The 109,194-nt window shown below is 67.5% G+C and carries 104 protein-coding genes and 4 tRNA genes; 61 read left to right on the top strand and 47 right to left on the bottom strand.

From position 1 onward, the window contains the following. Positions 1-76: 76 nt before the first annotated feature. The gene (locus tag ACFVV5_RS12415; protein ID WP_387244121.1) at positions 77-1,300 is read right to left on the bottom strand and encodes a DNA polymerase domain-containing protein; all 1,224 of its coding nucleotides are present in this window, start codon (positions 1,298-1,300) and stop codon (positions 77-79) included. Between the two features lie 181 nt (positions 1,301-1,481). Between ACFVV5_RS12415 and ACFVV5_RS12410 the strand changes: the two genes are divergently transcribed. After that, positions 1,482-1,874: a hypothetical protein gene (locus ACFVV5_RS12410; protein ID WP_387244118.1), complete on the top strand. Its 393-nt coding sequence runs from the start codon at positions 1,482-1,484 to the stop codon at positions 1,872-1,874. Positions 1,875-2,019: 145 nt separating this feature from the next. Here ACFVV5_RS12410 and ACFVV5_RS12405 read toward each other — a convergent pair whose 3' ends face one another. Beyond that, positions 2,020-2,829 (bottom strand): DUF1206 domain-containing protein, encoded by an 810-nt coding sequence (locus ACFVV5_RS12405; protein WP_387244115.1) that lies wholly within the window; start codon positions 2,827-2,829, stop codon positions 2,020-2,022. A gap of 243 nt (positions 2,830-3,072) precedes the next feature. On the opposite strand from ACFVV5_RS12405, the gene ppk2 reads away from it, so the two are divergent. From ppk2 to ACFVV5_RS12390, 3 genes are all read left to right on the top strand, one after another. Further along, a complete protein-coding gene (gene ppk2 / locus ACFVV5_RS12400) occupies positions 3,073-3,888 on the top strand; it encodes a polyphosphate kinase 2 (protein ID WP_387244112.1) in 816 nt (271 codons plus the stop codon). 207 nt (positions 3,889-4,095) lie between these two features. Next, entirely contained in the window at positions 4,096-4,728 is a 633-nt protein-coding gene (locus ACFVV5_RS12395) for a phosphatase PAP2 family protein (protein ID WP_387244110.1), read from the top strand. 17 nt (positions 4,729-4,745) lie between these two features. Then, positions 4,746-5,498 carry a phosphatase PAP2 family protein gene (locus ACFVV5_RS12390; RefSeq protein ID WP_387244107.1) on the top strand — a complete coding sequence of 251 codons (753 nt, stop codon included), beginning with the start codon at positions 4,746-4,748 and terminating at the stop codon, positions 5,496-5,498. Here the strand turns inward: ACFVV5_RS12390 and ACFVV5_RS12385 are convergent. Genes ACFVV5_RS12385 through ACFVV5_RS12375 form a run of 3 tightly spaced genes read right to left on the bottom strand, consistent with a single transcriptional unit; the run spans position 5,483 to position 7,331 of the window. Next, positions 5,483-6,487 carry a hypothetical protein gene (locus tag ACFVV5_RS12385; RefSeq protein ID WP_387244104.1) on the bottom strand — a complete coding sequence of 335 codons (1,005 nt, stop codon included), beginning with the start codon at positions 6,485-6,487 and terminating at the stop codon, positions 5,483-5,485. The genes ACFVV5_RS12390 and ACFVV5_RS12385 overlap by 16 nt on opposite strands. Further along, positions 6,484-7,182, bottom strand: coding sequence for a cytochrome b N-terminal domain-containing protein (locus ACFVV5_RS12380; protein WP_387244101.1), 699 nt, complete (start codon positions 7,180-7,182; stop codon positions 6,484-6,486). The genes ACFVV5_RS12385 and ACFVV5_RS12380 overlap by 4 nt, the downstream gene beginning before the upstream one ends. Continuing rightward, entirely contained in the window at positions 7,179-7,331 is a 153-nt protein-coding gene (locus tag ACFVV5_RS12375) for a hypothetical protein (RefSeq protein ID WP_387244098.1), read from the bottom strand. The genes ACFVV5_RS12380 and ACFVV5_RS12375 overlap by 4 nt, the downstream gene beginning before the upstream one ends. 304 nt (positions 7,332-7,635) lie before the next feature. Between ACFVV5_RS12375 and ACFVV5_RS12370 the strand changes: the two genes are divergently transcribed. Then, the gene (locus ACFVV5_RS12370; RefSeq protein WP_387244095.1) at positions 7,636-8,775 is read left to right on the top strand and encodes a metallophosphoesterase family protein; all 1,140 of its coding nucleotides are present in this window, start codon (positions 7,636-7,638) and stop codon (positions 8,773-8,775) included. 47 nt (positions 8,776-8,822) lie between these two features. On the opposite strand, the gene ACFVV5_RS12365 is transcribed toward ACFVV5_RS12370, so the two are convergent. The 7 genes from ACFVV5_RS12365 to ACFVV5_RS12335 all read right to left on the bottom strand — a co-directional run bounded on the left by ACFVV5_RS12365 (position 8,823) and on the right by ACFVV5_RS12335 (position 18,692). Beyond that, complete coding sequence (locus tag ACFVV5_RS12365) at positions 8,823-10,619, bottom strand: adenylyl cyclase (protein ID WP_387244092.1); 1,797 nt, start codon at positions 10,617-10,619, stop codon at positions 8,823-8,825. A gap of 240 nt (positions 10,620-10,859) precedes the next feature. Then, positions 10,860-13,127: a glycoside hydrolase family 3 N-terminal domain-containing protein gene (locus ACFVV5_RS12360; protein ID WP_387244089.1), complete on the bottom strand. Its 2,268-nt coding sequence runs from the start codon at positions 13,125-13,127 to the stop codon at positions 10,860-10,862. Next, complete coding sequence (locus ACFVV5_RS12355) at positions 13,124-14,221, bottom strand: ABC transporter permease (RefSeq protein ID WP_387244086.1); 1,098 nt, start codon at positions 14,219-14,221, stop codon at positions 13,124-13,126. Before ACFVV5_RS12355 ends, ACFVV5_RS12360 begins: the two co-directional genes overlap by 4 nt. A 2-nt stretch (positions 14,222-14,223) precedes the next feature. Next, complete coding sequence (locus tag ACFVV5_RS12350) at positions 14,224-15,324, bottom strand: ABC transporter permease (protein WP_387244083.1); 1,101 nt, start codon at positions 15,322-15,324, stop codon at positions 14,224-14,226. Continuing rightward, positions 15,321-16,133 (bottom strand): ABC transporter ATP-binding protein, encoded by an 813-nt coding sequence (locus tag ACFVV5_RS12345; protein WP_387244080.1) that lies wholly within the window; start codon positions 16,131-16,133, stop codon positions 15,321-15,323. Before ACFVV5_RS12345 ends, ACFVV5_RS12350 begins: the two co-directional genes overlap by 4 nt. Beyond that, positions 16,130-16,954 (bottom strand): ABC transporter ATP-binding protein, encoded by an 825-nt coding sequence (locus ACFVV5_RS12340; RefSeq protein ID WP_387244078.1) that lies wholly within the window; start codon positions 16,952-16,954, stop codon positions 16,130-16,132. The genes ACFVV5_RS12345 and ACFVV5_RS12340 overlap by 4 nt, the downstream gene beginning before the upstream one ends. An 85-nt stretch (positions 16,955-17,039) precedes the next feature. After that, on the bottom strand, positions 17,040-18,692 hold the full coding sequence (locus ACFVV5_RS12335; protein WP_387244075.1) for an ABC transporter substrate-binding protein: 1,653 nt from the start codon (positions 18,690-18,692) through the stop codon (positions 17,040-17,042). A 176-nt stretch (positions 18,693-18,868) separates the two neighbouring features. Between ACFVV5_RS12335 and ACFVV5_RS12330 the strand changes: the two genes are divergently transcribed. Next, entirely contained in the window at positions 18,869-19,528 is a 660-nt protein-coding gene (locus ACFVV5_RS12330) for a TetR/AcrR family transcriptional regulator (RefSeq protein ID WP_387244072.1), read from the top strand. Here the strand turns inward: ACFVV5_RS12330 and ACFVV5_RS12325 are convergent. From ACFVV5_RS12325 to ACFVV5_RS12305, 5 genes are all read right to left on the bottom strand, one after another. Continuing rightward, positions 19,515-20,021: a GyrI-like domain-containing protein gene (locus tag ACFVV5_RS12325; RefSeq protein ID WP_387244069.1), complete on the bottom strand. Its 507-nt coding sequence runs from the start codon at positions 20,019-20,021 to the stop codon at positions 19,515-19,517. The genes ACFVV5_RS12330 and ACFVV5_RS12325 overlap by 14 nt on opposite strands. Positions 20,022-20,120: 99 nt before the next feature. Beyond that, positions 20,121-21,464, bottom strand: coding sequence for an NAD(P)/FAD-dependent oxidoreductase (locus ACFVV5_RS12320; protein ID WP_387244066.1), 1,344 nt, complete (start codon positions 21,462-21,464; stop codon positions 20,121-20,123). Between the two features lie 313 nt (positions 21,465-21,777). Beyond that, positions 21,778-21,850: transfer RNA gene (locus ACFVV5_RS12315), tRNA-Phe, on the bottom strand. A 76-nt stretch (positions 21,851-21,926) separates the two neighbouring features. After that, a tRNA-Asp gene (locus ACFVV5_RS12310) sits at positions 21,927-22,003 on the bottom strand. Positions 22,004-22,038: 35 nt separating this feature from the next. After that, a tRNA-Glu gene (locus tag ACFVV5_RS12305) sits at positions 22,039-22,111 on the bottom strand. 349 nt (positions 22,112-22,460) lie between these two features. Between ACFVV5_RS12305 and ACFVV5_RS12300 the strand changes: the two genes are divergently transcribed. Both ACFVV5_RS12300 and ACFVV5_RS12295 read left to right on the top strand, forming a co-directional pair. Continuing rightward, positions 22,461-23,747 (top strand): M23 family metallopeptidase, encoded by a 1,287-nt coding sequence (locus ACFVV5_RS12300; RefSeq protein WP_387244063.1) that lies wholly within the window; start codon positions 22,461-22,463, stop codon positions 23,745-23,747. Beyond that, complete coding sequence (locus tag ACFVV5_RS12295) at positions 23,740-25,107, top strand: NlpC/P60 family protein (protein ID WP_387244060.1); 1,368 nt, start codon at positions 23,740-23,742, stop codon at positions 25,105-25,107. Before ACFVV5_RS12300 ends, ACFVV5_RS12295 begins: the two co-directional genes overlap by 8 nt. A gap of 75 nt (positions 25,108-25,182) precedes the next feature. On the opposite strand, the gene ppa is transcribed toward ACFVV5_RS12295, so the two are convergent. Beyond that, positions 25,183-25,704 carry an inorganic diphosphatase gene (ppa, locus tag ACFVV5_RS12290; protein WP_387244057.1) on the bottom strand — a complete coding sequence of 174 codons (522 nt, stop codon included), beginning with the start codon at positions 25,702-25,704 and terminating at the stop codon, positions 25,183-25,185. Positions 25,705-25,716: 12 nt separating this feature from the next. Between ppa and tilS the strand changes: the two genes are divergently transcribed. The 13 genes from tilS (at position 25,717) to lysS (ending at position 37,677) form a co-directional block, all read left to right on the top strand. Further along, positions 25,717-26,793 (top strand): tRNA lysidine(34) synthetase TilS, encoded by a 1,077-nt coding sequence (gene tilS / locus ACFVV5_RS12285; protein WP_387244054.1) that lies wholly within the window; start codon positions 25,717-25,719, stop codon positions 26,791-26,793. A gap of 35 nt (positions 26,794-26,828) precedes the next feature. Then, a complete protein-coding gene (hpt, locus tag ACFVV5_RS12280) occupies positions 26,829-27,380 on the top strand; it encodes a hypoxanthine phosphoribosyltransferase (RefSeq protein ID WP_387244051.1) in 552 nt (183 codons plus the stop codon). 84 nt (positions 27,381-27,464) lie between these two features. Beyond that, a complete protein-coding gene (gene ftsH, locus ACFVV5_RS12275) occupies positions 27,465-29,471 on the top strand; it encodes an ATP-dependent zinc metalloprotease FtsH (protein ID WP_387244048.1) in 2,007 nt (668 codons plus the stop codon). A gap of 13 nt (positions 29,472-29,484) precedes the next feature. Continuing rightward, on the top strand, positions 29,485-30,060 hold the full coding sequence (gene folE, locus ACFVV5_RS12270) for a GTP cyclohydrolase I FolE (RefSeq protein WP_387244045.1): 576 nt from the start codon (positions 29,485-29,487) through the stop codon (positions 30,058-30,060). After that, positions 30,057-30,860 carry a dihydropteroate synthase gene (folP, locus tag ACFVV5_RS12265; protein WP_387244042.1) on the top strand — a complete coding sequence of 268 codons (804 nt, stop codon included), beginning with the start codon at positions 30,057-30,059 and terminating at the stop codon, positions 30,858-30,860. Before folE ends, folP begins: the two co-directional genes overlap by 4 nt. Next, a complete protein-coding gene (folB, locus tag ACFVV5_RS12260; RefSeq protein ID WP_387244039.1) occupies positions 30,853-31,239 on the top strand; it encodes a dihydroneopterin aldolase in 387 nt (128 codons plus the stop codon). Before folP ends, folB begins: the two co-directional genes overlap by 8 nt. Then, positions 31,236-31,778: a 2-amino-4-hydroxy-6-hydroxymethyldihydropteridine diphosphokinase gene (gene folK, locus ACFVV5_RS12255; protein ID WP_387244036.1), complete on the top strand. Its 543-nt coding sequence runs from the start codon at positions 31,236-31,238 to the stop codon at positions 31,776-31,778. Before folB ends, folK begins: the two co-directional genes overlap by 4 nt. After that, on the top strand, positions 31,775-32,254 hold the full coding sequence (locus ACFVV5_RS12250; protein ID WP_387244033.1) for a DUF3180 domain-containing protein: 480 nt from the start codon (positions 31,775-31,777) through the stop codon (positions 32,252-32,254). Before folK ends, ACFVV5_RS12250 begins: the two co-directional genes overlap by 4 nt. Beyond that, positions 32,238-32,723: a PH domain-containing protein gene (locus ACFVV5_RS12245; RefSeq protein WP_387244031.1), complete on the top strand. Its 486-nt coding sequence runs from the start codon at positions 32,238-32,240 to the stop codon at positions 32,721-32,723. The genes ACFVV5_RS12250 and ACFVV5_RS12245 overlap by 17 nt, the downstream gene beginning before the upstream one ends. Next, positions 32,720-34,366 (top strand): PH domain-containing protein, encoded by a 1,647-nt coding sequence (locus ACFVV5_RS12240; protein WP_387244029.1) that lies wholly within the window; start codon positions 32,720-32,722, stop codon positions 34,364-34,366. The genes ACFVV5_RS12245 and ACFVV5_RS12240 overlap by 4 nt, the downstream gene beginning before the upstream one ends. Further along, positions 34,366-35,184 carry a Rossmann-like and DUF2520 domain-containing protein gene (locus ACFVV5_RS12235; protein ID WP_387244163.1) on the top strand — a complete coding sequence of 273 codons (819 nt, stop codon included), beginning with the start codon at positions 34,366-34,368 and terminating at the stop codon, positions 35,182-35,184. Before ACFVV5_RS12240 ends, ACFVV5_RS12235 begins: the two co-directional genes overlap by 1 nt. Before the next feature lie 87 nt (positions 35,185-35,271). Continuing rightward, complete coding sequence (gene panC / locus ACFVV5_RS12230) at positions 35,272-36,147, top strand: pantoate--beta-alanine ligase (RefSeq protein WP_387244026.1); 876 nt, start codon at positions 35,272-35,274, stop codon at positions 36,145-36,147. A gap of 15 nt (positions 36,148-36,162) precedes the next feature. Beyond that, entirely contained in the window at positions 36,163-37,677 is a 1,515-nt protein-coding gene (gene lysS / locus ACFVV5_RS12225; RefSeq protein ID WP_387244023.1) for a lysine--tRNA ligase, read from the top strand. 44 nt (positions 37,678-37,721) lie between these two features. Here the strand turns inward: lysS and ACFVV5_RS12220 are convergent, their stop codons facing one another. Next, entirely contained in the window at positions 37,722-38,540 is an 819-nt protein-coding gene (locus tag ACFVV5_RS12220) for a cytochrome c oxidase assembly protein (protein WP_387244161.1), read from the bottom strand. Between the two features lie 103 nt (positions 38,541-38,643). Here ACFVV5_RS12220 and ACFVV5_RS12215 point away from each other — a divergent pair, with 103 nt between their 5' ends. Both ACFVV5_RS12215 and cls read left to right on the top strand, forming a co-directional pair. Continuing rightward, the gene (locus ACFVV5_RS12215) at positions 38,644-38,817 is read left to right on the top strand and encodes a hypothetical protein (RefSeq protein ID WP_387244020.1); all 174 of its coding nucleotides are present in this window, start codon (positions 38,644-38,646) and stop codon (positions 38,815-38,817) included. A 90-nt stretch (positions 38,818-38,907) separates the two neighbouring features. Beyond that, a complete protein-coding gene (gene cls, locus ACFVV5_RS12210) occupies positions 38,908-40,371 on the top strand; it encodes a cardiolipin synthase (protein WP_387244017.1) in 1,464 nt (487 codons plus the stop codon). Positions 40,372-40,383: 12 nt separating this feature from the next. On the opposite strand, the gene ACFVV5_RS12205 is transcribed toward cls, so the two are convergent. From ACFVV5_RS12205 to ACFVV5_RS12195, 3 genes are all read right to left on the bottom strand, one after another. Then, positions 40,384-40,827, bottom strand: coding sequence for a type II toxin-antitoxin system VapC family toxin (locus ACFVV5_RS12205; protein ID WP_387244014.1), 444 nt, complete (start codon positions 40,825-40,827; stop codon positions 40,384-40,386). Further along, on the bottom strand, positions 40,824-41,093 hold the full coding sequence (locus ACFVV5_RS12200) for a hypothetical protein (RefSeq protein ID WP_387244011.1): 270 nt from the start codon (positions 41,091-41,093) through the stop codon (positions 40,824-40,826). Before ACFVV5_RS12200 ends, ACFVV5_RS12205 begins: the two co-directional genes overlap by 4 nt. A 158-nt stretch (positions 41,094-41,251) precedes the next feature. Then, positions 41,252-42,232, bottom strand: a complete 981-nt coding sequence (locus tag ACFVV5_RS12195) for a pirin family protein (RefSeq protein WP_387244008.1) — start codon at positions 42,230-42,232, stop codon at positions 41,252-41,254. A gap of 57 nt (positions 42,233-42,289) precedes the next feature. Between ACFVV5_RS12195 and ACFVV5_RS12190 the strand changes: the two genes are divergently transcribed. The 4 genes from ACFVV5_RS12190 to ACFVV5_RS12175 all read left to right on the top strand — a co-directional run bounded on the left by ACFVV5_RS12190 (position 42,290) and on the right by ACFVV5_RS12175 (position 46,668). Continuing rightward, positions 42,290-42,742 carry a hypothetical protein gene (locus ACFVV5_RS12190; protein ID WP_387244005.1) on the top strand — a complete coding sequence of 151 codons (453 nt, stop codon included), beginning with the start codon at positions 42,290-42,292 and terminating at the stop codon, positions 42,740-42,742. 117 nt (positions 42,743-42,859) lie between these two features. Next, on the top strand, positions 42,860-45,385 hold the full coding sequence (locus ACFVV5_RS12185) for an ATP-dependent Clp protease ATP-binding subunit (RefSeq protein ID WP_387244002.1): 2,526 nt from the start codon (positions 42,860-42,862) through the stop codon (positions 45,383-45,385). A 102-nt stretch (positions 45,386-45,487) separates the two neighbouring features. Next, positions 45,488-45,994 (top strand): amino-acid N-acetyltransferase, encoded by a 507-nt coding sequence (locus tag ACFVV5_RS12180; RefSeq protein WP_387243999.1) that lies wholly within the window; start codon positions 45,488-45,490, stop codon positions 45,992-45,994. A gap of 44 nt (positions 45,995-46,038) precedes the next feature. Beyond that, the gene (locus ACFVV5_RS12175) at positions 46,039-46,668 is read left to right on the top strand and encodes a hypothetical protein (protein WP_387243996.1); all 630 of its coding nucleotides are present in this window, start codon (positions 46,039-46,041) and stop codon (positions 46,666-46,668) included. A gap of 44 nt (positions 46,669-46,712) precedes the next feature. Here ACFVV5_RS12175 and radA read toward each other — a convergent pair whose 3' ends face one another. After that, entirely contained in the window at positions 46,713-48,074 is a 1,362-nt protein-coding gene (radA, locus tag ACFVV5_RS12170) for a DNA repair protein RadA (RefSeq protein ID WP_387243993.1), read from the bottom strand. Between the two features lie 114 nt (positions 48,075-48,188). Between radA and ACFVV5_RS12165 the strand changes: the two genes are divergently transcribed. Then, positions 48,189-49,118, top strand: a complete 930-nt coding sequence (locus ACFVV5_RS12165) for an alpha/beta fold hydrolase (protein WP_387243990.1) — start codon at positions 48,189-48,191, stop codon at positions 49,116-49,118. Positions 49,119-49,549: 431 nt separating this feature from the next. On the opposite strand, the gene ACFVV5_RS12160 is transcribed toward ACFVV5_RS12165, so the two are convergent. After that, positions 49,550-50,377, bottom strand: coding sequence for an SGNH/GDSL hydrolase family protein (locus ACFVV5_RS12160; RefSeq protein ID WP_387243987.1), 828 nt, complete (start codon positions 50,375-50,377; stop codon positions 49,550-49,552). Positions 50,378-50,484: 107 nt separating this feature from the next. Here ACFVV5_RS12160 and ACFVV5_RS12155 point away from each other — a divergent pair. Beyond that, positions 50,485-50,574: transfer RNA gene (locus ACFVV5_RS12155), tRNA-Ser, on the top strand. Positions 50,575-50,918: 344 nt separating this feature from the next. Here ACFVV5_RS12155 and ACFVV5_RS12150 read toward each other — a convergent pair. From ACFVV5_RS12150 to ACFVV5_RS12140, 3 genes are read right to left on the bottom strand one after another with little or no spacing between them, the layout of a single operon-like run. Further along, positions 50,919-51,263: a hypothetical protein gene (locus tag ACFVV5_RS12150; protein WP_387243984.1), complete on the bottom strand. Its 345-nt coding sequence runs from the start codon at positions 51,261-51,263 to the stop codon at positions 50,919-50,921. Beyond that, positions 51,260-51,841 (bottom strand): GNAT family N-acetyltransferase, encoded by a 582-nt coding sequence (locus tag ACFVV5_RS12145; RefSeq protein ID WP_387243981.1) that lies wholly within the window; start codon positions 51,839-51,841, stop codon positions 51,260-51,262. Before ACFVV5_RS12145 ends, ACFVV5_RS12150 begins: the two co-directional genes overlap by 4 nt. A gap of 41 nt (positions 51,842-51,882) precedes the next feature. Then, on the bottom strand, positions 51,883-52,785 hold the full coding sequence (locus ACFVV5_RS12140; RefSeq protein ID WP_387243978.1) for an NADP-dependent oxidoreductase: 903 nt from the start codon (positions 52,783-52,785) through the stop codon (positions 51,883-51,885). 371 nt (positions 52,786-53,156) lie between these two features. On the opposite strand from ACFVV5_RS12140, the gene ACFVV5_RS12135 reads away from it, so the two are divergent. Together ACFVV5_RS12135 and ACFVV5_RS12130 are read left to right on the top strand one after the other, a co-directional pair. Then, entirely contained in the window at positions 53,157-53,537 is a 381-nt protein-coding gene (locus ACFVV5_RS12135) for a nuclear transport factor 2 family protein (protein WP_387243975.1), read from the top strand. A 38-nt stretch (positions 53,538-53,575) separates the two neighbouring features. After that, positions 53,576-54,757: an MFS transporter gene (locus ACFVV5_RS12130; protein WP_387243972.1), complete on the top strand. Its 1,182-nt coding sequence runs from the start codon at positions 53,576-53,578 to the stop codon at positions 54,755-54,757. Here ACFVV5_RS12130 and ACFVV5_RS12125 read toward each other — a convergent pair. The 3 genes from ACFVV5_RS12125 to ACFVV5_RS12115 all read right to left on the bottom strand — a co-directional run bounded on the left by ACFVV5_RS12125 (position 54,726) and on the right by ACFVV5_RS12115 (position 57,378). Further along, the gene (locus ACFVV5_RS12125) at positions 54,726-55,352 is read right to left on the bottom strand and encodes a TetR/AcrR family transcriptional regulator (RefSeq protein WP_387243969.1); all 627 of its coding nucleotides are present in this window, start codon (positions 55,350-55,352) and stop codon (positions 54,726-54,728) included. The two genes, ACFVV5_RS12130 and ACFVV5_RS12125, sit on opposite strands and share 32 nt — an antisense overlap. 88 nt (positions 55,353-55,440) lie before the next feature. After that, a complete protein-coding gene (locus tag ACFVV5_RS12120; protein ID WP_387243965.1) occupies positions 55,441-55,821 on the bottom strand; it encodes an ester cyclase in 381 nt (126 codons plus the stop codon). A 75-nt stretch (positions 55,822-55,896) separates the two neighbouring features. Next, complete coding sequence (locus ACFVV5_RS12115; protein WP_387243962.1) at positions 55,897-57,378, bottom strand: MFS transporter; 1,482 nt, start codon at positions 57,376-57,378, stop codon at positions 55,897-55,899. A 153-nt stretch (positions 57,379-57,531) separates the two neighbouring features. Between ACFVV5_RS12115 and ACFVV5_RS12110 the strand changes: the two genes are divergently transcribed. Continuing rightward, positions 57,532-58,182, top strand: coding sequence for a TetR/AcrR family transcriptional regulator (locus ACFVV5_RS12110; protein WP_387243959.1), 651 nt, complete (start codon positions 57,532-57,534; stop codon positions 58,180-58,182). A gap of 48 nt (positions 58,183-58,230) precedes the next feature. Here the strand turns inward: ACFVV5_RS12110 and ACFVV5_RS12105 are convergent, their stop codons facing one another. Together ACFVV5_RS12105 and ACFVV5_RS12100 are read right to left on the bottom strand one after the other, a co-directional pair. Beyond that, on the bottom strand, positions 58,231-58,371 hold the full coding sequence (locus ACFVV5_RS12105; protein ID WP_387243956.1) for a hypothetical protein: 141 nt from the start codon (positions 58,369-58,371) through the stop codon (positions 58,231-58,233). Between the two features lie 40 nt (positions 58,372-58,411). Beyond that, complete coding sequence (locus ACFVV5_RS12100; protein WP_387243953.1) at positions 58,412-58,669, bottom strand: hypothetical protein; 258 nt, start codon at positions 58,667-58,669, stop codon at positions 58,412-58,414. A 165-nt stretch (positions 58,670-58,834) separates the two neighbouring features. Here ACFVV5_RS12100 and ACFVV5_RS12095 point away from each other — a divergent pair, with 165 nt between their 5' ends. After that, positions 58,835-58,966 (top strand): hypothetical protein, encoded by a 132-nt coding sequence (locus ACFVV5_RS12095; RefSeq protein ID WP_387243950.1) that lies wholly within the window; start codon positions 58,835-58,837, stop codon positions 58,964-58,966. Positions 58,967-59,005: 39 nt separating this feature from the next. Beyond that, positions 59,006-59,461: a heme-binding protein gene (locus tag ACFVV5_RS12090; protein WP_387243947.1), complete on the top strand. Its 456-nt coding sequence runs from the start codon at positions 59,006-59,008 to the stop codon at positions 59,459-59,461. A 29-nt stretch (positions 59,462-59,490) separates the two neighbouring features. Here ACFVV5_RS12090 and ACFVV5_RS12085 read toward each other — a convergent pair whose 3' ends face one another. After that, positions 59,491-59,874: a hypothetical protein gene (locus ACFVV5_RS12085; protein ID WP_387243944.1), complete on the bottom strand. Its 384-nt coding sequence runs from the start codon at positions 59,872-59,874 to the stop codon at positions 59,491-59,493. A 95-nt stretch (positions 59,875-59,969) separates the two neighbouring features. On the opposite strand from ACFVV5_RS12085, the gene ACFVV5_RS12080 reads away from it, so the two are divergent. Further along, positions 59,970-61,016, top strand: a complete 1,047-nt coding sequence (locus ACFVV5_RS12080; RefSeq protein ID WP_387243941.1) for a LacI family DNA-binding transcriptional regulator — start codon at positions 59,970-59,972, stop codon at positions 61,014-61,016. Here the strand turns inward: ACFVV5_RS12080 and ACFVV5_RS12075 are convergent. After that, entirely contained in the window at positions 61,006-62,007 is a 1,002-nt protein-coding gene (locus ACFVV5_RS12075) for a LacI family DNA-binding transcriptional regulator (RefSeq protein ID WP_387243938.1), read from the bottom strand. The two genes, ACFVV5_RS12080 and ACFVV5_RS12075, sit on opposite strands and share 11 nt — an antisense overlap. Before the next feature lie 154 nt (positions 62,008-62,161). Between ACFVV5_RS12075 and ACFVV5_RS12070 the strand changes: the two genes are divergently transcribed. From ACFVV5_RS12070 to ACFVV5_RS12055, 4 genes are all read left to right on the top strand, one after another. After that, the gene (locus ACFVV5_RS12070) at positions 62,162-63,079 is read left to right on the top strand and encodes a carbohydrate ABC transporter permease (RefSeq protein ID WP_387243935.1); all 918 of its coding nucleotides are present in this window, start codon (positions 62,162-62,164) and stop codon (positions 63,077-63,079) included. Continuing rightward, positions 63,079-64,008, top strand: coding sequence for a carbohydrate ABC transporter permease (locus ACFVV5_RS12065; RefSeq protein ID WP_387243931.1), 930 nt, complete (start codon positions 63,079-63,081; stop codon positions 64,006-64,008). Before ACFVV5_RS12070 ends, ACFVV5_RS12065 begins: the two co-directional genes overlap by 1 nt. 64 nt (positions 64,009-64,072) lie before the next feature. After that, complete coding sequence (locus ACFVV5_RS12060) at positions 64,073-65,422, top strand: ABC transporter substrate-binding protein (RefSeq protein WP_387243927.1); 1,350 nt, start codon at positions 64,073-64,075, stop codon at positions 65,420-65,422. Between the two features lie 82 nt (positions 65,423-65,504). Beyond that, positions 65,505-67,259, top strand: a complete 1,755-nt coding sequence (locus tag ACFVV5_RS12055) for a glycoside hydrolase family 35 protein (protein WP_387243924.1) — start codon at positions 65,505-65,507, stop codon at positions 67,257-67,259. Between the two features lie 39 nt (positions 67,260-67,298). On the opposite strand, the gene ACFVV5_RS12050 is transcribed toward ACFVV5_RS12055, so the two are convergent. Next, entirely contained in the window at positions 67,299-68,039 is a 741-nt protein-coding gene (locus tag ACFVV5_RS12050; RefSeq protein WP_387243921.1) for an aminotransferase class IV, read from the bottom strand. 174 nt (positions 68,040-68,213) lie between these two features. Here ACFVV5_RS12050 and ACFVV5_RS12045 point away from each other — a divergent pair, with 174 nt between their 5' ends. The 4 genes from ACFVV5_RS12045 (at position 68,214) to ACFVV5_RS12030 (ending at position 73,415) form a co-directional block, all read left to right on the top strand. Continuing rightward, entirely contained in the window at positions 68,214-69,278 is a 1,065-nt protein-coding gene (locus tag ACFVV5_RS12045) for an ABC transporter substrate-binding protein (protein WP_387243918.1), read from the top strand. A 13-nt stretch (positions 69,279-69,291) separates the two neighbouring features. After that, the gene (locus ACFVV5_RS12040; RefSeq protein WP_387243915.1) at positions 69,292-71,085 is read left to right on the top strand and encodes an ABC transporter permease; all 1,794 of its coding nucleotides are present in this window, start codon (positions 69,292-69,294) and stop codon (positions 71,083-71,085) included. Further along, positions 71,082-72,224 (top strand): ABC transporter ATP-binding protein, encoded by a 1,143-nt coding sequence (locus ACFVV5_RS12035; protein WP_387243912.1) that lies wholly within the window; start codon positions 71,082-71,084, stop codon positions 72,222-72,224. The genes ACFVV5_RS12040 and ACFVV5_RS12035 overlap by 4 nt, the downstream gene beginning before the upstream one ends. A gap of 78 nt (positions 72,225-72,302) precedes the next feature. Then, the gene (locus ACFVV5_RS12030) at positions 72,303-73,415 is read left to right on the top strand and encodes a COG4280 domain-containing protein (protein WP_387243909.1); all 1,113 of its coding nucleotides are present in this window, start codon (positions 72,303-72,305) and stop codon (positions 73,413-73,415) included. A 15-nt stretch (positions 73,416-73,430) separates the two neighbouring features. Here ACFVV5_RS12030 and ACFVV5_RS12025 read toward each other — a convergent pair whose 3' ends face one another. Beyond that, on the bottom strand, positions 73,431-74,000 hold the full coding sequence (locus ACFVV5_RS12025; protein WP_387243906.1) for a Chromate resistance protein ChrB: 570 nt from the start codon (positions 73,998-74,000) through the stop codon (positions 73,431-73,433). A gap of 57 nt (positions 74,001-74,057) precedes the next feature. Further along, positions 74,058-75,614: an MFS transporter gene (locus ACFVV5_RS12020; protein ID WP_387243902.1), complete on the bottom strand. Its 1,557-nt coding sequence runs from the start codon at positions 75,612-75,614 to the stop codon at positions 74,058-74,060. Between the two features lie 72 nt (positions 75,615-75,686). Here ACFVV5_RS12020 and ACFVV5_RS12015 point away from each other — a divergent pair, with 72 nt between their 5' ends. The 7 genes from ACFVV5_RS12015 to ACFVV5_RS11985 all read left to right on the top strand — a co-directional run bounded on the left by ACFVV5_RS12015 (position 75,687) and on the right by ACFVV5_RS11985 (position 81,390). After that, positions 75,687-76,352: a TetR/AcrR family transcriptional regulator gene (locus ACFVV5_RS12015; protein ID WP_387243898.1), complete on the top strand. Its 666-nt coding sequence runs from the start codon at positions 75,687-75,689 to the stop codon at positions 76,350-76,352. Between the two features lie 18 nt (positions 76,353-76,370). Beyond that, complete coding sequence (locus ACFVV5_RS12010) at positions 76,371-76,547, top strand: hypothetical protein (protein ID WP_387243896.1); 177 nt, start codon at positions 76,371-76,373, stop codon at positions 76,545-76,547. 125 nt (positions 76,548-76,672) lie between these two features. Further along, positions 76,673-77,554, top strand: coding sequence for an intradiol ring-cleavage dioxygenase (locus tag ACFVV5_RS12005; protein WP_387243893.1), 882 nt, complete (start codon positions 76,673-76,675; stop codon positions 77,552-77,554). A gap of 99 nt (positions 77,555-77,653) precedes the next feature. After that, positions 77,654-77,875 (top strand): hypothetical protein, encoded by a 222-nt coding sequence (locus ACFVV5_RS12000; RefSeq protein ID WP_387243890.1) that lies wholly within the window; start codon positions 77,654-77,656, stop codon positions 77,873-77,875. A 3-nt stretch (positions 77,876-77,878) separates the two neighbouring features. Beyond that, the gene (locus ACFVV5_RS11995; RefSeq protein WP_387243887.1) at positions 77,879-78,373 is read left to right on the top strand and encodes a MarR family winged helix-turn-helix transcriptional regulator; all 495 of its coding nucleotides are present in this window, start codon (positions 77,879-77,881) and stop codon (positions 78,371-78,373) included. 127 nt (positions 78,374-78,500) lie between these two features. Continuing rightward, on the top strand, positions 78,501-80,291 hold the full coding sequence (locus tag ACFVV5_RS11990) for an ABC transporter ATP-binding protein (protein WP_387243884.1): 1,791 nt from the start codon (positions 78,501-78,503) through the stop codon (positions 80,289-80,291). A gap of 10 nt (positions 80,292-80,301) precedes the next feature. Continuing rightward, positions 80,302-81,390 (top strand): glycosyltransferase, encoded by a 1,089-nt coding sequence (locus tag ACFVV5_RS11985; protein ID WP_387243881.1) that lies wholly within the window; start codon positions 80,302-80,304, stop codon positions 81,388-81,390. Between the two features lie 37 nt (positions 81,391-81,427). On the opposite strand, the gene ACFVV5_RS11980 is transcribed toward ACFVV5_RS11985, so the two are convergent. Beyond that, a complete protein-coding gene (locus ACFVV5_RS11980) occupies positions 81,428-82,573 on the bottom strand; it encodes a glycosyltransferase family 1 protein (RefSeq protein WP_387243878.1) in 1,146 nt (381 codons plus the stop codon). A gap of 110 nt (positions 82,574-82,683) precedes the next feature. On the opposite strand from ACFVV5_RS11980, the gene ACFVV5_RS11975 reads away from it, so the two are divergent. Beyond that, entirely contained in the window at positions 82,684-83,289 is a 606-nt protein-coding gene (locus ACFVV5_RS11975) for a glyoxalase (protein WP_387243875.1), read from the top strand. A 60-nt stretch (positions 83,290-83,349) separates the two neighbouring features. On the opposite strand, the gene ACFVV5_RS11970 is transcribed toward ACFVV5_RS11975, so the two are convergent. Both ACFVV5_RS11970 and ACFVV5_RS11965 read right to left on the bottom strand, forming a co-directional pair. Then, on the bottom strand, positions 83,350-84,411 hold the full coding sequence (locus ACFVV5_RS11970) for an ABC transporter ATP-binding protein (RefSeq protein ID WP_387244158.1): 1,062 nt from the start codon (positions 84,409-84,411) through the stop codon (positions 83,350-83,352). A 13-nt stretch (positions 84,412-84,424) separates the two neighbouring features. Next, positions 84,425-85,444, bottom strand: a complete 1,020-nt coding sequence (locus ACFVV5_RS11965) for an ABC transporter ATP-binding protein (RefSeq protein ID WP_387243872.1) — start codon at positions 85,442-85,444, stop codon at positions 84,425-84,427. 166 nt (positions 85,445-85,610) lie between these two features. Here ACFVV5_RS11965 and ACFVV5_RS11960 point away from each other — a divergent pair, with 166 nt between their 5' ends. From ACFVV5_RS11960 to ACFVV5_RS11930, 7 genes are read left to right on the top strand one after another with little or no spacing between them, the layout of a single operon-like run. After that, entirely contained in the window at positions 85,611-86,819 is a 1,209-nt protein-coding gene (locus tag ACFVV5_RS11960; RefSeq protein WP_387243869.1) for a dipeptidase, read from the top strand. Beyond that, positions 86,819-88,444, top strand: a complete 1,626-nt coding sequence (locus ACFVV5_RS11955; protein ID WP_387243866.1) for an ABC transporter substrate-binding protein — start codon at positions 86,819-86,821, stop codon at positions 88,442-88,444. Before ACFVV5_RS11960 ends, ACFVV5_RS11955 begins: the two co-directional genes overlap by 1 nt. A 24-nt stretch (positions 88,445-88,468) precedes the next feature. Further along, positions 88,469-89,431: an ABC transporter permease gene (locus tag ACFVV5_RS11950; protein WP_387243864.1), complete on the top strand. Its 963-nt coding sequence runs from the start codon at positions 88,469-88,471 to the stop codon at positions 89,429-89,431. Further along, on the top strand, positions 89,428-90,324 hold the full coding sequence (locus ACFVV5_RS11945) for an ABC transporter permease (protein ID WP_387243861.1): 897 nt from the start codon (positions 89,428-89,430) through the stop codon (positions 90,322-90,324). The genes ACFVV5_RS11950 and ACFVV5_RS11945 overlap by 4 nt, the downstream gene beginning before the upstream one ends. Before the next feature lie 38 nt (positions 90,325-90,362). Next, positions 90,363-91,535 (top strand): M24 family metallopeptidase, encoded by a 1,173-nt coding sequence (locus ACFVV5_RS11940; RefSeq protein WP_387243858.1) that lies wholly within the window; start codon positions 90,363-90,365, stop codon positions 91,533-91,535. Between the two features lie 56 nt (positions 91,536-91,591). Beyond that, positions 91,592-92,509 (top strand): alpha/beta fold hydrolase, encoded by a 918-nt coding sequence (locus ACFVV5_RS11935; RefSeq protein ID WP_387243855.1) that lies wholly within the window; start codon positions 91,592-91,594, stop codon positions 92,507-92,509. Continuing rightward, entirely contained in the window at positions 92,506-93,519 is a 1,014-nt protein-coding gene (locus ACFVV5_RS11930) for an Lrp/AsnC family transcriptional regulator (RefSeq protein WP_387243852.1), read from the top strand. Before ACFVV5_RS11935 ends, ACFVV5_RS11930 begins: the two co-directional genes overlap by 4 nt. Here ACFVV5_RS11930 and ACFVV5_RS11925 read toward each other — a convergent pair. From ACFVV5_RS11925 to ACFVV5_RS11915, 3 genes are all read right to left on the bottom strand, one after another. Further along, positions 93,516-94,034, bottom strand: coding sequence for a putative immunity protein (locus tag ACFVV5_RS11925; RefSeq protein WP_387243849.1), 519 nt, complete (start codon positions 94,032-94,034; stop codon positions 93,516-93,518). The genes ACFVV5_RS11930 and ACFVV5_RS11925 overlap by 4 nt on opposite strands. Before the next feature lie 68 nt (positions 94,035-94,102). Beyond that, complete coding sequence (locus tag ACFVV5_RS11920; protein ID WP_387243846.1) at positions 94,103-94,708, bottom strand: dihydrofolate reductase family protein; 606 nt, start codon at positions 94,706-94,708, stop codon at positions 94,103-94,105. Beyond that, positions 94,705-95,559, bottom strand: a complete 855-nt coding sequence (locus ACFVV5_RS11915) for a metalloregulator ArsR/SmtB family transcription factor (RefSeq protein ID WP_387243843.1) — start codon at positions 95,557-95,559, stop codon at positions 94,705-94,707. Before ACFVV5_RS11915 ends, ACFVV5_RS11920 begins: the two co-directional genes overlap by 4 nt. 143 nt (positions 95,560-95,702) lie before the next feature. Here ACFVV5_RS11915 and helR point away from each other — a divergent pair, with 143 nt between their 5' ends. From helR to ACFVV5_RS11900, 3 genes are all read left to right on the top strand, one after another. Continuing rightward, the gene (gene helR, locus ACFVV5_RS11910; RefSeq protein ID WP_387244155.1) at positions 95,703-97,868 is read left to right on the top strand and encodes an RNA polymerase recycling motor ATPase HelR; all 2,166 of its coding nucleotides are present in this window, start codon (positions 95,703-95,705) and stop codon (positions 97,866-97,868) included. A 63-nt stretch (positions 97,869-97,931) separates the two neighbouring features. Continuing rightward, on the top strand, positions 97,932-99,221 hold the full coding sequence (locus ACFVV5_RS11905; RefSeq protein WP_387243840.1) for a GNAT family N-acetyltransferase: 1,290 nt from the start codon (positions 97,932-97,934) through the stop codon (positions 99,219-99,221). A 256-nt stretch (positions 99,222-99,477) separates the two neighbouring features. Further along, positions 99,478-102,063 (top strand): hypothetical protein, encoded by a 2,586-nt coding sequence (locus ACFVV5_RS11900; RefSeq protein WP_387243837.1) that lies wholly within the window; start codon positions 99,478-99,480, stop codon positions 102,061-102,063. 19 nt (positions 102,064-102,082) lie between these two features. Here ACFVV5_RS11900 and ACFVV5_RS11895 read toward each other — a convergent pair whose 3' ends face one another. The 4 genes from ACFVV5_RS11895 to ACFVV5_RS11880 all read right to left on the bottom strand — a co-directional run bounded on the left by ACFVV5_RS11895 (position 102,083) and on the right by ACFVV5_RS11880 (position 108,997). Next, positions 102,083-102,451: an META domain-containing protein gene (locus ACFVV5_RS11895; RefSeq protein ID WP_387243834.1), complete on the bottom strand. Its 369-nt coding sequence runs from the start codon at positions 102,449-102,451 to the stop codon at positions 102,083-102,085. Positions 102,452-102,618: 167 nt separating this feature from the next. Then, positions 102,619-104,670 (bottom strand): ABC transporter ATP-binding protein, encoded by a 2,052-nt coding sequence (locus ACFVV5_RS11890; protein ID WP_387243831.1) that lies wholly within the window; start codon positions 104,668-104,670, stop codon positions 102,619-102,621. Between the two features lies 1 nt (position 104,671). Further along, complete coding sequence (locus ACFVV5_RS11885; protein ID WP_387243828.1) at positions 104,672-106,402, bottom strand: ABC transporter ATP-binding protein; 1,731 nt, start codon at positions 106,400-106,402, stop codon at positions 104,672-104,674. Between the two features lie 186 nt (positions 106,403-106,588). Continuing rightward, the gene (locus tag ACFVV5_RS11880; RefSeq protein ID WP_387243825.1) at positions 106,589-108,997 is read right to left on the bottom strand and encodes an ATP-binding cassette domain-containing protein; all 2,409 of its coding nucleotides are present in this window, start codon (positions 108,995-108,997) and stop codon (positions 106,589-106,591) included. Positions 108,998-109,194: the final 197 nt, after the last annotated feature.

The following is a 109,194-nucleotide window of genomic DNA, read 5'->3' as shown; positions in this document are numbered from 1 at the left end:
CATTTCGACCCAACAAGTCCGGACTCGATTGCTGTGCGGCGCGGATCGCGGGTCGGGTCACGGCGCGCGGGGAACGTCATGCGCGCCGTGACCAGGGATCGTAATCGGCCAGCAGTTCGCCCTGCGCGGGCCGGTCGGCCTCGGGCACGTGCTGGAGGTTGATCCGCACGCGATACCACTGCGAGCTCGAGCCGCGCATCCCGTCGACGAGTTCGTCTGCTGGATGCAGCAGCGCGGCGGCTTCCGGATGGGCGGCCTTCCACTGATCCAGAGCATCCTGAGCCTCGGGCTTCGTCTTGGTGCGCGCCACCTCGATGAGCGGCATCCGAGAGACGCGGCGGCCGGCCCCGTCGCCGGCCCGGGGAGGCTTCTCGGCAGGGCCGAGCCGGCCTGCGAGAGCGAGTAGCCCGTCGAGGGAGCCGACCGTGTCGTCGATGCCGTCGTGGGGGTCGCCGCGCTCGGCAAACCGGCGCAGCACGCTCGGCACCGTGAACTCCTCTGGGAGGCGTGAGCGGATCTCCTCCCAGTCGAGCGGCGTGGAGACGCGAGCGTCGGGCAGCGGCCTGACGGAGTAGGCGGACGCCACCGTCCGATCCTTGGCATTCTGGTTGAAGTCGACGAAGACGCTCTCGCCGCGCTCCTCCTTCCACCAGCGCGCGGTGGCGAGACCGGGTGCGCGGTTCTCGACCTCCCGGGCGAGCGTCTCGGCGGCCAGTCGCACATCGGCGAAGTCCCACTTCGGCGCGATGCGGATGAGGATGTGCAGGCCGCGAGAGCCGCTCGTCTTGGGCCAGCCGACCAGGCCGTGGTCCTCGAGCACCTCGCGGGCGATGAAGGCGACGTCCACGATCTGCGACCAGTCGACACCGGGCATGGGGTCGAGGTCGACCCGCAGTTCATCGGGATGGTCGAGGTCTTCGGCGCGCACGGCGTGCGGGTTGAGGTCCAGGCAGCCGAGGTTCGACACCCAGGCGAGTCCGGCGGCATCCCGCACGACCGCCTCCTCCGCCGACGTCCCGCTGGCGTAGTGCAGCGTCGCTGTGTCGATGAACGCGGGATGGCCATCCGGAACGCGTTTCTGGAAGAAGGGTTCCTGCGACAGGCCCTTCACGAAGCGCTTCAGCACCATCGGCCGCCCGCCCGCACCGCGCAGGGCGCCGTCGGCGACGGAGACGTAGTAGCGCGCGAGGTCGAGCTTGGTCAGTCCGGGCTCGGGGAACACCACCTTGTCCGGGCTCGAGATGCGTACCTCGTGCCCCGCGACCTCCAGGAACGTCTCGGACTTCGAGGACGGGTTCATGGCGGTCACGCTACTGGCGACGGGGCCGTCCGTCCAGGCATTTCCCGATTGTCGATCGCACGCCGGTCGACAGGCGGGAGGGCCGAGCGGCGGAATGCCGAGCCGCTTCGAGAGGTTGCTACCTGCAGCGGCGCCGGCCGTTGTCCGGTCGCCTTCAACCCACCCTGGAGGGAATGCTTCGATGACGACGCAAGAGAAGGTCTATCAGCCCGGCGTATGCAACATCGGGCCGGCCGAGATCCGCAGGCGACGCCTGTCCGGCTACATCGGTGCCGCGGTGGGCGTGGTGTTCCTCGTGCTGGCCTTCGCGCTCGCCTGGCCCGCGCCGTGGCGGCTGCTGGTGGCGGTGCCGGCGTTCCTGTCGGCGCAGGGGTTCCTGCAGGCCGCATTCCATTTCTGCGTCGGGTTCGGCACACGCGGACTGTACAACTTCGGCGAACTGGGCACAGAGGAGAGCGTCCTCGAAGCCGACTTCCGGCGGAAGGATCAGCGCAAGGCGCTGCAGATCTCGGGTCTCGCGTTCGCGATCGCCGTCGTGGTGGCGCTGGTCGCGTTCTTCATCCCGGTCGGCTGACCCTCGCCCGCCCGCTCCCGCCGACCGACCTCAGCGCCTATGCGGGACGCACAGCAATCGAGTCCGGACTTGTTTGGTCGAAATCGTCCATTTCGACCCAACAAGTCCGGACTCGATTGCGGCGACTGATTCGAGAGAGGTTGGATCAGAGATGCGCGAATCGGGCACGCACCACGCAGTACGCCCCGTAGGCGATGAGCCCGACGCCGACCGCGATCAGAATCGCGCTGCCGAAGGGCAGGGTTGCGAGGGTTTTCAATCCGGAATCGAGTCCGTCTGCCTTGGCCGGGTTCGCGGTCGCGGCAGCGGTGAGGAAGAGGATGCCCACCACGCCGAGCGCGATGCCCTTGGCGAGGTAGCCGAAGATTCCCAAGGCGACAACGGCCTTGCCTGCCACGCCGCGGGGGACCGTGATGTCCTTCTTGAATTTGCGGCCGATGCCTTTGACCAGGAAGTAGACGCCGACGCCGAAGATCGCCAGGCCGATTGCGCCTATGGCGAAGACACCGCCCGGGGAAGACATGATGCGAGTGCTGAGATCGCTGGTGCTCGACGAACTACTGGTCGTTCCCCCGAGCGCGAAGACCAGCGCTGTCAGGGACAGAACAATATAGACGGCGCCCTTCGCGAAGTCGTTGACGAAGTGCGACACCCGCTTCTTCTTATCGCTTGAGCGTGACAAAAAGGCGCTCACCACCAGCCACAGACCCAAGGCAGCCAATCCGATCACCAGGACCCACAGGACGAACACTCCCCCCGGCGTCTGGGCCACCTGGGCCAGTGCGCCGGACTGATCCGCTTCCGTCCCAGCGGCGCCACGTGCTACCGCAATGGCAAGCAGCCCGATCAATGCGTGCAGAATGCCCGACGCGACATAACCGATCCGGGCCAGCATCCGCAGGCCGGAACTGTTGTAGGTCGCGTGCGCCGCTGCTGATACGGGGTTCGCGCTCATGCACTCAATGCGGCCAACATAAGACACCTCCAGAGGATGAGCGGCTCAAGCTTCTTCGATCGGGTCCCGCGGAGTGCGAGGCGCGGCACCAGCGTAGGCGTTTGCACGGCGACGAAGAGGGGGGTGGCTTCTGGGTCCAAAGGGGTGTAGTAGAGAAGCACCCCAGGAAGGCCTGTGACTCGGCGTTTGTCAACCCCCAGGTGCGAATGCGGTGTGTCCGGCCTTTGCTCCTATGGTGGAAAAATGTCAGCCAAGTCGAAAAAAGATGGCCCGACCCGGGCGGCCTACGAAGCCGAACTCGAACAGCTTCAGATCGAGCTCGTGGCCATGCAGCAGTGGGTGGTCTCGACCGGGGCGCGGGTTCTGGTCATCTTTGAAGGACGGGACGCCGCGGGCAAGGGCGGAGCCATCAAGCGGATCATCCAGTACCTGAATCCGCGGTCTGCTCGCGTGGTCGCATTGGCCGTTCCCACCGAACGCGAGCAGGGGCAGTGGTACTTCCAGCGCTATCTGGAGCGGCTTCCCGCGGCGGGCGAGATCGTGCTGATGGACAGGTCCTGGTACAACCGGGCCGGCGTGGAGCACGTGCTGGGCTACTGCACTCCTGAGCAGTACGACCGATTCCTTGGGCAGGCGCCCGCGCTGGAGCGACTGCTGGTGGAGGACGGCATCATGCTGTTCAAATATTGGTTCTCGGTGTCCGACGACGAGCAGCAGAAACGGTTCAAGTCGCGGCTCAAGGACCCGATGCGCAGGTGGAAGCTCTCGGAGACGGATCTTCATTCGATCACTCGATGGGAGGAATACTCCCGGGCCAAAGACGACATGTTCAAGGCGACGGACATCCCTGAAGCACCGTGGTGGACTGTTGAGAGCGACGTCAAGAAATCGGCCCGCTTGAACATGATCAGCCATCTGCTCAGCCAGATCCCGTACGAGACGGTCGCGCCGAAGAAACTGAAGCTCCCCGACCGGCCGTCGGCTGACGACTATGAGCGCCCCGCCCGCGAGCTGTACAAGTATGTCCCCGACCGCGCGGGCGACCTCGAAGAAGCCTGATGGCTTCGGCCCCAGGTTGCGTGCGCTCTCGATCAGGCCACGCCGGATGCAGCGAAACGGCGCCAGACGGCGCAGAGAGGAAGGTCGACGATGACCGTAGTGCCGCCTGACGAGCGTGGAACGATGCGTCGATTCAACGAGAAGTTCATCGTCGAGGTCCGGCCGGTGCCCGCATCCTCTCGCCGAAACCTCTACATCATCGCCGGTGTGCTCGCCCTGATCGGACTGGCGGCCTTCCTCGTGATCCTGGATTCCGTTCAGGAGGGGGACGGCCTTTCGGTGATCGACAAGCCGGTGCAGGGTTGGCTCGAAGGAATGCGATCGCCGACGTTGACGGTCGTCATGGCGACCGTCGCCACGGTGTTCGGACCGGTCGCCCTGCCGATCATCGTCCTCGTCACCGTCGTGTGGTGGGGCTTCGCGGCAAAACACGCATGGCGACCATTGCTTCTGGCCGGGAGCATGATCGTCGGCGTGGCGACCGTCCAGATCCTTGCCCCGGTCATCGGCCGTGAACGGCCACCCATCAACATGATGCTGATCGGCGCGGATCACACTCCTTCCTTCCCGTCAGGACATGTGATGGGCGCGACCGATTTTCTCCTGATCACGACGTACCTGGTGTTCTCTCGTCGCCGCAATCCCGTGACGACGGTGATCGCGCTCATTGTTGCGGCCGCCCTCGCGATCGCGACGGCAGCCTCGCGGGTCTACCTGGGGTACCACTGGCCCACCGACATATTCGCGTCGATCTCGCTCTCCCTGGTCGTCGTCGGCGGTGTGATCGCCGTCGATACGTGGCGGACCGTGCGGGTCGAACCTGCCGGGCGGTTGCGGTGAACGGGGAACAGGGCCGCGTGAGCCGCGCGCCGAAGGAGGTGATCGAGGACGTCGTCGACAGTGATGCTCCCGCCGAGGTACGGATCGCGCGGTTGTGGTGGGTCGTCTCGGCTGTAGCGGCTCTCCTCCTCGTCGTCCTGCTGGCGGCTGTGATCTTCTACCGGGAGGCCGACAAGCCGTTCGGCTTCGAGGTCGAGTGGATGGGGGAGCTGGTCGAGGCGCGCGCTCCGGTGTGGACGATCCCGGCCCTGGTCTTCGACTGGGTGGGTGGCGGCATCAGCTCGTTCGTGTATGTGCCGCTCACGATCATCGGCGGGCTGCTGATCTGGCGGCGCCCGTGGGCAGCCCTGTACTACGCGATCGCCGCCATCACGAGTGTGACGATCGCGACGATCATCAAGGTTCTCGTCGGACGCCCGCGACCGACGGAGATTCTCGTTCAACCCGACTTCGGCTCCTTCCCCTCCGGCCACAGTGCCAACGCGGCGCTCATCGCGACGACCCTCGGGATCATCTTCTGGCGAACCTGGGTCTGGATAACGGGGGCTGTCTACACCATCCTGATGATGCTCAGCCGAACCTATCTCGGTGCCCATTGGATCTCGGACACCATCGGCGGGATGCTCATCGGAGTGGGTGTCGCGATCATCATCTGGGCACCTTTCGCCCTGCGGCTGTACCGCGAGCGACGGCTCCCGCACCCTCCGATCTGGGTGAAGGTGGATCGGCATCCTGCCGACCCGGATGCGGCGGGTCACGTCGACCCGTGACCCACGGATCGCCCGGCGACTGCGTCTCGCGTTGGATGAGGAGTCCGCGAACGGTAGTAGTCGCGCCAGATCAGACGGTGAAGGGGAATCCATTTGGGGATCGTGCGCAGCCCCGGAATGAACGGGATCAGGGCCAGCAGCAGAGTCAGGACGCCCATGATGAGCACGACCAGGAGGTCGGCGTTGGGTGCCGAGGAGAACGGCTCCACCTGATAGAAGAGGGAGAACAGCCAGAGCCAGGACTGCCCTGGATAGTTGCCCGTCTCGTTCATCATCCCCCACTGGTCGCCGGTGAGATGCTGGGCTGCCGCGAGGTTCTGAAAGTACGTTCCGTCGCCGAGGAAGAGGATCGCCGGCGTGTGGTCGAGGTTGTAGAAGCCGCCCTGGCCGGCCAGCGCGGCGTCGAGACCACCGCTGCGCGCCATCGCAGTGAGCGACGAGATGATCGCGGGGACGGGACCGTATGCGGCGCGCGAAGAAGGAAGCGTATCGCCCTTGTCGCCCGCGAGCGCCTTCTCGTAGGCGTTCGTCCAGCGGGTCTGCTGCGCAGCCGTCGCTGAAGACCAGAGCGCGACGGCAGGGGGCACGGTCGGAAGCGTTTTGAGTGGGGCGATCACGAACGCGTTCGCCGTGTCGATCGGGAGGCGCACACCCGAGAGGCTCTGCAGATCCAGCGGTCCGAGCGTCTGGGTCGCGTCCGGTGTCGCGTTGTAGGGCGGCCCGTAGCCGGCGGTGTCGCTCGCCTTCGCGAGCTCGGCGGTCGCGGTCGTCGCGAAGTCGACGGGTTGGCTCGTCGACCAGTCTGTGAAGGTGACGCTGGGTTCGTCCGGTGAGCCGAGGAGCGCCACGATCCCGAGAGTGAGCAGCGAAACGACGACGAAGCCGACCGTGACCTCCTTGATGAGGTCGTAGTCGCGAACGCGTCCTCGCCACGGGCGGCTCGCTACATCGTCCCGGCTGCGCCACGACATGTTCGGCGACGACGTCATCGCTCTACCTCCGACTCGTTCCCCGCGTGGACGATTTGGTCATCGGTTTCGGCTGCATCGATCGGTGGCACCACGCCGTGCATTCGCACCAGCAGCACGTGCAAGGCGACGATCGCCGCCACGGCCAACGGGAGCAGGGCGATATGCCACGTGAACATCTGCCCCAGGTCGGCGACATTGAACCAGGCGCCGACGCCCACTGCGTTCAACGCGTCTTTGCCTTCGAAGGCGATCCATTGCGAGTCGAAGTTGGTCTGGAGGAGGTAGCCGGTGAATCCGGCGACGATCGAGACGGCGAAGGCGATCACTCCGGTGATCCAGGTGAGGGCGCGCCCTCCTCGCCAGGCGGCCATCCAGTACTTGCCCCAGAGGTGCACGACCATGAACAGGAAGAACAGCTCGACGCTCCACAGGTGCACGCCGTTCGTGAAGTGCCCCAGACTCGATACGTGGTACCAGGCCGGACCGTTCAAGCTGAGGACGAGCCCGGAGATGATGACGACGGCGAGAGCGGCGAGCGCCGCCATGCCGAACACATAGATCCACGAAGCGACGTAGCTGGGCTGGTCTTGCGGTAGCAGCTTGTCCGGCGGAAGACGTTTGAGAAGCCACCGGCGCGCGCGCCCCGTCCAGGTGTAGACCTCGTCCGACGTGTCGTCCTGTCGGGTCGCGGTCGCGGTCTTCTGCGTGCTCATCTGCGGCGCCGTGCTTTCGGGAAAGGCAGCACGAGGGCGAGCACGAACAGGGCGATCATGACCGCGATGACGATCAGGTTGCCGAGTTGGATGACGAAGGCGCCCCAGCCGAGATAGATGCCGGGCGCCGCGCTTTCGATGATCTCCACAACCGCCTCCTCCGCCTTGGGTGAAGACTGCGCTCGGGGAGGCACATCGGGCAGGGCCGAAAGTCCTTCCAGCGTGCCGCCGATGACGGGCGCGGATGACGGGGCACCGATCGCGGATGCCTCGCTTTCAACCCGACCACGTCCTCACGACCCGTTCACCGGAGCGTCGCCGGCGATTCATCGGGGCGTCGTCTCGTGACCCTAGCCTCTGGGCTGGCAGCGGCGTCGCCTGGGCCCGCCCGTCAGGAGGATTGGAATGCGCTCTAGGACTCGTAGGATCTCGTTGATCGCCGCCGGCGTAGTCGTGGCAACGTTTTTCGGCGCGGCGGCCGCAGTCGCGGCGCCCACCATCGACAACGATTGGCCGTACAACACCGCTGTCAAGGCCGACAACGCCAAGACCTATACGCTCGCTGCTGTCGGCGACATCGCCTGTGAGCCGGACGACAGCGCCAACACGGCGAATCCGTCTTCCCTCAAATGCGGCAGCCCGAGCCTCGGCGGCTACGACGCTGAGTTCGCCACGGCGAAGCAGACCGACGCGATGAAGCCGGACGCGGTCGCCCTCCTCGGGGACGAGCAGTATCAGGTCGGCAAGCTGAGCGACTTCGAGGGGTCCTTCGAGCAGGCCTGGGGAGGGCTCAAGTTCCTCGAGCGGCCCGCCCCCGGCAACCACGAGTACTACTCGTACGCGAAGAAGGGTGACAACGAAGCCGGCCAGAACGGCGATGGATACTTCGCGTACTTCAACGGCCACGACCAGAGCGGCGCGCCGAACACCTCCGGCCAGGCCGGTGACGACACCAGCGCCGACCAGGGCTGGTATTCGTACAACCTCGGCAACTGGCACATCATCTCCCTCAACGCGGAGTGCAACTCCGCAGCGTTCGGCAACGACTGCTCGACCACCGACAGCGGGCTGCTCGCGCAGGAGACCCACTGGCTCACCGACGACCTGAAGAACAACCAGCAGCAGTGCACGATCGCCTACTGGCACCAGCCGACCTTCAGCGCGACCACCGCCTCGACGGCGACCGTCGCGGCCTCCGCGCCTGGCGCCGGCGGCCAGGAGGGTCAGGTGACGGATGATTGGTGGAAGCTGCTCTACGCGAACCACGCGACGCTCATCCTCAACGGTCACGAGCACGCCTACGCGCGATTCAAGCCGATGAACCCGGCCGGCCAGTACGACCCCAAGGCCGGCATCCCGGAGTTCATCATCGGCACCGGCGGTGAGGCACTCGACGCGCTCGCGACGAACGCCGACGGGACCTACGCGAACCAGAACGTGGTCACCGCCTACAACCAGGGCTACGGGACGATGAAGCTCACGCTCAAGCAGCACAGATACTCGTTCTCGTACGCCCCCGCGCTGCAGGGCGCAGGGCTCAGCGCGTCGGCCCTCGAATACTCCGACTCGGGTTCAGGCAGCTGCAACAGCTGAGCAGCGACTCCGAAACGGTGGCCCTTCCCCGATCTGGGGAGGGGCCACTATTGGGCCGTGCCGTCGGTGTAGGTGGTCACGGTGTGGGCCACCCCGCTGGTCGCGCCTGTGGCCGCGGGGCCCTGCCCGTTGATGACGTGGTCGATCGTGCCGGCGTTCGTGTTCAGCGCGACTGTGGTCAGGTCGTGCATCACCACGCCGGGCGTGTTCGGAACCTCGAATGATTGGGTCGCGTGGAGCGTCGGGTCGACGTTGGTGTAGATGTAGCTGCCCAGGCCCCACGCCTCGTGGGTTGTGACGGAGTCCGCCACCTTATAGGCCGCATAGCCGTTGACGCCGTCGTGCTGCCACGCCGCTTGGTTCGGGGCGTCGTAGGGCAGCTCGTTCTGGAAGAACACGGTCCGGCCGCGCTCGCCGTTCCAGACGACGTTGTACTTCTGGTAGTGCTCGACGAACAGGCCGGTGGCGGTCACGTCGTCGCCGTTCACGACGACTCCGGTGTCGGCGGTGTTCACCGTCCAGCCGACCGAGCCGGGCACGCCGTGGTCGGCCCGCCACGCCCAGATGTCGTCCAGGAGCGTGTGGTCGCTGTTGACCTCGAGGCTGGTTGTGGCCTTGCCGACGTGCGGTCCGCCGATGCGGAAGAACACGTCCTGCAAGGCGGTCGGGTTGCTGGCAGTGCCCACGTGCTTGCCGCCCTTTTCGTGGCCGCTGCCGACGCGCAGCAGCGTCGTGGAGTTCACCGGTCCGGCGTCGAAGGTCAGACCGGCGATGTCGACGCCTTGGACATCGGCCACCGTCATCGGGATCGCCCCGTCCTGTGCGGTGAGTGTGGCCATACCGAGACCGAGGACGACCGTGTCGGCGCGTTTCACCGCGATGCTGTGCGCGATGTCATAGACGCCCGGGGTGACGAGCAGGTTCTTGCCCTGGGCCAATGCGGAGTTGATCTTCGCGACGGAGTCACCGGGATGGGCGACGAAGAAGCTGCTCAACGGCAACGACCGGCCGGGGGTGTGGCCGTCCGCCCAGGTGGTGCCGGTGGAGTCCGTCTGCGCGCTGGGCGCGAATACGTTGTAGCTGCCGCTCGCATCCACGTAGAGGTACGGCTTCTCGCGTGACACCGGCGTGGCTGTCAGGGTGGTGTATGGCGGGTTCGGGAAGGACTGTGCCGGGGCGTTGATGTCGCCCGAGAACACCTGGTTCCACACGGCGTTGGACCAGCCCGCGCCCAGGTCGCTGTTGCGAACGTAGAACTGCTGTTGAGATCCGTTCAGCGCTCCGCCCTCCAACTTCGAGTCGGCCACGAACCCGCCGCTCGCATAGTTCGGGTTCTCGCAGTACGGCATGAAAGTGGTGTAGTCCTTCACGTCCACCCGGCGCATCGGCGCAGCCTGCGACACCGCCCACATCTCGTTGCCGGTGTGGCACCCGTCGGCGGTCGGGACCACATGGATGGTCAGGTTCGACACAGAACGCCAGAAAGTGTCCAATGCGCCGCTGCCGTTGCGGCCGGTGGCGGTCACGCCACCGTTGATGGTGACGGCCGACGGGTCCTGGCCGAGGCCATCGACCTCGGTGTAATAGCCCACCTTGATGTCCAACGGGCTGGACGGGGAACCGTAGGTGCCGGGTTCGAAAAGGAGCGCGTACCGCTGAGTGCCCATCTCGTTGTCGACCTGCTCCGAATAGACCGAGTCGACTTTGGCCTGGATGTCGGCCTGCGGCATGTCCGGAGTGAAGACGATCACGTTGGGGCCGAGGTCCGGCGTCGTGGGGCTCGGCTCAGCGACGGCACTCTGCGTGGACGCGAGGACGCCGAGGATCGCCGCGCCCACCGCCACCGCCAATCCGATCGCGCGTCGACTGGACCGGACCGTACCGACGGGCGAGGGCGAGAATGGGGGCACCGTGGACCTGCTTCCGTGCGAAGCGGCAGCCGCGCCGTCCTTGCAGGAGGGCGGATGCGCCCTCGGGTGGGCACCATCGGCCGCCTGAGTAGGGAACCCCGAAAGGCTAACCGGTTCGCTATCGGCTCGTCAACACCCCAGTGTTCTACCCCATCCGGAACGGGAAGGCCCGATTCAAGCGACAACCTCGAACCCGGCCGTGAGCAACGCCGCCTCACGGGAGGAGGGGCCGACGAGCAGTTCGAAGGCTCCGGCCTCCACTCGGCGGATTCCCGCGGCGTCCACGATCGAGCAGTCCCGGACGGCGAGCTCGAAGCGCACCCGAGCGGTTTCGCCCGGTTCCAGATCGACCTGACGGTAGGCCTTCAGCTCCTTGTCCGTCCAGCTGACGCTCGTGACCGTGTCTCGCACATACACCTGCACTGTCTCGCGGACCGGACGTCCGCCGGTGTTGCTCACGCTGATCTCGGCCACGATGTCCTCCTGAGCACTGAGCTCGGTTCGCGCGAGAGTCAGGTCGGCGTACTCCACGTTCGTGTACGACAGTCCTTCGCCGAACCCCCACGCAGGCTCCTGGGTGAGGTCGGCGTACCGGTCGCCGTGCTGCCCACGGATCTGGTTGTAGTACGTCGGCTGCTGGCCGACGTGCACGGCGAAGGAGATCGGCAGGCGGCCGGAGGGGTCGATGCGACCGGCGAGGATCTCAGCGATCGCCTGACCACCCAGCATGCCCGGGTTCGCTGCCCAGATCACGGCGGCGGCGTTCGCAACCGACGGCGGCAGGACGAGCGGCTTCGAGGCGAGGAGCACCACGACGACGGGTTTCCCTGTCGCGAGCATCGCGTCGAGCAACGCGTTCTGGCCGCCGATCAGTTCGAGTGTCGCGGTGGAGCGGCCCTCGCCGACGAGCTCGATCCGGTCGCCCACCACGGCGACCACGACGTCGGACGCCTCGGCGGCGGCGATGGCTTCGTCGATCAGGGCGGGATCCGGGGCGCACGGCACGACCACGTCGGGTCGCGGTTGCCCGTCGGGGAACGTCTTGCCGTTCGGGTCGTCCTCAAGCGTCAGGATGTCGGCGCCCCGGGCGTGCAGAACGCTCCAGCCGGGGATCGCGCGCAGACCATCGAGCACGGTGGTGATCATCTCGCGCGGCTGGCCGTCGAGCCATCCGGCCTGGCCGGATCCTCCTGCCCAGTCGCCGAGCTGGCTCTGCGCATCGTCGGCGAGCGGGCCGACGAGCGCGACACGGAGCGGCGCAGACGCGAGCGGCAGCGTCCCGTCGTTCTCCAGCAGCACGATCGAACGCCGCGCGATCTCGAGGTTCAGCTCGGCGTGCGCCGCGTTGCCGACCACGGCGTCGAGGTCGGCCGCGGGAAGGCGGGGATCCTCGAACAGTCCGAGGTCGAATTTCAGCGTCAGAATCCGAGCGACGGCGGCGTCGAAGGCGTCGTCGGCGAGCATCCCCTGCGCGACCGCCTCGAGTGCGCCCTCGTAGAACATCGGCGTCGTCATGACCATGTCGTTGCCGGCCTTCACCGCGGCAGCGGCGGCGTGCGCGTAGTCGGGCTGGACCTTCTGCTCCCAGACCATGCGGCCGATGTTGTCCCAGTCGGTGATGAGCGTTCCGGTGTACCCCCACTCTCCGCGCAGCACCTCGCTGAGCAGCCAGTCGTTCACTGTGATCGGCACACCGTCTGTGCTCTGGTAGCCGAGCATGAAGGTGCGGCATCCTTCGCGCGCCACCCGCTCGAACGGCGGCAGGAACCAGCTTCGGAGCTTGCGCCTGGAGATGTCGGCCTCGCTCGCGTCGCGGCCGCCCTGCGTCTCCGAGTACCCGGCGAAGTGCTTCGCCGTGGCGAGGATCGCCGTCGGATCGTCGAGCCCCTTTCCCTGGTAGCCGCGCACCATGGCGCTCGCAAGCTCGCCGATGAGGAAAGGATCCTCGCCGAACGTCTCGCTGACCCGTCCCCAGCGGAGGTCTCTGGCGATGCACAGCACGGGCGAGAAGGTCCAGTGCACACCCGTGACGGCGACCTCTTCTGCCGTGGCGCGGGCGACGCGCTCGATCAGGTCCGCATCCCACGACGCGGCCATTCCGAGCTGGGTGGGGTAGATCGTGGCGCCCGGCCAGAACGAGTGCCCGTGGATGCAGTCCTCGCCGACGAGGAGCGGGATCCGCAGCCGGGTCTCGGCCGTGAGCCGATTCGCTTCCAGGATCCGCTCCGGGGAGGTGTGCAGGATGGAGCCGACGTGACGTCGCAGAATGTGGTCGCGCAGGTCGTCGCGCGCGTCGAGCTGCAGCATCTGCCCGACCTTCTCCTCCACGCTCATGCGTGCGAGGAGATCAGCGACACGTTCGGCTGTCGTCAGCGATGGGTCCTGGTACGGAGTGGTTCCGGATGCCAGAGCCGCGGATGCTGATGGCAGTGTTGAAGTCATTCGGTCTTGCTCTCCAATGAGTGTCCGGCCGCTGCGGTCGTGAGCGGATCCGTGCGCACCTGAGTGACGGCGGTATTGATGTTGATGCCCTTGCGCTTCATCGCCCGAGCCCGTTCTCCGGCCGAGCGCAGGCGAGGGTTGACGTATTCGTCGATGCCGAAGTTGATCAGCGACAGTGCCACCCCGAGCAATGCGATGCACAGGCCGGCGGGAACGTACCACCACCAGTAATCCGGGAAAGCGTTGTTCTGCTGCGCCCAGAACAGGATGGTTCCCCAGTTCAGATTCGACACCGGGATGACGCCGATGAACGCGAGGGTCGTCAGACCCAGCACCGCCGCCGTCATCGTGCCGACGAAGCTCGACGCGATGATCGCCAGGAGGTTCGGGAGCATCTCCACCAGGATGACGCGGTGCAACGGCTCGCCGTTCGCCCGCGCGGCCTGGATGAAGTCGCGGTTGCGCAGCGACATGGTCTGCGCGCGCAGCACGCGCGCGCCCCAGGCCCAGCCGGTCAGACCGAGCACGGCGGCGATCAGCCAGAGCGGCGGATCCTCGAACTGCGAGGCGACGATGATCATCAGCGGCAGTCCGGGGATGACCAGGAACACGTTCGAGAGGGCCGACAGCGATTCGCTCTTCCAGCCACGCAGGTAGCCGGCGGTCACTCCGACGATGATCGCCACGACCGTTGCCATGATCGTCGCCAGGAACCCGACGACGAGGACGCCGCGCGTTCCGTAGACGAGCTGGCTGAAGACGTCCTGGCCGATGTGGGTGGTGCCCAGGAGGTGCTCCAGCGAGGGCGGCTGAAGGGTCTCGTCCAGATGCTGCGCGTTCGGATCGTAGGGAGCGATCCACGGGGCGAAGATCGCGACGAGCACGAAGACGCCCATGATGATCAGGCCGGCAGCCGACTTGGGGTTGCTGAACATCGCCAGCGAGGATTTCAGCTGCGACCAGAAGGTGACCTTCTGGGGGCGGCGCAGCCGGCCTGCGGCAAGCACGGATGCTGTCTCGGGGCTCCCGACGCCTGTGAATGGGGCGAGCGTCTGCGGCTCGCCTGCGGCCGTCTTGGGGGAAGTGCTGGTCATGGTCAGGCCTCCGTCTGACGAGTGCGGGGGTCGAGGATGGCATAGGCGATGTCCGCCAGGATGTTCGCCACCAGCACGGCCAGAACCAGGACCAGGAAGATCCCCTGCATCAGCGCATAGTCCTTCGCGCTGGTGGCGTTGAGCAGTAGCAAGCCGATGCCGGGATAGGAGAACACCATCTCCATCACGATCGTGCCGCTGACGATGAAGCCGATGGCCAGGGCGAAGCTCTGGATCTGCGGGAGCACCGCGTTGCGGGCCGCGTAGCGCCAGAGCACGCGTCGGTTCGGCATCCCCTTGGCCTGCGCGACGGTGATGTAGTCCTCGTCGAGCACGGTGAGCATCATGTTGCGCATCCCGAGCACCCAGCCGCCGATCGAGACGATCACGATGGTGATCATCGGGAGCGCGCCGTGCGAGATCACCTGGGAGATGAAGTCTGCGTTCCAGCCCGGCTCCACGCCCAGCTCGTAGGCGTGGCCCGCGGGGAACCAGCCGAGCGTGGTCGAGAAGACCGCGATCAGAATCAGCCCCACCCAGAAGTACGGCACGGTGCCCAGGAACGTCGTTATCGGAACGAACACGTCCAGACGTCCGCCGCGCTTCCACCCGATCACCGCACCGAGGCTCGTCCCGATCAGGAACGAGATCACGGTGGCGAAGCCGACCAGCCCGAGCGTCCACGGCAGCGCCGAGGCGATCGCGTCGCCCACCGGCGCCATCCCCGTGGAGATGGAGACGCCCAGGTTGCCGTGCAGCAGCATGTCCCAGTAGTTGACGTACTGCTGCCACAGCGGGACCGACTTGTCGAGGCCGAACAGGAGCCGCAGCGCCTTCTCGGCGTCGGGGGTCAGCTGACCTTGGCTCCGCGCCATGTACGCGTCGACCGCGTCGCCTTTCATCAGGCGGGGCAGGAAGAAGTTGATGGTGATGGCGGCCCAGAGAGTGAACGCGTAGAAGGCTGTGCGGCCGCCGATGAAACGCCAGGGCACGCGGACGCCGCGGCGCTCGGCCCGTGCGGCCGTCGTCCCGATGAGCGTCGGATCGGCGGGCGTCGGGTCGGCGGGAAGCCGGCCGGCGGGCGTTGTCGTTTCGGCGCTCACAGCGCACCTCCTTCAGTCTGTGCGGTCAGTGCCCCGAAGTGGTTCTCGGGGTCGGGGGACGCTGCGCGGAGCTCGCGCGTATAGAGGTCTCGCGGGCGGAGGATCACATCGTCGGCGGGTCCGTGCTCGACGATCCTGCCCTGATTGAGCACGATGATCTCGTCGCTGAAGTGCCGGGCCGTGGCCAAGTCGTGGGTGATGTAGAGCACCCCGAGACCTTCCTCGCGCTGCAGATCGGCGAGGAGGTTCAGCACTCCGAGGCGGATCGACACGTCGAGCATCGACACCGGCTCGTCGGCCACCAGCAGCGCGGGCCGGGACGCCAGCGCGCGTGCGATGGCCACGCGCTGCCGCTGGCCGCCGGAGAGCTCGTGCGGACGGCGGTCGATCACCGCATCCGCATCCAGCTGAACGCGCCGCAGCAGGCGTCGCACTTCGTCGTCGACCTCTTTGCGCGGGACGACATGGTCGAGCCGGAGCGGACGTTCGATGTGGTGCCGGATCGAGTGCGAGGGGTTCAGCGAGGCGAACGGGTCCTGGAAGACCATCCGCAGCTGCTGACGGTACCGCCGCAGCCGCTTGCCCGTCCGGGGGATCGGGGCGCCGTCCAGCAGCACCTCGCCACGCGTGGGGGTCTCCAGCTGTGTGAGGATCTTCGCGATCGTCGACTTGCCGCTGCCCGACTGGCCGACCAGCCCGATGGTCTGGCCGGGACCCAGCGTGAAGCTGACGTCGTCCAGCGCTTTGAGCTGTCCGGATCCGCGGACGTTGTAGATCTTGGTGACGTTCTTGAACTCGAGCGTCGTCATCGGACCACCACTCCTCTCTCGCCGGTGAGCCGTGGGAACGACCGGAGCAGCTTGCGCGTGTACTCGTTCTGGGGGTCGGTCCAGATCTGCTCGGCCGTGGCCAGCTCGACGATCTCGCCTTCGCGCATGATCGCGATCCGGTCGCTGATCTCCAGCAGCAGCGGGAGGTCGTGGGTGATGAAGACGACGGAGAAGCCGAAGTCGTGGCGGAGCTGGGAGATCTGCTTGAGGATCTCGCGCTGCACGAGCACATCGAGGGCCGTCGTCGGCTCGTCCATCACCATCAGCTGGGGGCGGAGCGCGAGGGCCATGGCGATCATGACCCGCTGGCGCATACCGCCCGAGAGTTCGTGGGGGTAGGAGCGCACACGCTGGCCGCCCACCTTCACGATCTCCAGGAGCTCGATCACGGCCGCTCGGCGCTCCGACCGGTTCATGTCGGGACGGTGCACCTGGAACACGTCGTCCAGCTGGGATCCGATGGTCGCCACCGGATTGAGGGCGTTCATGGCCCCCTGGAAGACCATGGAGATCTTGTCCCACCGGAAGCGGCGCATCTGCTCCGCATCGAGGGCGTTGATGTCGATGTCGTCGCCGCCTTCGTCGTGGAAGACGACGCTGCCGCTGGTGATGACCGCCGGGGGCTTGAGCAGGCGCTGCACGCCGTAGGCGAGGGTGGTCTTGCCGCACCCGCTCTCGCCGGCCAGGCCGACGATCTCGCCGCGCTTGATGTCGAGGGTGACGTTCTTGACCGCCGCGACCGGCGGATCCACGTCGTACACGACGGAGAAGTCGCGTACAGAGAGAAGGGAGTCTGTCATGAGGGTGTCGCTTTCATGCTGTCCGCGGATCGTCCGGGGTGGACTCGGGCACGAAGCCCTCGTCCACCCCGGACGCGCTGGGTGACTACTTGCCCGCGGGCTTCAGGTTCATGAGCACCTGAACCGCCGAAGGCTGCGTCGGGTCAGCGGTCGCGTACTGGTCCTTCTCGCTCGGCCAGCCCGTGAACTTCCGGGTGTTGTACTCGGCGAGCTGCGGGTGGGTACCGATCGGAATGGCCGGGACGTCCTCCACGAAGATCTTCTGCAGCTTGTGCAGCGCAGCGGTCCTGGACGCGTTGTCGGAGGCCTGCGCGTACTCCTTGAGCAGAGCGGTCGCCTCCGGGTTCTTGTAGCGTCCGAAGTTGTCCGAGACTTTGCCGTCGGCGGCCTGATCGAGGTAGGTGCTGTTCATGACATCGTCGTAGATGTGCCACGGGTTCGAGCCGGAGCCGGTCCAGTGCAGGACGGCATCGAAGTTGCCGGAGGCGACGTTGGCGAACCAGGTGTCGGCGTCGGGTGTTGCGACCTTCGCGTCGGCGCCGAGCGTGCTCTTGATCTGCGTCGCGACCAGCTGGATGCCGGTGACGTAGTCGTTCCAGCCCTGCGGGTCCTGCAGGGTGAAGGAGACCGGGGAGCCGGACGGATCGATCAGAGCGCTGCCCTTCCAGGTGTATCCCGCGTCGGTCAGCACCTTCTTGGCGCCGTCGACATCGATCGAGAAGGACTGGTCCTTGTACTCGGGGGCGATGTACTGGTCACCGGTCGGCTGGGGGATGCCGGTCACGTTCGTCAGTTCCGGTCCGGCATTGCTGCGCGCCTTCTCGGCGTGCGCCTTCCGGTCGATGACCATGTTGACGGCCTTGCGGAACGCGACGTTGTTGAACGGAGCCTTCGTCGTGTTGACCACGATCATGTCCGGGCTCAGGACGTTGGCGCCCCAGAACACGTTGTGCTTCGGGTCCTTGTCCACGTAGTTCTTCTGATAGTCGGTGATGAAGATCTGCGCCCAGTCGGTCTCACCGCTCTGGAGAGCGCGGAGCAGGCCCGTGTTGTCGTTGTACTCGAGGTACTTCAGTTCGCCCACCGGTGCCTTGCCGCCCCAGTAGTCGGTGCGAGCCTTCAGCACGACGCCCTGCGACGAGAAGGACTTGATCGTGTACGGCCCGGTGCCGATCGCGTTCTTCACCGCGTCCTTCGTCGGGTCTGCGATGCCCTTCCACTGGTGCTCGGGAACGATGGCGACCTGCAGCACGTCACCCTGCTTGACGAACTTCGACTCGCTGAAGCTCAGGACGACGTTGTCGCCGTCCTTCTTGACCTCGGTCAGCTTGAGGCCGCCCAGGTCGAGTGCCGGGGTGCTCTTGATCAGGTTGTACGTGAACACGATGTCGTCTGCGGTGAAGGGCTTGCCGTCGCTCCACTTGACGTTCGCCCGCGGGGTGACCGTCAGCTGCGTGTAGTCGGAGTTCCATTTGACCTTCGAGGCGAGCCACGGCGTCGTCTCGTTCTTGCCGACCGGGTTGACGATCGCGAGGGGCTCGTAGAGCATCCGGTCGTAGCCGAGCGACATACCGGAACCGGTAGTGATGAACGGGTTGTTGATCTGAGTCGCCAGAATGGCGGCGCCGTCCGGCTTCGCGACGGTGAGCGAGCCTCCGCTCGAACCGGTCGTCCCGGACGAACCGTTCGACGAGCAGCCGGTGAGCGCAAGTGCGCTGATGGCTGCGATCGCGGACACCGTGAATAGCGTTTTCCTAAGCCTCATTGCTTCTCCTTCTGGCGGACACATTCGTTGTGCCCTTGGTGCGGGATGTCGGCTGACGATAACTTGCTTACTGGTCAGAAAGCAAGTTGGTGCGAGGTTACTGAGTGGTAAGCTCCAACGCAAGCGGCACGAGACAGAGGACGGCACGCATGGTCACGACGGGCGCCAGCACCACTCCTCGCCCGGAGACCGAGCGCAAGCGCAAAAAGATTCTCCGGGCGGCGATCGAGACATTCGGCACCAAAGGGTCCGCCAACGGCACCCTCACCGACATCGCCGATCAGGTCGGGATGACTCACGCCGGCGTGCTGCACCACTTCGGATCCAAGCAGAATCTGCTCCTCGAAGTGCTCGAGTTCCGTGACCAGGACGACGTCGCGCACCTTGCCGGCCGTCACATCCCCGGCGGTCCCGCTCTGTTCGCACACCTCGTCGACACCGCGTTCCGCAACTCGCTGCGCCCCGGGATCGTGCAGGTCTACACCGTGCTCTCCTCCGAATCGGTGACCGACGACCACCCCGCGAAGGCGTACTTCCACGAGCGGTACCACACCCTGCGCCTCGAGATCGACGAGGCGTTCCGCGAACTGTGCGCGCAAGAGAACGTGAGCGACCCCGACACGATCGACAGGGCCTCAGCATCCATTCTCGCGGTCATGGACGGATTGCAATTGCAGTGGCTGCTCGACCCCGAGGCGATCGATCTCGCGAAGGCGAGCGAGTTCGCCATCGAGGCGATCGTGAACGGTGTCCTGCATCCAGGACCGACGGTGTCTTCGTACGTCCACGCGCAGGCTACGGGCGAGTGAGGAACGCGAGTTCGACGATCCAGCGGGTCTTGCGTCGCTCCGTGCGAGGGTCTGTCAGATAGATCTCGAACCGACCTGCGAAGGCTTCGCCTCCGGGGTGCGGCTGTGTGTCCAGTTCGAGGCCGTGCTCGCGAACCCACTCGTGGATGTAGCGGTTCGCCGCGAGTGACTTCGCTCGGTACGCCAGCACGGCATAGTTGCCGGCGGGCACGATCCCGGCCTCGACGCGATCGTCCGCAGCGTCGGACTCACCCACGACACCGACCTCGATCGCCATCAGATCCGACATGTTCACCACGTGAAGGCGGAGGAAGAAAGGCCCCGTCGGCTCGACACCCTGCTCATCGAGCCAGCCGATCAGTTCCGCGAGCAAGCGGTCTCGATTGGAGAGCATCGTCCTGAAGGGAACGGTCTCACGGATGCCGAGGGTCGCCACAGACGGGCGGAACTCCAACTCGGGACCACTCACGACATCCAACTCGCCTGCACGCACGTCAACATCCTCGCACGCGGGCGGTTACTCGAGCTCTCGTCGCAGGCGGCGCCGACGTCGCGGTCCACGGCCCGCAGGGTAGATCTCTCTTCCCCGACGTCACTTCCTCGTTCTCTCGGTCGTGAACGCGGTCGTGAACGCTCTGCGCGGATGCCTGAGCGCGCTCAGCGAGGTCACCTCCGGGAGCGAGAGAGCGTCGACGATCCATCCGGCTATGACGCGGAACTTCCGATTCACGGTCGGGACGAGGAGGCCGTGATATGCGCGGTGAACCAGCCAGGCGGGCAGCCTCTTCAGCTTCACGCCCATGATCAGTGCGGCTCCGTCCCCGACGCCATAGCTGGCGATGGTGCCGAGGGATGCGTGGCGATACTCCTCGAGATCCTCGCCGCGGATCTCGTTCACGATGTTGCGGGCGGCGACGCCCGCCTGGCGGATGGCGTTCTGCGCGTTCGGCGTGTAATACGCCGGCTGCTTGGCGGCGGTCAGGTCGGGGACCTGCGCATTGTCGCCGAGCGCCCACGCTCCGCCGATCACGCTGCCGTCGTCGCGGGTCACCCGCAGCCGCGTGTCGGCGATGATGTGTCCTTTGGGGCCGAGGGGCGCATCCGTGTTCTCGAGCGTCGGGCTGGGGCGCACTCCTGCGGTCCAGATGAGCGTCGCGGCGTCGAAGGTGTCGCCGCTCGACAGCTCGATGCAGCCGTCGACGCACGACGTGACGGTCGTCTCGAGCCGCACGTCGATGTCGTGCCTGCCGAGTTCGCCGAGCGTCCACTTCGAGAGGTCGGGTCCCACCTCGGGGGCGACCCTGTCGAGCGCCTCGACCAGCATCCAGTGCACGTCGGAGCGGCCCAGGTTGGCGAAGCTGTCGACCGCCTGCATGCTCACGTCACGCAGCTCGCTGATGGCCTCGACACCGGTGTATCCGGCGCCGACGAAGACGAAGGTGAGCAGTTTCCGGCGCTCGGCCGGATCGGTGGTCGCCGCCGCCTTCGCCACGCAGTCGAGAACGTTGTCGCGTGCGGAGACCGCCTCCTCGACGGTCTTGAAGCCCACTCCCATTTCCTTCAGCCCTGGCGTGAGGAAGGTGCGCGTGACAGCTCCGAGGGCGAAGACCACGTGGTCGAAGTCCAGCTTCAGGATGCTGCCGTCGAGCGAGCGCACCGAAGCCGAGTGATCGGCGAGACTCAGGGAGTCCACGGTGCCGCGGACGACGCGCGACGTCTTCAGGGTGCGGTGAAGCGGGACTGTGACATCCCGCGGAGCGACGTGACCACCGGCCACCTCGGGGAGGAGTGGCTGGTAGGTCATGTAGGGGCTCTGATCGACCACGGTGATCTGCATCGGCGTCTTCCCGCGGTGCCGTTGCAAGCCGAGGGCGGTGTAGAGACCGGCGTAGCCACCGCCGAGGATGAGGACACGCTTGGTTTCGTTCGGGGACATCCCGGGCCGCCTTTCCGACCGGCCCGGGCCAGTCGGGGGCCGTCGAACGGGATGGTACGCGCGGCGGAGTGCTCGGGGTACCGCGTAAGGGCTGCGGGATACGGGATCCCCGGGATCGGCTAGTGCCCGAACTCGGTCGCCAGCAATCGAGTCCGGACTTGCTGGGTCGAAATCGTCCATTGCGGCCCACCAAGTCCGGACTCGATTGCTGGCGCCGATGGCGGGCGCCGAGCGCGGGCGCCGAGCGCGGGCGCCGATGGCGGCCCGCAATGCAAGAAACCCCCGCCATGTAGAAGCTAGGCGAGGGTTCCAGTGGCTCCGACCGGCATCGATCCGGTGACCTTTCGATTTTCAGTCGAACGCTCTACCAACTGAGCTACAGAGCCGAAGCCGGGCCAGCTTCCGCGGAAACTGTGTCGGCCTCTAGACGGAAGCCCTTCCTCTCGGAAGGGCTTCTCGCCGTGGCGACCCTGACGGGACTTGAACCCGCGACCTCCGCCGTGACAGGGCGGCACGCTAACCAACTGCGCTACAGGGCCTCGATGTGAAGCTGTTCAATTATAGGTGATGCCAGTGACCCCAACGGGATTCGAACCCGTGCTACCGCCGTGAAAGGGCGGCGTCCTAGGCCACTAAACGATGGGGCCGGACGGCCTCGACTCGCTTCCGCGATCCGCATGACCACCGACGCATAAGCATACGGAATCCCGACGGCAAATGCCAATCGGGCGTGCGACACCCGGGCCGCCGCAACCCACCAGACCACGACCAGCCCGCGAATCGCCACGGTTTCGCCACCAAGTCGCGTTACATTCGCACTCGACGGCCGCCGGGTCGTCCGTGTAGCCGCACGCCATCCCCCGTCTTGTCGACCCCTTCCGAGCCCCCGACACTGGGCTTGTGAGGGGCATGTTGCTAAAGTTGCACACGTTGACAACGGGATCCGTGTGACTCATGTGACTGAAGCCGCACACGAGCAACGGGTTCGAGGACACGATGAATCGCACTGAAACGGACACTCAGCACCTTCAGCGCGCTCGCTTGCGCGGCAGAGCCGGTGCGCGCCGGTGGCGTCTCAAGACCGCGCTCGCCGCCACGATCGTCTCCGTCGTCGCCGTGGTCGGCTCCGTCGCCGCCCCCGCTTACGCCGACTACCCCAGCTGGTCCGACGTGCAGAAGGCCAAGGCGAACCAGTCCGCCGCCGGCGCTCAGGTCCGCAAGATCAACGGGTTCATCTCGCAGCTCAAGGTCCAGGTCGCGACGACCCAGGCGGCAGCGGTCAAGCGCGGCGAGGAGCTGGAGATCGCGCAGGCCAAGTTCGACGATGCGAGCATCAAGGCCGCCGCCATCCAGAAGCAGGCCGACGAGAGCAAGGCCAAAGCGGATGCGGCCAGCGCGCAGGCCGGCAAGCTCGCCTCCCAGCTCTACCGCACGGGCGGCCGCAACCTCACCGCCAACCTGTTCCTGAGCGGCAACGGCGCCTCCACGCAGAGTCCCGACAAACTCCTGTCCGATCTCGGCAGCATGTCGAAACTCGTCGAGCAGTCCAACAAGGTCTATGCCGACGCCAAGACGTCGCAGAACGCGTCCAAGGCTCTCGCCGAGCAGGCCAAGGTGGCCAAGGCCGAGCGCGAGAGACTGCGCATCGCGGCGCAGGCCGCGCTGAAGGCGGCCGCCGAAGCGGCGCTCGCCGCCCAGGCCAAACTGAAAGAGCAGCAGAAGCAGATCATCGTGATGCAGGCCCAGCTGGCCGCGCTCAGGGACAAGACCGCCAAGACGGTCGCCGGCTACCAGAAGGGCGTCGCTGTCGCGGCTGCACGTGCGGCGGCCGCGGGCTCCGGCGGCCTCCCCGGCGGATACGTCGGCCCGCAGGGCTGGGCGGTACCTGCCGCCGGTCCGATCACCGACGGCTTCGGGCCGCGCGTCTCGCCCGGCGGCGGCATCGGGAGCACCTGGCACATGGGCATCGACATCGGCGCGTACTGCAATGCGCCCATCTACGCGGCCGCCGCAGGAACCGTGGAGTACGCCGGGCCGAACGGCAGCTACGGCAACTTCGTCCTGATCACCAACGGCAACGGAGTCGAGACCGGCTACGCGCACATCCGTGACGGCGGCATCATGGTCGGCATCGGCCAGCACGTCGGCGCCGGCCAGCCGATCGCACACGTCGGGACGACCGGAGCATCCACCGGATGCCACCTGCACTTCGAGGTGCGCATCAACGGCGAGAAGATCGACGGGATCCCGTTCATGAGGGAAAGGCAGGCACCACTTGGCTAGCCACAACGAGAAGAATTCGCGTCTCCGGCCGGGCATCGCGATCGGCGCGGGCGTGATGGGGGTCGTCACGGCATCCATCGGCGTGATCACGCCGCCGGCGTTCGCCGCCGACTACCCGTCGTGGAACGACGTTCAGCAGGCGAAGGCCAACGTGGCCAACCAGCAGGCGATGGTCACCAACATCACCAATCTGATCAACGGGCTGCAGTCGAGCGTCGACGCTGCGCGCATCGAGTCGGAGAAGGCCGCCGAGGCGTACTTCCAGGCCAAGAACGCTTTGGACAAGGCGACCGTCAAGGCGGCCGACCTCCAGAAGCAGGCGTCCGACGCCGCTGCGAAAGCCAAGACCTCGAAGATGCGCGCCGGCCTCCTGGCCTCGCACCTGGCGAAGTCGGGCGGCGGCGACATGTCGGTCGACCTCATGCTGAAGGGCGGCGGAACCGGCTCAGACGCCGACAAGCTGCTTTATCAGCTCGGAACGATGAGCAAGCTGACGGCACAGTCCCAAGACGTGTACGCGCGGGCCACGAACGACCAGAACGCTGCCGAGTCGCTGACCGCGCAGGCCGAGGTCGCGAAGCACGCGCGCGAAGACCTCGCGACCAAGGCGACGGCGGCGCTCGCCGCGGCCAAGGATGCGCAGCTCAAGGCCCAGACGGCGCTCGCCACCCAGCAGGCGAAGTCGACCGAGCTGATCGCTCAGCTCGCCACGCTCAAGAACACCTCGGCGCACACCGAAGCCGCCTACCTCCAGGGGGAGCGGATCAAAGCCGCCCAGGCGGCGGCGGCTGCGGCAGCTGCGGCGGCGAAGGCCGCGGCGGACAAGGCGGCAGCGGACAAGGCCGCGGCGGACAAGGCGGCTCAGGAAGCGGCGAACCACGGCGGCGGAAACGGCGGGGGCAACTCCGGCGGAGGCAACTCCGGAGGTGGCGGCGGCGGTTCCCACTCCGGCGGTGGCGGCGGAGTGGTCGCGCCGCCGAACGGCAACGTCGTCGACACCGCGATCGCCTACGCGCGCGCCCAGCTCGGCAAGCCGTACATCTTCGGCGGCGAGGGCCCCGGCGGCTACGACTGCTCCGGGCTCACCATGAAGGCGTACGGGTACGCCGGCGTCTACATCGGCAGCCACTCGGTCAACGACCAGTGGTACACCGCCGCACGCCGGGGCCAGATCGTCTCGGCCGGCCAGCGACAACCCGGCGACCTCATCTTCTGGGGCAGCGGGCCGGGCAGCTTCTACCACGTGGGCATCTACATCGGCGGCGGCATGATGATCGCCGCTCCCACCGAGGGGGATGTCGTCAAGGTCCAGTCGGTCTGGGGTTCGCCCTGGTACCAGGTGGCACGCCCCTCTGCCTGACGGCCGAGCCACGAACAGCGACGACGAAGGCTCCCGACCGCGATGGTCGGGAGCCTTTTGTCAGCCGGCTGAGGGTCAGTGGCCTTCTTCGGCGAGCTTCGTGAAGCCGGCCTCGACGATCGCCTCGGCTTCGGCCGCGTCGCCCCAGGCGTCGACCTTGACCCACTTGCCCGGCTCGAGGTCCTTGTAGCGCTCGAAGAAGTGCTGGATCTCGTTGCGGGTCTGCTCGGGGATGTCCTGCACATCCTGGATGTGCTGCCAGCGCGGGTCCTTGTAGGGCACCGCGATGACCTTGGCGTCGCTGCCGGCCTCGTCGCTCATGTTGAGCACTCCGACCGGTCGGACCTTCACGCCCACTCCCGGGAACACCGGGTACTCGAGCAGCACCAGCACGTCGACGGGGTCGCCGTCGAGGCCGAGGGTGTTCTCGAAGAAGCCGTAGTCGGTGGGGTAGACGAAGCTCGTGAACAGAACGCGGTCCAGGTACACGCGACCGGTCTCGTGGTCGACCTCGTACTTGTTGCGGCTGCCTCGGGGGATTTCGATGATGACGTCGTATTCGGCCATGCTGCTCTCTCCTCGTTTGAAAGTCTGCAATAACGTTACTGGATGCACGTTGACGGTTCATCGGACGCCTCCCGTCGCCCACGGCTCACCCCGGCGATCGCGGATGTGCGCCGTGCCGTGCGCGAGTCCCTCGCGACCGCTGCCGCCCTGGAGGCCGCCGACCCGCACGACGACCACGGGCCCGCCCGACCGCAACCTCTCGCGCCGGATGCTCTGGTGCTGGTCGGCCTGAGCGGGGGAGCCGACTCGCTCGCGCTCGCCGCGGCGGCAGCGTTCGAGGCTCCGCGGGCGGGCTACCGCGCGGGCGCGATGATCGTCGACCACGGCCTGCAGTCCGGTTCGGCTGGAGTCGCCGCCCGGGCCGCCGAGACGGCGCTCGGGCTCGGCCTCGGCCCGGTCCTCGTCGAGACGGTCGAAGTGGATGCGCGATCCGGCGGACCCGAGGCGGCCGCCCGTGCCGCTCGCCACGGCGCGTTCGACCGTGCGCTGGCCTCGACCGGCGCTGCGCGCATCCTTCTCGCACACACCCTGGACGACCAGGCGGAGACCGTGCTGCTCGGCCTCGCCCGTGGCTCGGGGCCCACCAGCCTGCAGGGGATGCTCCCGGACACCGGCCGGCTGCTGAGGCCGCTCCTCGCCGTGCGCCGGGAGACGACCCGGGCGTTATGCGACGAGAGCGGTCTCCCGTTCTGGGACGACCCGCACAACGACGACCCCGCCTACGCGAGGGTGCGCGTGCGGGCATCCGTGCTGCCGCTGCTGGAGCGCGAGCTCGGGCCGGGCGTCGCCGAGGCGCTCGCCCGCACGGCGGAGCAGCTCCGCGAGGACAACGCGGCTCTCGACGGTCTGGCGCTCGACTGGGCGCTCGAACTGGTGAGCCAGACCGACGACGGCGATGTGGCCCTCGACGTGCGCGGACTCGCCGCCGACCCGCCCGCCCTGCGGCAGCGCATCATCCGGCTCGTCGTCTCCGCCGAGTTCGGGATCTCGCTCAGCCGCACCCACACCCTGGCCGTCGCCGAGCTCATCACCGACTGGCACGGCCAGAAAGCGCTCAGCCTGCCAGGCGTTAGAGTTGTCAGGCAGAACGGACTGCTCATCTTCTCTTCTCGAACGTAAGTTCATTCCTCACACCGAAGGACCGCACCGCCCTCATGGAGTTCACGGACGTTAACGACGACCTGACCGAGATCCTGATCACCGAGGAGCAGATCCGCTCCCGACTCGCCGAGCTCTGCCGCGAGATCGAGCGCGACTACGCCGGCAAAGACCTGCTGCTGGTCGGCGTGCTGAAGGGCGCGGTCATGGTGATGGCCGACCTCGCGCGCGAGCTGAAGCTGCCGATCACGATGGACTGGATGGCGGTGAGCTCCTACGGCTCGGGCACCGCGTCGAGCGGCGTGGTCCGCATCCTCAAAGACCTCGACACCGATCTCAGCGGCAAGACCGTGCTGATCGTCGAAGACATCATCGACTCGGGGCTCACCCTCTCGTGGCTGCTCGCCAACCTGCACTCGCGCGGTCCGGAGTCCATCGAGATCTGCACGCTCCTGCGCAAGCCGGAGGCCGCGCGCGTCGAGATCGACGTCAAGTACGTGGGCTTCGAGATCCCCAACCAGTTCGTCGTCGGGTACGGTCTCGACTACGCGGAGAAATACCGCAACCTGCGCGGCGTGGGGATCCTCGCGCCGTCGGTCTACAGCTAGCATCGCGAGCCGCGCAGACGCTCTGCACGCGGTGAGCGAACACGCAGCCGCCACACAGCGCCAGGGCGGTACTCTTGCAAAACCATGAACGTCAAGAAGATCTTCCGCGGGCCGATTCTCTACATCGTGCTGGCCATCATCGCCGTGTGGATCGGCTCGAGCCTGATCACGATGTCGGGATTCAAAGGAGTATCGACCCAGAAGGGTCTCGAGCTCCTCAAAGACGACAAGGTGGCGAGTGCCAAGATCGTCGACGGTGAGAACCGCGTCGACCTCACGCTCACGCAACCCGACAAGACACTCGGCAGCGAGGTCCAGTTCTACTACGTCACGCCCCGCGGCCCCGACGTGGTCAAGGCTGTCGACGACGCCAACCTGAGCAAGGGCTTCGACGACGAGGTGCCCCAGCCCAACTGGCTGCTCTCGGCGCTCGGCTTCCTGATCCCCGTGCTGCTGATCGGCGTGTTCTTCTGGATCATGCTCTCCGGCATGCAGGGCGGCGGCAACAAGGTCATGCAGTTCGGCAAGTCGCGGGCGAAGCTCGTGACGAAGGAGAGCCCGAAGGTCACCTTCGACGATGTCGCGGGCGCCGACGAGGCCATCGAAGAGCTCGAAGAGATCAAAGACTTCCTGAAGGAGCCCGCCAAGTTCCAGGCGGTCGGCGCGCGCATCCCCAAGGGTGTGCTGCTGTACGGCCCTCCCGGAACGGGTAAGACGCTGCTCGCCCGCGCCGTCGCCGGAGAGGCGGGCGTGCCCTTCTACTCCATCTCGGGTTCCGACTTCGTGGAGATGTTCGTGGGCGTCGGCGCCAGCCGTGTGCGCGACCTGTTCCAGCAGGCCAAGGAGAACTCCCCGGCCATCATCTTCGTCGACGAGATCGACGCGGTCGGACGCCACCGCGGCGCCGGCCTCGGCGGCGGCCACGACGAGCGCGAGCAGACCCTGAACCAGCTGCTCGTCGAGATGGACGGCTTCGACCCCAAGACCAACGTCATCCTGATCGCGGCGACCAACCGTCCCGACATCCTCGACCCCGCGCTCCTGCGTCCTGGCCGGTTCGACCGCCAGATCGGCGTGGATGCGCCCGACATGGTCGGCCGCAAGAAGATCCTCGAGGTGCACGGCCGTGGCAAGCCGCTCGCCGCATCCGTCGACCTCGAAGTGCTCGCCCGCAAGACGCCCGGCTTCACCGGCGCCGATCTGGCGAACGTGCTCAACGAGGCCGCGCTGCTCACGGCTCGCTCCAACGCGCAGCTCATCGACAACCGCGCTCTCGACGAGGCCGTCGACCGTGTGATCGCCGGCCCCCAGAAGCGCACCCGCGTGATGAAGGACCAGGAGAAGCTGATCACGGCGTACCACGAGGGTGGGCACGCTCTCGCCGCCGCGGCGATGCGTCACACCGACCCGGTCACCAAGATCACGATCCTCCCGCGTGGCCGCGCACTCGGCTACACGATGGTCATGCCGCTCGAAGACCGCTACTCCGTCACACGCAACGAGCTGCTCGACCAGCTGGCGTACGCGATGGGCGGCCGTGTCGCCGAGGAGATCATCTTCCACGACCCGACCACCGGCGCCTCGAACGACATCGAGAAGGCGACCTCCATCGCCCGCAAGATGGTCACGGAGTACGGCATGAGCGCCGACATCGGCTCGGTCAAGCTCGGCCAGGCCAACGGCGAGATGTTCCTCGGTCGCGACATGGGTCACCAGCGCGACTACTCGGAGCGCATCGCCGAGCGCGTCGACGCCGAAGTGCGTGCCCTCATCGAGAAGGCGCACGACGAGGCCTGGGAGGTCATCAACGAGAACCGCGCGGTGCTCGACCGCCTCGCGGCCGCTCTGCTGGAGCAGGAGACCCTCGACCACAACGAGATCGCCGAGATCTTCGAAGACGTCGTGAAGCTGCCCGAGCGCCCGCAGTGGCTCTCGAGCGACAAGCGTCCACTCTCGGATGTCCCCCCGATCGAGTTCCCGAAGGCCAAGGCGCCCATCGACGCCGGCGCCGTGGACGGTGGAATCGACTCCGAGCCGCCGTCGAAGCCGAAGCGCGCCCCCGTACGCAAGCCGCGTCCGGCCACGGCGTAAAGCCGACGCGCGCATGACCGGTTTCGATCGTTCGCGCATCGAGGCGGCTGTCGCCGAGATCCTCGCCGCCATCGGCGAGGATCCGTCGCGTCCGGGGCTCGCAACAACGCCGTCGCGGGTCGCCGACGCGTACGAGGAGTTCTTCGCGGGCGTGGGCAAAGACCCGTTCGACGAGCTGGGCGAACCCGTGCCGCTCGAAGGCCACGAGGCCGAGACGGTGCTGCTGCGCGACATCCGGTTCCGCTCGGTGTGCGAGCACCACCTGCTGCCGTTCCTGGGCGTCGCCCATGTCGCCTACCTCCCCGGGGAGCGCGTCGTCGGGCTCGGGCGCATCCCGAGGGTGATCGAGACCCTCTCCGCCCGCCCCCAGATGCAGGAGCGTCTGACCGAGGAGATCGCGGACACCCTCGAGAGCGGCCTCGGTGCGCGGGGCGTGCTCGTGGTGCTCGACGCCGCGCACTCCTGCGTCACCACGCGGGGAGCGCGCCAGACCGACAGCACGACGGTCACCATGGCCAGCCGTGGGGCCTTCGCGGATCCCGTCGCCCGTGCCGAGCTCGTCACCCTGATCGGACGTGGCATCGCGTGACGCTCATCATGGGCGTCCTCAACGTGACACCGGACTCGTTCAGCGACGGCGGCCTCTGGTTCGAACCGGACGCGGCCATCGACCACGCGCTCGACCTCGTCGCCCAGGGGGCCGACATCGTCGACGTCGGCGGAGAGTCCACCCGGCCTGGAGCCGTGCGCGTCGACCCGCTCGAGGAGCAGGCACGTGTCGTCCCGGTCATCCGCGAGCTCGCCGGCCGCGGCATCACCGTGAGCGTCGACACCATGAACGCGTCGACCGCGCGCGCCGCCGCCGGCGCGGGTGCGGCGATCATCAACGACGTGTCCGGCGGCCTCGCCGACCCGGACATGCCGCAGGCCGTGCTCGACACGGAGCTGCAGTACGTCGTGATGCACTGGCGCGGCCAGAGCAACTCGATGGACACCCTCGCCACCTACGCCGACACCGTCGCGGAGGTGCGCTCGGAGCTTTCCGCCAGACTCACGGATCTCGTCGAGCGCGGTGTCGACCCCTCGAAGCTCATCGTCGACCCGGGGCTCGGGTTCTCCAAGACCGGCGCCCACAACTGGCAGGTGCTCGGCAACCTCCCCGCCTTCGAGACGCTCGGCTACCCCGTGCTCATCGGCGCCTCGCGCAAACGCTTCCTCGGCGCCCTCCTGCCCGAAGACGCCCCGGCCACCGAGCGGGATGCGCCCACCGCGGTGATCAGCGCCCTCGCAGCGCAGGCCGGAGCCTGGGCGGTGCGCGTCCACGACGTGCCCTCGACGCGTGTCGCGCTGGATGTGGTCCGGGCATGGCAAGCTGGAAGAGATGACTAGGCCAGCTTCGTCCGGGGGATCCGACGCGATCATCCTCACCGGTCTGCGCGTGCGCGCCAACCACGGCGTCTACGACTTCGAGCGCGAGAACGGTCAGGACTTCGTGATCGACGTCACCGCGCGCCTCGACCTGGCTGCGGCGGCGGCGAGCGACGACGTGGCGAACACCGTGCACTACGGCGAGCTCGCCGTCGAGGTGACGGATGCCGTGCGCCGCGACCCGGTCGACCTCATCGAGACCGTGGCGGAGCGCATCGCGTCCGTCGTGCTCGAGCACCGCCCCGTCCAGTCCGTCGAGGTCACCGTGCACAAACCGGATGCCCCCATCGAAGTCCCCTTCGCCGATGTCGCCGTGCGCATCGTGCGGGAGCGATCGTGAGCGGCGGCGTGCGTCCCAAGCCCCAGCGGTTGCGTCCGGCGGTGCCGGGCGTGCTCGCGTTCGGCGCGAACCTGGGGGAGCGCGAGGCGACCCTGCGCGCGGCCCTGGCGGCCCTCGACTCTGTGCCGGGCATCCGGATCGACGCGATCTCGCCGTTCTACGAGACGCCCGCGCTCAAACCGGCCGGCGTGGACCACGAGGCTCCTGCCTACCTGAACGCCGTGGCGCGCATCCACACGACCCTCGACCCGCTCTCCCTGCTCGACGCGGTGAACGCCGTCGAAGACGAGTTCGGGCGCGTCCGCGAGGAGCGCTGGGGCGACCGCACCATCGACATCGACATCGTCGACTACGACGGCCGCACCAGCAGCGACGACCGGCTCACCCTGCCGCACCCGCGCGCGGCCGAGCGCGGCTTCGTGATGGTGCCCTGGCTTGCAGTCGATCCGGATGCTGTGCTCACCGGCCACGGACGGGTCGCCGACCTCGCCGCGCGCGTCACCGACACGGTGACCCTCTACTCCGGAGGCGCCGCATGAGACGCACCAGAGCCACGTCGCTGATCGGTCTCGGCGTCGCCGGGATCGTTGTCGGGTTCCTCGTCGAGCTCGCTGCGGCCGGCACCGGAATCGCCGTCTTCATCCCACCGCTCACCCTTCCGATCACCCTGGTCGTCATCGCGATCATCGTCGTCTCCTTCGCCGTGCCCATCCGCCGGGCCACGCATGGCAAGAGCAACCGGCGCATCGACCCGTTCCAGGCGATGCGCATCGTCGTCCTCGCCAAGGCGTGCAGTCTGAGCGGCGCGCTGCTCACCGGCGCGGGCGCGGGCATCCTGATCTTCCTGCTGAGCCGCGCCGTCATCCCGGCCGGCTCGTCCATCTGGCTGACCGTCGCCGCCACCGTCGGCGCGGCCATCCTGCTGGCGGGCGGCCTGGTGGCCGAGCACATGTGCACCATCCCCCCGGATGACCAAGACGACCAGCCGGAGAACGCCCATGCCAAATCGCCTTGACCTCTCCATCGGCGAGTGGAACCGGGTCTCGCCCAAATACGTCGTGGTCGTGATCGTCGGAACCTTGATCGGCGGGCTCGTCGCCAGTGCGGCAGCCACCTTCCTGTGGCTCGTCGCGGGCTGGACCTGGGGGTGGATCCTGCTCGCGGGCGTGGTCGTTGTCACCCTGGTCAGCCTGATCATCGCGCCCCGGCGCGCCCGCTCCATCGGGTACCGGATGCGCGACGACGATCTGCTGTTCCGTCGCGGCATCATGTTCCAGCGCTTCGTGTCGGTGCCGTACGGCCGCATGCAGCTCATCGACATCAACCGGGGACCGGTCGGCCGGGTGCTCGGGCTCGCCGACCTCAAGTTCGTGACGGCCGCGGCGTCGACCGGGGTCGTCATCCCGGGTCTGCCCGAACCGGATGCGGCCGAACTGCGCGACCGGCTCGTCGAGCTGGCGGAGAGCAGGCGGGCGGGGCTGTGAGCAGCGGTCCTGCCGACCTCACCGCCGCGGAGCGGGCCGCCGAGCGGTTCACCGACGGGGAGTGGCACCGACTGCACCCCGCGACACCGCTGCTGCGCGGCGGTATCGTGTTCATCGCCGTGCTCGGCTTCGTGCTCTCCAACCTGCGCGAGCGCATCGTGAGCTTCTTCGTCGGCGCACCGGATTTCGGCGGGGACCCCCTCGACGAGATCTACAACCGCGGCTGGGAGGGGTGGGCGCTGCTCGCCCTCGCGATCGTGCTCGTCGCCTGCATCGGCGGCTTCTACCTGTCGTGGCGGATGCACACCTTCCGCATCACCGGCGACGCGGTCGAGGTGCGCAGCGGCATCCTGTTCCGCACCCAGCGCAAGGCCCGGCTCGACCGCATCCAGGGCATCAACGTCGTCCGCCCCGTTCTGGCGCGGATCTTCGGCGCTGCCAAGCTCGACATCACCGTCGCGGGACACGATGCGAACGTGCAGCTGGCGTACCTCGGCTCGCTCCTCGCGGACGGTCTCCGAGGCGACGTGCTGCGCCTGGCGTCGGGGGTGAAGGCCGCCGAGCGCGCGAGCGGGAGCGGAGTCGGCGCGCCTGCGGGCAACGGCGCGCCCGCAGGCAACGGCAACGGCGCCGCGGTCAACGGCACCCGCACGGCCGCCGTGTCCGACCTCGTCAACCGGCGGGTCAACGAGTTCCTGGCGCCCGAGCTCGACCCGAACGCCGCTCCGCCCCAGTCGGTGGTGAAGATCCCGCCGGTGCGGCTCTTCGGTTCGCTGCTGCTGAGCGGGTTCACCGTGTTCGTCCTGGTCGTCGTCGTGGTGCTGGTCATCGGCGCGTCGACCGGGCGGGAATGGCTGCTGCTCGTCGTACTGCCGGGCCTGATCGGCTCGGCGAGCTTCTACGTGAACCGCTTCACGAAGTCGCTGCGCTACTCGATCGCGGGGACCCCGGACGGCGTGCGCGTGGGCTTCGGACTCCTCAGCACGAGCAACGAGACGCTGCCGCCCGGTCGCATCCACGCCGTCGAGGTGCTGCAGCCGCTGCTCTGGCGTCCGTTCGGCTGGTGGCAGATCCGCATCGACACCGCGGGCCATTCGCGCGAGAAGGGCGCGGCCGGCCAGGCGAACACGACGATGCTGCCGGTGGGAGACGCACAGGATGTCGCACGCGTGCTCGGTCTCGTCGTGCCCGAGTTCGCCACCGACGAGCATCGGGCGATCATCGCCGCCGGCATGACGTCGCGCGGCCGGGACGCCTTCGTCGGAAGCCCGCGCCGCGCGGCCTGGATCCGTCCGTTCTCGTGGCAGCGCACCGGCTACAGCCTCATCGGCGGGGTGATCCTCCTGCGCCGCGGCGTCGTCTGGCGCAGTCTCTCCATCGTCCCGCTCGCCCGGCTGCAGAGCCTGGAGCTCTACCAGGGGCCCGTCGACCGGATGCTCGGCCTCGCGTCGACCCGGCTGCACACCGTCTCCGGTCCCGTGCGTCCCCGCCTCGCCGCGATCGACCGCGACCAGAGCGTCAGCCTCTTCGAGAAGGTCGCCGCGACGGCGATCGTCTCGGCACGAACCGACACGAGTCACCGCTGGGGAGCGTTCCCGCCGTCGCGTCCGGCGGAGCCGGATGCACGCGAGGCGGGTTCGTGATGCAGCGGTCGGGACGCCTGGGCCTGGGAATCATCGGCGCCGGACGGGTCGGGCCGATCCTCGGCGCCGCCCTCGCCGGTGCGGGTCACGCGGTCGTCGGGATCTCCGCGGTCTCGCGGGCGAGTCGTGAGCGCGCCGAGGCGATGCTCCCGTTCGTGCCGATCCTCGACGTCCCCACCGTGGTGGAGCGCAGCGAATTGGTGATCCTGGCGGTTCCGGATGTCGAGCTTCCCGGCCTCGTCGCCGGTCTCGCCGCGACCGGCACCTGGCAGCCTGGTCAGATCGTGCTCCACACCGCGCCCGGCTACGGCGTCGGCGTGCTGGCTCCCGCGATGGCCGCCGGGGCGATCCCGCTGGCCGTGCATCCGGCCCTCGAGTTCACCGGCACGAGCCTCGACCTCGCACGCCTCGCGGAGAGCTACTTCGCCGTCACCGCGCCCGCTCCCGTCCTGCCGATCGCGCAGGCCCTGGTGGTCGAGATGGGCGGGGAGCCGGTCGTGATCGACGAAGCCGACCGGCCCGCGTACGCCGAGGCGATCGCGACGGCGACCTCGTTCTCACGAGCGATCGTCGAGCAGTCCACCGGGATCCTCCGCGGGATCGGAGTCGACAATGCGGGTGCATACCTCAGCTCGCTGGTGCGCTCGGCCGTCGACAACGCGCTCACCCGCGCATCCCCGCCGTCGGCGCTCGACCTCGGCGCGGTGCTCGACGAGTCGGGAAGCGGCTGGGGCGCCTTCGGCCTTCCTCGCGGCGAGGAGAGCGGCCTCGACGAAGACGGCCTCGGCGACGAGGACGACGGAGCCGCCCCGCGCTGAGCCCTCCGTGGCCTGCGCGCGAGTAGCCTGGATGTCCGGCCGTCTTCATGAGCGCCCCGCTGGGGCGCGGCGGTTCTAGGGGAGCAGATGCCTGAGGTCGTCACCACCATCGCCGAGCTGCGCCGAACCATCGCGTCGGCTCGCGAGATCGCCGGACGCGAGGGGAGCTCGGACGCACCCGCCTCGCGTGTGGTGTTCGTGCCGACGCTGGGTGCTCTGCACGACGGACATCTCCGGCTCGTCCGCCAGGCCCGGGATCTCGGCGGCATCGTCGTGGTGTCGATCTTCGTCAACCCGCTGCAGTTCGGTCCGGGGGAGGACTTCGACCGCTACCCGCGCACCCGCGACGCCGATGTGGCGTCTCTCGACGGCATCGCCGACGTGGTGTTCGCGCCGAGCGTCGAGGAGATGTACCCGACGGGACCGACGGAGACCCGCGTGACCGCCGGCCCCGTCGCCGCGCTCTACGAGGGCGCCGTCCGCCCTGGTCATTTCGACGGTATGCTCACCGTCGTCGCGAAGCTCCTCAACATCGTCGGCCCGGACGTCGCCGTGTTCGGGCAGAAGGATGCGCAGCAGGTGCACCTGGTCGGCCGGATGGTGAGCGACCTGAACCTGCCCGTCACGATCGCAGTGGTCGACACCGTACGCGAGTCCGACGGTCTGGCGCTCTCGAGCCGCAACCGCTACCTCGACGCCGGACAACGCGTGGCCGCCGTCGCCCTGTCGAGTGCGCTGGAGGCCGCCGTGGCGGCCGCCGGGGGTGGTGCGGATGCCGTGCTGGCGGCAGCGCAGGCGCGTATCGACGCCGAGCCAGCGGTTAAGCTGGACTATCTCGTGGTGGTCGATCCGGACACGTTCCTGGCCGTCGACGCCGGGTACCATGGCCCTGCCGTCGTGCTCGTCGCCGCCCGCCTCGGCACCACCAGACTCATCGACAACGAACGCATCAGCATCCCCTGACCCGAAAAGGCACTCATGACCGACGCCCCGACCACCGAGCCGGAACTCACTGACGACGAGATCAGCGAGCAGAAGGCGGTTCGCCTGGCCAAGCGCGAGCGTCTGATCGCCGAGGCGGCCGACGCCGGCGGGGGTGCATACCCGGTCGCGGTTCCGATCACCACCACCATCCCCGCCGTGCGCGAGAAGTGGGGCCACCTCCAGGCGGACGAGACGTCCGGCGAGGTCGTCGGCGTCGCCGGACGTGTCGTGTTCCTCCGCAACACGGGCAAGCTGTGCTTCGCCGTGCTGCAGGCGGGCGACGGGACGCGCATCCAGGTCATGGTGTCGCAGGCCGTGGTGGGCGAGGAGTCCCTCGTGACGTGGAAAGAGCTCGTCGACCTCGGAGACCACCTGTTCGTCTCCGGAGAGGTCGTCTCCAGCCGCCGCGGCGAGCTCTCCGTCATGGTCGCCGTGTGGGAGATCGCCTCGAAGGCGGTTCTTCCGCTTCCGAACCTGCACAACGAGCTCAGCGAAGAGACCCGCGTCCGCAACCGCTACCTCGACCTCATCGCGCGTGAGCAGGCGCGCACGAACGTGATCAATCGCTCCAAGGCCGTGGCGAGCCTCCGCCAGACGTTCACCGAGCGCGACTTCCTCGAAGTCGAGACGCCCATGCTCCAGGTGATGCACGGCGGAGCGTCGGCGCGCCCGTTCGTCACCCACTCCAACGCCTTCGACACTGAGCTGTACCTCCGCATCGCCCCCGAGCTGTACCTCAAGCGCGCGGTGGTCGGCGGCATCGACCGCGTGTTCGAGATCAACCGCAACTTCCGTAACGAGGGCGCGGACTCGACGCATTCGCCCGAGTTCGCGATGCTCGAGGCCTACCAGGCGTACGGCGACTACAACTCGATCGCCGATCTCACTCAGACCCTCATCCAGAACGCCGCGCACGCCATCTCGGGCTCGCACGTGGTGACCTGGGCCGACGGCACCGATTACGACCTGGGTGGCGAGTGGGATCGGATCCGCATGTACGACAGCCTGTCGGATGCGGTGGGCGAACCGATCACTCCGGCCACACCTGTGGAGAGACTGCGCGAGATCGCGGCTGTGGAGGGGATCGAGATCGAGCATCCCCTGCCCGGCAAGTACGTCGAGGAGCTGTGGGAGCACTTCGTGAAGGGCACGCTGGCGCGCCCGACGTTCGTGATGGACTTCCCGGTGGACACCAGCCCCCTGGTCCGCGCCCACCGCTCGCGTGAGGGCGTCGTGGAGAAGTGGGACCTGTACGTGCGCGGCTTCGAGCTGGCGACGGGCTACTCCGAGCTGGTCGACCCGGTGGTGCAGCGTGAGCGCTTCGTCGAGCAGGCGAAGCTCGCCGCGGCGGGCGACGGCGAGGCCATGCGCCTCGACGAGGAGTTCCTGCGCGCGCTCGAGTTCGGCATGCCGCCGTCGGGCGGCATGGGCATGGGCATCGACCGCCTGCTGATGGCGCTGACCGGCCTGGGCATCCGCGAGACGATTCTCTTCCCGCTCGTCAAGTAGGTCGGCGTCGCGGAGGTCGGCGTCGCGCGTTCAGCGTCGCGTCGTCACCCTCGCGCGTTCAGGTGCGCCTGCGTCAGCTCTTCCATCTGCTCGTCGGTGAGCTCGTCCATTCTTCTGCTCTCGCGGCGGTCGCTCCGCGACCATCGCACGAACAGGATGATGAGCACGGGGACGTCGACGATCTCGGCGATGAACCAGAGCAGGTCGCCGGAGAGGTGCTGGTCGTGCAGCGCGTTCGGGAACCAGCCGGGCAGACGGCCGAGGATCGCGGGTGCGTGGTCGACCACTCCGTCGTTGAGGCGCAGCAGCAGTCCGGGAATCGCGTCGAGAACCATCTCCACGAATGCGAGCAGGAACTCGACGGTGATGAAGAAGCCGGTGCGGATGACCGTGTGAGCCGCGATCGGAAGCACCATCAGCAGGCCCGCGAGGGGCGCGAGAACGGTGATCGTCCATTCCGACCAGGGACTGTCGCGCAGGACTGCCGCCGGGGTCAGGAACACGAGGAACACGGCGCAGGCGAAGAGCGGCGCGAAGATGGCGTTCCCGAAGAGCCGGACCAGGCGCGACGCGAGCACGGAGTCGGCCACGCGCCGGGGCAGGCCGGTCAGGACGGTCCGGGCGAGCGCGATGGGTCTGCCGAGACTCATCAGACCGGGAATGGCGAACAGGAGCAGGGCGATGCGGGTGGTGAACGCCCACCGCAGCTCGGAGCTGTACACGCCCAGGAAGCCGAACGAGACCCACGCGTACGAGCCGATTCCGAAGACGAAGTAGAGGATGGTCGGGCGGAGCGGCCAGCGGTGTCCGCGACGACGGAGCGCGAGGACGGCGGTGAGATAGGCGCCCCCGGCGACGAGGATCGCAACGAAGGCGACAGGGTCGAACCGCCAGGTCGTCAGGAAGGTGGTGATGGGTGGCGTGAGGAACTCCGTTCACAGCTGGGGGCGTTACCATTATCGGGTTATGAATGACGTCGTCGCTGGAATCGTGTGGTCACTCGCACCGACCGTTCTCGTCGGGTTGCTGTTCTGGATGATCATGCGCTCGATCGTGCGCGCCGACCGGACCGAGCGTAAGGTCTACGCTCGCATGGAGGCCGAAGAGCGCGCTCGCCGCGGCCTGCCGCACAAGCCCTAGTTGCGCCGTTTCGCAGGCTGACTTCGCTACGGTAGCGATGACGGGTGCGCGTTCGGCGTGCTCCACCGATCGACAGAGGGGACTGCGCCGATGGACGCTGCTCTCCTCTCATCGCTCATCATCGGCCTGCTTCTGCTCGTCGACTTCGTCATCCGTGTGATCGCGGTGATCGTGGTGCCGCGCAACCGCAAGCCGACGTCGGCGACGGCCTGGCTTCTCGCGATCTTCCTGCTCCCGTACATCGGTGTGCTCTTCTTCCTGCTGATCGGAAGCTACAAGCTGCCGAAGCGGCGCCGTGACAAGCAGGAGGAGATCAACCGCTTCATCATCGACAGCACCGAGGGAATGGAGCGCGTCAGCCGCGATCATCCGTGGCCGCCCTGGCTGGAGTCGGTGGTGCAGCTGAATCGCAACCTCGGCGCCATGCCGCTCGTCGGCGGGAACACGGCCACCCTCAACGGCGACTACAACGCGTCGCTCAGTGCGATGACGGCGGAGATCGACAAGGCTCGGCGCTACGTGCACGTCGAGTTCTACATCCTGTCGTGCGACCAGACGACCAAGCCGTTCTTCGACGCGCTCGAGGCGGCCGTTCTGCGAGGCGTGGTGGTACGGGTGCTGCTCGACCACGTCGCGTCGTATCGCACGCGCGACTACAAGCGCACAATCAAGCGACTCACCGCGATGGGCGCGCACTGGCAACTGATGCTCCCGGTGCAGCCGTTCCGGGGCAGGTATCAGCGGCCCGATCTGCGCAATCACCGCAAACTCCTGGTCGTCGACGGTGCTGTCGGGTTCATGGGCTCTCAGAACGTGATCGACCGCAGCTACAACAAGAAGTCGAACATCCGGCGCGGCCTCAAGTGGAAAGAGCTGGTCGTGCGGGTCGAGGGTCCGATCGTCGCCGGTCTGAACGCGATCTTCATCACCGACTGGTACAGCGAGACAGACGAGCTCCTGCGCCGCGAGACCGAGCCGATCAGCACGGAGCTGACCACGGATGCGCTCGACGCGCAGGTGGTGCCGAGCGGCCCGGGGTTCCGGGGTGAGAACAACCTGCGCCTCTTTCTGGCGCTGCTCTATTACGCGCAAGAGCGCATCGTGATCACCTCCCCGTACTTCGTGCCCGACGAGTCGATGCTCATGGCCATCACCACAGCAGTGCAGCGCGGCATCGAGGTCGATCTGTTCGTCTCCGAGATCGGGGACCAGGCAGTCGTCTACCACGCCCAGCGTTCGTACTACGAGGCGCTGCTGCGTGCCGGCGTTCGCATCTGGATGTACAAGAAGCCGTACATCCTTCACGCCAAGCACTTCACCATCGACGACGACGTGGCCGTCATCGGTTCGAGCAACATGGACATGCGCTCGTTCCAGCTCAACATGGAGGTCTCGCTGATGGTGCGCGGTCGCTCCTTCGTCGAGGAGATGCGCAAGGTGGAAGACGGTTACCGCCGGGAGAGCCGCGAGCTCACGCTCGACGAGTGGCTCAAGCAGCCACTGCGATCGACTGTTCTCGACAACCTCGCACGGTTGACTTCGGCGCTTCAGTAATCCGTCGACGCCTCAGTACTCCGTCGGCGCGTAGGAGAAGCGCCGGCCCTGCACGACATCGTCGAGGAGGCGCACCTCGCACCACTTCGCCGCGGCGGCAGCGAGACGCTTGTCGGAGGTGATCAGGGGGATCTCGAACTCTCGCGCCAGTCCGACGTACATGGCGTCGTAGGGGGTGATGTTGTCCCTCACGCGCCAGGCGAACTCCGAGAGGTTCTCGTGGGTGAACTTCGTCAACTGCACCTGGCGGTACTCGTAGAGCAATCGCTCAGCACTCTTCTCGTAGCCGTTGTCGTGCGCGACGAGGCGCCGTGCGGCGTTGATCAGCTCGGGCTCGATGAGCTGAGGCGCGGCGAGCATGCAGTCTTCGAGTGGTCCCTCCCATCCGGTCGCCCGCGCGCCCCCGTTGCTCAGCAGCTCGACGAGCGCGCTGCAGTCGATGACGGCGGCGATCACCGGTCGTCCCGCCCCTCGCGGACCCAGCGGACGATGGTGTCGCTGGCGATGTCCAGAGGTTCGAACGGCTCGCGCTCCTCGGCACGAAGCGCGTCGACCCGGGCTTCGCGTTGCTGCGTCAGTACCGACCACTGCTCTTCGATGCGCAGCCGCTCCGCGATGCGGGTGAGTTCGCGCCTCAGGTACTCCGAGTATGAGAGCCGCTTCGACAGAGCGGCGGCTTTCAGTCTTTCGTTGACGGCGGGGTCGAGATCTCTGACTTGCACTGTTACTCCCATGGATTCAAGCCTAAACGGTGTGCATGCACATTGCCACCTCGTGCATGCAAATTGATGAATCCAGTGTGACGAAGGTAACCCCGTCGCGGGGCGGGTGCTTCGGATCTGGGGAGAGATCGTGCGTGACCGTCGCTGTGGAGGAGGCCTCAGCCGCGCGGCTTCAACCGCACGGTCGGGAGCTCGGGCGCGGGAAGCGGCGAGCCGTCGTAGCCCGCCACCTCGCCGAAGCGGCCGGAAGGGTCCTCGCCGTCGATCACATCCGTCTGCCACTCGGCCCGGAACTGCACGACGTCCTCGTGGCTGCGGCCGATAAAGTTCCACCACATGACGATCTGCTCGCCGAGCGGTTCTCCGCCGAGCAGGATCAGCCGGGCATCCGTGCCGCCCACCGTCAGCTCGGCCGACGTGCGGCCGGGACACAGGTACGCCAGGTGGGAGACGGGAACCGGGGACCCGGCGACGCTGACCTCGCCGGCGTCGACCAGGACGCCGTGCTCGAACGACGGATCGAGCGGGACCGTCACCGTCGTGCCCGCCGGAACGGTCAGCTGCGCCCCGACCAGCGGGCTGAACACGGAGGCGGCCGTGCCGCTGCCGGCGAGAGCGCCGACGAACGTGCGCACTTCGGCGTCGCCGAGCCGCGTGGCCACCGGTACGTGATGCTCGAAGAACGGTGCGACGCCACGGGATGCCGCAGGAAGCGCCACCCACAGCTGCACGCCGTGCAGCCTCGTCGTGTTCGGCGTCGACACCTCCGAGTGACTGATCCCGCGTCCCGCCGTCATGAGGTTGAGCTCGCCCGGGCGAACCAGCTCGTGCGTTCCGACACTGTCGCGGTGCTCGATCTCGCCCTCGAAGAGCCAGCTCACGGTCTGCAGGCCGGTGTGCGGATGCGGTGGGACGCGCATCCCGCCGCTCGCCGACACGTCGTCGGGACCGTAATGGTCGATGAAGCACCAGCCGCCGATGAGCGAGCGCTTGCGCTGCGGGAGCGTGCGTCGCACGTTCATCGCGCGCGGACCGCCGAGGGGCACGTCGCGAGGCTCCAGTATCTCCACGCTCTCGGTCGTCGTCACCGCGCCGCCGTCGGCCACCAGCTCGACAGGATCGCGCTCCAGGTTGCTCACACGAGAATCCTAAGACGCACCCAGCCCGTGCGCGCCGTGCCTTTCTAGAATGGGGTCGTGCACCTGACTCCCGCCGCCGCCGTCCGCCCAGCGGGTCGCTCCCGTCTCCCCTTCGCCGCCGCCGGGCTGGTACTCGTGGCGCTCGCGCTCGCCGGATGCTCGACCTCATCGAGCAAGCCGATCGACGAGTACTCGGGTGAGCCGAAAGGCGTGGAGGCACCGGCCAGCAGTGCCGGAGGCGCGGCATACGCGGTCTGGATGCAGAACGGCAACCAGTTCGCCATCACCCTGTACGGCAGCTCCAGCTGCCCGCCCAGGGTCGCGTCGGTGTCGGTCGTGGCCGGCAACCAGTTGCGCGCCACGCTCGCCCCGGCGCCCGGAGGGGTGTGCACGCGCGATTACGCTCCGCACACCACCGTGTTCGCCACGCCCAGCAGCGTCACGATCACCTCCGACGTCACCGTCGCGCTGCCCGACTCCACGCTCACGCTGCCCGCTCTGCGAGGCTGAACCTCCGCATCCGCTGATCGCGTCACGCCCACGGCGAACAGGGGCAGTATCGGCGGGCAACGATGGTTACTCTCTTTGTATCGATGCCAACCCTGCAACGGCACCGGAGGAGTAGACATGTTCGAGAGATTCACCGACAGAGCCCGCCGCGTCGTCGTCTTGGCCCAAGAAGAAGCCAAGATGCTCAACCACAACTACATCGGCACCGAGCACATCCTGCTCGGGCTGATCCACGAGGGGGAGGGTGTCGCGGCCAAAGCGCTCGAGTCGCTCGGTATCTCGCTGGATGCCGTGCGCGAGCAGGTGCAAGACATCATCGGTCAGGGTCAGCAGCAGCCGACCGGCCACATCCCCTTCACCCCGCGCGCCAAGAAGGTGCTGGAGCTCTCGCTTCGCGAGGCCCTGCAGCTCGGCCACAACTACATCGGCACCGAGCACATCCTGCTCGGCCTGATCCGCGAGGGCGAGGGCGTCGCAGCCCAGGTCCTGGTGAAGCTCGGCGCAGACCTCAACCGCGTTCGCCAGCAGGTCATCCAGCTCCTCAGCGGATACCAGGGCAAGGAGCAGGTGCAGGTCGGCGGCAACGATCAGGCGACCGCGCAGGCAGGCAGCCAGATCCTCGACCAGTTCGGTCGCAACCTCACGCAGGCCGCGCGCGACAACAAGCTCGACCCCGTGATCGGGCGCGAGAAGGAGATCGAGCGGGTCATGCAGATCCTGTCTCGCCGCTCCAAGAACAACCCCGTGCTGATCGGTGAGCCCGGCGTCGGCAAGACCGCTGTCGTCGAGGGCCTCGCCCAGGCGATCGTGCGTGGCGACGTCCCCGAGACGCTGAAGGACAAGCAGCTCTACACGCTCGACCTCGGCTCGCTCATCGCCGGTTCCCGCTACCGCGGCGACTTCGAGGAGCGCCTGAAGAAGGTCACCAAGGAGATCCGCACCCGCGGCGACATCATCACGTTCATCGACGAGATCCACACCCTGGTGGGTGCGGGCGCCGCCGAAGGTGCGATCGACGCTGCGAGCATCCTGAAGCCGCTGCTCGCCCGCGGTGAGCTGCAGACCATCGGCGCCACCACGCTCGACGAGTACCGCAAGCACTTCGAGAAGGATGCCGCGCTCGAGCGCCGCTTCCAGCCCATCCAGGTGAACGAGCCGTCGCTGCCCCACACGATCAACATCCTCAAGGGACTGCGCGACCGCTACGAGGCGCACCACAAGGTGTCGATCACCGACGGGGCGATCGTCTCGGCGGCCAACCTCGCCGACCGCTACATCCAAGACCGCTTCCTGCCCGACAAGGCCATCGACCTGATCGACGAGGCCGGCGCCCGCCTGCGGCTCTCGATCCTGTCGGCCCCGCCGGAGCTGCGCGAGTTCGACGACAAGATCGCCGGCGTGCGTTCGCAGAAGGAAGCCGCGATCGAAGACCAGGACTTCGAGAAGGCCGCGTCGCTGCGCGATGAGGAGAAGAATCTCCTCGGCGAGCGTCTGCGCCTCGAGAAGCAGTGGCGTTCGGGCGACGTGAAGACCACGGCCGAAGTGGATGAGGGGCTCATCGCCGAGGTGCTGGCGCAGGCCACGGGCATCCCGGTCTTCAAGCTCACCGAGGAGGAGTCGGCTCGACTCGTCTTCATGGAGAAGGCTCTGCACCAGCGCGTGATCGGTCAGGAGGAGGCCATCTCGGCCCTGTCCAAGACGATCCGTCGCACGCGTGCCGGTCTGAAGGACCCGAAGCGTCCCTCCGGCTCGTTCATCTTCGCCGGCCCCACCGGTGTCGGCAAGACCGAGCTGGCCAAGGCGCTCGCGGAGTTCCTGTTCGACGACGAGTCGGCCATGATCTCGCTCGACATGAGCGAGTACGGCGAGAAGCACACCGTGTCTCGGCTGTTCGGCGCCCCTCCCGGGTTCGTCGGCTTCGAAGAGGGCGGCCAGCTCACCGAGAAGGTGCGCCGCAAGCCGTTCAGCGTGGTGCTGTTCGACGAGATCGAAAAGGCGCACCCCGACATCTTCAACTCGCTGCTCCAGATTCTGGAGGAGGGACGTCTGACGGATGGCCAGGGCCGCGTGGTCGACTTCAAGAACACCGTGATCATCATGACCACCAACCTCGGAACGAAGGACATCTCCGGCGGTCCCGTCGGGTTCCAGATCGAGGGTGACACGCAGACCGGGTACGACCGGATGCGCGGCAAGGTGTACGAGGAGCTGAAGAAGAACTTCAAGCCCGAGTTCCTGAACCGTGTCGACGAGATCATCGTGTTCCCGCAGCTCGACAAGACCGAGCTGCTGCAGATCGTCGACCTGTTCATCAAGCGACTGTCGGCCCGTCTGCTCGACCGCGACATGACCATCGAGCTGGCCCTGCCGGCCAAGGAGCGCCTCATCGACGTCGGGTTCGACCCGACACTCGGTGCCCGCCCCCTGCGTCGCGCGGTGCAGCACGAGATCGAGGACCGGCTGAGCGAGCGGATCCTGCACGGCGAGCTCAACGCCGGCGACCACGTGCACGTCGACTTCAAGGACGGCGAGTTCGTGTTCACCACCGAGTCGCGCAAGGAGCCGGTCGGCGCGGGGATCAACTCCACCGCCGCCATCGGCACCGGTCCGGTCACGCCCGACCTGGCCGCCTCGGGCGAGTAACGAGTCGTCGCGAGCATACGAGTAGCGGGGTCGCCCTTCGGGGCGGCCCCGCTTTCGTCTGCTTGGAGCCCGCGCGGTCAGTAGGCTGGAGCGGTGAGTCCCGTGAGCACAGCTTTCCGCATCCGCCGCGCCCGCACCAGCGATGTGGCGCGCATCCGGGAGCTGGTGGAGCCGCTCGTGCAGCGACGGATCCTGCTCGGCAAGGATGCGGTGGTCTTCTACGAGTCTCTCCAGGAGTTCCGGGTGGCCGAGACCGACGACGGCGAGCTCATCGGGTGCGGCGCGCTCCACGTCATGTGGAGCGACCTCGCCGAGGTGCGTACCCTGGCCGTCTCCGACGACTGGCTGGGGAAGGGCATCGGGCACGCGCTGCTCGGGCGTCTCGAAGACGACGCGCGGGAGCTCGGACTCAGCCGCCTGTTCTGTCTCACGTTCGAGGTGGGGTTCTTCGAGCGCAACGGTTTCGTGGACATGGGTGACGAGACGGTCGACCCCGCGGTCTATGCCGAACTCGTGCGCTCGCACGATGAGGGTGTCGCCGAGTTCCTCGATCTGGCGCGGGTGAAGCCGAATACGCTCGGAAACACCCGCATGTTGAAACACCTGTAGCGCGTTGCCGCGGTAATGCGCCCGGCCGCGACTATCCTGCAGGCATGTCGACGTTCAAGCATCCGGTCGGCCCACAGCCGAGCAAAGTGTATTGGCGACGCCGGCTGCTCGTCGTTCTCGGCGTGCTGGCCGTGATCGTCGTCATCATCCTCATCGTGGTGCGTCCCGGCTCGTCGAGCGGGGCCCCGGTGAGCGAATCCACGAAGACGCCTTCGACGTCGACGCCGGACAGCACGAGCATCCCGACCTCGGCGACCACCGCGAGCGGTCAGCCCTGCAAAGCCGCGGATGTGACTGTTCAGGCGATCACGGACGCGACGAACTACGCGGCCGGTCAGAAGCCGAAGCTCTCTGTGTCGATCACCAACCACGGCGCGACCGCCTGCAAGATCAATGCGGGAACGTCGCAGCAGGTGTTCACGATCACCAGTGGGTCCGAGGTCTACTGGAAGTCGAGCGACTGTCAGACGGAGAAACTCGACGCCCAGGTGCTCCTCAAGCCGGGCAAGACCATCTCGTCGCAGGTTCCGATCACCTGGGACCGCACGCGCTCCGATCCGGCGACCTGCTCGGCTCAGCGCACTGCCGTCCCGGCGGCGGGCGCGTCGTACCATCTGCAGATCTCGGTCGCGGGGATCGCCTCGGACAAGACCAAGCAGTTCGTGCTGAACTGACTGTTCCGCCGGCCCGCCGGTGCGCCGGCCAGCCGGCCAGCCGGTCAGAACGCGGCGTCGAGCTCCTTCTCGCGAACGGTCGCGCCGACTGTGAACGCCACGCGGAGCGCCTCCCGGATGCTCTGACTGCCGGCGTCGACGCGGGTGGCGAAGCCGAGGCGGGCGGCCTCCGCGACGCGCTGTTTGCCGCTGGTGACGGGGCGGATCTCACCGGCGAGACTGATCTCGCCGAACGCCGCCAGCGTGTGCGGGATCGGCTTCTCGTTGGCCGCGGAGGCGATGGCGAGAGCGATCGCGAGGTCGGCGGCAGGCTCCGTGAGCCGGATTCCGCCGACCGTGGAGACGTACACGTCTTTGTCGCCGAGCCGGATGCCGGCGCGACGTTCCAGCACGGCGAGGAGCATCGCGACGCGCGAGGAGTCGACGCCGTTGGTGACGCGTCTGGGATTGGGCGCAGTGGTGCTGACGACGAGCGCCTGCACCTCGACCGGGAGCGGCCGGCGTCCCTCCATCGCCACCGTGACACAGGTGCCGGACACGGGCGTGGTGTTGCGGCTGAGGAAGAGACCGCTCGGGTCCGCGACCTCGGCGATGCCGTCGCCGGTCATCTCGAAGCAGCCCACCTCATCCGTGGGGCCGAAGCGGTTTTTGAGCGCTCGCACGAAGCGGAGCGCCGTCTGGCGATCGCCTTCGAACTGGCAGACCACGTCGACGAGATGCTCGAGGAGCCGGGGGCCGGCGATCGAGCCGTCTTTGGTCACATGGCCGACGAGGACCACGGGGAGATTGCGGTCTTTGGCCACCCGGATGAGCGTGCTCGCCACTTCGCGCACCTGACTGGGGCCGCCGGCGAGGCCCTCGCCGTTGGAGCTGGAGACGGTCTGCACCGAGTCGACGATCACGAGCTGCGGGTCGACGGCGTCGATCTGGCCGACGATGGTGGCCAGGTCGGTCTCGGAGGCGAGGAAGAGCTGATCGTGCATGGCGCCGGTGCGTTCGGCGCGCATCCGGACCTGGCTCACCGACTCCTCGGCGCTGACGTAGAGCACCCGTGAGTCGCGGCGGGCGGCGCGCGATGCGACCTCCAGCAGCAGGGTCGACTTGCCGACGCCCGGCTCGCCGCTCAGCAGGATGGCGGCGCCGGGGACGATTCCGCCGCCCAGCACCCGGTCGAACTCGGCGATGCCGCTGGGCCAATGACGGACGGAGTCGGTCTGGATGTCGGTGATCGCCCGGGCGGCACGGTCGGCCCCGATGGAGACCGGCTTGAGCGCGCGCAGCACGCCCGTCGGAGCAATGGCCTCAGCGACCGTTCCCCACGCCTGGCACTCCCTGCAGCGTCCCGCCCATTTGGCGGTCGTCCAGCCGCACTCGGTGCAGCGGTAGTTGAGCTGAGCTTTCGCCACGCGACCTCCTCGATCCGGGTCCACTGTATGGCCGACCACCGTCATCCGGTCCGAGGCGGTTCGGCTTGTGGACAACTTCTGTGCGATGTCACCGCACAGGGGCACAATGGCGGCATGGCCAATCTGATGTTCACACTCGCCTCGGGCCGCGCCATCGGCGTGACCGCCACAGGCAACCCTGCGGCGGAACGCATCGTGGTGTTCTGCCATCCGGCTCCCGGGTCGTCGATGTTCGACCCCGATCCGACCGTCTCATCCACCCGCGACGTGCACATCGTCGCGATCGACCGGCCCGGCTACGGCGCGAGCGAGCCTCTTGCGCCCGGCACCTGGCCGAGCATCCCGAGGTATGCCGACGACATCGCCGAATACCTGCGGGCGATCAGCCGCGACGAGACGGAACTCGGCGTCGGCCGGCCACGCTCGGTGGGCATCGTCGGCTGGTCGGCCGGTGGGCGGGTCGCTCTGGCCTTCGCGGCCCGGCATCCGGAGCTGACGGAGCGGGTTGCCATCGTCGCGACCCCGGCCCCCGACGAGGCGGTTCCGTGGATCGAGCCCCGGCTGACGCAACTGTCCGAGAAACTCGGCGCCCTTCCGCCCGACGAGGCGCAGGGTCAGCTCACCGAGATGCTCGAACCGCAGGCACAGGCGGTGGCCGCCGCCGATCAAGACGACGAGGTGCCGCTCGACCTGCTCGGCGCGTCGGAGGTCGACCGCGAAGCGCTCCGGCGTCCGGGCGCGCGGGACAGGCTCGGGCGGATGCTCCGCGACGCCTATCGGCAGGGCCCCGGCGGGGTCGCGGCCGACATCCTGAGCTACACCACCCGGCCGTGGGGTTTCGACTTCGCCGACGTGGCCGCGAAGACGCTGATCGTCAACGGGCAAGGGGATGCGCTGGCCGGTAACGCACACGCGACCTGGTACCGGCGCGCCCTTCCGGATGCCCGGGTCGAGATGGTTCCGGGGGTCGGGCACATGGTCATCGTGCCCGCCTGGGGCGAGGTGCTCTCACATCTCGCGCCCGGGACGCTCACGCGCCGCTAGGTGCCCGCGCTGCGCGGGCGCCGGCGTGCCCGCGCCCGCGTGCCGTGAGTTGTGGCAAATTGTCGTTATGGGGGCCTTTTCGGGGCTCATAACGACACTTTGGAACGACTCACGACGGTCGCGGGCCGCGGCCCTGTGGAGAACTCCCGCTGTCGCGCCTCGCGCGAGCACCCTCCCTCGCACGAGTGCTTGCACCCAGGTGCGAGTACCCACCCCGGGCCGCGAGTACCCCACCCCTCGCGTGAGTACCCACCCCCTCGCGTGGGCACCTCACCCCACTCCACTCCCCTGGCGTGAGTTGTGGCAAATTGTCGTTATGGGGGCCTTTTCGGGGCTCATAACGACACTTTGGAACGACTCACGACGGTCGCGGTCCGGGGGCTTGTGGAGAACTCCTGCGGCTCGTGCCTCGCCCGGCGCGGCGCGGACCCTCAGACGACGGTGGCCGGGTCCGGGAACTCGTCTGCGGCATCCGGCTCACCATCGGCAGCCACGTGAGGCGCCGGCTGCCGGGGGAAACGCCCCGCGACGAGTGAGGTCACCGCCGGGAGGAACGCCGACGCCCACACGCGGTAGCCGTGGTCGTTGGGGTGGAAGAGGTCCTCGGCGAACTGCGTGAAGATGCCGTGCAGCCCCTGGCGCTTCATCGACTCGTGCAGTGGCACGACGGTGAGCCCGCGCTCCTCCGCGACCTCACGCAGGATGCGGTTGGCGACGGCGACCTTCTTCTCGTTCCACGGAAAGAAGAAGTAGGGCAGGTCGGCGACGATCGCGTTGTACGGCAGAGCGCCGAAGACCTTCCGGATGCCCGTCTCGAACAGTTCCGGATCGAACGCTGCGATGTCGTTGGCGCCGATGGCCACGGTCACCAGGTCGGGTGAGTAGGCGGCGAAACGCGGAAGCTGGTCGGCGACGGCCAGCGCGACCGTCGCGCCGGACACGCTGAGATTCACGACCTGAACCGATCGGCCGGTCGTGGTGGCCACGTGGTCGGCGATGACCCCGACGTAGCTGTTCTTCGGCGCCGACGCGCCGATGCCCTGGGCCGCGCTGTCGCCGAGCGCCACGTAGAGCAGGTCGCCTTCGGTCTTGGCGAAGTCCTGCCACCATTTCGAATGGACGGGGAGGGTCTCGTTGAGCCTCGTCTTGTGATGCGCGAACCTCTCCTGCGCCTTGCGCACCCGCGCCCACGCTGCGATTCCGACACCGACCGACGAGATACCGGCGCCTACGAGCGCCAACGTCTTCTTCGTCCCCATCCTCGAAACTGTACTCTCCGCACGGGCCGCCGCTCCGAGCGGATTCGCAGCCTGGCGCGCTTCTCCCGATTGGCATCTGCGCCCTTGCATCGCGTACAGTAGTCGGCGGTACCGTGTCCGAGCGGCCGAAGGTGCAACTCTCGAAAAGTTGTGTGGGTGAAAGCCCACCGTGGGTTCAAATCCCACCGGTACCGCCATAGAAAGCCCCTGGAATACACAGGGGCTTTCTGCATTCGGGCTGATCCTGTGGTGCACCTGTGGTGCGAGTCCTGCTCCACACGTGGTAAAACACGCGATAGGAACGCCTTGTCCCTCTGGTTCTGGCGCTCTCGTCCGTGAGCACAGGTCGGTAGCGAGAGCAGCGACGTCGTCGGCCAGCTTTGCCCTCGTGCCGAGGAAACTGTCCCTTCCTTCGGCTGAGCCGACCTAGGTGGCGGTATGCGGGGTCCTGCCAGTGACAGCCTCAGCCCCCTTGCGGAACCTGGTACTTGAATCCGAGGTGGGTGCCGGCGAATCCGAGTCGCTCTAGAAGCGGTGTGCGTCAGGGCGTCGGGCCCGTTCGTTCGAGACGCTGCACGTCCCAGTACAGGCACGCGACCACGTCATGGGCCGGACAGCGCGGCGCCTCGTTCTCTCCTGTTGTCGTTGCGACTCGTGCGAATTCGCCGCGAGCCTTGGTCAGTAGCATCACGAACTCGTCATCGTCGACGATGCAGCCTTGGATGCCGAGCCAGTCCCGAAGAAGTGTCTCGACGTCAGAGTGGTAGAGCGTGCCCTCTGCCCAGACCCGTTGCACGATTCCGGCGATCTGATCTTCACGCGGCGCCGAAACCGCGCCATCCATCACCGGAAACGTTTGAGCCGGTTTCGGGTTGTGCCTTGTCATCCGTGGGGATCCTTCGCCGATGTCTTGGCCGGTTGCGGATCGATGCTGATTGCACGCGTCGCCCCCGCTCCAGGCTGGGACTCGTCGATGAGGTGGTTGCGGTAAGCGCTGTGGACCCCGGTCGAGGTGTGAGGCCCTTTGGACACGCCGGGAAGCTTCGGGTCGATGATGTCGGCGTATTCGGGCTTGCGTTCGATGAAGGCCCAGACGATCGGACACATGATGGTGACCGTCTTTCCTCGCATGCGCACGTCGTCGAGGACGCGGCGAATCAGTTCGGTCGCGATTCCCTGGTTGCGGAATTCGGGGAACACCGCAGTCGCCAGAAGCACAAGCCGGTCATCGCCGGCGAGGTGGTAGGTCAGGCCGGCGATCGCCGTGTCGCCGACGATGGCCTCGTAACTGCCGGCGTCCTCGTCGTTGACGACGAAGAAGCTGATTGCGGGGGCATGGGCATCCTCGATCACCTCATCGATGAGGACGGTCTGGTCCTGGCTGAGGGTGCCCACTCCATCCGGGTATCCGGCTTCATCGGGGTACTCGAAGTCGCCGCGGCGGGGATCGGTTGTGTACGTCATGGGGCTGTTCCTTTGCTGGTCGGTCATCTGAGGGCTCGTCTTCAGGCGCGAACGCTGATGACGGACTTTCCGTTGCGCCGTTCGGTCGGGTTGAGCGCGGCGACGGCGTCGTCGAGGGCCGCGACGTTGCCGATATTGGTCTGGAGCCGGCCGTCGCGCACTCGCTGGACGATCTCGACCAGGTGTGCGGCGACCGACTCGACGACGAAGTCGACCGCGAGGCCCTCCTTTGGTCGCACGTCGGCCAGCCCGGTGATGGTGACCAGCGTTCCTCCGGCCCGGATCAGGCCCGCGGACCGTTCCTGGATGGCACCGCCGATGACGTCGAACACCAAGTCGACTTCGCCGACGTCTTCGAGGTCGTCAACGGCGAGATCGACGAACTCGTGCGCGCCGAAGTCGAGCGCCTTCTGACGATCAGCGGCGCGTCCGGTGCCGATGACGTAGGCGCCGGCCTCCCGTGCGAGCTGCGTCACCATCGTGCCGACTGCACCGGCCGCACCATGCGCGAGGACGGTCTGCCCGGCCTGGAGACGACCGTGCTGGAACAGGCCTTGCCATGCGGTGAGGCCCGAGATCGGCAGGCTCGCGCCGACCGTGAAGTCGACATCGCCCGGGAGCGGCGCGAGGTTGCGTGCCTCAACGGCCACATACTCCGCGAGGGTCCCGTCACGATGCCAATCCGAGATCCCGAACACCCGCTGTCCCACCGACAGCCCTGTCGTGCCATAGCCGAGGGCGATAACCACTCCGGCCAACTCATGTCCGAGGATCGACGGCGCCCGGTCGCGTCCGGCGCGATCGGTCCAGGTCGATGGCCAGTCCACCTCGGTCGGAACGAATCCCGACGCGTGCACCGCAACGATGACGTCGTTGATCGCCGGACGCGGCTCGGGACGGTCCACCAACTGCATTCCGGCCGTTCCGTCGGCCTCATCAGTCACCACTATCGCCTTCATGGGATACCTCCGTGCATTGATTTCTTGTGAATGCGGCCTCGTGGTCGCCCAGACCCGAAACGGCCGAACGAGAGACCGCAGTGATCTCGACCGACCGGCGAGCCATGGAAACATCCTAAGCACAAACTGGACGGAATAGTCCAAATGAGAGACGCAGAGGATCTGCCTGCGCCCTTGAATGCACTTGCCGAATACTGCCTCGTCCTCTTACCCTGGACTAAATCGTCCATTCCTGTTCGCAGCCGCTTGGTGACATCCGGTCTACCACCGATGCGATTCGGCAACGGAAAAACCACGAAGAGTCATCAACCGCAGAGTCGAGAATGTCGACCTGCCGCGCGACGAAGGAGCAAGAAATGAACGTCAATGAGCAGTCCGCCGAAGATCTGGCGATCCTCGAACAGCTCAACCTCGACTACAACCGGGCGGATCAGGCCAGCGACGCGAAGCGGTTCAGCGAGTTCCTCGCCGAGGACTTCATCGTGCAGACGCCGGGTGTCGCCCGGAATCGCGAGGAGTACCTGGAGTACATCGCCAAGCCCCGCCCGTTCACAGACCTCGCATTGGTCGAGTCCAGGATCCGGCTCCTCGGCGACGTCGCGCTGATCCACGGCCGCGCCCGGTACACCTTGGTCAACGATGGTTCCGTGCAAGAGGCCCTGTACACCGACGCGTACCAGAAGCGCGACGGCGTCTGGCTTTGCATCTCGGCCTGCGCGATCGCGCCGGGCGCCTGATGCGGGCTCGCGGACGCGGAACCCTCCGGATCGCTTTCGTGTCTGCGGTGGTCGCGTTACTGGCCGCGTTCGCCGCGGTCGGTTCGACGATCCCGTTGTTCAATGTCTATCGGGCTGAGGAGCGGTTTACCAACGCTGGTATCTCGATGACAGTGGTGGCCTATTCCATCGGCACCATCGGCACACTGCTGGTATTGGGCCGGCTGTCCAGCTACGTCGGTCGGCGGGCGACGTCGCTGGCGAGCCTGACCTTGCTGGTGCTGGGCTGCGTGGTGCTGTTTAACGTGCACACCATCGGCGTTCTCATCACTGGCCGACTGTTGATGGGGCTCGGTGCGGGGATGGCCAGCAGCAGCCTCGCCGCCTACATCGTCGATGCCGCACCGCGCAGGCCTGCGTGGCTGGCATCGGTCGCTTCCAGCCAGACTGTCATGCTCGGCCTTGCCGTGGGCGCTGTCGCATCTGGTGCCCTCGTCCAGTTCGGCCCGTGGCCTCGGCAGCTCATCTTCCTGGTCGCGATCGCCTTGCTGCTGGTGTCCGCTGTGCTGATCGCCCTCAGCCCCGAGACGGTGACGCCGACGCCCTACGTCTGGCGATCGTTGCGACCCAGCGTGCGGGTGCCGGCTCGGGTCAGGCGCTTGCTCCCTGTCGCGGCCGCGGTGATCGTGCCGACCTGGGCGACGGGCGCGTTCTATCAGGCCTTCGTACCGGCGCTTGTGGAGGACCAGCTCCACACCACGAGCCCGCTGCTTGTGGGGTTGGTGTTCGCGGCCTATATGGCTCCGAGCGCGATCGGGGCTCCACTCGGGCATCGATTCAGTCCGGCGGCGGCACAACGGATCGGCATGCTTGCGTTCCTCGTCGGATGGGCCGGGATCATCGCAGCCATCACGACCGGCGCATTGGGCGTGTTCTTCGCTGCGACGGTCATCGCGGGGGCCGGCCAGGGCATCGCGATCAGCGCGGTCACCCGCGGCCTCCTGGACGGCAGCAGCCTGGCAGACCGTGCGCCGATCTTCGCCGTGGTGTACCTGCTCAGCTATAGCGGTGCGACCGTTCCGAGCCTGATCGCTGGTCAGCTCTCAACGGTCTGCTCTGTGCCGCAGATCGCGGTCGGCTACGCGGTGTTCGCGCTCGTCGGGGCCGTGTTCACGGTCGTCGGTGCCGTGAATCCGCACGCCGAGCGGGTCAGCCGGTCGTCAGACTCTCAATATACGTGAGGGCCATGTCGATCGACGTTGCCATCGGTGTCACATCGCGTGCCGTCTGGGCCAGCATGTAGCCGCCCTGGAGGGCGCCCATGAGTCCAGTGGCTAGTTGGTCGACGGGCGCTTCCGGTGGAAGTGTGCCTGTGTCCTGAAGCCTGCGCAGCACGCCGGCTAGCAACTCCTGCCATTCGGCGAAAAGTGCCAGCAGGGCTCGGCGGGCAACGTCGTCTTGATCGGCCACTTCGGAGGCGAAGGAGCCGAGCGCGCAACCGTAAGCGCCATGCCGTAGGGCGTTGTTCTGCACCAGCGCATCCCGCCAACGACGCAGCCCCGCAATAGTCGAGACGTGGTTGAGAGCGTTGCGCTCACGTTCGATGACGCGCTCGCCCATCAGGTCGACAACTGCCCGGACGACCTCGTCCTTGCCGGCGAAGTGACGGTAGAGCTGCGACTTGCTGACCCCACTCGCCGCCAGCACGTCATCGAGGGTGGTCGCCCCGATGCCGCGGATGTACATCAGGTCGGCCGCTGCGGTGACGATGCGTTCACGCGTCTTCGCTCCGCGCGCGGTGAGGCGTGTGGTCGTCGGGTCTGCGGTCGTGGTCACTCCTTCATGGTACGTCGTGGCCGCGCAGGCAAAGCAAGCGTGACATGCGCCAGGACCTTCGCCGGTGTCGCCGAGCGACCGATGACGCCTAGAACATGGTGTTGTCGTTGGCGGACTCCGCGGGGATGTCCTGGATGACGTCCCAGTGCTCGACGACTTTGCCGTCCTCGACGCGGAAGAAGTCCGCGAGGGCCTGGCCGGGTTCTCCGGGCACGAGGATCAGGTGCGAGTGGGTCACGACGAGATCGTCCTCGGCGATGACGCGCTTGATGTCGAGTTGGAGCTCGGGGTATTCACCACGCAGCCAGTGGACGAATCCGATGAACGCCTCCGGGCCGTCCGGGGCTTGCGGATTGTGCTGGATGTAGCGGTCGCCGAAATGGTCGGCCACCGCCTTTTCGGGGTTCCCGCTGAACGCGGTCCGGTAGTAGTCGGTGACGATGCGCTTGTTGTCTTCGAGGGTGGTCATGATTCTCCTCAGCGATGATCGGTGTTACTCAAGCCAAGCGCTGACCTGTGGAGAATGGAATACCCTCGTGCGCGCCTACGAGTGGGATTCCTCCAGCTCGAAGAAGTCGTCCACTCCGGCGGCCTCGGCCTCGCGACGGCGAGCGCGCAGTGACGGTGCGGCCAGCGCGGCGACGATCGCAAGGACTCCGACACCCGCCGACACCCAGAATCCGATCGTGAAGGCATCGTCGGTGGGAGCGCCCTGCGCCGTGATGTTCGAGGAGATGAGGGCGGCGATGACGGCCGTGCCGATGCTGCTGCCGACGGTGCGGATGACGGTGTTCGCGCTGATCGCCTCGCCGGTCTGCACAGCGGGCACGCTCTCGACGATCGCGTTCGAGGTGGCGGCCAGCGCCATCCCGATGCCGATACCGGTCAGGATGCCCGACACGACGATCTGCCACTCCTCGGTGTGGCCGAGCGCGGGGATGAGGAAGGCGACCGTGACCGAGACGCCGCCGAGGATCATCGGGATCTTCGGGCCGATGCGACGGATGAGGATGCCCGCGGCGACACCCGCGAGGACCATGGCGACGACCGTCGGAAGCAGGTAGAGGCCGGCTTCGCTCACGGACTTGCCGAACCCGTAGCCGAGCACAATGGGCAGCTGCAGCAGAGTGGGAACGAGGATGAAGGTGCCGAACATCGCGAAGCCGAAGGCGAGAGCGACGATGTGGGCGGTCCAGACGCCGCGGTGCTTGAACAGGCGGATGTCGATCAGCGGCTCTTTGACGCGGAGCTCGACGAACACGAACACGATGAGCGCAATACCGCCCAGGATGATCAGACCGATCGTCTTGCCGTCGCCCCAGCCCCACTTCTCGCCTTCGCTGATGGCCAGCAGCAGTGCGACGAGACCGATGGAGAGGATTGCCGTGCCGAGCATGTCGAGACGCCCCGGGGTGCGAACCGGCGATTCCGGGATGCCGAAGATCGCACCGAGCAGGGCGATCACCACGAGAATCGCGGGGAACCAGAACAGCCAGTGCCAGCCGAGCGCTTCCACGATCGGCCCGGCGGCGACGATGCCGACGCCGGCGCCGATGCCGAAGATCGCCGACAGCAGGCCGATTGTCACGCTGACGCGCTCCTTCGGCAGTTCATCGCGCACGATGCCGATCGAGAGCGGCATGACGGCGCCCGCTGCTCCCTGAAGGATGCGCCCCACGATTAACACGCCGAGGTTCGGCGCGAGGGCCGCCAGCACAGTGCCGACGAGGAGCAGGGCGAGGACGATGATGATCACCTTGCGCTTGCCGACCATGTCGCCCAGGCGTCCGAGGATCGGGGTCAGCACTGCTGCGGAGAGCAGGTAGGCGGTGAGAACCCAGCTGGCGTCCGCCGTGGCGACGCCCAGGTCCGTGCCGATGGTGCTGAGCGCCGGCGCGACGAGGGATTGCAGCACCGCGAAAGACAGACCTCCCAGCGAGAGGAAGAGGATGATGGCGGTCCCGCGTGACCGCGTCGCCTTCTGGGTGGACACCGATCCCGTGACGGGACTCTGAGCGGCGGACATGAAACTCCTAGCCATGTAAGCAAGCGCTGACTTGACGAGTATTCCGTATCGGGCCGGATGAGTCAACAAGCGTTTACTTGCGGCGTCGAGCAGGTACAGTGACCAGTGGAAATGCGAAACGACGAGACGACCGAGACAGAGGAGTCGACCGGAATGCTCGCTGAGACGGTGCCCCATGCGGATGACGAACTGGTGCGCTCCGGCCGCGATGCCGCGGCGACCCAGCGCGCCCTGGTGCGTGCGGCGCGGCGGCGGTTCGCGACGGACGGCTATCGAGCCACGACGGTGCGGCAGATCGCCGCCGACGCGGGCGTCAACGTCGCCTTGATCAACCGCTACTTCGAGTCGAAGGAAGGGCTCTTCGAGGCCTGTATGAAGCGCACCTCGAACGAACTGGACTCGCAGACTCCGACCGGCACCTCCGACATCAGCTCCCTGATCGAGCGCCTGATCGCCCACGTCGTGAACGCCCCCGACGGCGACGACCCCCTGCAGCTGCTTCTCCTGCTGCGCTCATCCGGTGACGAGAACGCCGACTGCATCCGCCGCAGAACTCTGGAGCACTTCACCCAGCGACTCGCTGTGGCAGCGGGATGGAACGCTGACGTCCCCGACACCGCGCCGATCCTCCTGCGCGCTCAGCTCGCGATCGCGACGATGCTCGGCGTGGTGATGCTCCGCACCTCCGCGGGTGTGCAGCCCGTCGCGTCCGCTGGATTCGATGACCTGGGCGGCCCTCTCGGGCAGGTCTTCGGCATCCTCCTCGCAGGACCCGGCGCCCCGTCCGGCACTCCACCACGCTGAGCTGCTCCGCACCGAGAGGTAGGCCTCGCGGCACCGTAGCGCTCTCTGCTAGTCCGGTTCTTCGTCCGATTCGAGCGACTCGTCCGCATCGACTGAGGCGTCGTCCGTCTCGGTCGCCGCGACTGCCGCTTCCGCTTCGGCTCGAGCCGCCTCGGCCGCTTCCTCTTCGCGTCGTTCTCTTCTGCTCACGGAGCGTTGTCCTCCCTGCTCGTTCACTGCTTGCACATGCTCACGGCTGCGAACCGTCGTCGATCCAGCGGCGCAAGAGGGCGATGTGCGATTGCGGCCACGGACCGTCGCACGGCATCGAGCCGGCCACCAGGTGACCGAGGATGGCGTCCTGATTGCTGACGACGTCGTCGTACTTCCAGAGATCGAACGTCTCGAGCATGCTGCTGCGGTCCAGCTCGCGGAAGAGCGGCCGGATGTCCGCCTCGAACCCCACGGTCGAGCCCGGCGTGCCCGCGGTTTCGTCGTTCGTGTTCACGGTCTTCGCTCCTTTCAGCACCAGCTGCCGAACACTGATCACTCTCTCATCTGCGGCCGACGGTGGATAGCAGAAATCCGGGCCTCGACGAGGCGGTCCGGCAGGTGAGAGCCTTGGATCGGGGTGGGCTCGCGCCGCCCCGGCCGATCGTCCGAGGAGGAGCCGATGACACGTTCGATTGATTGGAGCGTCGTTACGAACGTCGACGTCATGACCGCGATCAACGACTACGACCGGCTCGGCGCCGAGCAGTTCTTCGCGACGCACGGATTCACGGTCCGGCTCAATGAGCGGTAGGCGGTCCGGCGTGGGCGAGGAATCGATAGCCTGAGAGACATGACTCGCCCTGAACCCACGTACACGATCGAACAGCTTCAGAACGTACCGGCCGCCGAGGTCGCTGCGTTCACCCGGGATGACGCGGTGCGGCTGGGGGAGACCGCGGTCGAGGTCATCCGCGAGTGGGGTCGCGACCTGGCCGTCGACGTCCACATCGGAGACGAGCTGGCCTACCGCGCCCAGCTCGGAAGCACGGGCCAGGCGAACGCGGATGTCATCCAGGGCAAGATCCTCGTCACCAGACGGTTCGGCGTGAGCTCGCTTCTCGCGCGGTTCCTGAAGGAGGCCGACCCCTCGATCGCCGACGGCCTCGACGACAGCTACAAGTTCTGGGGCGGCTGCGTCCCGATCTTCGTCGACGGGCAGCTCGTCGCGACGATCACCACGTCGGGTGAACCGGATGTCGTCGATCACGAGGCCACGGCCGAGGCGGTCGCCCGCTTCCTCGCCTGAAGCGTCCGATTCAGTCGCCCGCGTCCGATTCAGTCGCCGCGCGTGCCCGACACCGGATGCTCGTCGACGATTCCGACGAAGCGGGTCCCGATCCCGTCGACCTCACGGCGACTCAGTCCGGGCAGCGGATCGGGCAGGTCGCTCGCCGGGTGGTGGTCGCAGCTGAGGTAGGTGAAGTCGGGCCACCACTTCTTCGGGCGGCCGGATTCGGTGTAGCCGCAGATGTCGCACGTCAGCTGAACCCACACCGGCTTCGTGCCCGTGCGGTTCGCGCGCGACTGCAACAGCCAGGCGGGCGGATTCTCGCTCAGCTCCGAGAATTCGTGCTCGCTCATCCGTGACGGGATGCCGTGCCGCTTCGCCATCTCGAGCGAGATGTCGAGGCGCAGGGCCGCTTCCCGTCTGCTGATCATCCGTTCACTCTAGGCGAAGCGGGTGCTTCATCCGGCACCGGATGCCCGGTGCTAGCGTTGTCGCAGCTGAGCACCTGCTGGAAATGAGATGTTCGATGACAGAACCCGAGACGGTCCCGAGATCGAGGCCGCCGCGTAAGCCGTCCATCGCGGATGTCGCCGCCGATGCTGGGGTTTCCGGTCAGACCGTCTCCCGGGTCGCCCAGGGGCTGAGTAACGTCGAGGCGGGCACGCGCGACCGTGTGCTGGCGTCGATGCGCAAGCTGGGCTATCGCCCGAACCGCGCGGCACAGGCCCTGCGCTCCGGCCGGTTCCGCAACATCGGCGTGATCATGTTCACGCTGTCGTCGTTCGGCAATATGCGGACTCTCGACGCGATCGCGTCGTCCGCCGCCCGCGCCCGGTACTCGATCACCCTGATTCCGGTCGAGACACCGACGCAGAAGGACGTGAGCGTCGCTTTCTCGCAGCTGCAGGATCAGGCGGTCGACGGGATCATCATCGTCATCGAGGCGCACATCATCGACCAAGCCGACGTCGTCCTTCCGCCCGGGCTGCCCGTCGTCGTCATCGACTCCAGCGTCCGCGCCGACTACCCGATGGTCGACGCCGATCAGGCTCAGGGCGCCCGGCTCGCGACGCAGCACCTGCTGGACCTGGGCCACGAGACCGTCTGGCACGTGGCCGGGCCGGAGTCCTCCTATTCGGCGGTCCGCCGCGAGACCGCCTGGCGTGAAACCCTTCTCGCGGCCGGCCGCACTCCGCCGCCGGTGACGCGCGGCGACTGGTCGACGTCATCCGGTTATCAGGCGGGCGTCGAGATGGCCCGGATGCCCGGCATCACGGCGATCTTCGCAGCGAACGACCAGATGGCGCTCGGGGTGCTGCGCGCCCTTCACGAGAGCGGGCGTGCCGTGCCGGCCGACGTGAGCGTGGTCGGCTTCGACGACATGGCCGAGTCGGACTCGTTCTGGCCGCCGCTCACCACGATCCACCAGGACTTCGATGCGGTGGGCCGCCGGAGCATCGAGCTGCTCGTCGCCGAGATCGAGTCGGGGGACATCGATCCGCTGGGCGCCGTCATTCCGACCCGTCTGGTCGTGCGCGAGAGCACCGGAGCGCCTCCGCGGATCACCGGGTAGCCAGGTCGGCTCCCGCCGGTCCTGCGCTTCCCCGCACGACGAGCTCGGTCGGGACCAGGGTCATGCCGGGGCCGGTCTGCTCGTCTTCGATCTCCGCCAGCAGGATCTCGATCCCGCGACGCCCGACGACGTCGAAGCTCTGCCGGATGGTCGTCAGGGGCGGCCAGAACGAGTCCGCTTCCGGCATGTCGTCGAAGCCGACCACGCTCACGTCGGCCGGCACGGCACGCCCGCTCTCATGGAGGGCGCGCAGCACCCCGAGCGCCATCTGGTCGTTGGCGGCGAAGACAGCGGTGATCTCGGGCATCCGGGCGATCTGCAGTCCGATCTCGTAGCCGGATGCGGTCGACCAGTCGCCTCGGAACACCGGGGGAGCCGGCCGGGAGGCCGCCTCGACGGTGGTGCGCCACGACAGCTCACGACGGGACGCCGAGTACGAGCTCTCCGGTCCGGCGACGTGCCAGACGGTCTCGTGCCCCAGCTCCAGGAGGTGCTGCGTCGCGAGCCGGGCGCCTTGGGCCTGGTCGGTGTCGACGACGGGGTAGTCCTCGCGCGCCGCCGAGTCGATGACGACGACGGGCAGCCCGGGCGGGAGGTCGACGTCGGCCTGGTCGATGATGTGCGCCTCGATGACGATGACGATCCCGTCCACCGCCTGGTCGAGCAGCCGCTCCAACGCGACGCTCACGTCTTTCTGGGTCGGATGCTCGACCGGGACCAGCGTGATGGAGTATCCCGCCTGCGCCGCGAAGACGGCGATGGCCTCGAGGGTGCGCATGTTTCCGAACGACGACAGTGTGAACATGAGGACGCCGATGTTGCGGAAGCGCCCGGAGCGCAGTGCCCGCGCGGCCTGGTTGGGCCGGTAGCCGAGCGCGCGCATCGAGTGGAGCACCCGGTCGCGCGTGGAGTCGATCACGCTCGAATGGCCGTTCGCGACGCGGGACACCGTCTGGCCCGACACGCCCGCGTGCCGCGCGACATCCGCCATCGATGGACCTCGCGGTGGTCGGGGGACGCCGACCGGCTCCGGCTCTGTCATCGGTGACTTCGATCCAATCTCTTCTTGCATGTTGACGTCAACATGTTATGGTACCCGAATGGTGTTGACGTAAACATCAGTGAGATTCGACGAGGAAGCAGCCATGACAACGACGTCCATCACTCGGGCAGCGCCCCCGAAGCCGAGGCGCAGGCGCGATCGCCGCGACTGGCGGGGGTGGGCGTTCGTCGCCCCGTTCATGATCGTCTTCGTCGCGATGATCATCGTCCCGGTCGTCTACGCCCTCTACCTCAGCCTGTTCCGCGACCAGCTCATCGGCGGCAACCTCTTCGTCGGCTTTCAGAACTATCTCTCGGTCTTCAGCGACGCGAAGTTCTGGAACGGCTTCGGGCGCGTCACCCTCTTTTTGGTCGTGCAGGTGCCGATCATGCTGGTGCTCTCGCTGGTGGCCGCGCTCGCCCTCGACAGCGCGCGCCTGCACGGCGCCGGGTTCTTCCGCATCGCGATCTTTCTGCCGTATGCGGTTCCCGGCGTGGTGGCCGCGCTGATCTGGGGTTTCATCTACGGCGACCAGTTCGGGCTCACTGCGAGCGTCAACTCCCTTCTCGGAACGCACCTGCAGCCGTTCAGCCCGAACTGGATCCTGGCCTCCATCGGCAACATCGTGACGTGGGAGTTCATGGGCTACAACATGCTCATCTTCTACGCGGCGCTGCGCACCATCCCGGGCGAGCTGTACGAGGCGGCCGAGATCGACGGCGCCGGAGCGTTCCGCACCGTCTTCAGCATCAAGATCCCCGCGCTGCGCGGCGCCATCGTGATCGCGACGGTCTTCTCGATCATCGGCAGCTTCCAGCTGTTCAACGAACCCAACCTCCTGAAGACGCTCGCGCCCAACGCGATCACCAGCTTCTTCACGCCCAACATGTACGCCTACAACCTCTCGTTCGCCGGGCAGCAGTTCAACTACGCCGCCACGGTCGCGATCGTGATGGGCGTGATCACCGCAGTGATCGCCTACGTGGTGCAGCTCCGCGGAACCAGACAGGAGAACCGCTGATGGCAACCGTCGCCCCCGCCCCCGCCGCGGCCGAGTCGCGCAGAGCGGCCCGTGCATCCGGACCCCGCGGGAGCCGCCGCGATCCGCGCAAGCGCAAGTCGGTCGTACTCACCATCGTCATGGTGATCTTCGTCATCTACTCGCTCGTGCCGCTGGCCTGGCTCATCATCAACGCCACCAAAGACCAGCCCTCGCTCTATTCGTCGTTCGGGCTCTGGTTCGGCGACGGTTTCAATCTCTTCTCGAACATCGCGGACACCCTCACCTACCGCGGCGGGATCTTCCTGCAGTGGTTCGGCAACACGCTTCTCTACGTGGTCGTCGGGGCCGGCGGGGCGACAGTGCTCGCGACGATCGCGGGCTACGGCCTTGCGAAGTACAAGTTCCCGGGCAAGCGTGCGGTGTTCGCGGTCATCCTCGGCGCGGTCGCCGTTCCGGGCACCGCGCTGGCCGTTCCGACGTTCCTGCTCTTCAGCCAGGTCGGCCTCACCAACACTCCGTGGGCGGTGATCCTGCCCTCGCTCATCAGCCCGTTCGGCCTCTACCTCGTCTGGACCTACGCGGTCGACGCGGTTCCGACCGAACTGCTCGAGGCGGCCCGGATGGACGGGGCAGGCGAGTTCCGCACTTTCTTCACGATCTCGCTCCGGCTCCTCACGCCCGGGATCGTGACCGTGCTGCTGTTCGCGATCGTCGCGACCTGGAACAACTACTTCCTGCCGCTGATCATGCTGAGCGATCCCCAGTGGTACCCGCTCACCGTCGGCCTCAGCCAGTGGAGCGCGCAGGCCACCGGGGTCGCAGCGCAGCCCATCTACAACCTGGTGATCACCGGATCGCTGCTGACCATCGTCCCGATCGTCATCGCGTTCCTCTTCCTGCAGCGCTACTGGCAGTCCGGGCTGACTGCGGGAAGCGTCAAGCAGTGACCACCCCTCTTCCCCCCACCGGGCGTCCTGCCCATCCTCATCCCGAAGAAGTGAAAGGAACACTATGAACAGCAAGTCACGCTCCGCGAGCGTGCTGCGCCGGGTCGCGACAGCGCTCGTGGCCGGCGCGATGCTCGGCGCGACCCTCGTCGCCTGCTCGAGCGGAGGAGGCACCGGATCCGGCAGCGCCTCTGACGTCGACGCCGCGCTCAAGAAGGGCGGAACGATCACGTACTGGTCGTGGACGCCCTCGGCCGAGGCCCAGGTCGCCGCATTCGAGAAGGTGTACCCCAAGGTGCACGTCAAGCTCGTCAACGCAGGCACCAACACCACCGAGTACACCAAGCTCCAGAACGCGATCAAAGCCGGGTCGGGTGCTCCCGATGTCGCGCAGGTCGAGTACTACGCGCTCTCGCAGTTCGCTCTCGGCAAGGCGCTCGTCGATCTGAAGCAGTACGGGTTCGACTCGCTGAAGAACGACTACACGCCCGGGCCCTGGAGCGCGGTGAACGTCGGCGACCAGCTCATCGGTCTCCCGCAGGACTCCGGCCCCATGGCGCTGTTCTACAACAAGACGGTCTTCGACAAGTACGGTCTGACCGTGCCGAAGACGTGGGACGAGTACGTCGCCGACGCCAAGAAGCTGCACGCGGCCGACCCGACGAAGTACATCACCAGCGACTCGGGCGACTCGGGCTTCGCGACGAGCATGATGTGGCAGGCGGGCGGACGGCCGTTCACCGCCGACGGCTCGAAGGTCACGATCAACCTCCAGGACGACGGCACCAAGAAGTGGACGTCGACCTGGAACCAGCTGGTCGAGGGCAAGCTCCTCTCCTCCGTCCCCGGCTGGAGCGACGACTGGTTCAAGGCGCTCGGCAACGGCACCATCGCGACGCTCGTCACCGGCGCCTGGATGCCCGGCGTGCTCGAGTCGTCGGTGAAGGACGGCTCGGGTCAGTGGCGTGTGGCCCCGACCCCGACGTACGACGGCACCGCGACGAACTCGGAGAACGGCGGCGGAGCGCAGGTCGTGCTCAAGCAGAGCAAGAACCAGGCACTCGCGGCCGGGTTCCTCAAGTGGCTGAACAACGACCCCGCGAGCATCAAGGTGTTCCTCGCCTCCGGCGGATTCCCGTCGACGACGAAAGACCTGGAGTCCAGTGAGTTCCTCGCTTCGGCGCCCGAGTACTTCGGCGGCCAGAAGATCAACGAGGTGCTCGTGCAGGGTGCGAAGGACGTGTCGACCGGATGGCAGTACCTGCCGTTCCAGGTGTACGCGAACAGCATCTTCGGCGACACGGTCGGGCAGGCGTACTCGTCGAACAGCGACCTGAACGCCGGCTTGCAGAGCTGGCAGAAGTCCCTGGTCGAGTACGGCAACCAGCAGGGCTTCACCGTCACCGGCAAGTAGCGCCACCGAGTGTGGCCGGCCGGGACAGCCCCGGCCGGCCACCTTCACACCCTCCCTTTCAGCTTCGAGGAGCAACCCACCCATGCACACGTTCGAGATCGCCGGCGACGACTTCGTTCTGGACGGACAGCCGTTCCGCATCCTCTCGGGCGCGATCCACTACTTCCGCGTGCATCCGGATGCGTGGGCCGACCGCATCCACAAGGCGCGGCTGATGGGGCTGAACACGATCGAGACCTACGTCCCGTGGAACGCCCACGAGCCGCGGCCGGGGGAATGGCACGACTCGGGACGGCTCGACCTCGCCCGTTTCCTCCAGACCGTGGCGGACGAGGGGATGCACGCGATCGTGCGTCCCGGCCCGTACATCTGTGCGGAGTGGGACAACGGCGGCCTGCCGGCATGGCTCTTCACCGATCCCGGTGTGGGCATCCGCCGAAACGAGCCGTCGTTCGTCGCAGCCGTCGAGCGCTATCTCGAGCGCGTGCTCGCGACCGTCGCTCCGTTTCAGGTGGGCAACGGCGGACCCGTCATCCTCGTGCAGATCGAGAACGAGTACGGCGCATACGGCGACGACCAGGACTACCTCCGAGCGCTCGTCGACATCACCCGCTCCGCCGGGATCGTCGTCCCGCTCACGACGGTCGACCAGCCTCAGGACGGGATGCTGGAGCGCGGGTCGCTGCCGGAACTGCACAAGACCGCGTCGTTCGGCTCCCGGTCGCGCGAACGACTCGAAACCCTTCGTCAGCACCAGCCCACCGGCCCTCTCATGTGCTCCGAGTTCTGGAACGGCTGGTTCGACAACTGGGGCGCACACCATCACACGACGTCGCCGGAGCATTCCGCGGCCGAGCTCGACGAGTTGCTGAGCGAGGGCGCCTCGGTGAACCTCTACATGTTCCACGGGGGCACCAACTTCGGGTTCACGAACGGCGCCAACGACAAGGGCGTCTATCAGCCGATCGTCACCAGCTACGACTACGACGCCCCGCTCGACGAGGCCGGCAACCCGACACCGAAGTACTGGGCGTTCCGCGAGGTCCTCGGCCGCTACACCGAGCTGCCCGACGAGGTTCCTTCGACGGCGCCCGCCGCGACGGCCGTGCGGTCGCGGCTGACGGCGTCTGCGCCGTTCCTCTCCGTCGTCGACCGCCTCGGCGAGTGGATCTGGACGGACGACCTCCCCACCATGGACGCCCTCGGCCACTACTCGGGTCTCGCCGTCTACCGGACCGAGATCGACGTCGCGGAGCCGGCCGTGCTCACCATCGGCGAGGTGCGCGACCGGGCCCACGTCTTCGTCGGCGACGCACGGGTCGGCACGCTGGCCCGCGACCATCACGATCGTGCGATCACGCTGGCGCCGAGCCGCGGAACCCTGACCCTGGTCGTGGAGGATCAGGGCCGGGTGGACTACGGTCCCCGGATCGGCGAGCCCAAGGGACTCATCGGGCCGGCGCGCCTCAACGGCGACGAGCTGAACCGTTGGGGGGTGCTCCCTGTCGACCTCGGGTCGCTCGCGCCTGTCCGCGACGCCGTGTGCCAGACGGATGCACGGTCGCTGGCCGGTCCCGCCTTCGCCCGGGGCACGTTCGAGACGTCCGGCTCGGCCGACCTCTTTCTCGACACCTCGCGCTGGGGCAAAGGCATCGTGTGGATCAACGGGTTCAACCTGGGAAGGTACTGGAGTCGCGGCCCGCAGCGCACCCTCTACGTTCCCGGCGCGCTCCTCACGGCCGGTGAGAACGAGCTGATCGTGCTCGAGCTGGACGCCGCGGCGTGCACCGACATCTGCTTCGCACCCGCGCCGAACCTCGGGCATACCGACTACTGACGGCGGCGCGAGCCCCCGGTTCCCTGACTGGCCTGACGCCTAGGCGTCCTGCCACGGGATGCGCGCGAACGCGTCGCGCACGGCGGTGAGGCTGGTCTCGTCATCCGTGAGCGTGAGGTCGTCGACGGCCTCGACCAGGCTCACCCCGTGGTTTCCGACGAGGAAGCCTGCGTCGAAGAGCCGGAGGTCGTCGGGGCGAACGGGCAGCACAGCGGACGGGGTTCCGTCGGCGCGCAGCTGATCGTGCAACAGCTGACGTTCGACGCCGGGTGCGCGCGTCTGCGGCCAGATCACCCGGCCGCGCGCAAGGAACCCGATTGCTCCGGACGGGCATTCGCTCACCGTTCCGCCGGGGTCGTGCAGGAGCACGTCGTCGTAGCCGGCGGCGAGCGCGTGGCGCCGGTCGAAGCCGAGCGCGGGGCCGGTCGACGGCACTGCCCGCAGCCGGAGGGGCCGGTCCGTGACGGGCGGCGCCTCCCGTCCCATGACGAGCACGCGTTCGGCGGCGTCGCCGGAGACGTGGAAGAGCTCGACCCGCACCAGCAGGGTGCCGCCGCGGCTTCGGACGAAAGCACGCACCGCCTGCTCGATCATGTCGGGGTCGACGCCCGGTCCGAGCGGGTCGCGGGATGCCCGCGCCAGCCTCGTCAGGTGCAGGTCCAGTCCGCGAACGCGGCCGTCGCTGGCGAGAAACGTCGTGACCTGGCCGACCTCTGCGGTGAGACGCTCCTCCAGAAGTCCCAGGTCGGCGGGCATTCCGTCGATTTCGATCGTGTGCATCGCGCACCGCCTCCTGCCGATTCCGGCGCGATCATAACAGCGCGAAGCGTCGGGGAAATGGACCGCGCGTTAATCGAATGGTCACCTTCCCGTCACGCCGAGCGCGATGTCGTTTCGTATGGTTTGTAACGACCGTTAGCATCTCGACGAAACGACACACCCCAAGGAGACTCCATGAATGTCGTCAAGCGATTGGCAGCACTCGGTTTGATCGCAGTGTCGGCCGCCGCCCTGGCCGGCTGCTCTACATCCGCCTCTGCGTCGTCCACGAGCGGCGCGGCCGTCGAACCGCTGGTGCTCTACGCGGCAGAGGGGTACGACGCGGTGACCGCGAAGGCGTTCACCGCCGCCACCGGCATCCCCGTCAAGGTCGTCGACGACAGCACCGGCCCGCTCCTGACAAAGATCGCGGCCGAGAAGAACAATCCGCAGTGGTCGATGCTGTGGGTCGACGGCGACACCGCCTTCGCGGCACTCGACAAGCAGGGCGCCCTCCTGCCCTACAAGGCCCACGCCGACTGGAATTCCGTCGGCACGTCGATCCTGCCGAGCGACAACTCGTACACCCCCACCGGCACGACGGTCATGGCGGCTCTGATTTACAACGCGGCGCGCACGACCACCGTGCCGGCGAGCTATCAGGACCTGCTCGGCTCGGCCTACAGCGGCAAGGTGGGGATGAACGACCCGTCGCAATCCGGGCCCACCTATCCGTTCATCGCCGGTGTGATGAACCAGCTCGGCGGTCAGAGCGATGGCGTCGCGGCGGGGGAGGACTACTTCACCAAGCTCAAGAGCAACGGACTGAAGGTGTTCCCGACCAACGGCGATACGCTCCACGCGCTCGAGACCGGTCAGATCGACTACGGCCTCATCCAGAGCTCGGCGGCGACCGGCGAGGTCGTGAAGACCAAGCCGACCGCGAAGTTCCGGCCCACGGTCGCCTACTTGCCGAAATCCACGCTGCTGCCCGGCGTCATCGGCATCGACAAGGGTGCCAGCCCGGTCCAGCAGGCGGAAGCGAAGAAGTTCATCGACTTCGCACTGTCGCCCACGGGGCAGGCGGTGATGCTCACGGGCGCACCGAGCGGCGACTCCCTGTTCTGGCCGGTCGTCAACAACGCGCCGTCGCTGAAGCAGCTTCCGTCGTTCCCCGCCGCGTACCAGCGCATCGACCCGGCCTTCTGGGGCCCGAAGCAGCCTGAGGTCGTCACCTGGTTCGACTCGAACATCAAGTAGTCCGTCAGCCTTCATGTCCAACGATCTCGCTCTCCCCGGCGTTCAGGCCGGGCATCCGGCCCTCCGCGACGACACCATCGTCGCGGGGGGCTCCGGCCGGCCCCGGATCCGCCTGCGCTTCAACCCCCTGACCGCCTTCTGGCTGCTGATCATCGCCATCCTCGTCCTCCCGATCCTGCTGTTCCTGGCGGTCGCGTTCTCTCCCGCCCTGCTCGATCAGGGCCCGCAGTGGTTCACGCTCTCCGCGTTCGCCACGGCGCTCAACGGCCACCTGCTCGTCGGCTTCCTGAACTCGCTGATGGTCGGCGTGGTCACCGCGGTGCTGTCCGCCGCCGTCGCGTTCGGCCTCGCCTGGGCGGTGCAGAGAACGGATGTCTGGGGGCGCCGCCTCTGGACGGGCGCGGTCTTCGCCCTGCTGCTGACCCCGTCGTATCTCATCGCCCTCGGCTGGGAGCGCCTGCTGGAGCCGAACGGGGTGCTGGAGAGCCTGGGGCTCCATCCGGACGCGGCTCGCTCCGTCTTCTACGGGCCGGTCGGCATCGTGCTCGTGCTCACCGTCAAGGGCATCCCGTTCGCCTATCTCGCGATCTCGAACGCGCTCCGCGGGCTGGGGCACGAATTCGAGGATGCGGTGCGGGTGCACGGGGGCGGTCCGCTGTCGGCGATCCTCGTCGTGGTCTCTCTTCTCGGTCCGGCCATCTGGGCCGCCCTCGCCATCGTCTTCGCAGAGTCCGTCGGAGACTTCGGTGTCGCCTCCACCCTCGCCAACGACTCGCACTTCACCGTCGCGACGTTCACGCTCTACAACGCCGTGCAGGCTTTCCCCGTTCAATTCCCCGTCGCCGCGGCGGTGAGTTGGGTCTTGCTGCTGCTGGTCGTGCTCGCCTTGCTCGCGCAGAGCCGGGCACTGCGTGGCCGCAGCTACCGGGTGCTCGGCGGCCGCACCCGGCCGGCCGTTCGACGGCGTCTCTCACTGCGCGCCCAGGTGCTCGTCTCGAGCGCGCTCGTGATGCTGCTGGTTGTCGCCCTCGGTGTCCCGATGTTCGGAGCCGTCTCGGCGTCGCTCATCGACGGACTCGGCTCGCTGGCCGGCACGCATCAGTGGTCGCTGGCCAACTACGGGCGTGTGATCGGCAGCCCCGGACTGAGCGGCCCGCTCGCCTACTCGTCCGAGCTGGCGGCGATCACGGCGACGATCACGATCGTCCTGGCCGTGGTGTGCGCGCGACTCCTCGCGAACAAGGGCGGGACGTTCGGCGGCAGGATGCTCGACCTCGTGCTGCTGGCGGCCGTGGCGCTTCCCGGCATCGTGTTCGCGGCCGGCTACATCTTCGCCTACAACCTGCCGGTGACGAACGCTGTCGGCATCCACCTGTACGGCACGACCGGTCTGCTGCTCCTCGCCTACCTGGCCACCGCACTTCCCTCGACGTCGCGGGTGCTGACGGGCAGCATGAGCCAGCTTCAGGATTCGATGCTCAGCGCATCCCGTGTGCACGGCCGGGGGGCCATCCGGTCGTGGTTCTCGATCGTCGTCCCGGTCGTGGCTCGTCCACTACTGAGCGCCTGGCTGCTCACCTACACGGCGACCCTCCTCGAACTGCCGGTGTCGCAACTCCTGTCGCCGCCCGGATCCCAGCCGATCTCGGTGGGCATCACCACGACACTGGGCAAGTACGACTTCGGCGGAGGCACGGCGATGGAGGTCCTCGCGATCCTGTCGGCCCTTCTGGTGGTCGGGGTCGGATATCTGCTCTTCCGCCTCGTCACGCCGGCGGGCTGGCGTCGGCTGGGAGGAGCGCGATGAGCGCCGACGAAGAGATCGCCACCGAAGCCGCACGCGCGGGGACGGTGCCGCGAGGTCATCGGGTCGAGATCCGGGGTGCGGCCAAGCGCTATGGAGCCGTCGAGGCGCTGAAGGGCGTCGACCTCGACATCCGGGCCGGTTCGTTCACGGTGCTGCTCGGACCGTCCGGGTCGGGAAAGACAACCCTCCTGCGAGCGATCGCGGGCATCGAGCGATTGGATGCCGGCAGCATCGCCCTCGGACCGAGGATCGTGGACGACCGACGTGTTCACGTGCCGTCCGAGCGTCGTGGACTGGCGATGGTGTTCCAGGACTACGCGCTGTGGCCCCATATGACGGTGCGTCAGAACGTCGGCTATGCGCTGAAGCGGAGAGGCGGACCTCGCGACCCCGCCGCTCTCATCGCCGAGACGCTGGAACGGGTCGGGCTCGCGAGCAAGCATGCGAGCTATCCGCACGAGCTCTCGGGCGGTCAGCAGCAGCGTGTCGCTCTCGCCCGCGCGATCGTCGGGTCGCCCGCCCTTGTGCTGTTCGACGAACCGCTCTCGAATCTCGACGCCGACCTGCGCGAGCATCTGCGTCTGGAGATCTCGACGCTCACCCGCGAGTCCGGTGCGACGGCGTTGTACATCACGCACGACCAGGGTGAGGCGTTCGCGCTCGCCGACGAGGTCGCGATCCTGCGGGACGGCACGATCGAGCAGCGGGGCACGCCCGAGTCGATCTACCGGAGTCCCGCGTCTCCGTTCGTGGCGCGGTTCACTGGTGTCGCCGGATCCTTGGCAGGCGTGGTCCTCGCGGTCGGCGCCGGGTCAGCGACCGTGCGGGTCGGTGAAGCCGAGCTGCGCAGCGCCGCCGGGGCCGATGTGTGCGTCGGGGATGACGTGGAGGTCCTGATCCGCCCGACGGCGACACGGCTGGAACCCCTGCCGCTCGGCTCGGGTTCCGTGTCGCCGGCCGGGAGCCGGCAGGCGCTGCCCGGACGGATCGTAGACGTCGCCTACCGCGGGCGTGGCTACGACCATGTCGTGGAGTGCGACCGGGGGCTGCTGACCTCTGTCTTCGACGAGCGGGCGTGGACCCGCGGCGCGGAGTGCCTGGTCAGGATCGATCCGGCGGCCTGCATGGCATTCGGCTGACAACGTTACTGATGCAAACTAACAGCTGTTACACTCTTGATCGAACATCGATCAACCTCACCTCACGGGAGTATCCGAATGAATGACGCAGCCCTCTTCTTCGCTGTGTTCCTGGCGTGTCTCGTCGAAGCGGTCGAAGCGACGACGATCGTGCTCGCGGCGGGCAGCACCCGCCACTGGCGGTCGGCCGTGTTCGGGGTGCTCGCCGGTGTGGCCGTCCTGGTCGTCGCCGTCGCGATCGCGGGTCCCGCGATCGCGCTCCTGCCGCTGGGCATCCTGCGGCTCGTCGTCGGCGGAGTGCTCCTCGTCTTCGGTCTGCAGTGGATCCGCAAGGCCGTCCTCCGCGCCAGCGGTTACAAGGCCCTCCACGATGAAGAGCTGATCTTCCAGAAACAGGTCGCCGCCGCCCGCCGGGCCGAGAGCACCAGACGAGGCGCCGTGAAGGACTGGTACGCGTTCACCCTTTCGTTCAAGGGTGTCGTGCTGGAAGGTCTCGAAGTCGTGTTCATCGTGCTGACGTTCGGCGCCAACCAGCAGAATCTCCCGTTGGCGACGATCGCTGCCGCAGCGGCTGTGGTCGTCGTGGTGGTTCTCGGAGTGGTCGTGCGCGGGCCGCTCTCGCGGGTTCCCGAGAACACCCTCAAGTTCATCGTCGGAGTGATGCTGACCGGATTCGGCGTCTTCTGGGGCGCCGAGGGCGCCGGCGCGGTCTGGCCGGGCGCCGATCTGGCCCTCCTGGTGATCGTCCCGGCGATCGCGATCGTGTCACTGGCGCTCGCCTGGGGCATGCGCTCCTATCGGCTCTCGAAGGCGTCGGAGCGCGGAACGACCGCGCCGCAGAGCCCGCAGACCGTGCTCGTGCCCGCGACGGGCGGCGACCACGCGGCCGCGACCGAGGCGACCGCCTCGACCGTGTCGGCTGCCGCATCCGGAACCCCGACCGCAGCTTCCGGTGCGGCTCCGGATGCGCCTGCCGCGGTCGCACCGAAACGCTCTGTGCGCTCCCGGCTCGCCTCGTTCGGGGCGTTCTGGTACGACTTCATCGTCGGGGACGACTGGCAGATCGCGGCCGGTGTCGCGCTCTCCTTCGTCGTCACCTACGCGGTCTCGTTCTCGCCCCTGGCCTGGGTCGTGGTCCCGCTGTTCGTGCTCGCCCTCATCCCGTACGGGGTCAAGCGCGCCCTCCGCTGAACGCGGTGCCAGCGCTCAGTGGCCCTCGGGCTCCTCGGCGTAGACGCGGGCGGCGTAGGCCTCGAGCGCGACCTCGCAGCGCTTCAACGCCTCTTCGGCCGCGACGCGACCGGGGGCATCGAACTCGTCGCGTGCCCGCACCTTGCCGAACCAGTTGACCAGCTTGGTGTAGTCGACTTCGTTCTCTTCGAGCTCGGCGTAGCTGAAGTGCTTCTTCTCGTACTCCTTCTGGAGCTCGGCGAGGAAGCCCACGCTGCGGTCGACGATCTCCTCGTACTCGTCGCTCCGGGCGGCCTGATAGATCGCCAGCACGTTCGTCTCCCCGACCAGCACGGCGGACTCCATGAGGATGGCCGTCCCCGACATCTCGACGATGTCGTGCTGCAGCTTGCGCAGCGCCCGCTCCGCCGTCGGGCTCACCGGCAGTGCGGCGACCGAGTTCTGGAGGTAGACGGCTCCCAGCGACTTGAGGCGCCGCCAGGCGGTCGCCCGCAGCCGGGTCGGTTCCGAGGGGATGCGGTACACCAGCACATACCAGCCGCGTTCGCGGGCGTGCTCGGACTCCGACTTCGCTCTTTCGGCCACATCGCGATTCTAGGGGAGCGAGGTTGCGTCGCCGGAGGCCGGGCGCGACAACCGGCCCTAGTGCGCGACCACCGGCTCGCTCGGCTCGGTCGCGCCGGCCGGCTCGGTTCCGCGCGATGACGAAGCCGCCACCGGCTCGCCCAGCGTTGGGCCGTCCCCACGGCGGCGGTACAGGAACGCGGCGAGCACGGCGCCGAAGGCGAAGAAGCAGGCGCCCCACCAGTAGGCGGTCGCGTAGCTGTGCACGGCGGCCTCGGCCGCGACGGCTGCCGTGGGCGGGAGGTGCGAGGCGAGGTAGTCGGCCGCGGCGGTGGCGGCCAGCGTGTTCAGCAAGGCGGTTCCGATGGAGCCGCCCACCTGCTGGCTCGTGTTCACCATGGCCGAGGCGACACCGGCGAACCGGCGGTCGACGCCGAGCGTGGCGGTCTGGATGGCCGCGGGCATGATCGACCCCATTCCGACGCCGAGGATCATCAGCGGCGGGAGGACGTCGGCCGCGTAGTTCGCGGTGACGCCGAGATGCGTGAGGTAGACCATCCCGATCGCGGCGATGCTCATCCCGATCGGCACCATGACCTTGGGGCCGAACTTCGGCACGAAGAGGTTCGTCGAGAACTGCGCGGCCGTCACCAGCATGACGATCATCGGCAGGAACGCCAGCCCGGTCTGCATCGGCGTGAACTTCAGCGTGGTTTGAAGGTAATACGTGACGAACAGGAAGATCCCGAACATCCCGGCGCCGGCGATCAGGATCGAGCTGTACGAGGCGCCGCGGTTGCGGTCGAGCACGATCGGGAGCGGCAGCAGTGGATGCGCGGCCCGGCGCTGCCAGAGCACGAATGCGATGAACAGGATGCCGGATGCGGTGAGCATCCCCCAGCACAGCGGCGAGTCCCAGCCGTCGGTCTCGGCGTTGGAGAAGCCGTAGACGAGGGTGAAGAGTGCGCCGGAGACGAGCACCGTCCCCGGGACGTCGAGCTTGGGCCGCGGGCCGGACCGCTTGATGGAGCTGACGAAGAACGCCGCGCCGACGATCGCGATGATGGCGATGAAGACGTTGACGTAGAGGTTCCAGCGCCAGTCGAACTGTTCGGTGAGGAACCCGCCGAGGAGCAGGCCGATCGCGCCGCCGGCTCCGGCGATCGCGCCGAAGATGCCGAACGCGCGGGCGCGTTCCTTCGGCACGGTGAAGGTCGTCGTCAGCACGGCCAGAGCGGTGGGGGCGAGCAGTGCGCCGAACGCGCCCTGCAGTGCACGCGCCCCGACGAGCATCCCGAACGTGGTGGCCGCGCCGCCCAGTGCGGACGCGCCGGCGAAGCCGATGAGGCCGATGATGAACGCGCGTTTGCGCCCGATGAGGTCGGAGACGCGGCCGCCGAACAGCAGCAGGCTTCCGAAGGCGAGGGAGTACGCGGTGACGATCCACTGGCGCTCGCCGTTGGAGAAGCCGAGGTCGACCTGGGCGGAGGGGAGCGCGATGTTCACGACGGTGGAGTCGAGCACGACCATGAGCTGTGCGAGGGCGACGGTGACCAGCGTCAACCAGCGATGTGGCGCTGCGGGGATGCTGGGAGCGCCGGCTGCGCCCGAAGAAGTGGATGTGGTCTGCGACATGGATTCCAGCATATACGAAACTCACAAGTTTCGGATCTACTCAGTTCTGAAATTAACCTTACAATGGTCTGAATGGACCCCACAGTTACGAAAGAAGCCGCAATGACGCTGCTCGACACCGCGACCGACTCGCCCGCGACCCCCAGCAAGCTCGGGCGCAAGCGAGACCACACGCGCGACCAGGAGATTCTCGACGCCGCCCTCGACGTGCTGGCCGAGACCGGATACGACGGCATGACCATCGACATGGTGGCCGCCCGCGCCAAAGCGGGCAAGGCGACGGTGTACCGGCGCTGGGCCTCGAAGGGCGAGCTCGTCGTCGACGCCGTCGCCTGCATGAAGCGCAACGACGTCGACCTGGACTCGCTGCCCGACACCGGCACCCTGCGTGGCGACCTGCTGACGATGATCAAGCCGCACAGCATCGAGGAGGGCGAGAAGAAACTGCAGATCATGGCCGGGCTCATGTCGATGCTGACCAAGGATCCGGATCTCGCCGAGACGGTCAACGCGGCGATCGTCGAGCCTCGGGCTGCGGTGTACCGGGCGTTCATGCTCCGGGCCGTCGAGCGCGGAGAGATCTCGGCCGACAGCGACATCGAGACGCTGTCGCACATCACGCCGTCGATGGCGGCCTACCGCTTGCTGATCCTCCGCAAGCCGGTGGACCGGGCGTTCCTCGTCGCGTTGATCGACGGAGTGCTGCTGCCCGCGGTCGGCCTGGCCAGAGAACCGTAGCCGGAGTACCGTTCAGGTATGGAAGCCAGGATCGTGCTACTCGAGGGCGGACCGTTCGACGGCCGCACGTGGGACGTCACCGTGTTCGCGCTGCAAGCCGAGCTGACCGACGACGAGGGGCGATCGGCCACCTACACCGAGACGAGCCGGATCTCGGACGACGGCACGCCGATCTGGACCGTCGAGGTCGAATAGCCCTCGCCCGCTCGGCGACTCCCGGAGTGCTGATCGCTGACGCAGAGGATCCTCATCGGCTGCTCTGGGAAGGCGCATAGGGTCGTCGGCTGTGCTGGAACCACCCGAGCGAAGGAGTGGTTCCGATGCCTGAGAAGCGAACCGACGAGCGGTGGACGGCCCCCGACGGAAGCCCCCTCGACGAGGAGGATCGTGGACTCGTCTACGACATCCGGACCCTGATCGATCGGCGGCGCGTGCTCGGCCTGTTCGGCGGGATCGCGACCGCGACACTGCTGGCCGCCTGCAGCTCTCCTGCCGACCCGAGGTCGAGCGCGTCCGTGACGAGCACCACGCCGGATGCGGCGAGGACGCCCACCACACGGGCCACTGGAGGCGCCGGCGTCGTCGAGGTCCCGGATGAGACGGCCGGACCGTTTCCGGGCGACGGGTCGAACGGCATCGATGTGCTCGACGATTCGGGGATCGTCCGGAGCGACATCCGGTCAAGCTTCGGGTCCTCGACCACGACGGCGGAGGGCGTGCCGCTCACCATCCGGCTCGGAGTGCGTGACGCGGCGACGGGCGCTGCGCTGGTCGGTGCGGCCGTCTATCTGTGGCATTGCGATCGCAGCGGCGAGTACTCCCTCTACGGGCAGAGCGTGCAGAACGAGAACTATCTGCGGGGCGTCCAGCCGGTGGACGCATCCGGAAACGTGACCTTCAGGTCGATCTTCCCGGCCTGCTATTCGGGGCGCTGGCCGCACATCCACTTCGAGGTCTATTCGGACGTCGCGACGGCCGTCGCCTCCGGTCCGATCGTCAAGACGTCGCAGATCGCCCTGCCCCAGGAGACCTGCGACAGCGTCTACGCCACCGCGGGCTACGAGCAGAGCGTCAGCAACCTGAGCCGCACCTCGCTCTCGTCGGACATGGTCTTCCGCGACGACTCGGGCATCCACCAGCTGGCCACGATGACGGGCTCCGCGGCGAGCGGGTACACGGCGGCGCTCACCGTCGGCGTCTGATCCGCGCGAGCATCCGGATGCCCGGCTGCGGGAATGAACTTCACCTTTCGATGGTTGATAAGTACACTAACAATTAGTGTATTAAGAAAGGTGTGTGACATGGCCGGTCGATTCTGGCGCTTCTACGAGAGGGCCAACGACGTGGTTCGCACATTCACCGGGCCGGCCGATCTCGGCGCGGGTCACCCGGAGGGTCCCGACATCCGCTCGGCCGAGGCCGCGTGCCCGCTCTGCGGTGCTCCGATGAGCCAGCACACGATCGAGCGCAACGGCGACTCCCGAACCTCCACCCGCCTGCACTGCCCGGTGAAGGCGGCCTGACCGATGCCGCAGGAGACCCACGATCCGCTGGCACTCGAGAGCCAGGTCTGCTTCGCACTGTCGCTCGCCTCGCGCTCCGTGGTGAACGCGTATCGACCGGTGCTGGAGCCGCTGAAGCTCACGCATCCGCAGTACCTCGTGATGCTCGCGCTCTGGCAGTACCGGGCGCTCTCCCTCAAAGACCTGGCCGAGCTGCTCGGGCTCGAATCGGCGACCGCCTCGCCTCTCGTCAAGAGGCTGGAGGCGATCGGCTACGTCCGGCGCGAGCGCGACGCCTCCGACGAGCGCGCCCTGCGCATCACCCTCACCGACACCGGACGCGCGTTGCGCGCCCAGGCCGAGTCGATCCCCACCACGATGATGGCGCGACTCGGGATGGACGAGACCGAACTGCTCGCTCTGCACGCCGCGATGGTCAAAGTGATCGCCGCGGCTCAGCGGGCGAATGCCGGGTCCGAGATGGCCGACGCGGGCGAGGTGGCGCGGATCCCGGCGTAGGGAACAGCACCGGCCTCGCGCCGCACAGGCGGTCGTCCAGGCGAAGTGTGTAGTTTGTTCAGGTGCAGAGACGAGCTTTGATGACCCAGACGGCCGGTGGCGCACCGCTGTACGCGCGGAGCGACCGGTGAAGGCGCTGCTGCGCACACTGCGCGAGCTCCTTCCTCTTCTTCCCGCCTCGGGTCGTCGCTACCTCAAGCTCTACGCGGTGCTGCTCGGTCTACTCTCGGCACTCGACGCCTTCTCGCTCGGACTGCTCGCGGTCGTCATCACGCCCCTCATCTCCAACCAGCCGCTGACGCTTCCGGTGATCGGAACGGTCTCCACGACCGGGCTGATCTGGCTGCTCGTGCTCATCTGCTTCATCGTCATCCTCAAAGGCGTCCTGGCCTCGCTCCTGCAGTTCTCCGCGACCCGCCGTTTCGCATCGTACGAACTGGAGATCGGCGACCGTCTGCTGGCCGCCTACCTGGCAGCGCCCTGGGTCGAGCGCCTCAAGCGCAACTCCGCCGACGTCGTGCGGCTGGCGGACTGGGGCATCGCCAACACGATCGCCGGGCTGCTGCTGCCCGCTGCTTCGCTCGTCGGCGAGGCGGCGACCTTCATCGTCGTGCTCATCGTGCTCTTCATCTCGCAGCCTGCGATCGCCCTCACGGCCCTGATCTACCTCGGAATCGTCGGCGCCGTCCTCTACTTCTGGATCTCGCGGCAGTCGCAGATCGCCGGCCGCGTCAACCGCGACTACTCGTACACGGTCTCCCGGCTGCTCACCGAGGTGATCGGCGCGCTCAAAGAGGTGACCCTCCGCAACAAGACGCAGGAGGTGGCCGCGGTCGTCCACTCGAACCGCGTGAGGACCTCGCGGGCCCGTGCCAACATCCAGTTCCTCAACACGGTGCCGCGATACATCCTGGAGACGGCGCTGATCGGCGGCTTCGTCCTCGTCGGCGTGGTCGGCTACTTCGTCGGAGGCAACAGCCTGACCGCGGCCGTCACCGCCGTCTCGATCTTCAGCCTCGCCGGTTTCCGGATGGCGCCGTCGATCACGCGATTCCAGGCCGTCATCTCGTCCACCTCCTCCAACCTGCCCCATGCGCGCAACGTCATCGACGACATCCGGATCATGGAGCAGCAGGGCCTCGAAGCACAGCACGGCCTCGACACCGGACACCTCGAGGAGCATCCGTCGAGCCTGACCCTGGACAACGTCAGCTTCCGCTACTCGCCCGACGCCCCGCTCGCGCTGCGCGAGGTCTCGCTCGACATCCCGTTCGGCTCGACCGTGGCGTTCGTAGGCTCCTCCGGAGCAGGCAAGTCGACCCTGGTCGACCTGATCCTGGGGCTCGTCGAGCCGACCTCCGGCACAATCTCGATCGACGACACCCCGTTGCGGCAGATCTCGTCGGCCTGGCACTCGCGGGTCGGCTATGTCCCCCAGGATGTCTCCCTCTTCGACGCGACCGTGGGGCAGAACGTCGCGCTGACCTGGTCGCAGGACGTCGATCGCGACCGGGCGAAGCAGGCCCTCGAGCAGGCGCAGCTGTGGGAGACCATCGAGAGTCGCGTCGGCGGGCTGGACGGTCCGATCGGTGAGCGCGGTCTCGCGCTGTCGGGCGGTCAGCGTCAGCGGCTCGGGATCGCCCGCGCACTCTACGTCGACCCGTTCGTGCTGGTGATGGACGAGGCGACCAGTGCGCTCGACACGTCCACCGAGGCCGCGGTGGCCACGGCCATCCGGGAGCTCCATGGCAAGGTGACCGTGATCCTGGTGGCGCACCGGCTGTCGACCATCCGGCACGCGGACCAGATCTACTTCATGTCCGAAGGCAGCGTCGCGGCCAGCGGGACCTTCGACGAGCTCGTGGAGGCCGTGCCCGACTTCGCTCGGCAGGCGGCGCTCGCCGGAATGATCGACTAGGCCGCGCGCTGTGGCCGGCACGCCCCTCATCGATGCGGTGATCGCGGTGCACGACGCGTCGCGTCCTGTAGCCCGCGCCGTTCGCTCGCTGACCGAGTCCGGGCTCGATCTCCGCGACGACGGCGGGCTGCGGATCACGGTGGTCTGTCACAACCTGCCGGAGGGGGATATCCGCGCGGTCGTGCCGGACGACCTCGCCGCCCGCGTGCGGTTCCTCGAGCTGCGCGACGGGATCGCGAGTGCTGCGGGACCGTTCAACGCCGGCATCGACGCGGCCACGGCGCCGTACGTGTCGATCATGGGCTCGGACGACTACTTCGAGCCGGGCGCGCTCGCCGCCTGGCGATCTCACGCGGATCACGGGCGAGCGGATGCGGTGATCGCGCCCGAGATGCACGCCGGCGGGGCGACCGTGCGAACCCCGCCGACGAGGCCGTTCCGTCGCGGCGACCTTGACCCGGTCAAAGACAGGCTGGCCTACCGCACGGCCCCGCTCGGGCTGATCAGCACGGCCGCCATCGCGCGACTGGGCCTCCGGTTCCCGGAGGGCCTGCGCAGCGGTGAAGACCAGAGCTTCAGCGCTAAGCTGTGGTTCGGCGGCGGCGCCATCCGCTCGGCGAAGGGCGCGCCGCATTACGTGGTCGGTGCGGATGCGGCCACGCGCGTGAGCCTGACGCCGCGCGCGGTGCAGGTCGACTTCGCCTTCGTCGACCAGCTGCTCGACGACCCCTGGTTCGGCGCCCTCCCTCTCGCATCCCGCCGGGCGCTCGCGGTCAAGATGGTGCGGGTGCACGTGTTCGCCGCGGTCCTCCCGCGGATCGAGGCGGGCACCTGGGACGCCGCGGACCACGAATACCTCGCCGGGATCCTCGGTCGCCTCCGTGATGTGGCCCCCGGCTTCGAGCGGCCTTTCCCCATCGCCGACCGCCGGATGATCGACGCGATCGCCGACCTCGGCGTGGACGCACCCGCCCTCGACGGCTTCGCTCGCGCTCGGCGACGGTTCGGCCGCCCCGCGACGCTGGTGACGCGGGATCTCGGCGCGTGGCTGAGCGTCGAGGGGCCGCCCCGCTTCATGGTCGCGTCAGCGCTGGTCTGACACTGGTCTGACTCAGCTGGTTTGACCCGGGTCTGACTCAGGCCGCGCGCGCGGCCGGCGTCGTCAGCAGTGCCGCGATCGCCCGCGCCCATTCACCCTGCTGCACCTCCGCCGAGAGGTCTTTGGCGGCGCGATCCGCCGCCTGCTTCCATTCCGCGACCTTCTCGGGCGTCAACGCGGCGATGACCCGGCGCAGCGACTCGACCGAGAAGTCGGGCACGACCTCACCGAGGCCGTACTCGTTCAGAATGGCGGCCATCTCAGGCGACGGGCCGATGATGAGCCCGAGCCGGGCCTGCACCGCTTCGAAGAACTTGTTGGGCAGGGCGTGCGCGAGGTTGAAGTTGGTCGGCGGGAGGAACGTCATCGACACGTCGTATTCGGACAGCGTCTCGACGAGCCGGGCGTACGGCACCGGGTCGCGGAAGGTGAGGCCGGGCACGTCGGCGCCGAGCTCCCGAAGTTCTGCGACATAGTCGGGCTCGTTGGGCATGACGATCATGTCGAGCGTGACGTTCGCGGGGGCATCCCGCATCAACTCGATGAAGTTCTCGAGCTTGCGGTAACGCTGGCCGGCGGCCGAGTGGATGAGGCGGATGGGCGTGTGCACGGGCTGAGGAGTGCGGTCGGAGTACGGTGCGGCATTGGTGACGACCCCGACCTTCACTCCGTAGTCGGCTTCGTAGCGGTCGGCGATGCCGCGAGCGACCGTCGTCACCGACCGGAGCTGCTTGAGGTACGTGCGGCACAGCCAGCGCATGTACGGCGCCACGGCGAGACGCCACTTGAGGTCGTCGTCCTTCTCCTTGGGGGCGAACTCGTGGAGGTCGCCGTGCACGCCGTGCGTCGGTTCGAGCGACAGGGCGAGAGGCACCGCGCTGAGGTCGTTGGCGAGGATGCCGTCGAACGAGCGGCCGGCCAGCTTGGGTTTCGCGTCGAGCACCGCCTGGGTGTTCCAGTAGGCGTGCCGGAACCGGCGGGTGGCCATGGCGACCTTGTCGTCGACCCAGGCGCGGGCATCCGGTGCGATCTCGATGTGCTCGACGACGCCGTCCGGGGCCTCGCCGTAACCGCACGTCGTCACCTCGTACAGCGGGCTGAACAGCTGGACCTGCTTCAGAACCCGCGGGTCGGAACGGATCGGGGAGAAGGACAGGATCAGGAGGGAGGGGCGCGCGTTCACAGGAGGATTCTCCCATCTTTCGCCGAAGGCCTCCGGTGGGTCGGCCCGGTGACGGCATCGAGCAGGAATCGAGAAGCGCACGAAGCAGGGGGACAACTAGCGTGATCGTCATGACTTCCATCGAATCCATCACCCTCGACGTCGCCGACCCCGCCGCCGCCGAGCGCTTCTACGCCGCCGCTTTCGGATTGGGGGACCGCGTGCGTCTGCGCGCCTCGGAGGCTCCGACCTCCGGTTTCCGTGGGTTCACGGTCTCGCTCATCGTGTCGCAGCCGTCAACGGTCAGTAGCCTGTTCGATTCGGCCGTGGCCGCCGGAGCGACCGCCCTGAAGCCGGTCGAGAAGTCGTTGTGGGGCTACGGCGGAGTCGTTCAGGCGCCGGACGGCACGATCTGGAAGGTCGCGACGTCGGCGAAGAAGGACAAGGGCCCGGCCACTCGGGAGATCGATCAGGTCGTGATCCTGCTGGCCGCCTCCGATGTGGCCGCGAGCAAGCGGTTCTATGTCGACCACGGCTTCCCCGTCGGCAAGAGCTTCGGCAAATACGTCGAATTCGAGACGCCGTCGAGCCCGATCGGTCTCGGGCTCTACGCGCGCCGCGCTCTCGCCAAGGACGCGGGTGTCGATGCCGACGGCTCGGGATCGCACCGCCTGGTGATCGACAGCGCGGCCGGGCCGTTCACGGACCCCGACGGGTTCGCCTGGGCTGCGGTCTGAGCCGGTGACGTCCGACTCGGCCGCTGCCCGGGATCGGCCGTCGGCGCGCCGGCTGCACAGCTAGCCCGCGACCGTCACCGCCTCCTCGGCATGGTGGCAGGCCACCTCGCGGACGTCGGCCCCTGGACCTTCGAGGAGGCGCAGCGCGGGGATGACCGTGCGGCACTCGTCCGTCGCCATCCAGCAGCGAGGGTTGAAGCGGCAGCCGCTGGGCGGGTCGACGGGCGACGGGGGCTCGCCGCCGAGGACGCGACGCTGGGCGAGCCTGCCTCGGTCGGCACGGGTCGCGGTGGGCGTGGCCGAGAGCAGAGCCTGTGTGTACGGGTGCGACGGGTCGTCGTAGAGCGTGTCGGTGTCGCCGAGCTCGGCGAGGCGGCCGAGGTACATGACCGCGACGCGGTCGGCGATGTGGCGTACGACGGAGAGGTCGTGGGCGATGAAGACGATCGCGACCCCGAGGCGGCGCTGGATGTCGGCCAGGAGGTTGATGACCTGGGCCTGCACCGAGACGTCCAGGGCCGAGACGGGCTCATCGCACACGAGCACGTCCGGATCGAGGGCGAGCGATCGGGCGATGCCGATGCGCTGGCGCTGACCGCCGGAGAACTGGTGCGGAAAGCGGCTCAGCATGTCCGCGTTGAGTCCGACGAGGTCGAGGAGTTCGGCGGCGCGATCGCGTCGCGCGGCCCGGCCCATCCTGTGGGCTGCTGCGATGGGTTCCGTGATGATGTCCTGCACGGTCATCCGGGGGTCGAGCGAAGCGTACGGATCCTGAAAGATCATCTGCACCCCCTCGCGAAGATGCTTGCGATCGCGGAGCCGGCCGCGGGTGACGTCTTGGCCGCGATAGGAGAGGGCGCCCGCGTCGGGGCGCTCGAGCCCCACGAGCATCCTGGCCAGGGTCGATTTGCCGCAGCCGGACTCGCCGACGATGCCGAGCACCTCGCCGGCGTGAAGCTGCAGGCTGACTCCGTCGACCGCTGAGACGGTGGCCGACTTCAGACGTGACCCGGTGGCGAACGTCCTGGTGAGGCCTGATGCCTCAAGCACGACAGCCCGCGCCGATTGTCCGGATTCCCACCGAGCGTTCTCAACGGAGGGATCGGAGAGCAGGGACTGCACGGACTCGGGGGTTTCAGTGGACGGGTTCACCGATGAGCTCCTCGGATCGGAGGCAGGCGGCGAGCCTGCCCGGGGCGACCTCCGCGAGGAGGGGACGGGTACTGGAGCAGGTCTCGACGGCCAAATGGCACCGCGGGTGGAATGAACACCCGCTCGGAATGCGCGCGGGGCTCGGCGGCGAGCCGGGGATGGTCAGCAGATCGGAGCCGCGCATGGCGGCCTGAGGAACCGAACGAAGCAGTGCCTCGGTGTAGGGATGCGCCGGATGGCCGAGCACGGAGTCCGCGTCGCCGCTCTCCACGATCCGCCCGGCGTACATCACAGCCAGGCTGTCGGCGACCTCCATGACCACGCCGAGGTCGTGCGTGATCAGCAGCACGCCCATCCCGAACTGGTCGCGCAGGGAACCGAGCAGGTCGAGGATCTGTGCCTGCACGGTCACGTCGAGCGCGGTGGTGGGCTCGTCGGCGATGAGAATCGACGGCTCGAGGGCGATGGCCATTGCGATGAGGATGCGCTGACGCATGCCACCGGAGAACTGGTGCGGGTAGTCGTCGACCCTCCTGGCAGGGGCGGGGATGCCGACCATGCCGAGTAGGTCGATCGCGTGTGCGCGCGCCTGCTCGCGACTGGCGCCGCGGTGGACCCGGAACAGTTCGCCGATCTGGTCGCCGATCGTCATCACCGGGTTCAGGGAGGAGAGCGCGTCCTGGAGCACCAGGCTCATGCTCTCGCCGCGCAGTCGGCGTCGCTGCTCTTCGGGGAGGGCGAGGAGGTCGGTGCCGGCGAGACTCAGCTCGTCGGCGGTGACCCGGGTGTGCTCATCGGCGAGACCCATGATCGCGCGGGCCGTCACGGACTTGCCCGACCCCGACTCGCCGAGCAGGGCGACGAACTCGCCGTGGCCGACGGTGAGGTCCACGTCGCGCACTGCTGGGATGTCGCGCTCACCGGTGAAGGTCACCGAGAGGTTGCGTACCCGCAGCGCGGGGAGGGCGCCGACCGAATTCCTGTCCACTTCTTTGCTGTCCACAGGCCCATCCTTGCACGCGAGTCGTTACCGGAATGTTTCAATCATGAAACATCTGTGCCGAATTTCTAGCACAAGGTTGACAATGTTGCCGAATATCCGCGAGATTGTGTCCTGTTGCGCCTGATTGCGCATCGCAACCACCAACCGCAGTACGAAGGAGAGACGCGTGCTCGAACCAGCAGAGCGCTACACGGGCTACACGGCCTATGACTATCTCGAAGCCGGCAAGGACTATCGGGCGTTCACCTATGCGAAGCAGATCAACCGGGTGCCCGAATACTCGGGTCTCGGCCTGAGCGACTCGCAGGCCGAGCGCACGACGAAGCTCCTGCGCGAATCCACGGTGATCTCGCTGCACGACCATGTGCAGGTGTTCCCCGAAGACATGACTCAGCTTCGCGACCACATCCGCCAGGGCCGCGAACCAACCGGCTACCAGGGACTCGCGCGCTCCGGAATCACCGCCGTCTTCGACAACGGGATGGACGGCACCTGTTGCATCTCGAGCGACGCGGGCTGGAAGTATCAGGACGTGCTTTTCGACCTCGGCGTGCGGATGGCTGACATCGCTCACCAGGACTTCGTCATCAAGGGTGAGACGGTCAAGGACATCGAGTGCGCGGCCGAGACCGGGCGGATCGCCCACGTCTTCGCGCTCGAAGCGGCGACGATGATCGAGAACGAGGTCGACCGACTGGACGTCCTCTACGGGTTCGGTGTCCGGCAGATGGGCATCGCCTACTCCGAGGCGAACACCCTCGGCAGCGGGCTCAAGGAGCGCGGCGACGGCGGACTCACCTATTTCGGCGAGCGGGCCGTCGAGCGAATGAACAAGCTCGGCATCGCCATCGACGTCTCGCACTCCGGCGACCGCACGGCCGTCGACGCGATCAAGGCGTCGACCAAGCCGGTGTTCATCACCCACGCGGGGGCCCGGGGCCTGTGGCCGACCAATCGGATGAAGACCGACGAGACCATCATCGAGGCCGCGAAGCGCGGCGGCGTGATCGGGATCGAGGCGGCGCCGCACACGACACTGTCGCCCGCGCATCCGCGTCACTCGCTCGAGTCGGTGATGGACCACTTCAGCTACTGCGTCGACCTCGTCGGTCTGGAGCACGTGAGCTTCGGCCCCGACACCCTCTTCGGCGACCACGTCGGACTGCACGACGCGTTCGCGTCGAACCTGTCGCTCGGGCAGGCGCACGGGAAGGTCGAGTACGAGAAGGTCCCGTACGTCGACGGCATCGAGAATCCTGCCGAGGAGTTCTACAACATCATCGGCTGGCTGGTGAAGCACGACTACTCCGACGATGAGATCCGCGCCGTCGTGGGTGGCAATACTCTGCGGGTCCTGAAGGAGGTATGGGTGTAATGAAGTCTCGAAAACTCGTGCTCGCGGCCGCCACGCTGGCCGCCGCGGTGCTGGCGCTCAGCGCCTGCGCGCCGACTGCGCCGACAACGGGCGGGGGAGCGTCGGCCACGGCAGGCTCCCAGGCGCTCACGGTCGCCACGACGACGGATGTGGTCAACTACAACCCGCTCGTCGGTAACAGCCGGAGCGACTACTGGATCACCAACCTGATGTATCCGCACCTGCTCGGCATCGCCAACGACGGCTCGAAGGAGCCTCAGGTCGCGACCAAGTGGGGCTACGTCAACGACACGACCGGGTTCTACGACATCCGAAGCGACCTGAAGTGGAGTGACGGCGTGCCGCTGACCGCCGATGACGTCGCGTGGACCATGAACGCGGTCAAGAAGGACAAGCCCTCAGGCACCTTCTACGGCCAGCTCGCGAATCTCGACACCGCCAAGGCGGTCTCGAAGACCCGCGTGGAGTTCACGCTCACCAAGCCGGACTCCACGATCGTCGAGGAGATCGGGTTCTGGGGCAACGTCGTGCCGAAGCATGTGTTCGAGAAGGCGCCCTCTGTCGCCACGTTCGCGAACGACGGCAAGGACGGCGGCTGGGTCAGTGCCGGGCCGTACGTGCTCAGCAAGGTCCAGGTCGGGCAGAGCTACACGCTCGATCGGGTCGCCGACTACCCGCTCGTGGAGGGCGGCAAGCCGCTGTCGGCCAAGGTGGTCTACCGCGTCTTCCCCGACGTGAACACGGAGATCCTCGCTCTGCAGAGCGGCGAAGTGGACGCGATCGCCAACGCTCTGCCGCCTGCGCAGGTGGCCAAGCTGAAGAGCACGGCCGGTGTCAAGGTGGAGGAGTCCGTCGGTCTCGGCTACGCCCACATGACTTACAACATGAAGAACCCGGCGCTCGCGAAGCTCCAGGTGCGGCAGGCGCTCGCCCAGTCGGTCGACTACAACGCCATCCGCAAGGTCGTGCTGCAGGGTCAGGCCGTCTCGACCGGATCCAGCCCGATCATGCCGGTGCTGAAGGACTACTACGACGACTCGATCAAGGAGTACACGTTCGACACCGATGCGGCTCGCAAGCTGATGGAGGAGGCGGGTTACACGGCCGGCGCAGACGGGATGTTCCCAGTCACGTTCCGGCTGATCTACTCGCTGCAGGACAGCGTGACCAGCCAGTGGGCGACGCTCGTGAAGGACAGCGCCGCCAAGGCGGGCATCCGGATCGAGCTCCAGGGCACCGAGCGGAACACCTACCTGGCGATGACCAACAAGGGTGACTTCGACATCTATGCGGGCAACTTCGCCATCATGGACGACCCGGTGACCAACATGACACTCACCTACCTGCCCGGAGGGGTCATCAACTACAGCTACGTGAACGACCCCAAGCTGAACGACCTGATCGCACAGGGCACGGCGACGACGGACAAGAACAAGAAGGTCTCGCTGATGCAGGAAGCGGCGAAGATCGTGCGGGACAACGTGTACGACAACGTCATGTACACGCAGAACCTGTACTTCGCCCACAGCGACAAGTGGACCGGGTTCGTCAGCAAGCCGAGTGAGCTGCTCTCCATCGTCAACCCGGTGTCGCTCGCGAGCGCGCACCCGGTCGGCACCAAGTAACGACAGAAAGGCAGGTACGCCCGCGTGTCACGTTTCATGTTCCTTCTGCCCAGATTGGGGAGGGGTCTGCTCACGATCTGGTTCGCCGTGACCGTGACCTTCCTGCTCCTCCGTCTCCTCCCGGGGGACCCGGCGCTGGCGATCGCCAGCCCCAACATGACCGAGGACACGCGGGAGGCCCTGCTCAAGCAGTACGGGCTCGATCAACCGCTGATCGTCCAGTACGGCATCTATCTGTGGCAGCTCCTCCAGGGCAACCTGGGGGTGTCGTTCACGCAGTCGATTCCTGTGCTCGACGTGCTGTTGCAACGACTCCCGTGGACGCTGCTGCTCACGGGCACCGCGCTCGTGGCCACGGTGGCCGTCGGCATCCCGCTCGGGGTGCTGGCGGCCTCCCGCCGAGGCAAGTTCCTCGACAAGCTCGTTCAGGTGATCGGCGTCACCGGGCAGTCGCTCTTCGTGCCGAGCATCGGTGTGTTCCTCCTGTTCGTGTTCGGTCTGATGCTCCACTGGCTGCCGATCGGCGGGGCGTACGACACGGATGCGTACGGCCTGGCCTGGTACGGCAGTGTCGCGACCCACCTCATCCTGCCCGCTCTCTCGCTCATGCTCATCCAGCTCGGTTCTTACGTGCTGACCATGCGATCGACGCTGATCGACGCGCTCGGCGAGGACTACACGACCCTCGCCAAGGCGAACGGCCTGCCGTACCGTCGAGTCCTCTGGAAGCACGCCCTGCGCAACGCGCTCCTGCCGACCACGACCCTGATCGGCTTGCAGCTCGGCTTCCTGGTGGGAGGCGCCGTGCTCACCGAGACGGTCTTCGCGTACCCGGGCATCGGGCGAGGGATCTATGAGGCCGTCACCCAGCTCGACTTCCCGGTGCTGCAGGGCGCGTTCCTGATGCTCGCGGCCACGGTCGTCGTCGCCAATATGCTCACGGACACCGTCTACGGTTTCCTCGACCCGAGAGTGAAGACCTCATGACGACGGTCGCCATCGCCGACATCGACCCCCAGCTCGAGCCGGTCGCCACCGAGAGCGGCCGTGCCGGGCTGCACACCTGGCGCGCCTTTCGTCGTGAGCCGCTCGGACTGATCTCGCTCGGCATCCTGATTCTCCTTGTGCTCGTGGCGATCGCCGCACCACTGATCGCGCCGTATCCGCCGAGCTACGGCGACCCCGTGCTCGCGCCACCGAGCCCGGAGCACTGGTTCGGCACCGACAGCCTCGGCCGCGATGTGTTCGGCGAAGTGATCTGGGGGTCGCAGCAGAGCATCATCGTCGCCGTCGCCGCTTCGGCGATCGCGATCCTGGTCGGCACAGTCGTCGCCGTGATCGGCGCCTACTTCCGACGGCTCGACGGGTTCGTCGGTGTCATCGTCGATCTCACGCTCTCGCTCCCGGTGCTGCCGCTGATGATCCTCATCGCTGCGCTCGTCGGGCCGAGCACGACGACGATCATCCTCGTGGTCGCCGCATTCTCGTGGCCCGAGGTCACGCGCCTGGTGCGGTCGCAGGCGCTCACCGTCGTCGGCCTTCCCTACGTCGACGCGGCCCGACTGATGACGACGTCGCCGTTCTGGATCATCGTGCGGCACATCATCCCCGCGGTGACTCCGGTGATCGTCGTCTCGGTCGTGGTGACCGCATCCCGTGCCGTGCTCTCAGCCGCAGGCCTGGCGTTTCTCGGTCTGGGCGACCCGAATGTGTGGTCGTGGGGGCGCATCCTGTACGAGGCGCAGCAGTCGGGCGCGATGTCGAGCGCCTGGTGGCTGACGTTGTTCCCGTCGATCGCCATCCTCCTGCTCGTGCTCTCGTCCACTCTGCTGTCGATCGCGTACAACGACGCCCGCAACCCCAAGTCGCGTCGCCGATGAGCTCCACTGCCGCCACGAGTTCCCTGAAAGGACGTCACATGTTCTCACCGCGCCTCGCGCTTCCCGTGCTCGATCAGCTGCAGACACAGGTGCACGACCGGATGGTCGAGGCCGGCTTCGACGCGATCCTCACCGATTCGCCGGAGGACGTGGCGTACCTCACCGGCTTCTTCCATCATCCGTGTGAACGCCCGGTCGCAGTCTGGCTCGGAGCCGATGGGGCGCGAGTGCTCCTGGTGCCCGAGCTGGAGCGGGAGAACGCGGAACGGCAGCTGGCTCGCGCGGAGCTGGTGTCGTATCCCGAGTTTCCCGGAACAGTTCCGCCGTTCAGAGCGCTCGCCGAGCGTGTCGGGCCGACCGGCCGGGTCGGCTTCAGCACGAGCATGACCTGGGAGCGCCAAGCCGCGGCCACGGCCGAGTTCGAAGGCACCCGATTCGAAGCGACCGACCTCGTCACCGTGGCACGGTTCGTGAAGCTCCCTGAAGAGGTCGAACTGCACGCAGAGGCGGCCCGGATCACCGACCTGATGCTCGAGGCGGGTGTCTCGCTCATCCGTGAAGCGGTCTCGTCAGGCGGACGGATGCCGAGCGAAGCCGAACTCGCCTCGCATGTGGGTGGAGTGGGCGTGAGCACGATGTACGCCGAGCACGATGACGTCGTCGTCGTGTCGCCGCTGGCCGGCGGGCTCGTCTATGCGGGCGCCAACTCGGCGTACCCGCACGGGCTGCCGTCGGGCTACCGGCTCCGACCCGGCGACACCTTCATGCTGTCGCTCGGTTGCGCCGTCGGCGGGCGCTTCGTAGAGGGCGAGCGAACGTTCGTGCTGGGCGAGCCGTCCCCCGAGCAGCGCCGGTATCACGACGCCGTGCGTGCAGCACAGGAGGTCGGCGGCGACGCCATCCGGCCCGGTGCTGAATGCCGCACGGTGAACGCGACCTGCCTTCGGGTGATCGCCGACGCGGGCCTCGGCCAGTTCCTGCGGCACCGGCAGGGCCACGGCATAGGGCTCGGGATGCACGAACCGCCCTGGCTCGAGAGCGGCGACGCGACCGTGCTCGAACCGGGCATGATCGTCTCGAACGAGCCCGGCATCTATATTCCGGGTCACGCCGGCTATCGGATCTCCGACAGCATGGTCGTCACCGCGGACGGCTCCCGGCCGCTCACGACGTTCCCACGCGGACTCGACGTGTGCGCGATCGAGCTGTGACCGCATCCCGACCCGAAGATGAAACTGCACAAGAACACCATGTGAAAGGACAGCCTGTGACGGAAAAGAAGGAGGTCTCGCCCGAGTTCGCGGCCGCGACCACGACGGCCGAGATGGTCGAGATCAACGGCAACCGCCTCGCGGTCGAGGTGCTCGGGCCGGAGGGCGCTCCCGTGATCATCACGCACCACGGAGCTCCAGGACTCGGATCGCGCGCGGAACCTCGAGCGAGTTTCGGCAGGCTCGCCGACGAGTACCGTGTCGTCGTCTTCGACGCGCGCGGTTCCGGCGAGAGTGAGGGCGACGGCGAGTTAAGCCACGAGCAGTGGGCAGCCGACATCGATGCCCTGCGGGAGTGGATCGGCGCGGAGATGATCATCATGGCGGGCGGGTCGTACGGCGGCTTCATGTCGCTCGAGTACGCGACGCGCTACCCGGAACGGGTGCAAGCTGTCGTTCTGCGCGATACCGCCGCCGACAACTCGCACGCCGCGCTCGCCCGGGCGAACGCTCTCGCCAGCGACCGGGTCGTGGTCGACATGGAGAAGTTCGACCGGATCGACGACGGCCGGGTGCGCGACAATGACGACCTGCGCGACTGCTGGCGCGAGATCCTGCCCCTCTACGACTTCGTCTACGACCCCGAGGCCGTCGAGCGCAAGGTCGCCGCGACGCCGTACCGGTATGAAGCGCACAACTACGCGTTCTCCAAGAACCTCCCGAACTATGATCTGAAGGGGGTTCTACCCGGCATCACTGCGCCGACACTGGTGACCGTGGGCCGCACGGACTGGATCACACCAGTGTCGTGCAGCGAGACGATCGCGGAGTTGATCCCGGATGCCCGGCTTGCGATCTTCGAGAAGTCGGGACACTCACCCCAGATCGAGGAGGCGGAAGCATGGACGGCCACCGTTCGGGCGTTCCTGGCCGAGGTCATCACGACTTCGACGATGCCGGCGAACCGGGAGTGAAGACCCTCGACGCCCTCGACGACCTCGATCGCAAGATCATCGTCGCCATGCAGCACGACGGTCGCGCCAGCTGGACGGCGATCGCTGACATCGTCGCGAGCTCGGTGCCCACGGTCGCCCGCCGCGGCCAGCAGTTGCTGGCCGACGGCGTATTGCGCATCGCGGTCGTGCCCGCACTCGGCAGCACCGGAGACGTCGACTCGTTCCTCGTGCGCATCAACTGCCGTCCCGGATCGCAGCTCGACGTCGCGGCTGCCCTCGTCGAGCACGAGGATGTGCGGTTCGTCACACTCGTGACCGGGCAGTACGACATCATGGCCGAACTGATCGTGCGCGGGGGAGCGACGCACTATCCGCAGCTCATCCAGCAGCTTCAGTCGATCTCCGGCATCAAACGCTGGCGAAGCGACCTCATCATGCACGTCTACAAGGTCGGGCACGACTGGAGCCGGCAGCTCTATGCGGAGACCATGAGTCTGCCGGCGGACGAGTTCGGCTCACTCACCCTGGTCGACTCCGACTTCTGCGAACCGGATCATCTCGACGAAGCCGACCACAAAATCATCTCGGCCCTGCGCGACGACGGCCGGGTGACTTTCCAGGCCGTCGCCGACCAGGTGGGAATGAACGAGAGCAGCGTTCGCCGCCGATTCGACCGGATGCGTACCAACGGCTGCTTGGACGTCCTGACCCTGGTCCCGGCGCCCGCGCTCGGCATGGGCGCAGAGACACTGCTGCTCGTGAAAGTCGATCCGTCGAGGCTCGATGCAGTGGCCCGTGAACTCTCGCAGTACCCGGCCGTGCGCTACCTTGCGGCGACGCTCGACGAGAACTCACTCTTCTGCGAGCTGATCATGCCCTCGGCGCGCGACCTCTACGGATTCATCACTCAGGCGGTCGCGACCCTGGACGGCGTTCAGGGCTGGAACGCTTCGATGGAGTTGCTCTTCATGAAGCGCGGCTTCGTCGAGACGCCGTGGTGGCGCTCCCAGGTCGGGCTCGAAGGCTAGTCGCTGAACGCGTACCAGCAGATGTCGTTGCGCAGGCGCTGATCCTCGAGAACGAGGGATCGGATCGGAGCGGCGAGCCGCTCCCGCTGCCAGTCGCGCTCGCGGAGTCGCCCGGCATCCGCACCGTCCGGCTCGCCGGCGGCTTGCGCCGCCCGAATCGCGTAGGCCGCAGCCCCCAGTGCGTGGGCCGCGACATGGGCGACCGCGACGGCTTGGCCGGCCGCCAGGGCGGCGAACTTGGCGGGATCGCTGAGGCCGCGCGCGGCCGCGTTCGCGACGAAAGCCGCATTGTGGGCATCCGTCATGCGTGCCTCGCCTCTGGCCCAGGAGTGACCGATGTCGATCGCCTGCTGCGGACGCAGGTCGTGCCCTGCCTCGCGTTCGAACAGCGGAAGAACATGCTCGGCACACGTCAGAGCCCATTCCGCGAGCAGGCGGTGATCATCGTCGGTCAGACTCCCTCCGCGTCGGAGGGTGATCAGACGGGGGTCGCGCACCGTGGGCAGGATCGGCATACCCCCATCCTGCGCACCGACGCCCGCTGAGGCAACGCACACAGCACGCCGGATGCACGGCGGGCGCTTCAATCGGCGGTGCGCAGCCGGTCGTACGCGAGCGAGACGACCCCGTACTCACCGGTCGCGGTGTGGGCGAGGCCCCATTTGGACGCCGGCAGGCCGGTGTCGAACAGCCGCGCACCGCCGCCGAGGATCTCCGGGAAGATCATGAACGAGAGGCGGTCCACGCGGTCTGCGGCTAGCAGCGCCTTGATCACGCTCGCGCTCGAGAAGACGACGATGTCGCCGCCCTCCTCCGTCTTCAGCCGGTCGACGACGTCCTCGGCCGGCTCGTCGAAGACCCGCGTGTTCGGCCACGGGGCCTCGGTGAGGGTGCTGGAGAGCACGACCTTCTCGGCATCCCGCATCCAGGCGCCGTAGCCGCGATCCCGCGGGTCGGCGTCGGCCTGATCGGCGACCGGCGGCCAATAGCTCATGAAGCCTTCGGCAAGGGTGCGGCCGAGCAGCGCCGTCGTGGCCGGCTGCCACAGCCCGGTCAGGTGGTCGCGCGCCACATCGGTGAGCGCATACGGCATCACGAAGGCCATGTCTTGCGGACCGCCCGGGCCGTGGTAGTAGCCGTCGATGCTGATGTTGGTGTTGACGACGACGCGGCGTCCGTTGCTGGTCATGGCGTCTCCTCACTGGTGTCGGTGTTCGTGGTGGTTGCGCTCTCCGCGACGACCGCGGCGAGCTTGTCGAGACATTGGCTCCAGCCGAGCCGGATGCCCGCGATGAACTCTGCGGACGGCACGGTGCTGTCGCTGATGCGCAGCCGCACTTCGAGGTCCGTCCCCTCTTCGGCGTCCGCGAGCGCGTAGGTGTAGTGCCCTGTGAACGCGGGTGCCCCATCCGGCAGCAGCGGCGAGAGCCGGAACGCGAGGTGCTCCGCCGCCTTCACGGCGTCGATCATGCCCTCGGCCCGGCCGACCACGCCGTCCGCTCCCGAGCGGTCGTCGGCGTCGGCGTACTCCTGCACCAGGCGGTCGCCCGGCCGGGCGCCGAACTCGATGTGCGCGATCCGCAGGTCGTCGGGTGCCCACCACTCGGCAAGTAGCACAGGCTCGGTCAGGTGGGCCCAGACGGTGTCGCGGGATGCCGCGAGCGTGCAGCTGAACACGTACTCGCGCTCGTCGGCCCACTGGTCGCGATCCGCGGCGAGGGTCTCGGCCTCGACGGTCGCGAAATACTGGTCGAACGTGTCGCGGCCGCCCTGGTTCTCCTCGGCCAGGTCGGCGAGCCGGCGGAGCTCTGCGATCACAGCCGCGAGCGCGGCCGGCTGCAGCGCGTAGATGCGTCGCTGCCCGGAGCGGCGGGCGACGACCAGCCCTGTGCGTTCGAGCGTCTGCAGGTGTTTGGTCGCCTGCGGTTGGCGCAGGCCGCTCAGCTCCGCCACGACTCCGACGGAACGCGGCCGTTCCGCAAGGAGTTCGACGATCCGCCAGCGGGCGGCGTCTCCGAGGGCTGCGAGTTGCTCGTGCATGACGTTAGTATTCACCGCAATGAATATTCATGTCAAGGAATAAGTGCCAACGCGCGTCCAAACCCGCAATCACTCCTGCATTTTCAATCTATAGCTGAGTGGGGGGCTTGCCGCAAGACCCCGGTCCTGCACGAGAATCGAGGATCGTGACACTGACCACCAGCGCTTTCGACCTTCCCGAGCGGCTCGCCGCCAAGAGCGACCCGGCGCTGATCGCCCGCGATGAACAGCAGTTCGTCGTCATCGCCGAAAGCGTTGAACGGTCGATCGCCGACCTGTCCGAGCGTCTCGACGCCGCGCTCAGAGCGCCCGGAGGTGCGGGCCAGGAGGCGATGGATCGCGACATCGAGATCCATCAGCTGACCGCGCGCCTGCGTGCCCTGCGCCGCTTCGGGCTGGACCTGTGCCTCGGACGGATGGTCAGCGCAGACGAGCCCGACCCCGTCTACGTCGGTCGGTTCGGCCTCACGGACAGCGACGGTCGCCGGCTCCTGCTCGACTGGCGTTCCCCTGCGGCCGAGCCGTTCTTCGGCGCGACGCGCGCCGACTCGATGCGACTGGTGAGCCGCCGCCGATACCGGTGGAACCGGGGCCGGATCAGCGACTACTGGGACGAGGTGTTCAGCCCGGAAGGGCAGGAGGGCAACGCCGCGCTCGACGACGAGTCAGCCTTCATCGCGAGTCTGGGCACCAGTCGGTCACCGCGGATGCGGGATGTGCTCAGCACCATCCAAGCGGACCAGGATGCGATCATCCGGGCCGGTTCACGCGGTGCGCTCGTGGTCGACGGCGGTCCGGGAACCGGGAAGACCGTGGTCGCGCTGCATCGTGCGGCCTATCTGCTGTATTCGGAGCCCCACCTCGTCCGCGGCGGGGGAGGCGTGCTGTTCATCGGTCCCACCCCCGGCTATCTGGCCTATGTCGACGACGTCCTCCCCAGCCTCGGCGAGGAGAGCGTGCAGATCTGCACCCTGCGGGACTTCGTCGCCGAGGGGGCCGCAGCGCGAGCCGAAGCCGATCCGGATGTCGCAGCCCTCAAGTCTTCGGCGGACCTGGTGAAGGCGGTCGAGGCGGCCGTCCGGTTCTACGAGGAGCCCCCGTCCACGGGATCGACCATCGAGACGCCCTGGGCCGACCTCCGGCTCAGCGCCGCCGAGTGGGCCGAGTCCTTCGACACACCGGATGACGGCACTCCGCACAACGAGGCGCGCGACCAGGTCTGGGAGACGCTCCTGGACATCCTGATCGACCAGTTCGACGACGAGGAGGTGCCCCCTCAGCTGCTCCGACGGGCTCTGCTGCAGAACGAGGAGCTGACCCGCACCTTCGCGAAGGCGTGGCCGTTGCTCGATCCGGTCGGCATCGTCGGAGACCTGTGGTCGGTTCCCGCCTACCTGCAGCTGTGCGCGCCCTGGCTCACCACGGACGAGGTGGCGAAGCTGCAGCGCGCCGACGCCCGGGCCTGGACGATTTCCGACCTCCCGTTCCTGGATGCCGCGCGGCAGCGGATCGGCGACCCGACGGCGTCTCGGCGCAAGCGCCGGCGTGATGCCGCGCTCGCCGCCGAGCGAGAGCAGCGCGACAGGGTCATGGAGGAGCTGATCGCGGCCGACGACTCGGAGCTGCTCCTGATGTCGATGCTGCGCGGGCAGGACCTCCAGAACTCGCAGGTCGACGAAGCCGCACTGCCTGCCACCGACCCGGAGCTGCTGGCCGGTCCGTTCGCGCACATCATCGTCGACGAGGCGCAGGAGTTGACCGACGCTGAGTGGCAGATGCTGCTGCGGCGCTCGCCGTCTCGGAGTCTCACCATCGTCGGCGACAGGGCGCAAGCCCGGCACGGCTTCAGGGAGACGTGGAGACAACGGCTCGACCGGATCGGGCTCGACAACGTCGACCTGGCAACCCTGAGCATCAACTACCGCACGCCCGAAGAGGTCATGGTCGAGGCCGAGCCCGTCATCCGGAGCGTGATCCCCGACGCCAACGTGCCGACCTCCATCCGCAGCAGCGGGGTCCCCGTCGTGCACGGGGCCGTCTCTGAGCTGGGCTCGGTGCTCGACACCTGGCTCGCGGGTCACGGCGAGGGGATCGCCTCCGTGATCAGCACCGGCGGCCTCGCATCCGGTGCGTTCCGACCGAGCCCGCGCATCCGGTCGCTCACTCCTGAACTGTCGAAGGGGCTCGAATTCGACCTGGTCGTGCTCATCGACCCCAAGACGTTCGGCGACGGCATCGAAGGGGCCGTCGACCGTTACGTCGCGATGACCAGGGCGACAGAGCGACTCGTCATCCTCACCACGGCGTAGCCCGCCGTGTCGATTGTCGGCAGAGCCTCGCCGCGCCGGGGGGCCGCCCGATACGGTGGGATGGTGACTGAGACCTACCTGACCCAGCCGATCGACGAGGAGTCCGCCCGAGCCGTCGCCGAGGCCGGCTTGCGACTGTCGCTCGTCGACACCGCCGACGCCGCCGCGTTCGACGAATGGCTGCTCGCCGATTTCCGCGGGTTCCACAGCGGCCGTTACGGCACCGAGGTGCTCGTCGAGGCGCGCGACTATCTGAGCGACCGCCGCACGACCGCCGTCTACGACGATACGATCGCCGCCGCGGCGTCGCCGGTGGGCACGGTGAACTCGTGGGTCGCGCCGCTCACCGTCCCCGGCGGAGCGGCCATCGACAGCTGGGCGATCAGCTCGGTCACGGTCGCGCCCACCCACCGCCGTCGCGGCATCGCCCGGGCTCTGCTCGGAGGCGAGCTGCGCACGGCGCGTGACCTCGGTGTTCCGGTGGCGATCCTCACCGTGTCGGAGTCGGTGATCTACGGACGCTGGGGCTTCGGTCCCGCCACGTTCGCCGGCGAGTGGCGCGTCGACACGAAGCGCGTCAGGTGGACCGGCCCGGCGACGACCGGGCGACTGTCGTTCACCGAACCGGAGCCGTACCACGAGACCGGGTACGCCGTGCTCGGCAAAGTCATGGCGGGCCGCGCCGGCGAGATCGCACTGAGCCGTTATCTCGCCGACCGCCTCATGGGTCCGCTGAAGGGCAACCCCGACGCCGACAAGCACCGCCTCGTGCGCTACGACTCCGCGGCCGGCGAGCCCGAGGGTTTCGTGAGCTACGTCGTGAAAGGCACAGACGACTTCGTGCGTCACACGGTCGAGGTCACCTACCTCGCCGCCGCGACGGACGAGGCGCTCACCGCCCTCTGGCGCTTCCTGCTCGAGTTGGACCTCGTCGCCGAGGTGCACATCGGCACACGCGGCATCGACGAGCCGCTGCCACATCTCGTCTCCGACATCCGGGGCGCCCGGGTGGTCGGGGTGGAGGATCATCTCTGGGTGCGCATCCTCGACGTTCCGGATGCTCTGACCGCCCGTCGCTACGAACGCGACGGCGACCTCGTGCTCGAGGTGACCGACGACCTGGGCTTCGCCGACGGCCGCTACCGCCTGCGCGTCACCGACGGCGAAGGTCGGGTCGAGGCGACGACGGATGCTCCGGATGTGACCCTGCCCGTCAGCTCGCTGAGCAGCATCTACCTGGGCCACGACGCAGCCCGCGCTCTCGCACTCGCCGGCAAGCTGGCGGGCGACGTCGACGCGATCGACCGTCTCTTCCGCACGGCCGTGCCGCCGCGCCTCAGCACCTGGTTCTAGTCGGACGGCAGCTCGACGGCGGAGGGTGTTTTGACTGATCTGACTAAACGGGACACCGCCATCTGAATTGCGGGCGCGGCCGGCAGGTCAGGGCCGAAATCCTCAATTGGCCGTCGGCCCCGGCACGTGCGTCGTACCCCGAACCGGGCCCACCAGAACTGGGGTAGGACGCCGCACTCGGGCGAGAGATCGCGTCCCCTACTGTAGGAAGCTGCTGCTAAGAGCAGATTCACAGTAAATGAATAGGTGGGATGCGTTGAGCACGGTAGACGACTCGGGGAACGGTCGCGCGGGGAACGAAAGCGAAGAGCAGCCTCAGGGCGAGCATCCGGTGCCGGAGTCGGTTGCAACATCACCGCAACCGCCCCAGGCCGCACCCGTCACGGTCACTCTGACCCGCCCCTCCTGGCTCAACGGTCCCTCGCTCCTCGGCGCCCTCGCGCACGCGGGAATCTCGCTCGCCGGAGCGATCGTCGGCTCGGCCATCGTGCTCGGCCTCTTCGCGGCCGGGCTGGCAATGCAGGCGAGCCCGTACATCTCAGGTCTGGGCTCGTACACCGGAGTCGTCGGCAACAGTGTCGCGCCCGACGCCGGCTCCCTGATCGGCGCCGTGTTCGCCATCCTGAGCCTGTCGTTGTGGGGGGACCTGTCGGCGAACGTGTCGGTCGCCGGTGGACTCGTCTCGGGAAATGCCTCCGCGACTGTGGTGTTCCTGCCCCAGCTCGTCACGGTCATCCTGCTCGCCGCCGCAGTGCTCTGGGGATTCCTCGAAGAGAAGCGTCGCCCGCTTCCGGGGCGCCTGGCGCGAATCGTCCTGGCAGCCGCGACCGGTCTGATCTTCGCCATCGTCGTCACGATCTTCGCGGCGATCTTCCGCATCACGTCGCCCTCGAACGGGGCTTCGCTGTCGATCACGGGCGCAGGCTGGCGGCTCTTCCTCGGCGCGTTCGTGCTGGTCTCGCTCGCGGCGCTTGCGGGCCGGGCCCTCGGCGCGGCTCGCGGGTCTCTTCTGACAGGCGGCCGGTCTCTGCGTGCGGCGCTGCCGGTGCTCGTGCGCGAGACGCTCAGCTATGCATCCGTCGGGCTCGTCGTCTTCGGGCTGCTGACCCTCGTCGGCGGCCTGATCTCCCTCTCGAACGGGATCGGATTCGGGTCCGCGCTGCTGACGCTGCCTCTGTGGTTCGGGGCCGTGCTGTTCAGCACCGTGTCGCTCAGCCATCTGGGAGGCATCCAGGTCTTCGCCGCGGGTGGCGGCGCCGCCTTCGGCACGTCGTCGTCCAGCGCCAGCTCGTCGACAGTCTCCGTCTTCACCCTGGACGGCTGGTCGTGGTTGCTCGTCGTGCTCGCCCTGTTGGTCGCAGTGGTGGCCGGCCTGCGCATCGGCGCATCGCGTCACCCCGGTCTGGCCAGGACTGCGCGAGGAATCTGGAAGCTCCCGGTTCTGGTCGGCGGCCTTTGGCTGGTTCTGCCCTGGATCTTCGTCTATGCGGGAGCGTCTGCCGGCGGCGTGGCCGGCGGTCTCGGCGGCGGCGGCGCGTCGGTCTTCGTCTGGCTCGCCTGGTGGCTGTTCCTCACGATGACCGCCTGGACCTTCGGCGTCGAGGCCATCGCCCGCTACCTCACCCCGATCGTCGCGGGAACGACACCGCGCCTCTTCTCCGTCGTCGGCTGGCGCTCCACGAACGCCGCCTGGCTGGGCGGCGTCGAAACCGTGACCGTGCCTGTGGCAGCCGGTGCATCGTCGGATGCGACAACGGACGCTCCGCAGACGGCTATCGCATCCGCCGTGGTCGCTGCCTCGGCCGCTCAGACGCTCTCGCCGAGGGCGCGGCGCCGCGTGCGGATCGGAATCATCTCCGTCGTGTCCGCCGCGGTGGTCGTCGGTCTCGCCGCCGTCGCGATCTCGATCCTCAGCGCGACCGTCTTCTCACCGGGTGTGGTCGCGCAGCGCTACCTTGACGCGGTCGCCCAGGGCGATGCCACGACGGCGAGCCGCATGGTGCCGCCGGCGACGAAGGACTCCCAGAAGCTCCTGACCGACGCCGTGCTGGGGAAAGCGACCGCCCGCATCAAAGACATCCAGATCGGTGAGGTGCGAACTCACGCCTCGAGCGGCCCGGATGCTCGCAGCACCGGCACGGTCGATGTCGCTTACACGCTCAAGGGTGCGTACGTGAAGAAGAGCCTCGAGGTCGTGCAGACGGGCACAGAGTTCCTCTTCTTCCCGAAGTGGAGTGTAGCCACGTCGATCGTCGAGCCGCTCGCTTTCGCATCCAGCCAGGAGGGGTCGACGGATGTGACGGTCGGAGGCGCTCAGATCCAGGTGGTGGGGAACTCTGACATCACGTCGCAGTTCGTGGCCTACCCCGGCGAGTACCCGGTGTCGGCGGCGGACAACAAGTACTTCGCTGTGCAGGTCCCGCCGACGGTGATCGTCGGGACCGGCGACGGCGAGCCGAGCACCGTCGACGTGAGTGTCTCTGCGACTCCCGCGACGATCGACGCTGTGACGGAGGCCATCAAGAAGAAGGTCGACGGATGCTCGGCGACGAAGGATGCCTCCCCGGCCGACTGCACGTTCAATGCGTGGATCTACAGCAGCGACAACACCCCGGTGACCTGGAAGGTGAAGTCCTATCCGACCGCCACGGTCGCGGCCGACGGCAGTTTCGGAACCAAGTACGAGTCCTCCGGCGAAGTCGATGCGTCGTGGGCTGGTTATTTCGGGAACGACACTGCAAGCGCCAGTATTTACGCATCGGGCCAGGCGACTGTCTCCCCGAGCGGCGAGCTGACGGTGGACGTGTCGATCGACAGCAGCCCTAGCTCGTACGGCAACTGATCGGGCGTTCGCGTCGCGGTCACTGCTTGTCGAGGGTGCCGATCTTTCCGCCGCCGTTCTTGTAGACGACCAGGGTGTTGCCGTCGACCTTGGCCGTGCTGGCGATGTTGAGCCAGGGGTGCACACCCTCGCACGCCTGTTGGGTGGTGGCGAACGGTCCGAAGGTGAACGTGTCACCGGAGATGGTGCCCTTGCCGCTCATGTCGTTGCAGCCGTCGTTTCCGGTGAATGTCCCGTCGTCTTTGATCGTGAGGGTCGGCTGGCCGGGGGAGTCCTGGCCCCAGGTTCCGGTGAAGGATGAGCCGGAAGACGAGCATCCGGCGAGAGCGGCGAGCATGATGGCGGCGGCAACGGCGAGAGCGGGTCGAACGACCCTGACGGTCCTCATGGCCAAAACCTACTGGCACTCGCCCGCTGAACGGAATACCTGACCCGACCGAGTCGAGAATCCTCAGGACGTTTCGAGCGGCACGGCGCTCTCACCCCGTCCTGGCGGTGACGCCGGACGCGGAGTGTGAGCAAGGCTGGGCGGTGTAAGCGGCGTTAAGCGTGCCGTCAGCTCACTGCGACTTCGGCCGACTCCTCCTCGGTCGCCGCGCCGCGGAACTGGGTCATGTAGAGGTCGTAGTAGGCGCCGCGTCGTTCGAGGAGCGTCGCGTGGTCGCCCTGTTCGACGATGTCGCCGTTCTCCATGACCAAGATCGTGTGGGCGTCGCGGATCGTCGACAGGCGGTGGGCGATGACGAACGACGTGCGGTCGGTGCGGAGAGCGGCCATCGCGTGCTGCACGAGCAGTTCTGTGCGGGTGTCCACCGACGATGTCGCCTCATCGAGGATGAGTAGCGACGGGTTCGCGATGAAGGCGCGCGCGATCGTAAGGAGCTGCCGCTCTCCCGCCGAGACGTTTCCTCCGTCGGCCTCGATGACGGTGTCGTACCCGTCGGGAAGCTGCCGCACGAACCGGTCGACCATCGTCGCCTTCGCGGCCTCGATCACTTCGTCGTCTGTGGCGTCGAGACGGCCGTAACGGATGTTCTCGCGGATGGTGCCCGAGAACAGCCAGGCGTCCTGCAGCACCATGCCGACCTGACCCCGGAGTTCGGCGCGGGACAGCTCGGTGGTGTCGATGCCGTCGAGACGGATCGCGCCCCCGTTCAGCTCGTAGAACCGCATGATCAGGTTCACGAGCGTGGTCTTGCCTGCTCCGGTCGGACCGACGATCGCGACCGTCTGACCCGGCGAGACCGAGAGGCTGAGGTCGGTGATGAGCGGGACCTCGGGATCGTACGAGAAGGTGACGTCCTCGAGTTGGACGCGGCCGTCGGCGCGCTCGGGCAGGTGGCGCGTCTCGCGATCCGGGGTCTGGTCTTCAGCATCCAGGAACTCGAAGGTGCGCTCCGCCGACGCGACCCCCGACTGCAGCATGTTCGCCATGCCCGCGATCTGGCCGATCGGCTGTGAGAACTCGCGCGAGTACTGGATGAACGCGGTGGCGTCACCGATCGTGAGCTGCCCGGAGACCACGCGGAGTCCGCCGACCACCGCGATGAGCACGTAGGAGAGGTAGGAGACGAAGTTCATCGCCGGCATGATCATGCCGGAGACGAACTGCGCGCCGACCATCGACGAGTAGAGCTTCTGGTTGCGTGCGTCGAACTCCTCGAGCATGACCGCGTCGCGGCCGAACGCGCGCACCAGCTCGAGGCCGGAGAACGATTCCTCGATGTGGCCGTTCAGCGAGCCGGTCGCATTCCACTGCTGTTTGAAGAGCCTCTGCGACCGGGATCCGATCACGCCGGCGATCACACCGGAGAGCGGGATCGAGATGAGCGCGATCAGCGCCAGCTGCCACGACACGATGAACATCATGATGCCGATGCCGACAACCATCAGCACCGACTGGATCAGCTGCGAGAACGCCTGCTGCAACGCTGTCTGGATGTTGTCGACGTCGTTCGTGACGCGGGACATGAGGTCGCCGCGCTGGCGCGTGTCGAAGTACCGGAGCGGGAGGCGGTTGAGCTTTGTCTCGATGTCGGCGCGGAGACGGTACACGACCCGCATCACCAGCCCATTCAGGATGTAGCCCTGCCACCACTGCAGCAGGGACGCGACCAGATACATCGCGATCACGATCATGAGAAGGCGGCCGAGCGCGACGAAGTCGATCCCCTGACCCGGGGTCGCTCCGGAGCCGGCGAGCACGTCGGCGAACTGGTCCTGCCCGGACGCCCTCGCCGCGGCGACGGCCTGGTCGAGCGTGAGGTTGGCGGGGAGAGTCATTCCGATGGAGCCGCGGAAGATGACATCCGTGGCGGCGCCGAGGATCTTCGGCGCGATGACGACGAGGGTGACCGAAACCACGACGAGCAGTGTGACCCAGGTCATCCCGAGCCATTCCGGTTTCAGCAGGCCCAGCAGCCGCTTGAACGACGGCCAGAAGTGCTCCGCCTTCTTGGCCGGCGTGCCGCCGAACATGTCGCCGTCGGCCTCAGTGGGCACGTACTCGTCGTCGATGCCTTCGAGAACGGCCTCGACGGCGGACTCCGTGGCCGCGCGTTCGGCGTCCGACTTCGGAGTCTTCGGGGTCTTCTGCGTGCGGGCCATCTCAGGCCACCTCCAGGCTCAGCTGCGACTCGACGATCTCGCGATACGTCTCACTCGTCTCCAGCAGTTCGTCATGCGTTCCGTTGGCGACGACGCGTCCGTCGTCGAGAACGACGATGGCGTCGGCTTCACGGATGGTCGAGACCCGCTGCGCCACGACGATGACAGTCGCATCTCCGGTGGAGCGGGCGAGCGCTTCGCGGAGCCGGGCATCCGTCGCGACGTCGAGCGCCGAGAACGAGTCGTCGAAGAGGAACACCCTCGGCTGGGCGACGAGCGCACGGGCGATGCAGAGTCGCTGTCGCTGGCCGCCCGAGACGTTGGTGCCGCCCTGGGCGATCCGCTCCTCGAGGCCGTGTTCTTTGGCGCGCACGAACGGCTCCGCCTGCGCGATACGCAGCGCGTCCCACAACTCGTCGTCAGTGGCATCCGGGTTGCCGAACCGGAGGTTGCTCGCGATCGTTCCCGAGAAGAGATACGGCCGCTGCGGCACCAGGCCGAGCACACCCGAGAGTTGCTGCCGGCTGAGGGCGTCGACGGGTACGCCCCCGATGCGCACGTGGCCGACCTGCGGTGTGAAGAGGTTCGCGATCACGGAGACCAGCGTCGTCTTGCCCGATCCGGTGGAGCCCACGATCGCGGTGATCTTGCCCGGCTCGGCGGTGAACGTGACGTCGCTCAGCACCGGCTTCTCGGCACCCGGATACCCGAACGTCACGCCGTCGATCTGAACGGTTCCGTCCACCGGCAGAGCGCTCGATCCGGCGGCGCCGTGCTTCGACGGCGTCGCGCTCAGCACCTCGTCGATGCGCTCGGCGCAGACCATCGCGCGGGGGATCATCATGGCCATGAAGACGCCCATCATGACGGCCGTGAGGATCTGGAGCAGGTACTGCAGGAAGGCCGTCAGCGCGCCGATCTGGATCTCGCCGGCGTCGACCCGGTGGCCGCCGAACCACAGCACCGCCACGGTAGCAGCGTTGAGGATCAGCATGATCACGGGGAACATCAGCACGAAGATGTTGCCCACCCGCACCGATACCCGCGTCAGCGCCAGGTTGGCGTCGTCGTATCGCTCGCTCTCGAACCGCTCGCGCACGAACGCGCGGATCACACGGATGCCGACGATCTGCTCGCGGATGACGCCGTTCACGCCGTCGATGCGGTCCTGCATCTCGCGGAACAGCGGCAGAAGACGCCAGACCATCACGCCGACGACCACGAAGAGCACGGCAACCGACACCCAGATGAGCCAGGAGAGCGCAGCATCCACCTGCACGGCGAGGATGATGCCTGCGATGCACATGATCGGTGTCGACACCATGAAGTTGAGAGTCAGCAGCACGAGCATCTGCACCTGCTGCACGTCGTTGCTGTTACGCGTGATCAGCGTCGGCATCCCCCACCGGGCCAGGTCGAGCGACGGCAGCTCATCGACCTTGCGGTAGAACGAGCGGCGGATGTCGCGCCCCACTGACATCGACGCTCGAGCGCCGAAGTAGGTTGCCGCGATTGCCGCTATGACCTGCACGAAGCAGACCATGAGCATCATCCCGCCGGTCGACCAGATGAAGTCGGTGTCTCCGGTGGAGATGCCCTTGTCGATGATGTCTTTGTTGAGAGTCGGGAGGAGCAGCGCGGCAAGTGTCGCGATCAGCTGAAGGATCACGACCGCCACGACCGACCGCCAATACGGGCGGGCGAAGAGGGCTGTCATACGGAGGAGAGTCACGAGGTTTCCTGTGGTCGCAGTCTGGTGGAGGTGCGTGCGCGGGGCGCGAACGTGCCAATGAACCACAGACGTCACTTGGCTACTGTCACGCCGCCGCGGTTTCGTGCCCCCGAACAGACAACACCGTAGCGCGATCCGCCGACATCCGTGGCGACGGGCCCCGGATTACCCTCGAGACGACCGCGATCAGGCGCCGACGTAGGCCGCCAGGTGCTGACCGGTGAGGGTGGAGCGCGCAGCGACGAGGTCGGCCGGGGTGCCCTCGAAGACGATCCGGCCCCCGTCGTGGCCGGCGCCCGGGCCGAGGTCGATGATCCAGTCGGCGTGGGCCATCACAGCCTGATGGTGCTCGACGACGATCACCGACTTGCCGGAGTCGACGAGGCGGTCGAGAAGCGCGAGCAGCTGCTCGACGTCGGCGAGGTGGAGTCCGGTGGTCGGCTCGTCGAGGACGTAGACGCCGCCCTTCTCACCCAGGTGCGTGGCGAGCTTGAGGCGCTGCCGCTCGCCGCCGGAGAGTGTCGTGAGCGGCTGGCCGACGCTGAGGTAGCCGAGCCCGACGTCGGCCAGGTGGCCCAGGATGGCGTGCGCGGCCGGAATGCGCGCCTCGCCGCTCCCGAAGAACTCCTTGGCCTCCGTCACCGACATCGCCAGCACTTCGCTGATGTCGCGGCCGCCGAGATGGTACTCGAGCACGGAGGCCTGGAAGCGTTTGCCCTCGCAGACCTCGCAGGTGATCGCGACCCCCGCCATGATCCCGAGGTCGGTGTAGACCACGCCGGCGCCGTTGCAGTTGGGACAGGCGCCCTCGGAGTTGGAGCTGAACAGGGCCGGCTTCACGCCGTTGACTTTTGCGAACGCCTTGCGGATCGGCTCGAGCATCCCGGTGTACGTCGCTGGGTTGCTCCGTCGTGAGCCGCGGATGGAGCCCTGGTCGATCGACACCACGTTCTCGCTGTCGGGGATCGAGCCGTGCACCAGCGAGCTCTTGCCGGAGCCGGCGACTCCTGTGATGACGACGAGGGCGCCGAGTGGGATGTCGACGTCGACGTCCTGCAGGTTGTGCTCGGTCGCGCGGCGGATCTCCAGCTTTCCGTCCGGGGTGCGCACCGTCGCCTTGAGGGCGGCCCTGTCTTCGAGATGGCGGCCCGTGAGGGTGTCGCTGGCCCGGAGTCCATCGAGGGTGCCCTCGTAGCAGACGGTTCCGCCTGCCGTGCCGGCGCTCGGGCCGAGGTCGACGACATGGTCTGCGATGGCGATCATCTCCGGCTTGTGCTCCACGACGAGCACGGTGTTGCCCTTGTCGCGCAGTCGCAGCAGCAGGTCGTTCATCCGCTGGATGTCGTGCGGGTGCAGCCCGATGGTGGGCTCGTCGAAGACATAGGTGACGTCGGTGAGCGACGAACCGAGGTGCCGGATGATCTTGGTGCGTTGCGCCTCGCCGCCCGACAGCGTGCCCGACGGCCGGTCGAGCGAGAGGTAGCCCAGCCCGATCTCCACGAACGAGTCGAGGGTGTGCCGCAGCGCGGCGAGCAGCGGCGCCACCGACGGCTCCTCGAGCCCGCGGACCCACTCGGCCAGGTCGCTGATCTGCATCGCGCAGGCGTCGGCGATGTTGATCCCGCCGACCCCGCCGACCCCGCCGATCCGCGACGACCGCGCGGCCTCGCTGAGCCGGGTGCCACCGCACTCCGGACACGTGGTGAACGTGACGGCCCGGTCCACGAAGGCCCGGATGTGCGGCTGCATGGCCTCGCGGTCCTTGGAGAGGAACGACTTCTGGACCTTGGGGATCAGCCCCTCGTAAGTCAGATTGATGTCGCCGACCTTCACCTTGACCGGCTCACGGCGGAGGAAGTCGTGCAACTCCTTCTTGCTGTAGTCGCGGATGGGCTTGTCGGGGTCGAGGAAACCGGACCCCGTGAACACCCGCACACCCCAGCCGTCCGCGGTGTAGCCGGGAATGGTCAGCGCGCCCTCGTTGAGCGACTTGGAGTCGTCGTAGAGCTGGGTCAGGTCGATGTCGTTCACCGTGCCCATGCCCTCGCAACGTGGGCACATGCCTCCGGTGATGGAGAAGCTCCGTCGCTCCTTCGTGGTCTCGCCGCCGCGCTCGATGGTGACCGCTCCGGCTCCGGAGACCGAGGCGACGTTGAACGAGAACGCCTGAGGCGAGCCGATGTGCGGCTGTCCGAGCCGGCTGAACAGGATGCGCAGCATCGCGTTGACGTCGGTGGCCGTGCCGACGGTGGAGCGTGCGTTGGCGCCCATCCGTTCCTGGTCGACGATGATCGCGGTGGTCAGCCCCTCGAGCACGTCGACATCCGGTCGTGCCAGCGTGGGCATGAAGCCCTGGACGAAGGCGCTGTAGGTCTCGTTGATCATCCGCTGCGATTCGGCGGCGATCGTGCCGAACACCAGCGAGCTCTTGCCCGAGCCGGAGACGCCGGTGAACACCGTGAGGCGGCGCTTCGGGATCTCGACGCTGACATCCTTGAGGTTGTTCACGCGCGCCCCCTGCACGCGGATCAGATCGTGGCTGTCGGCGACCGGCGGCACAGCCGATTCCGTGTCCGTCACGGTGTCCAAGCTCATTGTTTCTCCATCGTTCGGGCGCGCCCCCTGCGCGTTCTCCTGGCGGTCAGCCTAGCCGCGGCTCCGCGCCCGGCGCTTCTCCGTTCCTGCCTGGCCGTCCTGCAATCGAGTCCTGTATTTTTGGGTCGAAAACAGCGGTTTAGTACCAACAAGAAAGGGAACGATCGGGGGGGGGGCGCGGGTGGGAGTGATTGTTG

The organism is Leifsonia sp. NPDC058248, assembly GCF_042881905.1.
GTDB lineage: Bacteria > Actinomycetota > Actinomycetes > Actinomycetales > Microbacteriaceae > Leifsonia.
Note: the sequence above shows the minus strand (reverse complement) of the source record. Positions and strands in the feature narration are given on the sequence as shown.

Coding starts and splice junctions, on each gene's coding strand:
- ACFVV5_RS12010 (WP_387243896.1), top strand. CDS start 76,371: ATGGAAGCCAGGATCGTGCTACTCGAGGGCGGACCGTTCGACGGCCGC.
- ACFVV5_RS11955 (WP_387243866.1), top strand. CDS start 86,819: ATGAAGTCTCGAAAACTCGTGCTCGCGGCCGCCACGCTGGCCGCCGCG.
- ACFVV5_RS12060 (WP_387243927.1), top strand. CDS start 64,073: ATGAACAGCAAGTCACGCTCCGCGAGCGTGCTGCGCCGGGTCGCGACA.
- ACFVV5_RS12145 (WP_387243981.1), bottom strand. CDS start 51,841: ATGACGTACACAACCGATCCCCGCCGCGGCGACTTCGAGTACCCCGAT.
- ACFVV5_RS12030 (WP_387243909.1), top strand. CDS start 72,303: ATGAATGACGCAGCCCTCTTCTTCGCTGTGTTCCTGGCGTGTCTCGTC.
- ACFVV5_RS12055 (WP_387243924.1), top strand. CDS start 65,505: ATGCACACGTTCGAGATCGCCGGCGACGACTTCGTTCTGGACGGACAG.
- hpt (WP_387244051.1), top strand. CDS start 26,829: ATGGAGTTCACGGACGTTAACGACGACCTGACCGAGATCCTGATCACC.
- ACFVV5_RS12415 (WP_387244121.1), bottom strand. CDS start 1,300: ATGAACCCGTCCTCGAAGTCCGAGACGTTCCTGGAGGTCGCGGGGCAC.
- ACFVV5_RS12065 (WP_387243931.1), top strand. CDS start 63,079: ATGGCAACCGTCGCCCCCGCCCCCGCCGCGGCCGAGTCGCGCAGAGCG.
- ACFVV5_RS12215 (WP_387244020.1), top strand. CDS start 38,644: ATGAATGACGTCGTCGCTGGAATCGTGTGGTCACTCGCACCGACCGTT.
- ACFVV5_RS12080 (WP_387243941.1), top strand. CDS start 59,970: ATGACAGAACCCGAGACGGTCCCGAGATCGAGGCCGCCGCGTAAGCCG.
- ACFVV5_RS12120 (WP_387243965.1), bottom strand. CDS start 55,821: ATGACCACCCTCGAAGACAACAAGCGCATCGTCACCGACTACTACCGG.
- ACFVV5_RS12160 (WP_387243987.1), bottom strand. CDS start 50,377: ATGGGGACGAAGAAGACGTTGGCGCTCGTAGGCGCCGGTATCTCGTCG.
- ACFVV5_RS11895 (WP_387243834.1), bottom strand. CDS start 102,451: ATGAGGACCGTCAGGGTCGTTCGACCCGCTCTCGCCGTTGCCGCCGCC.
- ACFVV5_RS11880 (WP_387243825.1), bottom strand. CDS start 108,997: ATGAGCTTGGACACCGTGACGGACACGGAATCGGCTGTGCCGCCGGTC.
- ACFVV5_RS11975 (WP_387243875.1), top strand. CDS start 82,684: ATGACTTCCATCGAATCCATCACCCTCGACGTCGCCGACCCCGCCGCC.
- ACFVV5_RS12070 (WP_387243935.1), top strand. CDS start 62,162: ATGACAACGACGTCCATCACTCGGGCAGCGCCCCCGAAGCCGAGGCGC.
- ACFVV5_RS12385 (WP_387244104.1), bottom strand. CDS start 6,487: ATGACGTCGTCGCCGAACATGTCGTGGCGCAGCCGGGACGATGTAGCG.
- ACFVV5_RS12095 (WP_387243950.1), top strand. CDS start 58,835: ATGACACGTTCGATTGATTGGAGCGTCGTTACGAACGTCGACGTCATG.
- ACFVV5_RS12135 (WP_387243975.1), top strand. CDS start 53,157: ATGAACGTCAATGAGCAGTCCGCCGAAGATCTGGCGATCCTCGAACAG.
- ACFVV5_RS12330 (WP_387244072.1), top strand. CDS start 18,869: ATGGTCACGACGGGCGCCAGCACCACTCCTCGCCCGGAGACCGAGCGC.
- ACFVV5_RS12110 (WP_387243959.1), top strand. CDS start 57,532: ATGCTCGCTGAGACGGTGCCCCATGCGGATGACGAACTGGTGCGCTCC.
- ftsH (WP_387244048.1), top strand. CDS start 27,465: ATGAACGTCAAGAAGATCTTCCGCGGGCCGATTCTCTACATCGTGCTG.
- ACFVV5_RS12165 (WP_387243990.1), top strand. CDS start 48,189: ATGGCCAATCTGATGTTCACACTCGCCTCGGGCCGCGCCATCGGCGTG.
- ACFVV5_RS12235 (WP_387244163.1), top strand. CDS start 34,366: ATGCAGCGGTCGGGACGCCTGGGCCTGGGAATCATCGGCGCCGGACGG.
- ACFVV5_RS12380 (WP_387244101.1), bottom strand. CDS start 7,182: ATGAGCACGCAGAAGACCGCGACCGCGACCCGACAGGACGACACGTCG.
- ACFVV5_RS12075 (WP_387243938.1), bottom strand. CDS start 62,007: ATGGCGGATGTCGCGCGGCACGCGGGCGTGTCGGGCCAGACGGTGTCC.
- ACFVV5_RS12355 (WP_387244086.1), bottom strand. CDS start 14,221: ATGACCAGCACTTCCCCCAAGACGGCCGCAGGCGAGCCGCAGACGCTC.
- ACFVV5_RS12410 (WP_387244118.1), top strand. CDS start 1,482: ATGACGACGCAAGAGAAGGTCTATCAGCCCGGCGTATGCAACATCGGG.
- ACFVV5_RS12040 (WP_387243915.1), top strand. CDS start 69,292: ATGTCCAACGATCTCGCTCTCCCCGGCGTTCAGGCCGGGCATCCGGCC.
- ppk2 (WP_387244112.1), top strand. CDS start 3,073: ATGTCAGCCAAGTCGAAAAAAGATGGCCCGACCCGGGCGGCCTACGAA.
- ACFVV5_RS12185 (WP_387244002.1), top strand. CDS start 42,860: ATGTTCGAGAGATTCACCGACAGAGCCCGCCGCGTCGTCGTCTTGGCC.
- ACFVV5_RS12175 (WP_387243996.1), top strand. CDS start 46,039: ATGTCGACGTTCAAGCATCCGGTCGGCCCACAGCCGAGCAAAGTGTAT.
- folE (WP_387244045.1), top strand. CDS start 29,485: ATGACCGGTTTCGATCGTTCGCGCATCGAGGCGGCTGTCGCCGAGATC.
- ACFVV5_RS12340 (WP_387244078.1), bottom strand. CDS start 16,954: ATGACAGACTCCCTTCTCTCTGTACGCGACTTCTCCGTCGTGTACGAC.
- ACFVV5_RS11890 (WP_387243831.1), bottom strand. CDS start 104,670: ATGGCCCGCACGCAGAAGACCCCGAAGACTCCGAAGTCGGACGCCGAA.
- tilS (WP_387244054.1), top strand. CDS start 25,717: ATGCACGTTGACGGTTCATCGGACGCCTCCCGTCGCCCACGGCTCACC.
- ACFVV5_RS12045 (WP_387243918.1), top strand. CDS start 68,214: ATGAATGTCGTCAAGCGATTGGCAGCACTCGGTTTGATCGCAGTGTCG.
- ACFVV5_RS12000 (WP_387243890.1), top strand. CDS start 77,654: ATGGCCGGTCGATTCTGGCGCTTCTACGAGAGGGCCAACGACGTGGTT.
- lysS (WP_387244023.1), top strand. CDS start 36,163: ATGACCGACGCCCCGACCACCGAGCCGGAACTCACTGACGACGAGATC.
- ACFVV5_RS12405 (WP_387244115.1), bottom strand. CDS start 2,829: ATGAGCGCGAACCCCGTATCAGCAGCGGCGCACGCGACCTACAACAGT.
- ACFVV5_RS11995 (WP_387243887.1), top strand. CDS start 77,879: ATGCCGCAGGAGACCCACGATCCGCTGGCACTCGAGAGCCAGGTCTGC.
- ACFVV5_RS12085 (WP_387243944.1), bottom strand. CDS start 59,874: ATGATCAGCAGACGGGAAGCGGCCCTGCGCCTCGACATCTCGCTCGAG.
- ACFVV5_RS11915 (WP_387243843.1), bottom strand. CDS start 95,559: ATGCACGAGCAACTCGCAGCCCTCGGAGACGCCGCCCGCTGGCGGATC.
- ACFVV5_RS12250 (WP_387244033.1), top strand. CDS start 31,775: ATGAGACGCACCAGAGCCACGTCGCTGATCGGTCTCGGCGTCGCCGGG.
- ACFVV5_RS12115 (WP_387243962.1), bottom strand. CDS start 57,378: ATGTCCGCCGCTCAGAGTCCCGTCACGGGATCGGTGTCCACCCAGAAG.
- ACFVV5_RS12300 (WP_387244063.1), top strand. CDS start 22,461: ATGAATCGCACTGAAACGGACACTCAGCACCTTCAGCGCGCTCGCTTG.
- ACFVV5_RS12345 (WP_387244080.1), bottom strand. CDS start 16,133: ATGACGACGCTCGAGTTCAAGAACGTCACCAAGATCTACAACGTCCGC.
- ACFVV5_RS12035 (WP_387243912.1), top strand. CDS start 71,082: ATGAGCGCCGACGAAGAGATCGCCACCGAAGCCGCACGCGCGGGGACG.
- ACFVV5_RS12150 (WP_387243984.1), bottom strand. CDS start 51,263: ATGACAAGGCACAACCCGAAACCGGCTCAAACGTTTCCGGTGATGGAT.
- ACFVV5_RS12090 (WP_387243947.1), top strand. CDS start 59,006: ATGACTCGCCCTGAACCCACGTACACGATCGAACAGCTTCAGAACGTA.
- ACFVV5_RS11920 (WP_387243846.1), bottom strand. CDS start 94,708: ATGACCAGCAACGGACGCCGCGTCGTCGTCAACACCAACATCAGCATC.
- ACFVV5_RS12245 (WP_387244031.1), top strand. CDS start 32,238: ATGCCAAATCGCCTTGACCTCTCCATCGGCGAGTGGAACCGGGTCTCG.
- panC (WP_387244026.1), top strand. CDS start 35,272: ATGCCTGAGGTCGTCACCACCATCGCCGAGCTGCGCCGAACCATCGCG.
- folB (WP_387244039.1), top strand. CDS start 30,853: ATGACTAGGCCAGCTTCGTCCGGGGGATCCGACGCGATCATCCTCACC.
- ACFVV5_RS12050 (WP_387243921.1), bottom strand. CDS start 68,039: ATGCACACGATCGAAATCGACGGAATGCCCGCCGACCTGGGACTTCTG.
- ACFVV5_RS12015 (WP_387243898.1), top strand. CDS start 75,687: ATGGACCCCACAGTTACGAAAGAAGCCGCAATGACGCTGCTCGACACC.
- ACFVV5_RS12020 (WP_387243902.1), bottom strand. CDS start 75,614: ATGTCGCAGACCACATCCACTTCTTCGGGCGCAGCCGGCGCTCCCAGC.
- ACFVV5_RS12320 (WP_387244066.1), bottom strand. CDS start 21,464: ATGTCCCCGAACGAAACCAAGCGTGTCCTCATCCTCGGCGGTGGCTAC.
- ACFVV5_RS12005 (WP_387243893.1), top strand. CDS start 76,673: ATGCCTGAGAAGCGAACCGACGAGCGGTGGACGGCCCCCGACGGAAGC.
- ACFVV5_RS12360 (WP_387244089.1), bottom strand. CDS start 13,127: ATGACTTCAACACTGCCATCAGCATCCGCGGCTCTGGCATCCGGAACC.
- ACFVV5_RS11925 (WP_387243849.1), bottom strand. CDS start 94,034: ATGCCGATCCTGCCCACGGTGCGCGACCCCCGTCTGATCACCCTCCGA.
- ACFVV5_RS11945 (WP_387243861.1), top strand. CDS start 89,428: ATGACGACGGTCGCCATCGCCGACATCGACCCCCAGCTCGAGCCGGTC.
- cls (WP_387244017.1), top strand. CDS start 38,908: ATGGACGCTGCTCTCCTCTCATCGCTCATCATCGGCCTGCTTCTGCTC.
- ACFVV5_RS11940 (WP_387243858.1), top strand. CDS start 90,363: ATGTTCTCACCGCGCCTCGCGCTTCCCGTGCTCGATCAGCTGCAGACA.